The organism is Croceibacterium atlanticum (assembly GCF_001008165.2).
In the GTDB taxonomy this organism is placed as follows: Bacteria; Pseudomonadota; Alphaproteobacteria; order Sphingomonadales; family Sphingomonadaceae; genus Croceibacterium_C; species Croceibacterium_C atlanticum.
The window spans coordinates 968,040-1,079,902 of the sequence record NZ_CP011452.2 but is presented as its reverse complement, the minus strand read 5'-3'; the positions used below and the strand labels follow the sequence as shown (position 1 = coordinate 1,079,902).

Annotated in this window: 114 protein-coding genes (2 of these 114 cut by a window edge); 50 read left to right on the top strand and 64 right to left on the bottom strand. The window is 62.4% G+C overall.

Annotated features, from left to right (window positions below; all coding sequences use genetic code 11):
* Positions 1–1,022, bottom strand: partial view of a BaiN/RdsA family NAD(P)/FAD-dependent oxidoreductase gene (locus tag WYH_RS05100; RefSeq protein ID WP_046902979.1) — the 5' portion only. 151 nt of this gene lie to the left of the window's left edge; the window shows 1,022 of its 1,173 coding nt (coding positions 1–1,022); the start codon lies at positions 1,020–1,022; its stop codon lies beyond the left edge, outside the window.
* A gap of 92 nt (positions 1,023–1,114) precedes the next feature.
* Between WYH_RS05100 and uvrC the strand changes: the two genes are divergently transcribed.
* Positions 1,115–3,058, top strand: a complete 1,944-nt coding sequence (gene uvrC, locus WYH_RS05095) for an excinuclease ABC subunit UvrC (RefSeq protein ID WP_046904833.1) — start codon at positions 1,115–1,117, stop codon at positions 3,056–3,058.
* A gap of 294 nt (positions 3,059–3,352) precedes the next feature.
* Here the strand turns inward: uvrC and WYH_RS05090 are convergent, their stop codons facing one another.
* The 5 genes from WYH_RS05090 to thiL all read right to left on the bottom strand — a co-directional run bounded on the left by WYH_RS05090 (position 3,353) and on the right by thiL (position 9,593).
* Entirely contained in the window at positions 3,353–4,258 is a 906-nt protein-coding gene (locus WYH_RS05090) for an acyl-CoA thioesterase (protein ID WP_328700733.1), read from the bottom strand.
* A gap of 34 nt (positions 4,259–4,292) precedes the next feature.
* Positions 4,293–5,177, bottom strand: coding sequence for a cupin domain-containing protein (locus WYH_RS05085; RefSeq protein ID WP_046902978.1), 885 nt, complete (start codon positions 5,175–5,177; stop codon positions 4,293–4,295).
* Positions 5,174–6,289 carry a GNAT family N-acetyltransferase gene (locus WYH_RS05080; protein ID WP_244877964.1) on the bottom strand — a complete coding sequence of 372 codons (1,116 nt, stop codon included), beginning with the start codon at positions 6,287–6,289 and terminating at the stop codon, positions 5,174–5,176. The genes WYH_RS05085 and WYH_RS05080 overlap by 4 nt, the downstream gene beginning before the upstream one ends.
* Positions 6,290–6,488: 199 nt before the next feature.
* Positions 6,489–8,582, bottom strand: a complete 2,094-nt coding sequence (locus tag WYH_RS05075; protein WP_046902976.1) for a sodium-translocating pyrophosphatase — start codon at positions 8,580–8,582, stop codon at positions 6,489–6,491.
* Positions 8,583–8,720: 138 nt separating this feature from the next.
* Positions 8,721–9,593: a thiamine-phosphate kinase gene (gene thiL, locus WYH_RS05070; RefSeq protein WP_046904831.1), complete on the bottom strand. Its 873-nt coding sequence runs from the start codon at positions 9,591–9,593 to the stop codon at positions 8,721–8,723.
* A 56-nt stretch (positions 9,594–9,649) separates the two neighbouring features.
* Between thiL and WYH_RS05065 the strand changes: the two genes are divergently transcribed.
* On the top strand, positions 9,650–10,477 hold the full coding sequence (locus tag WYH_RS05065) for a S1/P1 nuclease (RefSeq protein WP_046902975.1): 828 nt from the start codon (positions 9,650–9,652) through the stop codon (positions 10,475–10,477).
* A gap of 30 nt (positions 10,478–10,507) precedes the next feature.
* Here the strand turns inward: WYH_RS05065 and nusB are convergent, their stop codons facing one another.
* From nusB to hisG, 3 genes are read right to left on the bottom strand one after another with little or no spacing between them, the layout of a single operon-like run.
* A complete protein-coding gene (gene nusB, locus WYH_RS05060) occupies positions 10,508–10,954 on the bottom strand; it encodes a transcription antitermination factor NusB (RefSeq protein WP_046904830.1) in 447 nt (148 codons plus the stop codon).
* 2 nt (positions 10,955–10,956) lie between these two features.
* Positions 10,957–12,246: a histidinol dehydrogenase gene (gene hisD, locus WYH_RS05055; protein WP_046902974.1), complete on the bottom strand. Its 1,290-nt coding sequence runs from the start codon at positions 12,244–12,246 to the stop codon at positions 10,957–10,959.
* Positions 12,247–12,906: an ATP phosphoribosyltransferase gene (hisG, locus tag WYH_RS05050; protein ID WP_046904829.1), complete on the bottom strand. Its 660-nt coding sequence runs from the start codon at positions 12,904–12,906 to the stop codon at positions 12,247–12,249. It lies immediately after the preceding gene.
* A gap of 51 nt (positions 12,907–12,957) precedes the next feature.
* On the opposite strand from hisG, the gene WYH_RS05045 reads away from it, so the two are divergent.
* Entirely contained in the window at positions 12,958–14,022 is a 1,065-nt protein-coding gene (locus WYH_RS05045; protein ID WP_046902973.1) for a DUF2332 domain-containing protein, read from the top strand.
* Between the two features lie 242 nt (positions 14,023–14,264).
* A complete protein-coding gene (locus WYH_RS05040; protein WP_046902972.1) occupies positions 14,265–14,561 on the top strand; it encodes a UrcA family protein in 297 nt (98 codons plus the stop codon).
* Between the two features lie 62 nt (positions 14,562–14,623).
* Here WYH_RS05040 and WYH_RS05035 read toward each other — a convergent pair whose 3' ends face one another.
* From WYH_RS05035 to WYH_RS05025, 3 genes are all read right to left on the bottom strand, one after another.
* Entirely contained in the window at positions 14,624–15,508 is an 885-nt protein-coding gene (locus WYH_RS05035) for a pirin family protein (protein ID WP_046902971.1), read from the bottom strand.
* Positions 15,505–16,134, bottom strand: coding sequence for a glutathione S-transferase C-terminal domain-containing protein (locus tag WYH_RS05030; RefSeq protein ID WP_342341747.1), 630 nt, complete (start codon positions 16,132–16,134; stop codon positions 15,505–15,507). The genes WYH_RS05035 and WYH_RS05030 overlap by 4 nt, the downstream gene beginning before the upstream one ends.
* Positions 16,135–16,208: 74 nt before the next feature.
* Positions 16,209–16,499 carry a BolA family protein gene (locus tag WYH_RS05025; protein WP_046902969.1) on the bottom strand — a complete coding sequence of 97 codons (291 nt, stop codon included), beginning with the start codon at positions 16,497–16,499 and terminating at the stop codon, positions 16,209–16,211.
* Between the two features lie 65 nt (positions 16,500–16,564).
* Between WYH_RS05025 and WYH_RS05020 the strand changes: the two genes are divergently transcribed.
* Positions 16,565–17,152: a J domain-containing protein gene (locus WYH_RS05020; protein WP_046902968.1), complete on the top strand. Its 588-nt coding sequence runs from the start codon at positions 16,565–16,567 to the stop codon at positions 17,150–17,152.
* A 153-nt stretch (positions 17,153–17,305) separates the two neighbouring features.
* Here WYH_RS05020 and WYH_RS05015 read toward each other — a convergent pair whose 3' ends face one another.
* Complete coding sequence (locus WYH_RS05015; RefSeq protein WP_046902967.1) at positions 17,306–17,662, bottom strand: DUF1428 domain-containing protein; 357 nt, start codon at positions 17,660–17,662, stop codon at positions 17,306–17,308.
* A gap of 2 nt (positions 17,663–17,664) precedes the next feature.
* The gene (locus WYH_RS05010) at positions 17,665–18,339 is read right to left on the bottom strand and encodes a glutathione S-transferase family protein (RefSeq protein WP_046902966.1); all 675 of its coding nucleotides are present in this window, start codon (positions 18,337–18,339) and stop codon (positions 17,665–17,667) included.
* Between the two features lie 88 nt (positions 18,340–18,427).
* Between WYH_RS05010 and WYH_RS05005 the strand changes: the two genes are divergently transcribed.
* The 3 genes from WYH_RS05005 to WYH_RS04995 all read left to right on the top strand — a co-directional run bounded on the left by WYH_RS05005 (position 18,428) and on the right by WYH_RS04995 (position 22,504).
* Complete coding sequence (locus WYH_RS05005) at positions 18,428–19,120, top strand: winged helix-turn-helix transcriptional regulator (protein ID WP_046902965.1); 693 nt, start codon at positions 18,428–18,430, stop codon at positions 19,118–19,120.
* Between the two features lie 64 nt (positions 19,121–19,184).
* Positions 19,185–20,168 (top strand): cobaltochelatase subunit CobS, encoded by a 984-nt coding sequence (gene cobS / locus WYH_RS05000; protein ID WP_046902964.1) that lies wholly within the window; start codon positions 19,185–19,187, stop codon positions 20,166–20,168.
* Positions 20,169–20,374: 206 nt separating this feature from the next.
* Entirely contained in the window at positions 20,375–22,504 is a 2,130-nt protein-coding gene (locus WYH_RS04995; protein ID WP_244877963.1) for a transglycosylase domain-containing protein, read from the top strand.
* 8 nt (positions 22,505–22,512) lie between these two features.
* On the opposite strand, the gene truA is transcribed toward WYH_RS04995, so the two are convergent.
* From truA to fmt, 3 genes are all read right to left on the bottom strand, one after another.
* On the bottom strand, positions 22,513–23,259 hold the full coding sequence (gene truA, locus WYH_RS04990; RefSeq protein WP_046904827.1) for a tRNA pseudouridine(38-40) synthase TruA: 747 nt from the start codon (positions 23,257–23,259) through the stop codon (positions 22,513–22,515).
* A gap of 125 nt (positions 23,260–23,384) precedes the next feature.
* Entirely contained in the window at positions 23,385–27,206 is a 3,822-nt protein-coding gene (locus WYH_RS04985) for an autotransporter-associated beta strand repeat-containing protein (RefSeq protein WP_046902963.1), read from the bottom strand.
* A 231-nt stretch (positions 27,207–27,437) separates the two neighbouring features.
* The gene (gene fmt / locus WYH_RS04980; protein ID WP_046902962.1) at positions 27,438–28,343 is read right to left on the bottom strand and encodes a methionyl-tRNA formyltransferase; all 906 of its coding nucleotides are present in this window, start codon (positions 28,341–28,343) and stop codon (positions 27,438–27,440) included.
* Positions 28,344–28,388: 45 nt separating this feature from the next.
* Here fmt and recR point away from each other — a divergent pair, with 45 nt between their 5' ends.
* Genes recR through WYH_RS04965 form a run of 3 tightly spaced genes read left to right on the top strand, consistent with a single transcriptional unit; the run spans position 28,389 to position 30,072 of the window.
* The gene (gene recR, locus WYH_RS04975; RefSeq protein WP_046902961.1) at positions 28,389–28,985 is read left to right on the top strand and encodes a recombination mediator RecR; all 597 of its coding nucleotides are present in this window, start codon (positions 28,389–28,391) and stop codon (positions 28,983–28,985) included.
* Between the two features lie 44 nt (positions 28,986–29,029).
* Complete coding sequence (gene def, locus WYH_RS04970; RefSeq protein WP_046902960.1) at positions 29,030–29,596, top strand: peptide deformylase; 567 nt, start codon at positions 29,030–29,032, stop codon at positions 29,594–29,596.
* A complete protein-coding gene (locus WYH_RS04965; protein ID WP_082347837.1) occupies positions 29,596–30,072 on the top strand; it encodes a nuclear transport factor 2 family protein in 477 nt (158 codons plus the stop codon). Before def ends, WYH_RS04965 begins: the two co-directional genes overlap by 1 nt.
* A gap of 3 nt (positions 30,073–30,075) precedes the next feature.
* Here the strand turns inward: WYH_RS04965 and WYH_RS04960 are convergent, their stop codons facing one another.
* Complete coding sequence (locus WYH_RS04960; protein ID WP_053833398.1) at positions 30,076–30,942, bottom strand: YihY/virulence factor BrkB family protein; 867 nt, start codon at positions 30,940–30,942, stop codon at positions 30,076–30,078.
* A gap of 123 nt (positions 30,943–31,065) precedes the next feature.
* Positions 31,066–32,733: a formate--tetrahydrofolate ligase gene (locus WYH_RS04955; protein WP_046902959.1), complete on the bottom strand. Its 1,668-nt coding sequence runs from the start codon at positions 32,731–32,733 to the stop codon at positions 31,066–31,068.
* Positions 32,734–32,977: 244 nt separating this feature from the next.
* On the opposite strand from WYH_RS04955, the gene WYH_RS04950 reads away from it, so the two are divergent.
* Together WYH_RS04950 and WYH_RS04945 are read left to right on the top strand one after the other, a co-directional pair.
* Positions 32,978–34,399 (top strand): DNA recombination protein RmuC, encoded by a 1,422-nt coding sequence (locus WYH_RS04950; protein ID WP_046904824.1) that lies wholly within the window; start codon positions 32,978–32,980, stop codon positions 34,397–34,399.
* 17 nt (positions 34,400–34,416) lie between these two features.
* Positions 34,417–35,130, top strand: coding sequence for a hypothetical protein (locus tag WYH_RS04945; protein ID WP_046902958.1), 714 nt, complete (start codon positions 34,417–34,419; stop codon positions 35,128–35,130).
* A 34-nt stretch (positions 35,131–35,164) separates the two neighbouring features.
* Here WYH_RS04945 and WYH_RS04940 read toward each other — a convergent pair whose 3' ends face one another.
* From WYH_RS04940 to WYH_RS04910, 7 genes are all read right to left on the bottom strand, one after another.
* Positions 35,165–35,980 carry a TrmH family RNA methyltransferase gene (locus WYH_RS04940; RefSeq protein WP_082347835.1) on the bottom strand — a complete coding sequence of 272 codons (816 nt, stop codon included), beginning with the start codon at positions 35,978–35,980 and terminating at the stop codon, positions 35,165–35,167.
* Between the two features lie 97 nt (positions 35,981–36,077).
* Positions 36,078–36,353, bottom strand: coding sequence for an HPr family phosphocarrier protein (locus WYH_RS04935; protein ID WP_046904822.1), 276 nt, complete (start codon positions 36,351–36,353; stop codon positions 36,078–36,080).
* Positions 36,354–36,370: 17 nt separating this feature from the next.
* On the bottom strand, positions 36,371–36,775 hold the full coding sequence (locus tag WYH_RS04930) for a PTS sugar transporter subunit IIA (protein WP_046902957.1): 405 nt from the start codon (positions 36,773–36,775) through the stop codon (positions 36,371–36,373).
* A 73-nt stretch (positions 36,776–36,848) separates the two neighbouring features.
* Positions 36,849–37,757, bottom strand: a complete 909-nt coding sequence (rapZ, locus tag WYH_RS04925) for an RNase adapter RapZ (protein WP_046902956.1) — start codon at positions 37,755–37,757, stop codon at positions 36,849–36,851.
* Between the two features lie 44 nt (positions 37,758–37,801).
* A complete protein-coding gene (locus tag WYH_RS04920) occupies positions 37,802–38,221 on the bottom strand; it encodes an HPr kinase/phosphorylase (RefSeq protein ID WP_046902955.1) in 420 nt (139 codons plus the stop codon).
* On the bottom strand, positions 38,218–39,777 hold the full coding sequence (locus WYH_RS04915) for an ATP-binding protein (RefSeq protein WP_046902954.1): 1,560 nt from the start codon (positions 39,775–39,777) through the stop codon (positions 38,218–38,220). Before WYH_RS04915 ends, WYH_RS04920 begins: the two co-directional genes overlap by 4 nt.
* Positions 39,770–40,525 carry a response regulator transcription factor gene (locus tag WYH_RS04910; protein ID WP_046902953.1) on the bottom strand — a complete coding sequence of 252 codons (756 nt, stop codon included), beginning with the start codon at positions 40,523–40,525 and terminating at the stop codon, positions 39,770–39,772. The genes WYH_RS04915 and WYH_RS04910 overlap by 8 nt, the downstream gene beginning before the upstream one ends.
* A 265-nt stretch (positions 40,526–40,790) precedes the next feature.
* On the opposite strand from WYH_RS04910, the gene WYH_RS04905 reads away from it, so the two are divergent.
* Entirely contained in the window at positions 40,791–42,386 is a 1,596-nt protein-coding gene (locus WYH_RS04905; RefSeq protein ID WP_046902952.1) for a phosphoenolpyruvate carboxykinase, read from the top strand.
* A 120-nt stretch (positions 42,387–42,506) separates the two neighbouring features.
* Here WYH_RS04905 and WYH_RS04900 read toward each other — a convergent pair whose 3' ends face one another.
* On the bottom strand, positions 42,507–43,481 hold the full coding sequence (locus WYH_RS04900; RefSeq protein WP_046902951.1) for a polysaccharide deacetylase family protein: 975 nt from the start codon (positions 43,479–43,481) through the stop codon (positions 42,507–42,509).
* Positions 43,482–43,708: 227 nt separating this feature from the next.
* Between WYH_RS04900 and WYH_RS04895 the strand changes: the two genes are divergently transcribed.
* Positions 43,709–44,032, top strand: coding sequence for a hypothetical protein (locus tag WYH_RS04895; RefSeq protein WP_046904821.1), 324 nt, complete (start codon positions 43,709–43,711; stop codon positions 44,030–44,032).
* A 43-nt stretch (positions 44,033–44,075) separates the two neighbouring features.
* Here WYH_RS04895 and WYH_RS04890 read toward each other — a convergent pair whose 3' ends face one another.
* Positions 44,076–45,932: a DUF885 domain-containing protein gene (locus WYH_RS04890; protein WP_046902950.1), complete on the bottom strand. Its 1,857-nt coding sequence runs from the start codon at positions 45,930–45,932 to the stop codon at positions 44,076–44,078.
* A gap of 81 nt (positions 45,933–46,013) precedes the next feature.
* On the opposite strand from WYH_RS04890, the gene WYH_RS04885 reads away from it, so the two are divergent.
* On the top strand, positions 46,014–46,217 hold the full coding sequence (locus WYH_RS04885) for a hypothetical protein (RefSeq protein WP_046902949.1): 204 nt from the start codon (positions 46,014–46,016) through the stop codon (positions 46,215–46,217).
* 4 nt (positions 46,218–46,221) lie between these two features.
* Here WYH_RS04885 and WYH_RS04880 read toward each other — a convergent pair whose 3' ends face one another.
* Both WYH_RS04880 and WYH_RS04875 read right to left on the bottom strand, forming a co-directional pair.
* Complete coding sequence (locus tag WYH_RS04880; protein ID WP_046902948.1) at positions 46,222–46,905, bottom strand: energy transducer TonB; 684 nt, start codon at positions 46,903–46,905, stop codon at positions 46,222–46,224.
* Between the two features lie 139 nt (positions 46,906–47,044).
* Positions 47,045–47,701 (bottom strand): alpha/beta hydrolase, encoded by a 657-nt coding sequence (locus WYH_RS04875; protein ID WP_046902947.1) that lies wholly within the window; start codon positions 47,699–47,701, stop codon positions 47,045–47,047.
* Positions 47,702–47,799: 98 nt separating this feature from the next.
* Here WYH_RS04875 and WYH_RS04870 point away from each other — a divergent pair, with 98 nt between their 5' ends.
* The 3 genes from WYH_RS04870 to WYH_RS04860 are packed head-to-tail and all read left to right on the top strand — an operon-like array spanning position 47,800 to position 50,296.
* Positions 47,800–48,879, top strand: a complete 1,080-nt coding sequence (locus WYH_RS04870; RefSeq protein ID WP_046902946.1) for a cysteine desulfurase family protein — start codon at positions 47,800–47,802, stop codon at positions 48,877–48,879.
* Positions 48,876–49,961 carry a cysteine desulfurase family protein gene (locus tag WYH_RS04865; RefSeq protein WP_046904820.1) on the top strand — a complete coding sequence of 362 codons (1,086 nt, stop codon included), beginning with the start codon at positions 48,876–48,878 and terminating at the stop codon, positions 49,959–49,961. Before WYH_RS04870 ends, WYH_RS04865 begins: the two co-directional genes overlap by 4 nt.
* A 5-nt stretch (positions 49,962–49,966) precedes the next feature.
* The gene (locus tag WYH_RS04860; RefSeq protein WP_046902945.1) at positions 49,967–50,296 is read left to right on the top strand and encodes a 2Fe-2S iron-sulfur cluster-binding protein; all 330 of its coding nucleotides are present in this window, start codon (positions 49,967–49,969) and stop codon (positions 50,294–50,296) included.
* Between the two features lie 52 nt (positions 50,297–50,348).
* On the opposite strand, the gene WYH_RS04855 is transcribed toward WYH_RS04860, so the two are convergent.
* Positions 50,349–50,894 carry a type 1 glutamine amidotransferase domain-containing protein gene (locus WYH_RS04855; protein WP_046902944.1) on the bottom strand — a complete coding sequence of 182 codons (546 nt, stop codon included), beginning with the start codon at positions 50,892–50,894 and terminating at the stop codon, positions 50,349–50,351.
* Between the two features lie 108 nt (positions 50,895–51,002).
* On the opposite strand from WYH_RS04855, the gene parC reads away from it, so the two are divergent.
* Positions 51,003–53,294 carry a DNA topoisomerase IV subunit A gene (parC, locus tag WYH_RS04850; protein ID WP_046902943.1) on the top strand — a complete coding sequence of 764 codons (2,292 nt, stop codon included), beginning with the start codon at positions 51,003–51,005 and terminating at the stop codon, positions 53,292–53,294.
* A 56-nt stretch (positions 53,295–53,350) separates the two neighbouring features.
* Here the strand turns inward: parC and WYH_RS04845 are convergent, their stop codons facing one another.
* The 6 genes from WYH_RS04845 to WYH_RS04820 all read right to left on the bottom strand — a co-directional run bounded on the left by WYH_RS04845 (position 53,351) and on the right by WYH_RS04820 (position 58,206).
* On the bottom strand, positions 53,351–53,872 hold the full coding sequence (locus WYH_RS04845; RefSeq protein WP_053833397.1) for a S1 domain-containing protein: 522 nt from the start codon (positions 53,870–53,872) through the stop codon (positions 53,351–53,353).
* 252 nt (positions 53,873–54,124) lie between these two features.
* Positions 54,125–55,294, bottom strand: a complete 1,170-nt coding sequence (locus WYH_RS04840; protein WP_046902942.1) for a CCA tRNA nucleotidyltransferase — start codon at positions 55,292–55,294, stop codon at positions 54,125–54,127.
* The gene (locus tag WYH_RS04835) at positions 55,287–55,889 is read right to left on the bottom strand and encodes a CoA pyrophosphatase (protein WP_046902941.1); all 603 of its coding nucleotides are present in this window, start codon (positions 55,887–55,889) and stop codon (positions 55,287–55,289) included. Before WYH_RS04835 ends, WYH_RS04840 begins: the two co-directional genes overlap by 8 nt.
* Complete coding sequence (locus WYH_RS04830) at positions 55,886–56,437, bottom strand: DUF1285 domain-containing protein (protein ID WP_046902940.1); 552 nt, start codon at positions 56,435–56,437, stop codon at positions 55,886–55,888. The genes WYH_RS04835 and WYH_RS04830 overlap by 4 nt, the downstream gene beginning before the upstream one ends.
* 25 nt (positions 56,438–56,462) lie before the next feature.
* On the bottom strand, positions 56,463–56,978 hold the full coding sequence (locus WYH_RS04825; RefSeq protein WP_046902939.1) for a GNAT family N-acetyltransferase: 516 nt from the start codon (positions 56,976–56,978) through the stop codon (positions 56,463–56,465).
* Positions 56,979–57,045: 67 nt separating this feature from the next.
* Positions 57,046–58,206, bottom strand: coding sequence for a PQQ-dependent sugar dehydrogenase (locus tag WYH_RS04820; RefSeq protein ID WP_046902938.1), 1,161 nt, complete (start codon positions 58,204–58,206; stop codon positions 57,046–57,048).
* Between WYH_RS04820 and WYH_RS04815 the strand changes: the two genes are divergently transcribed.
* Entirely contained in the window at positions 58,205–58,837 is a 633-nt protein-coding gene (locus WYH_RS04815; protein ID WP_046902937.1) for a ribonuclease HII, read from the top strand. The genes WYH_RS04820 and WYH_RS04815 overlap by 2 nt on opposite strands.
* On the opposite strand, the gene WYH_RS04810 is transcribed toward WYH_RS04815, so the two are convergent.
* A complete protein-coding gene (locus WYH_RS04810) occupies positions 58,834–59,535 on the bottom strand; it encodes a sulfotransferase family protein (RefSeq protein ID WP_046902936.1) in 702 nt (233 codons plus the stop codon). The two genes, WYH_RS04815 and WYH_RS04810, sit on opposite strands and share 4 nt — an antisense overlap.
* 285 nt (positions 59,536–59,820) lie before the next feature.
* Between WYH_RS04810 and WYH_RS04805 the strand changes: the two genes are divergently transcribed.
* Together WYH_RS04805 and folP are read left to right on the top strand one after the other, a co-directional pair.
* On the top strand, positions 59,821–60,963 hold the full coding sequence (locus WYH_RS04805) for a site-specific DNA-methyltransferase (RefSeq protein ID WP_046902935.1): 1,143 nt from the start codon (positions 59,821–59,823) through the stop codon (positions 60,961–60,963).
* Positions 60,964–61,115: 152 nt separating this feature from the next.
* Complete coding sequence (gene folP, locus WYH_RS04800; protein ID WP_046902934.1) at positions 61,116–62,228, top strand: dihydropteroate synthase; 1,113 nt, start codon at positions 61,116–61,118, stop codon at positions 62,226–62,228.
* A gap of 11 nt (positions 62,229–62,239) precedes the next feature.
* Here folP and WYH_RS04795 read toward each other — a convergent pair whose 3' ends face one another.
* Complete coding sequence (locus WYH_RS04795) at positions 62,240–62,869, bottom strand: hypothetical protein (RefSeq protein WP_156320067.1); 630 nt, start codon at positions 62,867–62,869, stop codon at positions 62,240–62,242.
* Positions 62,870–63,039: 170 nt separating this feature from the next.
* Entirely contained in the window at positions 63,040–64,458 is a 1,419-nt protein-coding gene (locus WYH_RS04790) for a sigma-54-dependent transcriptional regulator (RefSeq protein ID WP_046902932.1), read from the bottom strand.
* A gap of 137 nt (positions 64,459–64,595) precedes the next feature.
* On the opposite strand from WYH_RS04790, the gene WYH_RS04785 reads away from it, so the two are divergent.
* The 9 genes from WYH_RS04785 (at position 64,596) to WYH_RS04745 (ending at position 71,210) form a co-directional block, all read left to right on the top strand.
* A complete protein-coding gene (locus tag WYH_RS04785) occupies positions 64,596–64,715 on the top strand; it encodes an aa3-type cytochrome c oxidase subunit IV (protein ID WP_046902931.1) in 120 nt (39 codons plus the stop codon).
* An 18-nt stretch (positions 64,716–64,733) separates the two neighbouring features.
* Positions 64,734–65,855, top strand: a complete 1,122-nt coding sequence (locus WYH_RS04780) for an NAD(P) transhydrogenase subunit alpha (RefSeq protein ID WP_046902930.1) — start codon at positions 64,734–64,736, stop codon at positions 65,853–65,855.
* Between the two features lie 3 nt (positions 65,856–65,858).
* Positions 65,859–66,143, top strand: a complete 285-nt coding sequence (locus WYH_RS04775) for an NAD(P) transhydrogenase subunit alpha part 2 (RefSeq protein WP_046902929.1) — start codon at positions 65,859–65,861, stop codon at positions 66,141–66,143.
* Complete coding sequence (locus WYH_RS04770; protein ID WP_046902928.1) at positions 66,143–67,663, top strand: NAD(P)(+) transhydrogenase (Re/Si-specific) subunit beta; 1,521 nt, start codon at positions 66,143–66,145, stop codon at positions 67,661–67,663. The genes WYH_RS04775 and WYH_RS04770 overlap by 1 nt, the downstream gene beginning before the upstream one ends.
* A 37-nt stretch (positions 67,664–67,700) precedes the next feature.
* A complete protein-coding gene (locus WYH_RS04765; protein WP_046902927.1) occupies positions 67,701–67,994 on the top strand; it encodes a hypothetical protein in 294 nt (97 codons plus the stop codon).
* A 3-nt stretch (positions 67,995–67,997) separates the two neighbouring features.
* Complete coding sequence (locus WYH_RS04760) at positions 67,998–68,693, top strand: aspartate/glutamate racemase family protein (protein ID WP_046902926.1); 696 nt, start codon at positions 67,998–68,000, stop codon at positions 68,691–68,693.
* 81 nt (positions 68,694–68,774) lie between these two features.
* Complete coding sequence (locus WYH_RS04755; RefSeq protein WP_046902925.1) at positions 68,775–69,935, top strand: deoxyguanosinetriphosphate triphosphohydrolase; 1,161 nt, start codon at positions 68,775–68,777, stop codon at positions 69,933–69,935.
* A complete protein-coding gene (locus WYH_RS04750; RefSeq protein WP_046902924.1) occupies positions 69,928–70,617 on the top strand; it encodes an NAD(P)H-binding protein in 690 nt (229 codons plus the stop codon). Before WYH_RS04755 ends, WYH_RS04750 begins: the two co-directional genes overlap by 8 nt.
* Positions 70,614–71,210, top strand: a complete 597-nt coding sequence (locus WYH_RS04745; RefSeq protein WP_046902923.1) for a DUF938 domain-containing protein — start codon at positions 70,614–70,616, stop codon at positions 71,208–71,210. The genes WYH_RS04750 and WYH_RS04745 overlap by 4 nt, the downstream gene beginning before the upstream one ends.
* A 65-nt stretch (positions 71,211–71,275) precedes the next feature.
* Here WYH_RS04745 and WYH_RS04740 read toward each other — a convergent pair whose 3' ends face one another.
* The gene (locus tag WYH_RS04740) at positions 71,276–71,404 is read right to left on the bottom strand and encodes an entericidin A/B family lipoprotein (protein WP_046904818.1); all 129 of its coding nucleotides are present in this window, start codon (positions 71,402–71,404) and stop codon (positions 71,276–71,278) included.
* A gap of 41 nt (positions 71,405–71,445) precedes the next feature.
* Complete coding sequence (locus WYH_RS04735; RefSeq protein ID WP_046902922.1) at positions 71,446–72,378, bottom strand: DMT family transporter; 933 nt, start codon at positions 72,376–72,378, stop codon at positions 71,446–71,448.
* 74 nt (positions 72,379–72,452) lie between these two features.
* On the opposite strand from WYH_RS04735, the gene WYH_RS04730 reads away from it, so the two are divergent.
* The gene (locus tag WYH_RS04730; protein WP_235980010.1) at positions 72,453–72,683 is read left to right on the top strand and encodes a hypothetical protein; all 231 of its coding nucleotides are present in this window, start codon (positions 72,453–72,455) and stop codon (positions 72,681–72,683) included.
* An 18-nt stretch (positions 72,684–72,701) separates the two neighbouring features.
* Here the strand turns inward: WYH_RS04730 and WYH_RS04725 are convergent, their stop codons facing one another.
* Complete coding sequence (locus tag WYH_RS04725) at positions 72,702–74,228, bottom strand: TadA family conjugal transfer-associated ATPase (protein ID WP_179945432.1); 1,527 nt, start codon at positions 74,226–74,228, stop codon at positions 72,702–72,704.
* A 61-nt stretch (positions 74,229–74,289) separates the two neighbouring features.
* Positions 74,290–75,336: a phosphatase PAP2 family protein gene (locus WYH_RS04720; RefSeq protein ID WP_235979915.1), complete on the bottom strand. Its 1,047-nt coding sequence runs from the start codon at positions 75,334–75,336 to the stop codon at positions 74,290–74,292.
* A 136-nt stretch (positions 75,337–75,472) separates the two neighbouring features.
* On the opposite strand from WYH_RS04720, the gene WYH_RS04715 reads away from it, so the two are divergent.
* The 3 genes from WYH_RS04715 to WYH_RS04705 all read left to right on the top strand — a co-directional run bounded on the left by WYH_RS04715 (position 75,473) and on the right by WYH_RS04705 (position 78,073).
* A complete protein-coding gene (locus tag WYH_RS04715; RefSeq protein ID WP_169780709.1) occupies positions 75,473–76,786 on the top strand; it encodes an O-antigen ligase family protein in 1,314 nt (437 codons plus the stop codon).
* Positions 76,787–76,860: 74 nt separating this feature from the next.
* Complete coding sequence (locus WYH_RS04710; protein WP_235979917.1) at positions 76,861–77,769, top strand: DMT family transporter; 909 nt, start codon at positions 76,861–76,863, stop codon at positions 77,767–77,769.
* Positions 77,770–77,776: 7 nt separating this feature from the next.
* Complete coding sequence (locus WYH_RS04705; protein WP_046902919.1) at positions 77,777–78,073, top strand: HNH endonuclease; 297 nt, start codon at positions 77,777–77,779, stop codon at positions 78,071–78,073.
* Between the two features lie 87 nt (positions 78,074–78,160).
* Here WYH_RS04705 and WYH_RS04700 read toward each other — a convergent pair whose 3' ends face one another.
* The 6 genes from WYH_RS04700 to WYH_RS04675 form a co-directional block, all read right to left on the bottom strand.
* Positions 78,161–78,418 carry an ATP synthase F1 subunit epsilon gene (locus WYH_RS04700; RefSeq protein WP_046902918.1) on the bottom strand — a complete coding sequence of 86 codons (258 nt, stop codon included), beginning with the start codon at positions 78,416–78,418 and terminating at the stop codon, positions 78,161–78,163.
* A 148-nt stretch (positions 78,419–78,566) separates the two neighbouring features.
* The gene (atpD, locus tag WYH_RS04695) at positions 78,567–80,024 is read right to left on the bottom strand and encodes a F0F1 ATP synthase subunit beta (RefSeq protein WP_046902917.1); all 1,458 of its coding nucleotides are present in this window, start codon (positions 80,022–80,024) and stop codon (positions 78,567–78,569) included.
* Positions 80,025–80,049: 25 nt separating this feature from the next.
* A complete protein-coding gene (locus tag WYH_RS04690; protein WP_046902916.1) occupies positions 80,050–80,925 on the bottom strand; it encodes a F0F1 ATP synthase subunit gamma in 876 nt (291 codons plus the stop codon).
* A gap of 69 nt (positions 80,926–80,994) precedes the next feature.
* Positions 80,995–82,524, bottom strand: coding sequence for a F0F1 ATP synthase subunit alpha (atpA, locus tag WYH_RS04685; protein WP_046902915.1), 1,530 nt, complete (start codon positions 82,522–82,524; stop codon positions 80,995–80,997).
* A 31-nt stretch (positions 82,525–82,555) separates the two neighbouring features.
* Positions 82,556–83,110 (bottom strand): F0F1 ATP synthase subunit delta, encoded by a 555-nt coding sequence (locus WYH_RS04680; protein ID WP_046902914.1) that lies wholly within the window; start codon positions 83,108–83,110, stop codon positions 82,556–82,558.
* Positions 83,111–83,235: 125 nt separating this feature from the next.
* On the bottom strand, positions 83,236–84,801 hold the full coding sequence (locus tag WYH_RS04675; protein ID WP_046902913.1) for a trypsin-like peptidase domain-containing protein: 1,566 nt from the start codon (positions 84,799–84,801) through the stop codon (positions 83,236–83,238).
* A 150-nt stretch (positions 84,802–84,951) separates the two neighbouring features.
* Between WYH_RS04675 and WYH_RS04670 the strand changes: the two genes are divergently transcribed.
* Positions 84,952–86,001, top strand: coding sequence for a bifunctional transcriptional activator/DNA repair enzyme AdaA (locus WYH_RS04670; protein WP_046902912.1), 1,050 nt, complete (start codon positions 84,952–84,954; stop codon positions 85,999–86,001).
* 24 nt (positions 86,002–86,025) lie between these two features.
* On the opposite strand, the gene WYH_RS04665 is transcribed toward WYH_RS04670, so the two are convergent.
* Positions 86,026–86,358, bottom strand: coding sequence for a YdeI/OmpD-associated family protein (locus WYH_RS04665; protein ID WP_046902911.1), 333 nt, complete (start codon positions 86,356–86,358; stop codon positions 86,026–86,028).
* A gap of 8 nt (positions 86,359–86,366) precedes the next feature.
* Complete coding sequence (locus WYH_RS04660; RefSeq protein ID WP_046904814.1) at positions 86,367–88,532, bottom strand: primosomal protein N'; 2,166 nt, start codon at positions 88,530–88,532, stop codon at positions 86,367–86,369.
* A gap of 71 nt (positions 88,533–88,603) precedes the next feature.
* On the opposite strand from WYH_RS04660, the gene WYH_RS04655 reads away from it, so the two are divergent.
* The 3 genes from WYH_RS04655 to cobT all read left to right on the top strand — a co-directional run bounded on the left by WYH_RS04655 (position 88,604) and on the right by cobT (position 91,893).
* The gene (locus WYH_RS04655) at positions 88,604–89,296 is read left to right on the top strand and encodes a DUF4197 domain-containing protein (protein ID WP_046902910.1); all 693 of its coding nucleotides are present in this window, start codon (positions 88,604–88,606) and stop codon (positions 89,294–89,296) included.
* Between the two features lie 95 nt (positions 89,297–89,391).
* A complete protein-coding gene (gene fsa, locus WYH_RS04650) occupies positions 89,392–90,045 on the top strand; it encodes a fructose-6-phosphate aldolase (RefSeq protein ID WP_046902909.1) in 654 nt (217 codons plus the stop codon).
* Between the two features lie 24 nt (positions 90,046–90,069).
* A complete protein-coding gene (gene cobT / locus WYH_RS04645; RefSeq protein WP_046902908.1) occupies positions 90,070–91,893 on the top strand; it encodes a cobaltochelatase subunit CobT in 1,824 nt (607 codons plus the stop codon).
* Positions 91,894–91,933: 40 nt separating this feature from the next.
* Here cobT and WYH_RS04640 read toward each other — a convergent pair whose 3' ends face one another.
* The 3 genes from WYH_RS04640 to WYH_RS04630 all read right to left on the bottom strand — a co-directional run bounded on the left by WYH_RS04640 (position 91,934) and on the right by WYH_RS04630 (position 93,392).
* On the bottom strand, positions 91,934–92,155 hold the full coding sequence (locus tag WYH_RS04640; RefSeq protein ID WP_046902907.1) for a hypothetical protein: 222 nt from the start codon (positions 92,153–92,155) through the stop codon (positions 91,934–91,936).
* A gap of 176 nt (positions 92,156–92,331) precedes the next feature.
* Positions 92,332–93,033 (bottom strand): LrgB family protein, encoded by a 702-nt coding sequence (locus WYH_RS04635; RefSeq protein WP_046902906.1) that lies wholly within the window; start codon positions 93,031–93,033, stop codon positions 92,332–92,334.
* Positions 93,030–93,392, bottom strand: a complete 363-nt coding sequence (locus WYH_RS04630; RefSeq protein ID WP_046902905.1) for a CidA/LrgA family protein — start codon at positions 93,390–93,392, stop codon at positions 93,030–93,032. The genes WYH_RS04635 and WYH_RS04630 overlap by 4 nt, the downstream gene beginning before the upstream one ends.
* A 159-nt stretch (positions 93,393–93,551) precedes the next feature.
* Between WYH_RS04630 and cysS the strand changes: the two genes are divergently transcribed.
* Both cysS and WYH_RS04620 read left to right on the top strand, forming a co-directional pair.
* The gene (gene cysS / locus WYH_RS04625) at positions 93,552–95,012 is read left to right on the top strand and encodes a cysteine--tRNA ligase (protein WP_046902904.1); all 1,461 of its coding nucleotides are present in this window, start codon (positions 93,552–93,554) and stop codon (positions 95,010–95,012) included.
* A gap of 114 nt (positions 95,013–95,126) precedes the next feature.
* Positions 95,127–96,062, top strand: a complete 936-nt coding sequence (locus WYH_RS04620) for a D-2-hydroxyacid dehydrogenase (RefSeq protein ID WP_046902903.1) — start codon at positions 95,127–95,129, stop codon at positions 96,060–96,062.
* 12 nt (positions 96,063–96,074) lie between these two features.
* Here WYH_RS04620 and WYH_RS04615 read toward each other — a convergent pair whose 3' ends face one another.
* Positions 96,075–96,428, bottom strand: a complete 354-nt coding sequence (locus tag WYH_RS04615) for a hypothetical protein (protein ID WP_046902902.1) — start codon at positions 96,426–96,428, stop codon at positions 96,075–96,077.
* Positions 96,418–96,606 (bottom strand): hypothetical protein, encoded by a 189-nt coding sequence (locus WYH_RS04610; RefSeq protein ID WP_046902901.1) that lies wholly within the window; start codon positions 96,604–96,606, stop codon positions 96,418–96,420. Before WYH_RS04610 ends, WYH_RS04615 begins: the two co-directional genes overlap by 11 nt.
* A 128-nt stretch (positions 96,607–96,734) precedes the next feature.
* Here WYH_RS04610 and WYH_RS04605 point away from each other — a divergent pair, with 128 nt between their 5' ends.
* From WYH_RS04605 to WYH_RS04580, 7 genes are all read left to right on the top strand, one after another.
* The gene (locus tag WYH_RS04605; protein ID WP_046902900.1) at positions 96,735–97,364 is read left to right on the top strand and encodes a LexA family transcriptional regulator; all 630 of its coding nucleotides are present in this window, start codon (positions 96,735–96,737) and stop codon (positions 97,362–97,364) included.
* A 253-nt stretch (positions 97,365–97,617) separates the two neighbouring features.
* Entirely contained in the window at positions 97,618–98,292 is a 675-nt protein-coding gene (locus WYH_RS04600) for an MBL fold metallo-hydrolase (RefSeq protein WP_046902899.1), read from the top strand.
* Between the two features lie 149 nt (positions 98,293–98,441).
* Positions 98,442–98,621: a 50S ribosomal protein L32 gene (gene rpmF / locus WYH_RS16460; protein ID WP_082347829.1), complete on the top strand. Its 180-nt coding sequence runs from the start codon at positions 98,442–98,444 to the stop codon at positions 98,619–98,621.
* Positions 98,622–98,645: 24 nt separating this feature from the next.
* Positions 98,646–99,704: a phosphate acyltransferase PlsX gene (gene plsX, locus WYH_RS04595; RefSeq protein ID WP_046902898.1), complete on the top strand. Its 1,059-nt coding sequence runs from the start codon at positions 98,646–98,648 to the stop codon at positions 99,702–99,704.
* Positions 99,701–100,663 carry a beta-ketoacyl-ACP synthase III gene (locus WYH_RS04590; protein ID WP_046902897.1) on the top strand — a complete coding sequence of 321 codons (963 nt, stop codon included), beginning with the start codon at positions 99,701–99,703 and terminating at the stop codon, positions 100,661–100,663. The genes plsX and WYH_RS04590 overlap by 4 nt, the downstream gene beginning before the upstream one ends.
* A 95-nt stretch (positions 100,664–100,758) precedes the next feature.
* Entirely contained in the window at positions 100,759–101,058 is a 300-nt protein-coding gene (locus tag WYH_RS04585; protein ID WP_179945431.1) for an integration host factor subunit alpha, read from the top strand.
* A 4-nt stretch (positions 101,059–101,062) separates the two neighbouring features.
* Positions 101,063–101,443 carry a MerR family transcriptional regulator gene (locus WYH_RS04580; protein ID WP_046902896.1) on the top strand — a complete coding sequence of 127 codons (381 nt, stop codon included), beginning with the start codon at positions 101,063–101,065 and terminating at the stop codon, positions 101,441–101,443.
* 28 nt (positions 101,444–101,471) lie between these two features.
* On the opposite strand, the gene WYH_RS04575 is transcribed toward WYH_RS04580, so the two are convergent.
* On the bottom strand, positions 101,472–102,008 hold the full coding sequence (locus WYH_RS04575; RefSeq protein ID WP_046902895.1) for a SixA phosphatase family protein: 537 nt from the start codon (positions 102,006–102,008) through the stop codon (positions 101,472–101,474).
* 1 nt (position 102,009) lies between these two features.
* Entirely contained in the window at positions 102,010–104,745 is a 2,736-nt protein-coding gene (locus WYH_RS04570; RefSeq protein WP_046902894.1) for an ATP-dependent DNA helicase, read from the bottom strand.
* Between the two features lie 199 nt (positions 104,746–104,944).
* On the opposite strand from WYH_RS04570, the gene WYH_RS04565 reads away from it, so the two are divergent.
* Entirely contained in the window at positions 104,945–106,099 is a 1,155-nt protein-coding gene (locus tag WYH_RS04565; protein ID WP_046902893.1) for a hypothetical protein, read from the top strand.
* A 65-nt stretch (positions 106,100–106,164) separates the two neighbouring features.
* On the opposite strand, the gene WYH_RS04560 is transcribed toward WYH_RS04565, so the two are convergent.
* The 5 genes from WYH_RS04560 to WYH_RS04540 all read right to left on the bottom strand — a co-directional run.
* Positions 106,165–107,586 carry an amidohydrolase family protein gene (locus tag WYH_RS04560; protein ID WP_046902892.1) on the bottom strand — a complete coding sequence of 474 codons (1,422 nt, stop codon included), beginning with the start codon at positions 107,584–107,586 and terminating at the stop codon, positions 106,165–106,167.
* A gap of 64 nt (positions 107,587–107,650) precedes the next feature.
* Positions 107,651–109,150, bottom strand: a complete 1,500-nt coding sequence (locus tag WYH_RS04555) for a tannase/feruloyl esterase family alpha/beta hydrolase (protein ID WP_156320066.1) — start codon at positions 109,148–109,150, stop codon at positions 107,651–107,653.
* A gap of 54 nt (positions 109,151–109,204) precedes the next feature.
* The gene (locus tag WYH_RS04550) at positions 109,205–109,702 is read right to left on the bottom strand and encodes a hypothetical protein (protein WP_046902890.1); all 498 of its coding nucleotides are present in this window, start codon (positions 109,700–109,702) and stop codon (positions 109,205–109,207) included.
* Positions 109,699–111,402 carry a MoaF N-terminal domain-containing protein gene (locus WYH_RS04545; RefSeq protein ID WP_046902889.1) on the bottom strand — a complete coding sequence of 568 codons (1,704 nt, stop codon included), beginning with the start codon at positions 111,400–111,402 and terminating at the stop codon, positions 109,699–109,701. Before WYH_RS04545 ends, WYH_RS04550 begins: the two co-directional genes overlap by 4 nt.
* 83 nt (positions 111,403–111,485) lie before the next feature.
* Positions 111,486–111,863, bottom strand: the 3' end of a protein-coding gene (locus WYH_RS04540; RefSeq protein ID WP_046902888.1) for a mechanosensitive ion channel family protein. The gene runs 498 nt beyond the window's last position; 378 of the gene's 876 nt are visible here — the last part of the coding sequence; the start codon falls outside the window, past its right edge — the gene reads right to left on this strand; it ends in the stop codon at positions 111,486–111,488.

Here is a 111,863-nt window from a genome sequence, read left to right as displayed (position 1 = left end):
GATATTCCCCCCACGGTCACTTCCGCCTTGGCGTAGCCTTCGCTGCCATTGGGATGGAATTCCCATTTCGCCAGCCGGTTTTCGGCAGCGATCAGCGCCTTGTCCGGCAGATTGCCGATATCGCCCTGCAGGCCGATCCTTTCGGCCAGCGCAGTCGCCAGCCGTTCCGGCAGGGCGTGGGACAACAGGGATTTGATGCTGGCGCGGGGATTGGCGCGTTTTGCCTCGGGCAACCAGCCATCTGGTTGATCCGGCAGGAAACGGATGAAGACGGGATCGCCGGGCCGCCAATAGGAAGATATTTGCAGGATCGCGGGGCCTGACAGGCCGCGATGGGTGAACAATGCGGCCTCGCGAAAGGCATTCCTGCCCGCTTGCGCGATCACTTCGGTTGAAACGCCGGACAATTCGCGGAACAGCACGTCCTCTCCGCCAAGTGTCAGTGGAACCAGGGCTGGGCGCGGCTCCACCACTTTCAGGCCGAATTGCCGTGCGAGATCATAGGCGAAGCCGGTGGCGCCCATCTTCGGGATGGAGGGACCGCCCGTCGCAATCACCAGCGCTGGCGCGGACCAGCTGCCGGTCTGCGTCCGCACGGCAAAGCGCCCATCGGCATGGTCCACTGCCGTTATGTCTTCTCCGCAGCGGATCTGCACATCGCCCTGCGCGCATTCATCGAGCAGAAGATCCACGATCTGCCGGGCCGACCCATCGCAGAATAATTGCCCCAGCGTCTTTTCATGCCAGGCAATGCCATGCCGTTCGACGAGATCGAGAAAATCGCGCGCCGTGTAACGGCTGAGCGCTGATTTCACGAAATGCGGATTGGCCGAGAGATAGCGGTCCGGCGCGGTATGGATATTGGTGAAATTGCACCGTCCGCCGCCCGAGATCAGGATCTTCTTGCCGACTTGATCCGCCCGTTCCAGCACAAGTATGCGCCGGCCGCGCTGGCCGGCGGTAAGGGCACACATCAGGCCGGCCGCGCCGCCGCCGAGGATAATCGCATCAAATTCGGACATTGGACCAGCGCGGTAGTGCCTGATGCGGCCCGGGCCAAGGGCGAATAGGCGTGGCGCTTTTCAGACGCGCCCGCGCCGCCTATCTGACCGGCATGAGCCGCACCCCCGCCGGAACCCCAAGCCACCCCAAGGGCGCCGAACGCTTTAACGAGGAGCGGGCGTCCAATACGCTGCGCGGCGATGCCCAGCCGGATATCGAGGCGGGCGTCATGGCGATCCGTGACGTCGTGAAGTCGTTGCGGCCGCAACCCGGCGTCTATCGCATGACGGATGCGCGAGGCGATGTGCTGTATGTCGGCAAGGCACGGGCACTGAAAAACCGCGTTTCCAACTATACCCAGGTCGAACGCCTGCCGATCCGCTTGCAACGGATGGTCAGCCAGACGCGCGGCATGGAGATCGTGACGACGGGGTCAGAGGCCGAAGCGTTGCTGCTGGAAGCGCAGCTGATCAAGAGATTTCGCCCGCCTTACAATGTGTTGCTGCGCGATGATAAGAGCTTCCCTTTCATCCTGTTGCGCGAAGGGCATGACTTCCCGCGGATCATGAAACATCGCGGCGCGCGCAAGGCCAAGGGCAGCTATTACGGGCCTTTCGCCAGCGCGGGTTCAGTCAACACCACGATTAACGCGCTGCAAAAGCTGTTTCTCCTAAGGTCTTGTACAGACAGTTTTTTCAGCCGGCGCGATCGGCCCTGCCTGCTTTATCAGATCAAACGGTGTTCGGCCCCATGCGTGGGCCGCATCGACCGGGAAGGCTATGCCGAACTGATCCGTGAAGCGAAGGATTTCCTCGGCGGCCGGTCCGGCGCGGTGCAGAAAAAGATCGAGGAGCAGATGAAGGAAGCTGCCGAAGCGCTCGATTTCGAGCGGGCGGCGATGCTGCGCGACCGGCTGCGCGCTGCCACTTTCATCCAGGGAAGCCAGGGTATCAATGCGGGCGGCGTTGGCGATGCCGATGTCTTCGCGCTGGCCGCCAAGGGCGGGCATATCGGCATTCAGGGCTTCTTCGTGCGTGGCGGGCAGAACTGGGGGCACCGGGCCTTCTTCCCCAGCCACACGCAGGATATCGACAAGGATGAGGTTCTGTCCCGCGTATTGATGCAATTCTACGAGGAAGTACCGCCACCGCGCACCATATTGGTCGATCGCGATTTGCCGGAACGGGAATTGCTGGAAGTCGCCCTGGCGGAAAGTGCGGGCCACAAGGTCGAAATCAGCGTGCCCCAGCGCGGCGATCGCCGCCGGTTGATGGAACAGGCCAAACGCAATGCGGTGGAAGCGCTGGATCGCAGGCTGGCAGAAAGCGGCACTCAGGCAAAGATCATGCGGGAACTGACCGAGTTCCTGGAACTGCCCGAAGTGCCGGCGCGGATCGAGATTTACGATAACAGCCATATCCAGGGCGCCAAGGCAGTGGGCGCGATGGTGGTGGCGGGACCGGAAGGCTTCCTGAAAAACCATTATCGCAAGTTCAACATCAAGTCGGCGCAGTCCAATGACGATTTCGGCATGATGCGCGAAGTGATGCACCGCCGTTTCTGCCGCGCGCTGGAGGAAGATCCGGATCGCGATGGCGGCTTGTGGCCCGACCTTGTCCTGATCGATGGCGGGAAGGGGCAGATGTCTTCCGTGCGCGATACGCTGGAGGAACTGGGGATCGAGGATGTTCCGCTGATCGCCATTGCAAAGGGCCCGCATCATGGGCGTGAAGGGCGGGAAATCTTCCATTTCCCGGATGGCAGGGAAAAGACACTGCCGGTGAATTCGCCGGTCCTGTTCTATCTCCAGCGTTTGCGGGACGAATCGCACCGCTATGTCATCGGTGCGCATCGGCAGAAACGCAGCCGTGCCATTTCCGCATCTCCGCTGGACGAGATCCCCGGCATCGGCCCTTCGCGCAAACGTGCACTGCTGCTGCATTTCGGCACGGCCGGGAAAGTGCGCGCGGCCGCGCTGGATGATCTGAAACGCGCGCCCGGCATCAGCGAAGGCGTGGCGCAGAAGATATACGATTTCTATCACACCAGCGGATAGGGCGCGAAAAAAGCTGGCGACCCATCGGAAGGGTAAGGGTTCGGCAAAGGGCCGCCAGCAATCATCGGGAACACCGGAAGAGTGATGTTCCGGGAATTTGCCGGTCAATGCCGGATGGCCCGGCCGGCAGATCCCCTTGCTCGCCGGATGATACTCTCACGTGGTTGAGACGCGGCCTATCGCCCGGCAGGCACGGCGATTTCTAGCGGCCAATCCTGTTCATATTCCTGCATTTTCCCTGCGTAGAATTACTCGGAAGAAGGGCAGGTATATTTCTGGAATCAGCGGTTTACGTCAGGCTTTTTGCGGGACTTCCCGGATCATGCCTTCCTGCGCAACGCTGGCCACCAGGCGGCCATCGCGGGTGAAGATCTGGCCGCGTCCGAAACCGCGGGCCAGGCCGGACCACGGGCTTTCCGTTACATAAAGCAGCCAGTCATCCGCCCGGAAGGGTCCATGAAACCACAGCGCATGGTCGAGACTGGCGGCCTTCATCTGGCCGAGATGAAAGCTCAGCCCATGCGGGCGGATCGCCGTCGCCAGAAGCTGGAAATCGCTGGCATAGGCGAGGACGGCGCGATGCACGGGCGGATCGTCCGGCAGGGCCGAAACGGTGCGAAACCAGCAATGCGATATGGGTTCCGCCTTTTCCGGGCTGAGCCAGTCGCGCGGTTCCACCGAACGAATATCGATCGCGCGCGCCTGCAACATGCGGTTGCGCAGATGGCCTTCCGGCAGCTGTTCGGCCACGCGTTGCCGCATCAGCGCATCGGATTCCAGATCTTCCGGCTGTGGAACGTCCGGCATCTGCGGAAATTGATGTTCCAGCCCGACCTGCGGTTCCTGAAAAGAGGTGATCAGGTTCAGGATCGGTTCGCCATTCTGGCTGGCGACCACGCGGCGGTTGGAAAAGCTCCGCCCGTCGAAATCCCGTTTTACCCGGAATTCGATCGGCAGATCATCGCTGCCGCCACGGAGGAAATAGGCGTGGAGCGAATGTGTGTGGCGGCTGTGCGGCACTGTCCGCCGCGCGGCCCCGAGGGCTTGCGCGATGGCCTGTCCGCCAAAGACCCGGCCTATGCCGTGCCTGTTCTTGCGGCCGATGAAACGGTCGCCGCCACGCGGTTCGAGATCGAGCAACAGGGTGAGCTCTGCCACCAGTTCCTCGGGAGTGGGCTTGTACGGGGACATGGTCGCCATTGTAGAAGCCCAATGCGCGGCTGTGCGCCTACAGTCAACTAATCCCGGGAATTCTGCGCAGGATACGCCACGTAATTGCCTTGCCCCTGTTGCTTGCAGGCCACCGGCCCGGCGCTTTCGGGTTGAGGCCGATCCTGCGCAGCAAGTGGTTGAACGCCCGCACATCGGCTTCGGCATAGCTCCATTCGCTGCGCCAGGTGATCGACAGCGAAATGGATGTGGCCGGGCCATTGCGCACGAAATGCGGTGCCATCACAGGCACATAGACTGCTTCGCCCGGGGCAAGGTGATAGGTGTTTCCGGCAGTGCCGAGCCCATCATCCCATTTGAGTTCGCGCCCGCCACCCGTGTGATAGGCTTCGTGCACGCGATCATCGGCAAAGCGCGGATTGCCGGCCGGGAAAATGGTCATGGCCTTCTGCCCGACCAGCTGGAGCAGGATATTATGTTCCGGATCGAAGTGATAAGGCGTTACCGCATCCGGGCTGGAGACGAAGATGAAGCCCTGCGGTGTCAGCATCCGTCCCGTCTTGGGCACGATATCGGGTTCGATTTCTGCCAGCAATTCCTTCAGCAAGGCTGCATAGGCCGGGGACTGTTCGATATTTTTCAGCACGGCCCAGCTATTGCTGGTCGCTATGTTGCGGATCGTCTCGCCAATGGTCAGGCCGGTCGCGCCGGGCTTGCCCTCGATCCCGATTGGCAGATCGCCGCGATTATATTCGACGGAACTTTCCGGCAGCGTCTCACCCAGATCGGCCAGCGCATCCAGCGCCAGCAAGGGGTGTTCGGGCAGATTATGCCGTAACTTATGCGGCTCTTCCGGATAGGAGGCGGCAAAGCAGGCGCGTGATTGCGGCGGGAAGATGATCGCGCCGTTCAGGGCCGTATCCGCTTGCAACTGGCGATGTTCGGTCATGCAATACCTTTCGGCAAGGTGTTCGTTTCGATCCTGGCCAGCACGCGAAAGGCCATGCGGCGCAAGCTTCCGCCAATGCCGATATTGTGGCTGGCGACATTGCGTTTCTCGCGCCAGAAATGATCGATCATGGGGTGATCGGCGGCCGCGCAGCTATCCGTCCAGGCAATGTCGGAGCGCGTCAGCAGGGCAAGATTTTCCCGTTGCAGCAAGACGCCCGGGGAATAGCGGGCAAAGCTTTCGTCAAAAGCCGTCTTGTAGGAAAAGGCGCCCGGCGGGCAGAGGAAATTGACCAGCATCGCCAATGGCTTGCCGTCCAGCCTTATGGCTATGCGTTCAAGCCTGCCATGTTCCGCCGCACCTTGCAGTGCATTGCGGAAAAGCGCGCGGGTCTGGTCCGTGCAATCGAGCGCGGATTGCGCCTCGCCCTTCCAGCCAGAGCGTTCGAGATCGAGGAATTCAGCCGTCCATTGGGCCAGCGCATCTCCGCCCGTCTTGCGTTCCACTGTCAGATCGCCTTCTTCGGACAGGCGGCGATGCTGCCGCCGCAATTCCTTGCGCTTCTTTCCGGATAGCGATCGTTCCAGATATTCTTCCGGCGACAGGTCGGAAATCAGCGCGGCGCGTTCTTCCCGCAGGACTGTTGCCGCCGGGCGGGCGGCCTCGTCCACGTATTGAACCAGCGCGCGGTGCAGCGGGCCCTTTTCCGCCATCTGCGCCATGTGGAAAAACAGGGCGGTTCCGGCGTTTTCGTCCGCCCAGTGGAACAGGCACTGCCAGAACTGCCTTTCGAAACCGGGGGCGACAAGCGGCGTGCCGAGAAACGCATTGGCATGAATCCAGTTGCGCCAGTGCGGGATGGGGTGGCCGTAATAATCGCGGGCCCGCTGAACCGGCAGCAATCCGGCCAGCTGGCCCTCCGCCTCCAGCAGCAGCATCGCCACCGATCCGCCGGGGTCCAGCGCACGCAGCGAAGGCAGCAGATACCAGCTTTCAAAAAAGGGGTTGGGTTCCACCGCGTAGCGGGAGAGCGCATCCCAGCGCACCAGTTCCGCCGGATTTTCCAGCTGCCGCCAATCGGCGCGATACAGGCGCAATGCGGGCGCGCGCACCGGCCGCGCCGCAGCGGGCGCTTCGGGGGGGAGTTGATGGGGCGCGTGGCTGGCCAAAAAACAGGAACCTTCGCATTTCACGGCGATGCGTTTCGCCGCCTGCCGGGTAACGCGATCCGGCGAAGAAATGCTTAATCCGGGCGTGAAAAGCCCCGCACGGCGCCAAACCGTGCGGGGCCTTGTTCGTGGCAGATGCCGATCAGTGCGAAGCGGCGAGAGCTGCCAGCAGCAGCAATGCGACGATATTGGTGATCTTGATCATCGGGTTCACGGCCGGGCCAGCCGTGTCCTTGTAGGGATCGCCAACCGTATCGCCAGTCACCGCGGCCTTGTGGGCTTCGCTTCCCTTGCCGCCGTGATTACCGTCTTCGATATATTTCTTGGCATTATCCCATGCGCCGCCGCCGGATGTCATCGACAGGGCGACGAACAAGCCGCCCACGATCACACCCAGGAGCAGGGCGCCAAGAGCGGCAAAGCCGTTTGCGGCCCCGGCCACCGTGGCAATCACGAAATAGACCACGATTGGCGTCAATACGGGCAGCAGCGAGGGAACGATCATCTCCTTGATCGCCGCCTTGGTCACCAGATCCACCGTCTTGGCATAGTTCGGGCGGCTGGTGCCGGCCATGATGCCCGGATCGGCGGCGAACTGGTCCCGCACATCCTTCACCACGTCACCGGCTGCGCGGCCCACCGCCGTCATGCCCATGGCGCCGAAGAGATAGGGCAGCAGCGCCCCCAGCAACAGCCCGACGATGACATAGGGATTTTCGAGGCTGAAATTGACTTCCAGCGTCGGGAAGAACTCCCTGAGATCGGTGGTATAGGCCGCAAAGAGAACCAGCGCGGCAAGGCCCGCCGATCCGATGGCATAGCCCTTGGTCACGGCCTTGGTCGTGTTGCCCACGGCATCCAGCAAATCGGTCTTTTCCCGGACGCTGTCATCCAGCCCGGCCATTTCGGCAATGCCGCCGGCATTATCCGTCACCGGGCCATAGGCGTCCAGCGCCACGACCATCCCCGCCAGCGCCAGCATGGCAGTGGCCGCATAGGCAATACCGATCAGCCCTGCGAGCTGGTAGGCGATGACGATGCCCGCAACGATCACCAGCGTGGGCAGGGCGGTTGCTTCCAGGCTGATCGCCAGGCCCTGGATCACATTGGTGCCGTGCCCCGTTTCCGAAGCCTTGGCGATGGACCGTACCGGGCGGAACTGCGTGCCCGTGTAATATTCGGTGATCCAGATGATCAGGCCGGTAATGGCGAGCCCCAGAAGCGAGCAATAGAACAGTGTCTGGCCTGTGAAGCCCTGATCCCCGATCGGATCCGTCATATTGCCCAGCGCATAGGCAGTCACCAGCCATATCGCCGGTATCGCCAGCAGCGCCGTGACCAGGAACCCCTTGTACATGGCACCCATCACATTGTTCGACCGGCCAAGCCGGACGAAATAGGTGCCGATGATGCTGGTGACGATGCAGGCCCCGCCGATCAGCAGGGGAAGCGCCATCAGCGGCAGCAACAGCCCGCCCACGTCCTTAACCAGCAGCGCCGTCAGCACCATGGTGGCGCCCACGGTAACGACATAGGTTTCGAACAGATCGGCGGCCATGCCCGCGCAATCGCCGACATTGTCGCCCACATTATCCGCAATCACGGCCGGGTTGCGCGGATCGTCTTCCGGAATGCCTGCTTCCACCTTGCCGACAAGGTCCGCGCCGACATCGGCCGCCTTGGTGAAGATGCCGCCGCCAAGCCGCGCGAAAATGGAAATCAGCGAGGCGCCGAATGCCAGCGCGACCAGTGCATCCACCACGATGCGGTCATTCGCCGCATGGCCCATCGGCCCGATCAGCACATAGAAGAATACCGAAATCGCCAGCAGGGCCAGGCCCGCCACCAGCATCCCGGTGATCGCGCCTGCGCGGAAGGCCAGGGTCAGGCCCTGTTGCAGCCCTGTTTGCGCCGCGGCCGCTGTACGGACATTGGATCGGACGGAAATATTCATGCCGATAAAGCCGGCCACGCCCGACAGGATCGCGCCGAGCACGAAACCGATGGCGCTGGTCGTCCCCAGAAATATGCCGACGACGATTGCCACGACCACGCCGACCATGCCGATCGTGGTATATTGCCTTTTCAGATAGGCCTGGGCGCCTTCCTGAATGGCGCCGGCTATTTCCTGCATTCTTTCCGTCCCGGCTGCTGCGCCGAGCACCTGGCGGCTGGTGACGAAGCCGTAGAGCACGGCAAGCAGCCCCAGGCCGATTGCTATCAAAACAAGGTCCATGATCTGACCTCCCCTCTCTCCATGATCGCGGCCCGAACTTTTGCCGGGTCCACGTATGACTAGGGCTATCCCTCAGGGGAGGGGGGAGCAAGCGCAATCGATTCGCAGGCGATGCGGTCCGGCGCCACGGTCATGTGCCTAATGCTGGTAGCCGAGCCCTTCGGAATTGGTCACCGGTTCCCCATCCACGAATAGCGAGGCGAAGCCGGCGGGCTCAACCGTGCCGATCCGCGCGGCGGGGACCGGCGGTTCCGTTTCCGGCGGCAGGGTGAAGAGCAATTCGTAGTCGTCGCCCCAGCGCAAGGCGTCCCAGCGCCGTTCTTCCGGGGCGGCGATGGGCACTGCGGCGCTGTCTATCGCCAGCGACACGTCGCTGGCCTTCGCCATGCGCCAGCCATCGAGCAGCAATCCATCCGATATGTCCATCATCGCACTGACGAACGGGGCAAGGGCCTGCCCTTCTGCCAAGCGTGCTTGCGGGCGGCGATAGGCTGTGCTGTCCGCGCCGGTGCCGTCGCGCAATGCCTCGAAACCCATCATCGCCGCGCCCAGCGGGCCGGTAACGAAGATCTGATCGCCGGGCTTCGCACCGCTGCGCGATGGCACCGGAATATGGGTGGCGCGGCCGATGGCGGTCAGCCCGAAGGATCGCGGCGGCCCGCCGGATACCGTATCTCCGCCAAGCAATGGCAGGCCGAAATGGTTCAGCGCCTGGCCCAGGCCCAGCGCAAAGGCTTCATTGCCGGATCCCAGCATGGCCCCCACCAGCGCGCCGACCGGGCGTGCGCCCTTCGCCGCAAGATCCGACGCATTGCAGGCGACCAGTTTCCAGGCGACATCGGCCATGTCCTGATCGGGCAGGTAGTGCACGCCTTCGACCATCATGTCATGGGTCAGGATGAGTGTTTCCGTGCCGATTTCCAGCACGGCAGCATCGTCCGACAATCCGCGCGCGGCGGGATGGTGCGCAAGTGCGCGCATCATCTGGATAAAGTCGGTTTCCCCTTCCATCATTCTGTCATTGCGATAGGCGAAGGGCAAAACGCAACCGAAGGATCGCATCGGCCATGAAAACTCTTTCCGCATTTGCCGCCACCACGGCATTCGTCCTGTGTGCAGCCAGCCCGGCTGGCGCCTGGGGCCCGATTGGCCACCGGATCACTGCACAGATCGCGCAGGACAATATCAGCGGCCGTACGCTGGCGCATGTCGAGGAGATTCTGGGGACGGAGGGCCTTCCCGAAGGATCGACCTGGCCGGACGAGCAGCGATCCAACCCGGCCCCTTTCTGGCAGAAGGAATCGTCCGCCTGGCACTATGTGACGCTCCCCGACGGGACCGATGCTGATACGTTCCCGCATCCGCCGGAAGGTGATGCCGAAACCGCACTGGAAAAATTCGCGGCTGTTCTGCGCGATGACAATGTAAGCCGGGAAGAAAAGGCGCTGGCCCTGCGCTTTGTCGTGCATCTGGCCGGGGATCTGCATCAGCCGCTTCATGCCGGGAACGGAAACGACCGGGGCGGCAATGATGTGAAAGTTATCTGGTTCGGGGAACCCAACAATCTCCACTGGGTGTGGGACGAAGGCTTCATCGCTCGCCAGCAACTCAGCTACAGCGAATATGCCGCACGGCTGGCGCAGCGGACGACGCCGGAACAGGTGATCCAGTGGTGGGAAACCGATCCCAAGGTCTGGATCGCGGAAAGCGCCGATCTACGCGCCAGGATCTACCCCACGGCGGAGAACAGCCGTGGCGGGACCGGCACGCAGGAAGACCCCTATGTCCTGTCCTGGCAGTATAATTATGACTGGACGCCGGATGAGGAATTGCGCCTGCAACAGGCGGGTATCCGCATCGCGGCCTATCTCGACCGGATCTTTGCCGGGGAGTGAGCGCCAGCCGCGCGGTCAGGGCGGTGCGCCTTATTTGCGCACTGCCTTGGCCACGCCATCCAGCACGCCATTGACGAATTTCGCCTCGCGCTCGTCAAAAAAGGCGTGGGCGACATCGACATATTCGCTGATCGCCGTGCCCACCGGCACATCGGCGCGGGCCAGCAATTCATAAGCCCCGGCGCGCAGGATCTGCAGCATGGTCTTGTCCAGCCGCTTCAGGCTCCAGCCTTCGGAAAGGCGTTCGCTCAGAACCGTGTCGATCTCTTCCAGCCGCGCGTCCACGCCGCTGACGATATCGTCGAAAAAGGCAACTTCCGCGTCGGCATATTGCGCGTCTTCGATTTCCCGGCCCAGCCGGTGCTGGTGAAATTCATCCAGCAGGCGGGGCAGGGAGATGGATTCCATCTGCCGCTGATAAAGCGCCTGCACGGCGGCGAGACGGGCGGCAGAGCGCGAACGGGATCGGGCGGACATGTTCATTTCAGGCGGAATTCCACGGAATTGGCATGGGCAGGCAGCCCTTCGACACGGGCCAGGGCAATTGCCGCCGGGCCGATCCTGGACAGGGAATCCTTGTCCAGCGAGATGAAGCTGGTGCGTTTCATGAAGTCGAGCACGGACAGGCCGCTGGCAAAGCGTGCCCGGCGGCCGGTCGGGAGGACGTGATTGGGCCCGGCGACATAATCGCCCACCGCTTCCGGCGTATGGCGGCCCAGGAACACGCTGCCCGCATGGCGCAATTGTGCGAACAGCGCCTCCGGATCGTCCACGGCCAGCTCGACATGTTCGGCGGCCAGGCGATTGGCGAGGGCAGGGGCTTCCGAAAGATCTTTCACCACCAGCAGCACGCCATGCGCATCCCAGCTCGCCCGGGCCGATTTCTCGGTCGAAAGCTGGGAGCACTGCACGTCCACAGCATCTTCCACTTCGCTGGCGAAAGTCGCGTCATCGGTGATGAGAATGGATTGCGAGCTGGGATCGTGTTCCGCCTGGCTAAGCAGATCGGCGGCGATCCAGTCCGGATCGTTCTTGTTGTCGGCGATGACCAGGATCTCGCTCGGCCCTGCGACCATGTCGATACCGACCACGCCGAATAGCTGGCGCTTTGCCTCGGCAACATAATCATTGCCGGGGCCGGTGATCACATCGACCCGGCTGATCCGTTCGGTGCCATAGGCGAGCGCGGCCACGGCCTGCGCGCCGCCGACCCGCCACAATTCATCCACCCCCGCAAGATGCGCAGCAGCCAGGACCAGCGGATTGGTTTCTCCCCGCGGCGTTGGGGTCGTGACCACCAGCCGCTCCACCCCGGCCACCTTGGCGGGAATGGCGTTCATCAGGAGGGAGGAAGGATAGGCTGCGCGCCCTCCGGGAACATAGAGACCGGCGGCATCGACAGGGCGCCATTTCGCGCCGAGCCTGACGCCCGTTTCGTCCGTATAGTCCCGATCGGCCGGGAGCTGTTCCGCATGATAGGCGCGGATACGGCTGGCCGCGAGTTCAAGCGCTTCGCGAAGCTCCGTGTCCAGCGCATCGAAGGCGGCGGCGCAGCTTTCGGCCGAAATGCGCCAATCGTCTTCCTTGCCAAGCTGGTGATGATCGAACCGCTGGGTAAATTCGGTCAGCGCCGCATCGCCGCGCTGGCGCACGGCGGCCAATATATCGCTGACCGTATGGGCGATATCGGCTTCGCTTTCGCGCCTTTCATCGACAAGGCGGGCAAATTTCCGTTCGAAATCGGCGTCACTGGTGGAAAGGCGCTGCATTCAGGCTGCTTCCTCATTGGACATTGCGCGAAAACGCTCGACCAGTTCGGCCACGCGTGCATCGGTCTTCAACGCGGCGCGGTTGACGATCAGGCGCGCGGAAACCGGCATGATGGTTTCCGTTTCGACCAATCCGTTCTGCTGAAGGGTCCGCCCGGTGGAGACGAGATCCACGATTCGGCGCGACAGGCCGAGCGAGGGCGCCAGTTCCATGGCACCGTTCAGCTTCACGCATTCGGCCTGGATGCCCTGCTGTTCGAACCAGCGGCTGGTGATGTTCGGATATTTGGTTGCCACGCGCATATGGCTGGCATTGCCGGGATCATCCGCCCCGTCGCCTTCGGGCACGGCCACGGAAAGGCGGCAATGGCCGATATCCAGATCGACGGGGGCATACAGTTCTGAATAATCGAATTCTTCAATTACGTCAGAACCCACGATTCCGGCCTGCGCCGCGCCAAAGGCAACGAAAGTCGCCACGTCGAAAGCGCGCACGCGGATTATCCGCAAATCGCCCCGTTCGGTCGCGAAACTCAGCGATCGGTTGGCCTTGTCGTGGAACGCGCTTTCCGGCACCACGCCTGCGCGCGCCATGACCGGCAGCGCTTCGTCAAGAATTCGCCCCTTGGGTACGGCGAAGGTCAGCTGTTGTGTGGGCATTCCATCCATGGCGCGGGCATGTAAGCGCGGGCAAGGGAAAGGGCAACGGCGATGGCCGATCAGCCGATCATGGAAATTACCAATGTGCGGGAAGCAATCGCCTGGCAGGCCGATCATGCGGAACGCGCCTTCGCGCCCAGGACGGCGCGGGTGATCCGTGCGGAACTGGCCATTCTGGATACCGATACCGGCCTCGCGCGGCGGATGAACAATTGGCACGGACTCAGCCTGGAAGATGCCATGCCCTTGCGCGTGGCGGGCGGGCTCCATCATCTGTTCCTGTCGGGCGAAGACCGGCGGCTGGAGCCGGTTTACGCCGGACTGACCACCGACCAGGGGGCGGTGGACGCCATCGTGGCCGAACTGGCGCGGCAATATGACGCGCGCCTGATGCCGTGGCTCGACTCGCCCCCGCAGACCAATGAGGCAGGCCGTTCGGCCAGCATCATGGCAGGCCTGCTATGGCTGTCCGATCGGCTCGGGCCGCGTTTCGAACTGAACGAGATAGGCGCCAGTGCAGGCGTCAACACAATGATGGGCCGTTATTTCTACAATCTTGGCGGGGTCAAGGTCGGGCCGGGCCTGTCCCGCATGAAGATCGTGCCGGAATGGAAGGGCGGTCCGCCCCCTTCGGCGGAGGTGCAGATCGAATCGATCCGTGGCTGCGATATCGCCCCGGTCGACCTTGCCGATCCGGCGCAGGCATTGCGGCTGAAGGCCTATGTCTGGGCCGATGCGACGGAGCGGATGGCGCGGCTGGATACGGCGATCGCCATGGCGGAAACCGCGCCGCCTGAACTGGTGCGGCAGGATGCGGGCGAGTTCGTGAAGGAAATGCTCGCCCGCCCGCAGGACAAGGGGGTGACGCGCGTCCTCTTCCATTCGGTGATGTGGCAATATCTGCCCGGCGCGACCCGTGACGCCATCACCCGTGCCATGGAGGAAGCAGGGGCGCAGGCCACTGCCGACAAGCCGCTTGCCTGGATCCGGCTGGAAACCAACCGCCAGACCTTCCGGCACGAACTATCCGTGCGCTACTGGCCGGGCGGGGAAGAGGCGGTGATGCTGGCAGAGGCACATCCGCATGGCGCCTGGGTGGAATGGCACGGCGGCTGAGCAGGGCAGGCGCCCGAAGATTTGCTGAATTGTATCAGATGTAACTGTCCAGGCCGCGCCCGCAAACACGATTGCCCGCCGCAAGCCGCATAAAAGCTGCCTTTGCGGGGAAAAGGCACGTCCGGCGCGATCTACACAAAGTGACAATTTGCGGCAGCGCCGGGAAACGGGTGCGACGAATGGGGCCTAAACCGGGGTTCAACGCGATGATGCGTAATTCAGTTTCAGCAAAGGAAGCCCTCATGAAGACCATTGCTCTCAAGGCCGCTCTTGTCGCCACCCTCTCTGCCCTGACGATCGCCCCGGTCGCGGCCCAGGACGTGACGCAGACGATTGAACTCGGCGATATCGACATCAATTCCGCCGAAGGCATGAAGGAACTCAACCACCGCCTTGCCACTGGCGTCAACGCCGTGTGCGAACGCCCGGTTTCGCGTAGCCTGAAGGAGTTTTCCAGCTGGCAGGATTGCCGTGATGCGGCGCTCGATTCGGCTGCGGAGCAGCTGTCGCGCAGCGGCGTGGCGGTTCGGGCCAACTGACAGAATTAAACCGGCCAGTCCCTGGAGCGGTCGCGCCAATCGGCCCGGCCGCTCCTTTTTTGTCAGGGATAGGATACTGTCTTGGGCGTTTTGGGCAGGGGGATAAATTCCTTGTCGTCGCCAGGCACAACCGGGAACCGGCGCATCCGCCAGTCTTCCTTGGCCTGTTCGATCCTGTCGCGGCTGGAACTCACGAAATTCCAATAGACATGCCGCTGGGCGGAAAATGCCTCCCCACCCATCAGGAAGATCAGCCCGCCTTCGGTGGAGGACAGTTCCATCGCCGCGCCGGGTTTCAGCACCACCAGATCATAAGGCAGCATGGTTTCCCCATCGAGCGTCGCCTGCCCCCCGACCAGCATCAGCGCACGTTCTTCCGTTTCGGCGTCGATCGGAATCATCCCGCCGGGCATAAGCTGGATCTCCGCATTGATCGTATCGCAATAGGTCGTGGTGGGTGCTGTTTCGCCCCACAGCGTGCCCATGATGATGCGGGCACGCGCGCCGCTATATTCGATCACCGGCAGATCGCTGACCGCTTCGAATGCCGGTTCGATCTCTTCCTTGCCATCGGGCAGGGCCAGCCATGTCTGCATGCCATACAGGGCGGGGCCATCCTTCCGCTCCGTCTCCGGACTGCGTTCGGAATGGACGATGCCCTTGCCCGCGGTCATCAGGTTTACCGTGCCGGGACGGATGACGGAATCCGTACCGAGACTGTCGCGATGCTCGATCGCGCCTTCGAACAGCCAGGTGACCGTGGCCAGCCCGATATGCGGGTGCGGGCGGACATCCATGCCCTGGCCGGGATCGAGCCGGGCAGGCCCGAACTGGTCGATGAAAACGAAGGGGCCAACCATCCGGCAACCGACACTTGGCACGGCGCGTCTCACCTGGAAATTGCCAAGGTCGTGGGTTACGGGTGTGACCGTCTTCAAAATGCTCATGCCGCGTCAAGCTCCGGATAGTGGCGGAAGATGCCATCCTCATTGAAGGAGAGCCGGCGACCGGAAGCCAGATAGGCCTTGATCCCGTCGATCCCCGTCACTGCTTCGCACAAGGCGTAAAGACGCGGATAGTTCCCGCCAAGCGCCGCCATGCGCTGCGGAAAGGCATAATTCAGCCCTTCCATCATCTGGAACAGGGACGTGTCCACATGGGTCCATCTGTCGCCGAGAGCGAAGGGGCCAGGATGCACACCCAAAGCCGCTTCGAAATAGTCGCAATATTTGGGAATGCGGCTTTCGCGGAAATCCTCCGCCTTGCGGGCGGCGGCGTCTTTCTGGTCTTCGTAATAGAGATTGCCCGACACCGGATGGTGCACCGAATGCATTTCCTCCACGATGTCGGTCACGGTCAGTTGCAGTTCGATCAGTTGCAGATCGGTGGCAAGATCGCCCCCGCCAAAACCATGCCGGTCCGCCAGCCAGGCGAGGATATGGGCTGTCTGGCCGATCACCATGTCGCCCGCGACGATATAGGGCGGGGCGAAGGGCACGAAGCCATCGCGCGCCGCCATATCCGCCATCAGCGCGTCGGCGCCTTTTTCATTACCCATGTCGCGATAGGCCACGCCGGCAGCTTCCAGCGCAAGGCGGATGAATTCGCCGCGGCCCTGAATGCCCGGCCAGTACCAGAGCTCGTAAGTCAGGATGCCTGTGCTCCTGCTTCTTCCGGGGCGTGGGCGCTGATGGCCACGGCGTGCACGCGGTTGCCGGGAATATCGCCCAGGGCGCGATTGACCGCGCGCTGCCGTTCCAGCCTGCTCATGCCGGAAAAGGCGGGGCTTACGATCACAATGGTGAAATGCGATTCGCCGCTGCCGTCATCCCCGGCATGGCCGTGATGCTTCGCACTGTCATTGATGACTTCCAGCCTTTCCGGCGCGAAGGCGTCCTGCAGCAGTTTTTCCATCTCTTGCTGAAGCGGGCCGGCCATTTTCTGTCCTCTCGATTGGAATTCAGGGGTTCTCAACACGGCGATGTATCACCATCCTTACGCGAATGCGCAGAGAGAAGTTCCACGGCAGATATGAAGGCGAAGGGCGCGAATGCGAAGCGCCGCATTGCAGCGAAGCAGGTGAATTCCGCGCCCCCGGCAATCGGGGGCATGGTTTTGACGGGCCGGGCGACTGGCGCTGGTTCTGCCTGGAACATGTGCGCGAATTCAATGCCGGCTATGACTGGTTTGAAGGCATGAGCGCGGAAGAAATACTGGAGGCGCAGTCCCCCATTTCCGGCTGGAGCAGCGAAACCCGCGCCTTTCGGTCCGATGCCGGTGCGGACGGGATGCCGCGCTGGGCCGATTTTCCGGATCCGCTGGATGCAATCGGTGCGCGTGCGGGGGACATCAAGGCACGTGCTGCCGGACGAAATGCCGAATTCAGCCGCTTTACCCCGCGCGAGCGGGAGGCGCTGAACGTGATGGGCCTGACCCCGCAGGCCGACCGGCCGATGCTGCGCCGCCGATATTCGCAACTGGTGCGCAGATACCACCCGGATCGCAATGGCGGGGACCGAAGCCATGAAGGCCGGCTTCAGCGCGTGGTGGAAGCCTATCAGCTCCTGCGCCGGGCAGACGCTTTCGGCTGAGCCCTGCCAACGCCCTTCGGTCTAGGAATTCGAGAGCCACACCACCATCAATCTTGCCCAAGGCTCGATGGCCCTGACGATAGGGGGCCGGTCTTGAATCTTGATAACGAGCTTTCGCTTTTCGTGCGTCGCAGGCTTCGCGTGCCGGGTGGCTCAGGCTTCCTTCCAGACCAGCGGTTCGAAGCCGCCATAGACCATGCGGACACCGTCGAAGGGCATGTCCTTGTCGAAATTCTTCATCCGTTCGTCCGCCATGACCTTTTCGTGGCTGGCATCCGCGGTTTCCTTGTCATCCCAGAGAACCCAGGCGAAGACGATCTTCTCGCCATCCTTTGCCTTTACCGCCCGGCGGAAATCGGTGGTCTTGCCATCCGGTACGTCCACTTCCCAGCATTCGACCTGCGATTTCGCGCCGTAATCCTTCACGATTTCCCAGAAGCTTTCCGCCACTTGCTTGTAGGCCTGCTTGTTTTCTTCAGGCACGGCGACGATGAATCCGTTCACATACATTTCTACTCTCCCCAATTCGGTGCTTCGGCAGTGAAATCAGCCAGTTGTGCATCCAGCGCGCGGCGATATGCGGACCGGCTTTCCCCGCGCTGCCTGTAAGCGGCGAGGCGAGGGAACTCGGCCACCATGTCTGTATGCCGCAGCACGTTGAGCACTGTGACCATGGCGATGTCGGCAATGGAGAAATCGCCCGCCAACCATTCATTGTCTCCGAGCGCGTCATTGACACGCAAAAGCTTCTGCCTCGCCAGCTTGGCCGCGGGTTCGCGCGCATCCCTGGCCCAGGGCTGATCTGACTGGAACACATCGAAACTGACGATGGGGGTGAATGCGGGTTCGACACTGTTCAGGGCCGCAAACAGCCAGGAGATGGCGTTCCACCGCATCTGGGGATCGGCGGGGAGGAGCTGTTCTTCCTCTTCCGCAAGATACAGGAGGATGGCCCCGCTTTCGAAGAAGCGCAGTTCGCCATCGGCAAAGGCGGGCACCTGATCGAAGGGCTGCCACGCGAGGTAATCGTCCGGTCTGGGCGTCGCCGCGCCGAACAGCTGCGTTCGGTATGGCTTGCCGATTTCTTCGAACGCCCAGCGAACGCGGAGGTCACGCACAAGGCCCCGGGCAAAATCGGGCACCCAGTCAAAGGCAGTAATAATGGGCGCAGGGGTGGTTTCGGCCATCGGCAATTCCTCCGCTTGCAATCCAGCGGTCCGATGCTGCGAATCGCTGTCTTGAGATTGGTGCCTTAAGAGGTTACTTAAAACAACCATGAAGTTACAAAAAGAAACTGCGGTGCATGGCAAGTGGTATCAGGATGCTTGCGGTGCTGCCTTTGCCTTTGAATTACTTGGAGAAAGATGGTCGCTGCTCATCGTGCGGGAAATGATGCTGGGTCCGCGCCGGTTTTCCGAATTGCGCGCCAGTCTGCCGGGGTTGAGCGCCAGGGTCCTGACGGAACGGCTGGAAGGGTTGCAGGCATCGGGCCTGTTGCAGAAACGCATGTTACCGCCACCGGCATCGGTGCAGGTCTATGAACTGACCGAATGGGGCTACGCCGCGCAGCCGGCCATGCTTGAACTGTGCCGCTGGTCGGTGCGGTCACCCGCGCATGATCCGACCCTGCATCTATCGCCCACCGCGCTCATGCTGTCGCTCAAGGCGATGTATGATCCGGAGGCAGGGCAGCATTTCACCGGCCAGGTCGGCTTTGCCGTTTCCGGCAGCGAGTTCGTGGCGGAGCTGGGGGAAAAGGGCATGAGCGTGCGGCGGGGCGATGCGGAGCAGGGGCGGGTGACTTTCCGCGCCGAATTGCCCTTGCCCTTGCTGAGAGCCTTTTACGGCAAGGCACCGCCTGAAATGCTGGAACAATCGGGCCAGCTGGAAATCGGGAAAGAACGCTATCTGGCTGAAGCAGTCATTTCCAAGTTTGTCTTCCCGGAAAAGATCGTTCCACCCGAATGATCTTCGCCATGGGCGCCATTGCCAGTTGCAGGGTTTACGCGGCCCGTATAGGGCACCCTGCGCGATGAATGAACTGACCAGCAATCCAGACGAATCCGGCACGGTCCTGGCCGCGCCCGACATCGAACTTGACGTTCGCGAGACTTTCGGGATCGATATCGACATGAAAGTGCCAGCCTTTTCCAAGGCTGATGCGCGCGTTCCCGATCGTGATGAAAGCTATGTGTTCGAACCGGACACGACGCTGGCCATCCTGGCCGGATTTGCCTTCAATCGCCGGGTAATGGTGCAGGGCTATCACGGCACCGGCAAATCGACCCATATCGAACAGGTGGCGGCACGGCTGAACTGGCCCTGCGTGCGCATCAATCTGGACGCGCATATCAGCCGTATCGATCTGGTCGGCCGCGACGCGATCGTGCTGCGTGACGGATTGCAGGTGACCGAATTCCGCGAAGGCCTGCTGCCCTGGGCGCTGCAGCACCCGGTGGCCCTGGTATTCGATGAATATGATGCCGGCCGTCCGGACGTGATGTTCGTGATCCAGCGCGTGCTGGAAACCGAAGGCAAGCTGACCTTGCTCGATCAGAACCGCGTGATCCGGCCGAACCCGTTTTTCCGCCTGTTCGCCACCGCCAATACGGTCGGCCTCGGCGATACGAGCGGGCTTTATCACGGCACGCAAGCGATCAACCAGGGCCAGATGGACCGCTGGAATATCGTGGTGGGCCTGAATTACCTGCCCGAAGAGACCGAGCGGGAAATCGTCAGCACCAAGACCAAGCTGGACGAGCAGACCGTGGCGAATATGATCCGCGTGGCGGATCTTTCGCGGCAGGGCTTCATCAATGGCGATATTTCGACGGTGATGAGCCCTCGCACGGTCATCACCTGGGCCCAGAATACCGAGATATTCGGGGATATCGGATTCGCATTCCGGTTGAGTTTTCTCAACAAATGCGATGAATCCGAACGGATGCTGGTGGCTGAATATTACCAGCGCGTCTTCGGTGAGGAACTGCCGGAAAGCGTCGTCGCCAAGGCCTGATCCCCGGCCAAGGGGGCCATTTCCGTTCAGCCTGCTGCTTGCTGATGATCCGGTCCTTCACGGACCGCATCGTCATACCTAGATAGGGCGGCAGACAGCGCTGGCAGCAGGCCTTATCGGATTACCCTCTCGCCAAAGCTGTATTGTTCAGTTAATACAGCATGGCGATGGACATATTGTCTGGTCAATCGGGGGGTAAGCGCGGTTTGCGGCGCTGGCCATGGTCGCGCAAGAAGCGGCCGGGCCCCATTTTTGACGATCTTGATGACGAACGGCCGCTTTCGCCGCTCTACGATACCGTGCCCGGCGATCCGGAGAGGCGGCGTATTCATGACTGGCCCTATCCCGATCCGGAAGATGGAGGCGGGCCACTTCCGCCCCGCAAACATACGCGATGGTGGTGGGTAAGCCGCGGCTTTGCCGTGCTGCTGTTCCTGTTCATCCTGCTGATCGGCTGGCTTGCGGTCACCGCGCCCTTGTCCAAATCGTTGGAGCCGATCGCCCCGCCCGAGATCACCTTGCTGGCCGCGGACGGCACCCCGATTGCCCGCAACGGGGCAGTGGTGGATCAGCCGGTACAAGTCGCCGATCTGCCACCTCATGTCGTGGATGCCTTTCTGGCGATAGAGGACCGGCGCTTCTACGATCACTGGGGGGGCGATCCGCGCGGCATCGCGCGTGCGGCATGGAGCAATCTGACTACTGGCCGCACCCAGGGCGGCAGCACGATTACCCAGCAGCTCGCCAAATTCACATTTCTCACGCCGGAACAGAGCCTGACCCGCAAGGCGCGGGAGGCATTGATCGCCTTCTGGCTGGAAGCCTGGCTGACCAAGGACGAAATCCTCGAACGCTATCTTTCCAACGCCTATTTCGGGGACAATACCTATGGCCTGCGCGCCGCGTCCCTGCATTATTTCTACCGCCAGCCGGAAAAGTTGCGGCCTGAACAGGCGGCAATGCTGGCGGGTCTGCTCCAGGCGCCTTCGCGCTATGCACCGACGCGGAATTTCACCCTCGCGGAAGAGCGGATGGGAACCGTGATCGGCGCCATGGTCGAAGCGGGATATCTGACAGAAGCGGAAGCGGCGGCAATGCCGGTCCCGAAACTGGATGTGCGGGATGGCTCCACCCTGCCGACCGGCACCTATTTCGCTGACTGGGCGCTGCCCGAGGCCCGCAAGCTGAGCGAAATCGGCTATGCCCGGCAGACCATTACCACCACGCTGGATGCGCGGTTGCAGAACGCCGCCCGCCGGGCGGTCGAACGGGCGCCGCTGGGCAATGCGCAGGTCGCGCTGGTGGCCATGCGCCCCAATGGCGAAGTCGTGGCGATGATCGGCGGCAAGGATTATGCGCAATCCCCGTTCAACCGCGCCACGCAGGCCCATCGCCAGCCTGGATCCACCTTCAAGCTCTTCGTCTATCTTGCCGCGTTGAAAGACGGGTGGAATCCCGATGACCGGATCGAAAACCGGGCGATCGAACAGGGTTCCTATCGGCCGCGCAATGCGAGCGGCAACTATTCCGACAGCCTGACGCTGGAAGAAGCCTTTGCGCGGTCCAGCAATGTCGCGGCCGTGCGCCTGTTCAACGAAGTGGGCAGCGAAAAGGTGATAGAGGTTGCGCGCGAATTCGGCGTTACCTCCCCCCTGCCGGAAGGCTATCCCAGCCTGGCGCTGGGCACTTCGACCATGACCCTGCTGGAACTCACAGCCGCGTATGCAGGCATTGCCGCGAATGAATTTCCGGTCGTGCCGCGCGCATTCAGTGCGGAAGAACAGGGCTGGTTCGACTGGATATGGAACCCGACCGGCAGCCTTTCTGCCCGCGAACATGGGGCAATGGAAAAGATGCTGCGTGCCGCGGTCAATCGCGGCACCGGCAGGGCGGCCATGTTGCGCGTCCCTAATTATGGCAAGACCGGCACCAGCCAGGACAATCGCGATGCGTTGTTTGTCGGCTATGCCGGAGATCTGGTGGTCGGCGTGTGGGTGGGCAATGATGACAATTCCCCGCTGGCCGGCGTCCATGGTGGCGGCCTGCCGGCGCGGATCTGGCGCGATTTCATGCGCCAGGCACTGGGTGAACAGGTTGCCCCGCAACGCGCGCAGCCCCGGCCCGATCCCAGTGGCCCGGTCCAGCCGATGGATGTGCCAAATCTCGGCGATCTTCCGCTGGGCGATCTGAGGCTGGAGGAAATCCCGCTCGACGATCAAGGCACACGTCTGCGCATCGGGGAAGACACGGCGACCATATCGACGGAGATTGACGGTGTTCCGGTCGATATCCGCTTCGATGAAACGGGTATCAGCCTGCAGGAAAGGGGCGAGTAGGGGGCGGCTTACCCGGCCGGGTAGATCGCCTCTACGAAATACAGCCCTTCCGCCGGGGCATTGAGGCCCAGCGCCTGCCGGTCGCGCGCGGCGAGTGCCTGGGCCACCTGTTCTTCCCGCCACTGGCCAAGCCCGACTAGCGCCAGCGTTCCCACCATGGAGCGCACCTGGTGGTGCAGGAAGCTGCGCGCATCCGCTTCCACCAGCACGAGATCGCCTTCGCGCCGCACATCCAGCCGATCCAGCGTCTTCAACGGATCCTTCGCCTGGCAGTGGGCGGATCTGAAAGTGGTGAAGTCATGCCGCCCGACAAGGAATTGAGCGGCCCGGTGCATCGCCTGTTCGTCCAGAGGGCGGGCGATCTGCCATTCCTGCCCCTTGGTGAGAGTGAGCGGTGCCCGGCGGTTGCGGATGCGATATTGATAACGCCTGCCAATGCAGGAAAAGCGGGCGTGCCAATCCGCCGCCACCACTTCGCAGGCGGTAACTGCCACCGGATCGGGCCGCATTTTGGCGTTAAGCGCTTCCATCAGGCGGAATGGATCGAACGGCTTTTCGATATCCACATGGCTGCGCATGGCCAGCGCGTGCACGCCGCTATCGGTCCGTCCGGCGGAATGCATGGTTACCTTTTCGCCCGTGATGGCGAAGGCGGCATCTTCCACCGCCTGCTGAACGCTGGGGCCGTGGTCCTGCCTCTGCAGCCCCATGAATGGGCCGCCGTCGAATTCCAGTGTCAGCGCGAAACGGGTCATGCGGCCGCCTTCTTTCATGCAGCCGCGCGGATCAAGTGAAAGGGCGGCCAATGGGTTCGCCGCAGATGCAAAAAGGCCGGCGGCACCCGTGGATGCCGCCGGCCCGTTGGTGCGATTATTCGCCCTTAGAAGCGGATGCCCAGGGTCGCCTTGCCGCCATGAGACTGGCTGACGTCCGACCATTCGCCATTGTAATCGACGGAGATCTGCACGCCGTTCGATGCCTGAAAGCTGAGTCCCGCATCGACGAGGCCGACATCGCCGGCCATCGGCGCGCCGCTGACCCGGAATGCCTGGCCGCCTTCGAGGAAGGCGAGATCGGCATTGATTGCCTTGCCATCCAGCGCATGTTGCCAGCGCGCCGCCATGTTCAGGGCGAGCTTGCCCTCAGCCGCCAGCGGCACATGAGCGCGGGCACCCACGGTCGACCAGCTCCAGCTACGTTCCTGCGTGTGAGCGTAAAGGCCCGCATCCGCTCCGGTTTCGACGAAATTATCCTGGCTCAGCCACATGCGGTGCACGCCGACGAAGGGTTCGATCGTGCTGGCGCCTTCACGCAGGGGCAGACCGATCTCGGCGAAGATTTCGGTGGTTTCCGCCGAATAGGATGCCGTCGCCGTTTCCGCGATGGAGCCGGCCGAAATGCCGCGATCCGTATTCACATCGAAATCGGAATAGGTCGCCCCGAAGCTGACATTGGCAATGGCGGCATTCACCTTGCCATACAGACCAACATGGGTGCCTTCGACATTCCCCTGCGATGCGCGGGCGGCAACATCCAGATCGCCGTCGGTATAGCCGCCGGCAATGCCAAGCATCATCCCGCCCGCATTGAATTCCGCACCGCCGAAATAGGACATGGTGTCGCGCTTGTATCCTGCCGCGTTCCCATCCTGGTCCACATCGTCGCCGGCGACGGCCACCTGCAGCCACAGGTTCTGCCGCGGCGATGCCTGCATGTCCGTGCGGCTGGTGATCGAACGACGGAACCGATCCGTGTCCTGCACCATTGCGCGCCGTGCCGAGGCGTGGATTTCGCCCGACATGCTGTCATAGGCGGTACGGGCATCCTCCGCGGTCTGCTGCACCAGTTGGGCATAGAGAGCGCTATCGGCGCCGAAGGCATTTTCCAGCGCGCCGGAGGCTGCACGCTGGTTGGCCGTGGAGGCAACGTCGCTGAAGGCGATATCGTTACGCAGCAGGCCAAGCGTGACGCTGTTCGCGCTGTAATCCAGCGTGGGCAGGAGGAATGCGAGATCGGAGGTGACATTATCGAAAGTGCCGTCGATCGCGCCGCCCGTGATGATCGTATAGGTGGTGAAGGGCGCATATTCGCCATTCTCCGCCAGCACCGCCACGGTGCCGCCTTCGATCGTGACCGTGCCGCCGGCATTCAACCGGTCAGCATCGCCAGCGGCATTGACCTCCACCTCGTAGAGCGAACCCTGTTCGAACAGCACCGAGCCGGTGACGTTCAGGGTGTCGATCGAATTGCCCGGGGCAAGTGTACCCTGATTGCGCACGATCATGCCGCCGATCGTCCCGGCGCCCATCATGCGCGCACCCCCGCGAACATCGACGTCGGACGTGATAGTGCCGTTGACGACGAGCGTGCCCCCTTGGACCACCGTGCCGCCGGTATAATTGTTCTGGCCAGTCAGGATCAGCCTGCCGGTTCCGCTCTTCACCAGCGAACCGCTGCCGGTGATGTTATTGGCGAAGGTGCCGTCGCCATCCTGGTCGAAGTTCAGCGTGCCGCCATTGTTGACATCACCATGGACCGAATTCGTGGACCCGATCAGCAAGCCACCCAGGATCGTCGTGCCCCCGGTATAGCTCTGTTCCCCGGTGAGGGTCAGCGTGCCGGCGCCGCTCTTGATCAGCGAGCCAGCGCCAGAAATCGCACCGGCAAAAATGCCGTCCTCGGCCTGTGCGAACTGTATCGTGGCGTTGTTGATGATGTCGCCGGTGAGCGTATCGGAATTGCCGACAAGCGTGCCGCCGGAGATCGTGGTTCCGCCGGTATAGCTGTTGCTGCCGGTAAGGGTGAGCGTGCCGTTGCCGGTCTTCACCAGCGCGCCGGTGCCGGAGATATCGCCGCCGAAGGAGCCGTTGCTCGTCTGCGCGAATTGCAGCGTGGCATTGTTGGCAATGTCACCGGTGAGCGAGGAGGTATCGCCCACGAGCGTGCCACCGGAGATGGTGGTGCCGCCGGTATAGCTGTTGCTGCCGGTAAGGGTGAGCGTGCCGTTGCCGGTCTTCACCAGCGAGCCGGTGCCGGAGATATCGCCGCCGAAGGAGCCGTTGCTCGTCTGCGCGATTTGCAGCGTGGCGTTGTTCGTAATGTCGCCGGTGAGCGAGGAGGTATCGCCCACGAGCGTGCCACCGGAGATGGTGGTGCCGCCGGTATAGCTGTTGCTGCCGGTAAGGGTGAGCGTGCCGTTGCCGGTCTTCACCAGCGAGCCGGTGCCGGAGATATCGCCGCCGAAGGAGCCGTTGCTCGTCTGCGCGATTTGCAGCGTGGCGTTGTTCGTAATGTCGCCGGTGAGCGAGGAGGTATCGCCCACGAGCGTGCCACCGGAGATGGTGGTGCCGCCGGTATAGCTGTTGCTGCCGGTAAGGGTGAGCGTGCCGTTGCCGGTCTTCACCAGCGAGCCGGTGCCGGAGATATCGCCGCCGAAGGAGCCGTTGCTCGTCTGCGCGAATTGCAGCGTGGCATTGTTGGTAATGTCACCGGTGAGCGAGGAGGTATCGCCCACGAGCGTACCGCCGGAGATGGTGGTGCCGCCGGTATAGCTGTTGCTGCCGGTAAGGGTGAGCGTGCCGTTGCCGGTCTTCACCAGCGAGCCGGTGCCGGAGATATCGCCGCCGAAGGAGCCGTTGCTCGTCTGCGCGAATTGCAGCGTGGCATTGTTGGTAATGTCACCGGTGAGCGAGGAGGTATCGCCCACGAGCGTACCGCCGGAGATCGTGGTTCCGCCGGTATATGTATTCGCGCCCGAAAGGGTCAGCGTGCCGTCGCCTTCTTTCGTCAGGCCACCGGCCCCGGAGATGGATCCTGCCCAGTCCGCATCCTTGTCTTCCGTATCGATTGTTCCACCGGCGGCATTGATGGTCAAATCTGTAGAGTAGGTGCCTGCCTGGTCTATCAGGAGGGTGCCGCCATCAAACACTGGAAGCAGATCCCCGCTTTCTACTTCGGAGGCCAGATAATAGGGCTCCGATCCATCGATAGAGGGAAGGCCCGGCGTGGCGGGATCCACCACTTCGCCATCGGCAAGAAGCGTGCCCAGACCGTCATCGAGGTAGAGGATCGGATCTACACCCATATCGTCCCAGTTATATGCGCCGAAGCCGAGCTGGTAGGTATCCGCTACTGAAATTGTGAATGTGCTGATTCGCCAGGGCGTGGAGCCATATTCGCCCACGATCAGCGTATCTTCCTGGCCGGTAAAATTCGAAGCAAGCACGGTAATGCTGGAGATGCCGTTGCCGGCGAGGGAGAAGAAAACGCCGTCATCGTAAGGGGCATAATCCTGGGCAGCATAGGACCAGCCGAAGCTGTAAGTGCCGATATCCAGAAAGGTGGACCGCGTGATCAGGCCGAAATTCGTGCTGGTGGCCAGGCCGGCCGCGCCGCTGCTTTCCACCGTGCCCGCCGTCAGGCCAAGCAAGGCATCAACCTGGTTGCGCATTACGCTGGAATTTTGAGGCAGGATTTTTGCGAGGAAGTTTCCTTTGGCCCCTATCTCAAAGGTGGTGCCGCCGAGGTCCAGCGTATCGTCGGAAATCGTTGATGCGCCGCCATAGATTTCCCAATCCGCCAGCGAGCCGTCTTCGAAGCCCACCAGGTCGAGCGGTGTGGCTTGCGCGTGAGCAGGGGTGGCAACCACGCTGAAAGCACACAAGGCGGATACACTGAGCAGGCGGGCACGAAAATTGGGCAAGTGAAACTCCTTCGGAGACGATTGCGCAGGAGGCTGAAAAACCCGGCGCAAGGGCATGAGAAACGATCATGCCGCTTAGTTTTCGAAGGTTAATGGAAGGTAGGCTTTTGCCGAGAGATCATCACCTATATCCGAAGGTTTCTGCGGTGATCCGGGCGGGGAAGGACACGCTCGAATACGGATAGGCGAGTGCGAAAATACGATCTTGCCGGAGGGAAACAGACGGAGCGATCAGCGCAGAACGGCACCGGCAGAAATCTTTTTCCCCCTCAGGAAATCCTCGGTCTGCATCGCCGATTTTCCTGCCGGCTGGATTCGCACCGGTCGAATCGCCCCATGCCCGCAGGCGATCGTCAATTCATCGTCCAGCACGGTACCGGGGGCCCCGTTCAAACCGATCACATCGGCGCGCAGGATCTTGATGCGTTCGCCTTCCAGTTCGAACCACGAGCCGGGGAAGGGCGCGAAGGCGCGGATCTCCCGCTCGATCTGTTCGGCGGGTTTGTGCCAGTCTATCCTCGCCTCGGCCTTGTCGATCTTGGCCGCGTAAGTGGCGTTGAGGCTGTCCTGTTCCTGCGCTTGCAGGCTGGCGATCTGTTCCAGCGTTTCCACCATCAGGCGGGCGCCGATCTCGGCCAGTTCGTCATGCAGTTCGCCGCTGGTCTTCCTGTCCACCGGCACGCTTGCGGTGGCGAGCATGGGGCCGGTATCCAGCCCGCGTTCCATCTGCATTATGGTGATGCCGGTCATTTTGTCGCCAGCCAGGATCGCCCGCTGGATCGGCGCCGCACCGCGCCAGCGCGGCAGCAGCGAGGCATGGACGTTGAGGCAGCCAAGTTCCGGCCCTTCAAGAATCGGCGTGGGCAGGATCAGGCCATAGGCGACCACCACTGCCACATCCGCTTCCAGGGCGAGGAATGCAGCCTCCGCTTCCGGATCGCGCATGGAATGCGGGGTGCGCACTTCCACGCCCATTTCCAGCGCCGCCGCATGAACGGGGGAGGGGCGTTCCTTCTTGCCGCGGCCCGCGCGGCGGGGGGGCTGGCTATAGACGGCGGCGATCTCGTGACCGGCCTCGTGCAGGGCCTTGAGCGTCGGAACCGAAAAGTCGGGCGTGCCCATGAAGATGATGCGCATTTCCGGCCCTTTCTATCGTAGCCGCTTCGCACTATCTCCGGCGCCATGGCATCGCAAGAGATCGAGGCGCTTGGTTCTGCATTGGCGCGGCTTCCCGGCCTGGGGCCCCGTTCCGCGCGCCGGGCCGTGCTGTGGCTGGTGAAACGGCGGGAAACAGCGTTGCCGCAATTGCTCCAGGCGCTGTCCGCCGTGCAGGAAACGCTGGTCGAATGTTCCACCTGCGGAAATGTGGATACGCGCAATCCCTGCGGCATATGCGCCGATCCGCGCCGCGACCAGCGGCAGATCTGCGTGGTGGAAGATGTGGCCGATCTGTGGGCGCTGGACCGGGCGAAGCTGTTTACCGGCCTGTATCACGTGCTTGGCGGCAGGCTTTCCGCGCTGGAGGGTGTCCGCCCGGAAGATCTGGCGATCGGCACATTGCTGGACCGGGTGGCCGAAGGCGGTATCGACGAGGTCGTGCTGGCCATGAATGCCACGCTGGAGGGGCAGACCACGGCCCATTACATTGCCGAAAGGCTGGAAAATTCACCTGTGCGGGTGACTCAACTGGCCCATGGCCTGCCCGTGGGCGGGGAACTGGATTATCTCGATGAAGGCACGCTGGCGCAGGCGCTGCGTGCCAGACGGCCGATGAGCTGATCTGTTCACTTGTCGTTCCGGCAGAAAATGCCTATTTGCCAGCCATGGCTATTCGCGAAATCCTTGAAGTGCCGGATCCCCGGCTGAAGACCGTATCCGAACCCGTCGAAACCTTCGACGCGGAACTCAAGTCCCTTGTCGAAGACATGTTCGAGACGATGTATGCCGCAAATGGCATCGGTCTCGCGGCGATTCAGGTGGGTGTGCCGCAGCGCGTGCTGGTGATCGACCTTCAGCCGGAAGATCCGGATGCGGAACCCGAACCCTGCAATCATGACGGGCACGAACACACGCATCAGCCGGTGAAGAAGGAGCCGCGCATTTTCATCAATCCGGAAATCCTGGATCCGAGTGAAGATGTCAGCACCTATCAGGAAGGCTGCCTGTCCGTGCCGGAAATCTATGCCGATGTGGACCGGCCGAAGACCTGCCGCGTGCGCTGGCACGATCTGGACGGCAATCTTCATGAAGAGGATATGGAGGGCTTGCTCGCCACCTGTATCCAGCATGAGATGGACCATCTGAACGGCATTCTCTTCATCGACCATCTGTCGCGTCTGAAACGCAACATGGCGTTGAAGAAGCTGGAGAAATTGCGGAAGGCGGCCTGATGCGGCCGATCGCCAGGCTGGTTCTGGCCGCGCCGCTTCTGTTACTCGCCGCCTGTTCGGCGGAGCCTGCATCTGAAATTTCCGCCCAAGCCGGTCAGGATGCCCGGTTGGAAGCGAACAAGCAGCTCGTGCTGGATATGTGGCACGAAGTGATCGACGGCCGGAATATCGATGCCGCCCGCAAATATATGGCGGAAGATTACCGGCAGAACAGCCCCAGCGCGCCGGACGGGCTGGAGGCACTGATCGCGTTTTTGCACACGGAATTCCCGGATTCGGAACCGCTCGAACCCGGCACCTATCCGCTAACGAATTTCGAATTCGTGATTGCGGAGGGGGATCTGGTGCAATTGATGTTCCAGCGTGAGATTCCCGATCCCGATCAGCCGGGGGAAACGGTGCCGGTATGGTGGTACGATACCTACCGCGTGCAGGACGGCAAGATTGTGGAGCATTGGGATTCCGCCATCCACTAGGCGCTATTCCGCTTCATCGACTTCCGCGATGACCTGGTTCACCTCCGCCCCCAGCAGCAGGATATAGGCCGATAGATAGAGCCAGGTGAGCAGCACGATAGCCGCGCCCAGCGCGCCATAGGTCGCGTTGTAGCTGCCGAAATTCCTGACATAGAATGAAAAGGCCAGGGTCGCCGCGATCCAGACCAGCGTGGCGATGGCCGATCCCGGCGTCAGCCAGCGTTTGACCTTGTCCGGGCGGTCCGGCGCGCGGGCGTATATCTGTGCGATGCCGATACTGGTGAAGACTGCGGTTCCAATCCAGAAGGCGAGTTGCGCCATCGGCAACAACCCGCCGAGATCCGGCAGCAAGTCCGCCAGGAAATTGACCACCGAAAGGGCGAGGCTGGCCAGCAGGAACAGGGCGACCATCGTGACGGTAATGCCCAGTGCAACCATGGTCTGTCGCAGGAAACTGCGCGTTTCTTCCGTGCGGCACACCTGGTTCAATGCCGTCATGACGCCAGTTGCACCGCGCAATGCGCCATATAGCGCGATGGCCAGTGAAAGCAGCAGGCCGAAACCGGCTGCCGTGCCAGCCGTCTCAACCATGCCGCGCAATTGGTCACCCACCAGGCTGGCGGCATCCCGCGGCAGGAATTGGGCGAGCCGGGCGATGTCTCGCGTTACCTGTTCAGGCGATGCGACCAGGCCGTAGCTTAGCACGACCGTCGTCAGCAGCGGCACCATGGCGAGGAAGGCGTTGAAGGCGATTCCGGCGGCGATGATGCCGAGATTGTCTTCACCGGACCGTGCCCAGCTGCGCATCGCGATCCGCCAGGCGCGGCGGGCCTTATTATCGGCTGTGTCTTTTACCGGGCTGTCGGTCATTTGCGTCCCCCTTCAAATAGGAAGCCCGCAGGCCGCGGCCGGTTCCGCATTCGCCATACACATGGAAAAGGGGCCGCCCCGACATGCGGAGCGGCCCCTTTGCTTGCCCGGTTTCGGGAAGGCTTAGAACAAACCTTCGATCTGGCCGTTTTCGTCGAGGTGGATGGCCTCTGCGCTCGGCACCTTGGGCAGGCCCGGCATGGTCATGATGTCACCGGCGATGGCGACCACGAAGCCGGCACCGGCCGAAAGACGCACTTCGCGGATGGTCACTTCGTGATCTTCCGGCGCGCCCAGCTTGGTCGGATCGGTGGAGAAGCTGTACTGCGTCTTCGCCATGCAGACCGGGAACTTGCCATAGCCCATTTCTTCCCACTGCTTCAGCTGCTTGCGCACGGCAGATGAGATGGTGACGGAACCGGCACGGTAGATTTCCCGGCACACGGTTTCGATCTTGTCGGCCAGCGGCATGTCATCCGGGTAGAGCGGAGCGAAGTCCGGTGCGCCGGCGTCAGCCTTGGCAGCCACGATATGGGCCAGTTCTTCCGCGCCTGCGCCGCCATCGGCCCAGTGCTTGCAGATCACGGCTTCCGCGCCGAATTCTTCAGCCATTTCCTTGATCACGGCGATTTCGGCATCCGTGTCGAGATAGAAGTGGTTGATGGCGATGGTCGGCGTGATGCCGAACTTCTTCACGTTTTCGATGTGGCGCTTCAGGTTCACGGCACCGGCGCGAACGGCTTCCACATTTTCGCCATTGGTCAGTTCGGACTTCGGCACGCCGCCATTCATCTTGAGCGAGCGCACAGTGGCGACCAGCACGATGGCATCGGGCTTCAGGCCGGCCATGCGGCACTTGATGTCCATGAACTTTTCCGCGCCAAGGTCGGCGCCGAAACCGGCTTCGGTCACCACGTAATCGGCCATGACAAGCGCGGTCTTGGTGGCGATCACCGAGTTACAGCCATGGGCGATATTGGCGAAGGGGCCACCATGCAGGAAGGCCGGGTTGTTTTCCAGCGTCTGCACCAGGTTCGGCTGGATCGCGTCCTTCAGCAGCACGGTCATGGCCGGATCGGCCTTGATGTCGCGGCAGAAGACCGGGCTCTTGTCGCGGCGATAGCCGATGATGATGTCGCCCAGGCGCTTCTGCAAATCGTCCAGATCGCTGGCGAGGCACAGGATGGCCATGATTTCGGATGCGACGGTGATGTCGAAACCGGTTTCACGCGGGAAGCCGTTGGAGACACCGCCAAGCGGGCCGACGATCTGGCGCAGGGCGCGATCGTTCATGTCCAGCACGCGGCGCCAGGTGACGCGGCGCAGGTCGATTTCCAGCGAATTGCCCCAATAGATATGGTTGTCGATCATGGCCGACAGCAGGTTGTGGGCGCTGGTGATGGCGTGGAAGTCACCCGTGAAGTGCAGGTTGATCTCGTCCATCGGCATGACCTGGCTCTTGCCGCCGCCGGCGCCGCCACCCTTCACGCCAAAGCACGGGCCCAGGCTCGGTTCGCGCAGGCACAGCAGCGTCTTCTTGCCGATGCGGTGCAGCGCGTCGGACAGGCCCACGGAAGTCGTGGTCTTGCCTTCGCCGGCCGGGGTGGGGTTGATGGCGGTGACGAGGATCAGCTTGCCCGGCGCGGATGCGGGGGGCAGGGCATCGCGATCGACCTTGGCCTTGTACTTGCCATAGGGGATCAGCGCTTCGTCCGGCACGCCGGCCTTGGCGGCAACTTCGGTAATCGGCTTCAGCGTAGCCTGGCGTGCAATCTCGATATCGGTAGGCATCGGTGTCCTCTCCGGTCTGGACGGTTAGCAATCGACGTAGCGGATGATCCCGCAAAATTTCGCAATCACGAAAATTTCGTAACTCCGAATTGTATGTGGCTCTTACAATCTTCCGGGCGGGATGCTCAAGCCCGATTCTTTCGCTGGTTGGACTGTCAGGGTGAGGAATGTTGCCGAAGGCGGCTTGTGTCCTCGGAATTCGCGGTCTAGGTTCTTGCTTCGTTCTCCCTGATGGATGGTTGGTATGGATCCCGTTTACGCTGCCTTTCTTATTGCCGCGCTGCTGGCCGGTGCCGCGCTGGGCTGGTTTTTCGGCACGCGCCCGCTGGCCGATCTGCGCCACCGCCTTTCGCGCGCGGAGGATGAGGTGAAAGAGCTGGACGCGAAATATCTGCGCAGTTTCGCCGATCTGGAAGCCGCGCGGGAACGGGCAGGGCGGGTGGACGAACTGTCCGCCCAGCTTGAAACCGTCCGGGCGGAACGGGAAAGGCTCGGCTCCGAACTGGCGACGCTGAAGGCGAACGCCGCCAATTTTGAAGAGCAGAAACGCCTGCTGGTGGAAGCGCGGGAGGAATTGCTGAAGGAATTCCAGCTCACCGGATCGAAAGTGCTGGGCAAGGCGCAGGAAGAATTCCTGAAAAATGCCAGCGAACGCTTCGGCAATGCGGAAAAGGCGAACAAGGAGGCCGTGGCAGCCCTGTTGAAGCCGGTGGATGAGCGGCTGAGGAATTACGAGAGGCAGGTGAACGAGCTGGAGGCGAAGCGCGTTGATGCCTTTGGCCAGCTGACCGGCCTGATCCAGTCCATGCGCGAAGGGCAGGAACAGGTCCGGGCCGAAGCGATGAAGCTGGGCAGTGCGCTGACCAATGCGCCCAAGGCGCGCGGCCGCTGGGGTGAACAGCAATTGAAGAATTTGCTGGAATCCTGCGGCCTGTCTCAACACACGGATTTCCTGCTCGAACATTCGATCGAAACCGAAGAAGGGCGGCTGCGGCCCGATGCGATCGTGCGGATTCCTGGCGGCAAGGTGTTGGTGATTGACGCCAAGGTGTCACTCAACGCCTATCAGGAGGCATTCGGCGCGGAGAATGAGGAAGCGCGCGATGCGGCGCTGGCGGCCCATGTCCGCTCCATGAAAACGCATATCCAGCAGCTTGGCGCCAAGAGTTACCAGAGCCAGTTCGAGGACGCGCCGGACTATGTGGTCATGTTCGTGCCGGGCGAACATTTTGTGGCCGCCGCGCTGGAACATGATCCGGGTCTGTGGGACTTCGCCTTCGAAAAGCGGGTGCTGCTGGCAACGCCAACCAATCTTGTCGCAATTGCGCGCACCGTGGCGCAGGTGTGGCGGCAGGATGCGCTGGCGCAGGAAGCCAGGGCGATTGGCCAATTGGCAACAGATCTCTATGATCGTATCGCAATCGCCGGCGATCACCTCAAACGCGTGGGTTCGGGTCTTGAAACCGCGGTCACGAATTACAACAAATTCGTTGGCAGCTATGAACGCAATGTTCTGTCCTCTGCGCGCAAATTGCGCGACAAGGGCATTGAAACCGGCAAGCGCGAAGCTGACGAGGTTCAGCTCGTCGAAAGTGCGCCGCGTTATACGGCTGCCGATATGGAGGAGCCGCAAGCTCCGCATCTGGTCGAGAGCGGCGACCGGTAGAAACTGGAAGGATCGGGATGAGGTTGGGGATCGTAGGTTGCACGGCGCTGGCGCTTTCGCTGGCCGCATGCAGCCAGCAGAGCGCGCCGTCGGACAAGGTTGAACAGGCCGCCACCGAGATTGTGGAGGCGGCACAGGGCGAAGTCCCCGAAACGCCCCGTTTGGCGGATGGCCCCTTCGCCCCGCGCGATGAATGTATCGACCTCAAGGATGCCGATGAATTTCGCCAGAAACTGGCCGAGGCGGTGGAAGCGCGCGATCTTAACGGGCTGATTGCGCTCGCCGCCAGCGACATCAAGCTGGATTTTGGCGGCGGCAGCGGAACGGAAGAATTGCGCAAGCGGCTGATTGCGGAAGATTCCCCATTATGGAGCGAACTTGACCAGCTGATGGCACTGGGATGCGCGGCCAATGCGCAGGGCGGCATCACCATCCCCTGGTATTTCGCGCAGAACGTGCCCGGCGATCCGGCCAGGACAATGATCGTGACCGGGGAGCGTGTTCCGATCCTGTCTGCGGAGACGGGTGAACCGCTGGACAGGCTTTCATGGGAAACGGTTACGCTGGTCGATGGCTGGCATTCTGACCGCCCGTTTCAGCAGGTTTCCCATGGAGAGATCGAGAGCGGCTATATCGCGACGCCCAAGTTGCGCAGCGTGATCGACTATCGCCTGATCGCCTCCAGTCGCAATGGCAAGTGGAGCATTACGAGCTTTATCGCCGGGGATTGACCCGTTGTCCCGGCTGATCTGCCAGGTTTGAGCTCTACGCCTCCAGCGTGGCCAGCACCTCATAGGCGAGCACGGCGCCGGCAATGGCGGCATTCAGGCTGTCCGCGCGCCCGCGCATGGGCATGGTCACGCGCAGATCGCAGGCCATTTCGTATTCTTCGGGCAGCCCCCGCGATTCATTGCCGACAAGGATGAAACAGGGCGCGACATAGGGGGCCTGGCGATAGGGCCGGGCATCGCGCAGGGACGCGGCAACCAGCTGGCCTGCACCCGATCGCAGCCATGGCAGGAATTCCTCCCAGCTCGCCTGGGCGATCTGCTGCGTGAAAATTGCGCCCATGCTGGCGCGCACGGCTTCGACAGAGAAGGGGTCGGCGCAATCGTCGATCAGGATCAGCCCGCCCGCGCCGACAGCATCGCCCGTCCGCAACATGGTTCCCAGATTGCCGGGATCGCGCAAAGCCTGTGCCACCAGCCAGATCGGCGCCCGGCTGCGATCGATCTTGTCGATCGACGTATCGAATTCGCAGAATACACCCGCCACTGCCTGCGGATTGTCCTTGCCGGTGATCTTGCTGAGGATTTCAGGCGGGGTTTCGACAATTTCGCCGCCTGCATCTTCTACTGCGTTTTCAAGCGCTTCCAGCAATGGATGCGGATCGCGCGCGGCAGACATCACCAGCATTTCGGGCAGGCGCCCGCCTTCCCGCGCATCGGTCAGCAGGCGCAACCCTTCGGCCAGGAACTTGCCTTCGCGCTTGCGGTGCTTCTTTTCACGCAGGCTGCGCAGGTATTTTACTGTCGGGTTGGAAAAACCGGTGATCGTGCGGCGCATGCGGGCTTGCTTCATTAACGGCGCCATGCAGGCGGGTGGGGGTGATGTTGCGGGATGGTAGCGGCAATATCCGTTCCTGCCCGCGCTGTCGAAGTTCAATCGCCGCCGGCGGTCAATCTTCCCCGAAACCATCCTCGATCAGGGAAGCCAGTTCTTCCAGGCGTGTATCCGCGGCGTGGCCGGAAACGGCGAGTTCTACCGTGTCGCCCTTGGCCGCGCCCAGCATCATCAGGCCAAGGATCGATCCGCCGGAGGCACTATTGCCATCCTTGCTGACCGTAACCTGGCAATTTTCCATCGCGGTAACCGTCGCCACGAATTTCGCGCTTGCCCGTGCATGCAGGCCGCGCTTGTTGACGATGGTTACTTCGCGGCGTTGCTCCTCCACAGACGCCTCTCCTGCCTTCATGCCTCCTGCCCGAGAAATTCGGAGGCGATTGTTATATAGTTACGCCCCGCATCCCGCGCGGCAACCGTTGCCGCACGAAGATCCATTTCTTTCCGCGCGCCTGCAAGCCGGATCAGCATTGGCAGGTTGATGCCTGCGATCACTTCCGTCTTGCCGGGCTGGAGGAGAGATATCGCAAGATTCGAAGGGGTTCCACCGAACAGGTCGGTCAGGATGATCGCGCCATTGCCGGAATCGACCTGTTCGATCGCTTCGGCGATTTCCTTGCGGCGCGCTTCCATGTCGTCATGCGGGCCGATGCATACGGTGGCGACATCGTCCTGTCCGCCGACCACATGCTCCATCGCATGTACGAACTCCTGGGCCAGTTGGCCGTGAGTAACCAGGATCATTCCGATCATGAAGGGTTGCAGCTCATCGGTGCGGGGTCCGCAAGCACGCCATCCGGGCGTGTCCGTCGATCAAAGGTGCAGGTCACGGCTGTTGCGGCCCTTCTAACATTTCGGAAGCGCGCGACCCCAGGTTGCGGTGCAGCACAGTGGGGGAAAAGCCCCCATCGCGCAAGGCCCCGGCCATGCGTTCCGCTGTATAAACAGAACGATGTCTCCCCCCGGTACAACCAAAGGCGATGTTCACATAGCTCTTGCCCTGCGCGGCATAGCGCGGGAGCAGTTCCAGCAGCAGGTCGCGAATCCGCGCAAATACGGACGCGAAGGCCGGATCCTTTTCGATATGATCGCCAACCCCCTGATCCTTTCCGGTGAGCGGGCGCAGTTCCGGATCCCAATGCGGGTTGTTGAGAAAACGCATGTCGAAAACCAGATCGGCCACGGGCGGCATACCCCGGGAAAATCCGAAACTGGTGATCGTCACCGTCATTTCCTGCGGTGCGGTAGGGGCGAAATGTTCCCGAATGCTCTGCTTCAGGTCGTTGGTGGAAAAATTGGACGTGTCGATCAGCACATCGGCCCAGCGGCGCAGCGGCCCCATCAATTCACGCTCTGCCGCGATGCCGGTGGCGACGGGCATATCCTGCGCCAGAAAATGGCGGCGGCGGGTTTCGTTGAAGCGCCGTTCCAGCTCGTGCCCCGAACAATCGAGGAATAGCGTGGTCAGCACCAGATCTTCACGATTGGTGAGTTTCTTGACCCGTTCGATCACATCGGCGGGCACGAAGCCGCGCGTTCGGCAATCGAAACCGATCGCCAGCGATTGCTGGCCGACATCGCCGCCGATCAGCCGTTGCAGCAGGCGGATCGGGAAATTGTCGATCGCTTCCCAGCCAAGGTCTTCCAGTTCGCGCAGGGCAGTGCTTTTGCCCGCGCCGAGCATGCCGGTGACAAGAAGAATCCGCTGACGATTATCCGCATGCTCGCTGCTCATGGCGGCGATTTGCCCTCGCTATGGGGAAAATGGAAGAGGGGCCCTCAGGGCAAACCGTGGATTTTCAACGCCTGTTCCGCGCGCAGGTGCAGGACGGGACTATCGGGCCAAAGCCGGATCATCGGCAGTTCCATTCCCGTTCTTTCAACGATTTCAGCAGTTTCGATAAAACGCGGGGCCGCTGGATCAAGGCAAATGACCAGCGCAACCGGCGCGCTGACGGCTTCCATGCCGATCAATCCGACATTGCGAACTTCCAGCAGTCCCCGAATATTTGGCGGCGGCGAGGCATGGAGCCGGTCCATCCTGCTGGCAAGCGTGACGCCGTCATCGCCGACCAGTTCGGCGCCGCGATCGATCAGGGCAAGGGCGAGGCTGGATTTTCCGCTGCCCGGCCCGCCTTCGATCAGCACGGCCCGCCCGCCAATGGCAACGCAGCTTGCCTGGTGTAGCAGGCCGTTCATTCCGCAGCGGGCAGTTCGAGCACGAGGCACGCGCCGGGATGTTCGTCTGGCCGGTCGGATACGCGCAGGCTGCCATCATGTGCGACGGCGATGGTGCGCGCAATGGCGAGGCCAAGCCCGCTGTGATCGCCAAAATCCTCCGCTTCCGGGCGGACTGAATGGAAACGGGTGAAGACCTTTTCCCGCGCCTTTTCGGGAATGCCCGGTCCCTCGTCGCAAACGCTGGTGCGCACGATATCCCCGTCCCGTTCGATCGCCACGGAAATGACGCCGCCGTGTGGGGAAAACGACACCGCATTGTCGAGCAGGTTTTCAATGATGCGTTCGATCCGCAGCGGCACGCCCATTATACGCGTCGGGTCGCTGCTCCGTTCGATCAAGATCCGGCGGCCATCATTGAGGCCGCGCCCTTCGCGCACCCGCACTACATTGGCCACCAGCTCTGCCATGTCGACGCTTTCGAAAGTCGCGCGGCTCAGTTCGGCATCGATGCGGCTGGCATCGGAAATCTCTGTCACCAGCCGATCGATCCGCAACACGTCATGCGCGGCGATTTCGGTCAGCTGGGTGCGTAATTGCGGGTCATCGACGCGGGGCAGCGATTCCAGCGCGCTGCGCAAGGATGCCAGCGGATTCTTGATTTCATGCGCCACATCCGCAGCAAAGCTTTCCACCGCGTCGATCCGCTGGCGCAGGGCCGTGGTCATGTCCGACACGGCACGGGCCAGCACGCCGATTTCGTCCCCGCGGGACTGCATGCGCGGCACTTCCACTTCCCGTCCACGTCCGAGCCGCACCCGCACCGTGGCCCGGACCAGGCGCCGCAATGGTTCGATAATGGTCCGCGCCAGATAGAGCGAAAGGACAATGGATAGCGTCAGGGCAAGGGCCATCAGCCCCAGCAGTGATGTGCGCGCATCGCGCACGGCCTGGGTGATATCCGCCGCATTGCGGGTGGTCAGCAGGGTGGAACCGTTAAGCCCCACCGGCGCGGCGGCAGTGATGACGGGGGTGAGATCGGGCGCGCGGCGCAATTCGATCTGCGAAAGGCCCTGTTCGCGCGCGCGCACCAGTTCGGGCCAGGCGCTGGCTTCGTCGCTTTCCGGGTCGGCAAAGGGGGGCGGGGACGGGGCGTTGACGGCAATGTCCACCGCCCGGTCGATCCAGCGCGCCAGATCCTGCGGCCATGGCGCGGCGACGGGATCGCCCAGGGTGAAGGAAGGCGCGTCCAGCTTGAAGCTGTCGGCCGTCAGTTTGCCCTGCGGATCGAACAGGCGCAGCCGCAAATGCTGTTCCTTGCCGATCTGCACCAGCAAAGCTTCCTGCCTTTCGCGCGTGGCGCCCGCCAGTGCCTCTGCCGTGATCTGCGCTTCGATCCGCGCCAGCTTGAACCGTTCGTCCAGCAATTGCCGGCGGTAGGAATCGAGGAAGAACAGGCTGCCCGCCAGCAGCATCAGCGGTATCAGGTTCACCGCCAGAATGCGGACGGTCAGCGACGTGTCGAGCGGGAAAGCCAGCCGTTCGAGATGGCGCGGAGCCGCGGATTTCTCAGCCATCGGAGAAGCTGTAGCCAGCACCGTAAAGGGTCGAAATCGCGCCGAATTCCGGATCGGCAGCGCGGAACTTGCGGCGCAGGCGCTTGATATGGCTGTCCACCGTGCGATCATCCACGAAGACATCGTCCGGATAGGCCGCATCCATCAGCTGGTTGCGGCTCTTGATCACGCCGGGACGCTGGGCCAGCGCTTCCAGGATCAGGAATTCGGTGACGGTCAGCGATACGGGTCTGCCATCCCAGGTCACCTGATGGCGCGCCGGGTCCATGGCGAGCCGTCCGCGTTCCATGATCGTGTTTTCAGCCAGGGGGGAGGGCGCGCCGCCCGGTTCCACTTCGCGCACGGGGCCGGACCGGCGCAGTATCGCACGGATCCGCGCCAGCAGCAGGCGCTGGCTGAAGGGCTTGGCGATATAATCATCCGCCCCCATTGCGAGGCCGGCTTCCTCGTCCTGTTCCTGATCCTTGCTGGTCAGGAAGATCACCGGCAATTGCGAATGTTCGCGCAGGCGCTGAAGCAGTTCCATCCCGTCCATCCGCGGCATCTTGATGTCGAACACGGCCAGGTCTGGCGGGTTCTCCGTGAGCGCCTTCAGCGCCGCTTCGCCATCGGAATATACGCGCGTGGCATAACCTTCTGCCTGCAGCGCGATGGACAGGGTTGTCAGAATGTTCCGGTCGTCATCGACCAGGGCAATGCTGCGCGGCGCGTCTTTCGGCGCCGGGGCGATCTCCGGTTCCTCATTCATGCGGAAAGGGGGCTCGTGCACGCGAACATGCGCGTGCCCTACCGCGAACGGGATGGATAGACAATCTGCCGAAGTAGTGCCCTTGGTGCTGCATCGCAGCAAAGAAATGCTGCAATGCAAATAGCTTCGTTCGTGCACTTTATCCCTTTTGGGACACTCTTTCTGGCAAATTGACGGGCGCGCTGATGCCGTTTATGCGATTGAGAAACCCCCGTCAGCCGCCGTTTTTCGGCCTTTTCTCATATTTCGAGGGAGACCTCCGTCAGTGACCGCCCAGCTTTCCGTTCCGCTCTCCGCCAAGGGTATCAAAACCGAGGCTTCGATTTATCCCAATCTGGGCACGTCTGCTCTTGTCGAACACGCGATCTCGAATGGCGAAGGCAAGCTTGCGAAAGACGGCCCGCTGGTTGTTGAAACCGGCAAGCACACTGGGCGTAGCGCGAAGGACAAGTTCATTGTCCGCGACGCGGAAACGGAAGACACCGTCTGGTGGGGCAAGGTCAATGTGCCGATGACGCCGGACCACTTCGCCGCGCTGAAGGAAGATTTCCTTGCCGAGCTGGCGAAGAAGGAAAAGCTGTATGTCGCCGATCTGTTCGGCGGTTCGCAGCCGGAACATCGTGTGAAGGTGCGGATCATCAACGAACTGGCCTGGCACAATCTGTTCATCCGCACCCTGCTGTGCCGCCCGACCAAGGATGAACTGGAAGGCTTCGATCCCGAATATACGATCATCGACCTGCCCAGCTTCAAGGCCGACCCCGAACGGCATGGCAGCCGCAGCGAAACCGTGGTTGCGGTCAATCTGTCCGAAAAGCTGATCCTGATCGGCGGCACCAAATATGCCGGCGAAATGAAGAAGAGCGTGTTCGGCATCCTCAACTATCTGCTGCCGACCAAGGGCGTGATGCCGATGCATTGTTCCGCCAATATCGGCGAGGACGGGAAGAGCGCGGTGTTCTTCGGCCTTTCCGGCACCGGCAAGACGACTTTGTCCGCCGATGCCAGCCGCACGCTTATTGGCGATGACGAACATGGCTGGTCGGATACGGCGGTCTTCAATTTCGAAGGCGGCTGCTACGCCAAGATGATCCGCCTTTCGGAAGAAGCGGAACCGGAAATCTTCGCCACCACGCGCCGTTTCGGCACCGTGCTGGAAAATGTGGTGATGGACGAAGAAACCCGCGAACTGGATTTCGACGACAACTCGCTCGCCGAAAATAGCCGCGGTGCCTATCCGATCGAATTCATCCCCAATTGTTCGGAAAAGAATCTCGGCCCGGTGCCGTCCAATGTCATCATGCTGACGGCTGATGCCTTCGGTGTGCTGCCTCCGATTGCGCGTCTCACGCCGGATCAGGCGATGTATCACTTCCTGTCCGGCTACACGGCCAAGGTCGCCGGCACGGAAATCGGCGTGACCGAACCGGAAGCGACCTTCTCCACCTGTTTCGGTGCCCCCTTCATGCCGCGCCATCCCAGCGTCTATGGCAATCTGCTGAAGGAACGCATCGCCAAGGGCGGCGTGTCCTGCTGGCTGGTGAATACCGGCTGGACCGGCGGCAAATATGGCGTTGGCCAGCGTATGCCGATCAAGGCGACCCGCGCCCTGTTGAACGCGGCGCTGGACGGTTCGCTGAACAATGCGGAATTCCGCGTCGATCCGAATTTCGGTTTTGAAGTTCCGGTTTCGGTGCCGGGCGTGGACGATGCGATCCTGGATCCGCGTTCCACCTGGGCCGACAAGGAAGATTATGATCGCACGGCGCAGAAGCTGATGCAGCTCTTCATCGACAATTTCGCCCAGTTCGAGGAGCATGTTGACGAAGGTGTGCGCAAGGCGGCGCCGCAGTCGGCCTGATCCGGATTGCGGCGGGCATGGCTCGCCGCACCGATCCGCGGACGGATAGAAAAGCCCGGCAGTCCTTTTCAGGGGGCTGCCGGGCTTTTTCTGTTTAAGCGCGCCGGCGCGTCTCGCCGGTCAGCCGCTGCCATACAGCATGTTGGACACCGCCTGTTCCGCCATGCGCGAACCATTGCGCATCGCGCTGGGCGGCAGGGCAGGGCGAAGGCTGTCGGCGCTGCCCGGTTTCGGCGGGTTCATGGTGAAGCAGGCCGTTTCGATACCCTCCATCGCCGCCAGCGCCTGGCAGAACAGATCGAACCGGCGGCGGACGATCTTGTTGATCCGTCGCCTGTCCCGGCACAGCAGTTCGAAACTGTGGGACACCAGGGTGAAGTCCGCCAGCCCGGCATCCATCGCATGGCGTGCGGCGGCGACCAGTTCCACCAGCGAAAGCGCGGTCAGTTGCGCATGGCGCAGGCCCGTGATGACATCACCGACGCAGCCGATCGGAACTTCTGTAATGCCGAGATGATCCATCGGGCGGCGATGGTCCGGGCCGAGCGATATTTCGCAAGCCGATCCGGCCATGCCCGGCGTATGGCTGCTGTCATGCGTGAAACCAAGTTCGGCCAGCGCGCGCAAAGTATCGTCATTCGCGCCGTAATTACCCGCCCGGAAGGCGAGGGGGCGGGGCGCGCCTGCCGCCTGCAATTGTGCCCTGGCCCAATCGATCAGGACACATTGATCTTCAAAATGGAAGTCCTTGATATTGGTGCCCCTGCGGGAACCGAGCGGATTGGCGGATCCTGCCAGGTCGAGCCATTCGGTATGGATGTGCAACTGCACGTCATGCCCGCGTTCCACCACCGGTCCGACAATGTCGGCGATAGCCGCTGTGCCCCATAGCAATGCCGGCATCGGATCGATGAAGAACACGCCCTTGAGCCCGCAGCGGTCAAACATGTCCATCTGATAGAATATGCCGACATCGCCCGCATCAGTGCGGCCGCAGATGGAACGAGTGAAATTTTCGGCCCTGCCTGCCTTGCCATGGCGCATGGCATGGCCCGCCTCATATTCGGTGTCGATTGTGAAATAGAACCGGGTCATGTCTGTCTGGCGGCTGGACCGGCGGGCGGACCGTTGTTTCCCTGATGAAGTGGCGTGCGGTTTTTGCAGTCTTGTTGCGCCCTCTTATTGTTCTTCAGGCAAACAATACCGCCAAGGGGTTACCAAATAACGCATGCTGCCCGGCGCAGGTGCGACTAGTGCTTTCTGCTCTTGCTCTTGCATCCTTGGAGGCACAGTGTGTCACCGCTCAATGGATGGAGGAATCGATGAGCCTGTTCGATGGGATAATGAAGAATATCGGCGGCGCGCCGGACGATGTCGCCAATCTGGCCGCTAAGCTGGGAATTGACCCGGACATGGCCGAAAAGGCGATCGCCGCCCTGGCGCATTCACACCAGATGGAAGGCGATACGGTGGAAGGCGCCGCCGCGAAAACGGGCCTTCCCATGGGCACGTTGAACCAGATCGTGGAAGCGATCGGCGGCGAAGGTTCGCTGATGGAATTCGCCAATCTGCTGGACCGCGATGGCGACGGCAATCCGCTGGACGATATTGCCGGCATGGCCAGCGGGCTGTTCGGCAAGAAATAAGCGGCGGGAAACGGGCGGAAACAGCGCTTCCGCCCGCTTCCATTCAGGCAGATGCTGCCGCGATATAGCGGTCCACATTCTTCGCGAGCACGTCCAGCGGGACATTGCCGCCCAGCACGACCGCATCGTTGAAGGCGCGAAGATCGTAATCGGCGCCCAATGCGCCTTGCGCACGGCTGCGCTGGCGGGTGATTTCGCTATGCCCGACCTTGTAGCCGCAGGCCTGCCCCGGCCAGGAGCAATAGCGGTCCACTTCGCTTTCCACCTGCGCCCGTTTGTTGCCGTTCCTCTCCGTAAAGAAGCGGATCGCCTGTTCGCGGCCCCAGCGTTTGTGGTGAAGGCCCGTGTCCACGACCAGCCGGCAGGCCCGGAAGGCCTGATCCTGCAGATAGCCGAGCTGCCAGGCGGGATGATCGGCATAGGCGCCCAGTTCATCGGCCAGTTGTTCGGCATAGAGCGCCCAGCCTTCCGAATAGGCGTTAAATGCCAGGATTGACCGGATCAGCGGCAATTTGTTGGCATATTCGCCCTGCCAGACATGGCCCGGGATGGTTTCATGATGGACCAGCGTTGGCACGTCATATTTCCGGTGCAGGTCCGTGGTGTGCAGGTTGATCCACATCTTGCCCGGGATGGTGCCGTCCTTGGAACCGGCGCCGCCGTAAGCGGTCGGTGCGCCGGGTTCTTCCGCCGGGGGCAGGCGGCGGATTTCCAGATTGCCCGGCACCAGAGTGCGGAAGGCACGTGGCATCTGCGCCTTGATCCAGTCGACCCGGTCCCGAATGAAAACCATGATTTCCGCACGGCCGGCATCGCCTTCCGCGAACTGGAAACGCTTGTCCGTGCTCAGCTGGTTCATCCGGTCGCCAACCGTGCCGCTGGTATAGCCGAGATCACGGAGGATCGGATCCATCCGGCCGTGGATCTCTTCGAGTTGGGTCAGGCCCATTTCGTGGATTTCGTCCGGCGTCATGCTGGTGGTCGTGCTGGCGCGCAGGGCCCATTCATACCATTCCGGCCCCATTGGCTGGGACCACATGCCCGGATCGCCATCGGCCGCGGCGCGCTGCGTCCTGAGTTCGGCCAGCTGACGTTCCAGCGCATCGGCAACAGGCCCGGAAATGATCGGAAGGGCCCGCCGGGACCAGTCACCCGAAATATCGGATTCGCTGGTGCGGTGGACCAGGGATTCCACCATCGCGCCGCCGCTGCGCGCATCGGCAAGAGAGGCATCCATTTGCGGGATCGCCTTGTCGAGCAGGAAATCTGGCGGAACCAGCCCCATTTCGCGGGCAGAGCGGATGCGCTGCAATTCACCGTCCAGGTAAGCGGGGACCTGTTCCAGCCGGTCGACATAGGCTTCGGCATCGGCAGTTTCGCGGATCGGGTGATCGGAATCCAGGAAGCGCGGTATGTCGATATAGCCGCCGACATTCTGAATTACGACATAGGGCGTGTTGCGCCAGCCGCCCACGGCGACATCGCCATAAGGCATGGCCAAGCCTTCCAGCGCATTGGCATAGGCGCTTTCGACGACTTCGAAACTGGTCCGCGTGGAGGCATCCAGCCCATCCCTGGGATAGAGCCGTGCTTCTTCCAGCCGGTGCCGCAGGCTGGCCGCATAATCGCGCTGCCCTTCGGGTGACTGGTCTTCCAGCCGGGACCGCAGATTGGCATGCTGGCCAATATCCACGCCCAGCGCGGTTGCCCGTTCCGGCTCGTTATCCAGCAATGAATAGGCGAACTGGTCCAGCATCTCCTCCGGCGAGAGCGTGACCGGAGGGGCGGCGCCAGCCGACAATGCCTGACGGGCGCAGCCGGGCAGGGCGAGCAGGGATATGCCTGCACCCAGACCTGCGATGGCCTGGCGGCGGGTGATGGTTTCAGATGGTATCGGCATAGGGAAGGAGTGGGCCGCGGCCCGCGGCCTGTCAATCTGATGGCGCTTCCCCGGCGGGCGCAAAACGCCTAACCACCGCTCATGAACACGGTTCTCTCTCTGCTCGTTCTGGCCGCCATCGCCATGATTGGCGGCGCCTATTTCCTGTGGCGCAAGGTCGGCGCGACCCAGCAGGTCTGGCTGATGCTGATCCTGGCCGTCGTGATGATCGTCAATGTGCTGATCTGGACGCTTCCGGATGAAACCGGCACGGCTCCCGTGGACCGTGCCGGCGAAGTGGAATGATCGGTCAGTCCGGGATCTGCCAGCGCACGGTGCCGGTGTAATCGCCCACGATCTTCGTGCCGCTGCCATCCGTGGCCGGTTCGAACCGCGCCCGGCGGGAAATCAGCTTGCAGGTCGCCTCGTCCAGCATCCGATTGCCGGAACTTGCGGTGATCTCGCACGCATTCACCCGCCCGTTCGTGCCGATAACCAGCCGATATGCGGAAACACCCTCGATATTCCGGCGCAGGGGAACACCGGGATAATCATCGGCCGTGATCCAGCGCGCGGCATCATTGGCCGGTGCCGCGCGAACCGGGGCAAAGCTCGGCAAGGGTCGCGGGGGCAGGGGCGGGATAACGGTCGGATCGCCGAAACCGATATTGGAGGGTATTTTCACGGTGACTTCACCGGGATCGAATTGCGCGACTTCCGGGGTTGTGGGTTGCGACAGATCCAGCGGGGGAACCGGCGCCGTGGGCAGCGTGACAACACTTGTTGGTGGTTGTTCCGTCGGAACGGGTTGGGGCGGCGGTGGCGGGGCCGTGGGGAAGCTCTGGGCGATCAGAGGCCCATCCTCCAATTCGATCACCCCGCTCACCGTCAGGCCCGTAACCACGGCAAGACCGATGGCGGCATGAATTGCCCCGACGGAGGCAATGGCAATCGCGCGGCTTTTATTGTCCTGGGTGCGGTTCAGATAAGTCATGGTCGCATCCTCTCTCGTTCGGCCGCCCCGCAGCGTAACAAGAGGGGCGACTGTGTAATGATGCAACATTACACCAAAGGGGTGCGAAGCGGCAAGCCCGGGGCTGGACCCCAAGGGCTTGCCGTTCAGTACTGCCGAATCACTTGATCGGGCAGTTCGGATCCAGACGGAAATCGAGATAATTGTCGACCGCGCCCATCAGCTGGTCGAGTTCATTCTCGAAGAAGTGATTGGCCCGCGGAATCTCTTCGTGGTGAATGGTGATGTGCTTCTGCGTGCGCAGCTTGTCGACCAGCTTCTGCACGGCGGCAGGTTGCACCACCGTATCCGCCGTACCCTGGATGAAGATGCCCGAAGCGGGGCAGGGCGCGAGGAACGAGAAATCATACATGTTCGCCGGCGGTGCGACGGAGATGAAGCCGCGGATTTCCGGGCGACGCATCAGCAATTGCATGCCGATCAGCGCGCCGAAGCTGACGCCGGCGACCCATGTCGTCTGCGCTTCGGGGTGGATCTGCTGCACCCAGTCCAGCGCGGAGGCGGCATCGCTCAATTCCCCGATGCCATTGTCGAAGCTGCCCTGGCTGCGGCCGACACCGCGAAAATTGAAGCGCAGGGTTGCGAAACCGCGATCCACGAAAGTCTTGTAGAGGTGCTGCACGATGCGATCATTCATCGTGCCGCCGCCCTGTGAATGCGGATGCAGGATCATGGCCACGGGCGCACGGGGGCGCGGGGCAGGGGAAAAGCGGCCTTCGAGACGGCCTTCGGGACCGGGAAAAATGACAGAGGGCATTCTGGCGTTGCTCTTGTAAGTTGAAATTGGCGCACGGGTGGCACTGCGCAAGTCACCGGCTATATAGTGCCAAAGCTTGTTTTCGCAATTGTTGAGACGTGACCCGAATTTACCTCGATCATGCGGCCACCACGCCGCTGCGCCCCGAAGCCGCCGAAGCCATGCGCCACGGATTTGAAATCTGGGCGAATCCTTCGAGCCCGCATGCGGAAGGACGCAAGGCCCGCGCCGCGCTGGAAGATGCGCGGGCGCGGGTGAAATCGGCTCTGGGTTGGGACGGCGAAGTGATCTTCACCTCCGGCGCGAGCGAGGCGGCCGCTCTGGCGCTGGGCCAGGCGAAGGCGGATCGGCGGCTGGTATCCGCGGTGGAACATGATGCGGTGAAGAAGGGCGCAGCTCAGCTGTCCATCCTGCCCGTCGATACTGGCGGCTCGCTGGACTTGGCAGCGTTGGAACAGTCGCTCGACGCGGAAGGCAGCGTGCTGCTGGCGGTGCAGTCGATCAATTCGGAAACCGGCAACCGGCAGGATATCTCGGCCATTGCGGCGCATGTGCATGAACATGGCGGACTGGTCCTGGCGGATTGCGCGCAGAGTGCGGGAAAATACCCCCTCCCGGCGGAAGCGGACATGGCGATCGTTTCCGCGCAAAAGCTGGGCGGGCCGATCGGGATTGGTGCGCTTCTGGTGCGCGATTATGCCATGCTCGCGCCGACAGGCGGGCAGGAGCGGGGCTATCGCCGGGGGACCGAGAACCTGCCCGGCGCGATGGCATTCGCAGCTGCGCTGGAGGCATGTGCCGAGCCCTGGGCGGGGCGCGAGGTTGTGGAGCCTTTCGATATGCTTGCGCAGGAAGTCCGCTCTCTGGGCGGTTGCTGGCTGGCGGACAGGCTGACTGATCCGACCCCCTATGTGCGCGCCATCGCCATGCCGGAGATTTCCGGCAGTGCCCAATTGATGCGCTTTGACATGCAGGGCATCGCCGTAAGCCAGGGCAGCGCCTGTTCATCGGGCACGATGAAGACCAGCCCTGTTCTTGAAGCGATGGGCGTGGATGCGGATCTGGCCTCTCGCACTATCCGCGTCAGCATCGGCTGGAACACCACGCGCGGCGAAGTGGATCGCTTTGCCCAGGCATGGATGGCGATGGCCCGCGATGCGCGGGACAAGGCTGCATGATCTATCTCGATTACCAGGCCACGACACCGCTCGCCCCCGAAGCGCGGGAAGCGATGCTGCGCTGGCTGGACGGGCCGGATGGCACCGGCTTCGGCAATCCCCACAGTTCGCACCGGCTTGGCCGACAGGCAGAAGCGGCGGTGGAGATTGCGCGCGAAAGGGTGGCGGCCCTGCTGCCGCCGGGCGGCACGGTTATTTTCACTTCCGGCGCGACCGAATCGCTCAATATCGCATTGCGCGGTTGCGAGCCGGCACTGGCCGGCAGGCCTTGCGCGGTGAGCGCGATCGAACATTCCGCCGTTTTCAACACGGCGCAGGATATTGCCGGCGAATGCCACATCTTGCCGGTGGACGGGGATGGGCTGGTCGATCCGCAAGTCGCCCTGCCGGAAGGCCTGGGCATTCTTTCCGTGATGCAGGTGAATAACGAGATCGGGACCATCCAGCCTGTCGCCGATCTATATGCGCGGGCCAGGGCGCAGGGCGCATTGTTCATCTGCGATGCTGTGCAGGCGGCGGGCAAGATACCCATTGCCGAAGCAGATGTGATCGCCATCAGCGCGCATAAATTCCACGGGCCCAAGGGCATCGGCGCCTTGTGGCTGCGTGACGGAGTGGAACTGCGCCCGCTGATTACCGGCGGCGGGCAGGAGAAGGGCCTGCGTTCGGGTACGCTCAGCCCGGCATTATGCGCCGGTTTCGGCGCCGCAGCGGAACTCGCAGCCAGGTGCATGGAAGAGGACGCGGCCCATGCCGCCGCATTGTGGCGCCGCGCGCGCGAATTGTTCTCCGGCTGGGAACTGAATGGCAGCGCCGAAGCGCGCTATTTCGGCAATCTCAACATTCGCCGTTCGGGGCTGGATGTCGCCCGCCTGATGTCGGATGCCAGGCAGGTCTGCTTCTCCGCAGGGTCAGCCTGTGCCAGCGAATCGAAGAAGCCCAGCCGGATCCTGACGGCCCTGGGCCTGTCGCCGGCAGAGGCGCGGGGTTCGATCCGTCTCGGATTTGGACGCTACACCACGATGGCAGAGCTTGAAGAAGCGGCGCATCTGATTAATATTGCTGCGTCGCAACAAGGATAAAGTCCATCCGGGTCAAATTCATTACACGCGACGGGGAAACCGTCATGGCCGAGGCTCAGCCCGGCGATAACCTGCTGGAAGTGGGGCAGGCCTGCGGCATGCCGCTGGAAGGCACGTGCGAAGGGCAGATGGCCTGTTCCACCTGCCACGTGATCATCGCCCCCGAATGGTTCGCCAGACTGCCCGAAGCGAGCGAGGAGGAAGAGGACATGCTCGACCTCGCCGCCGATGTCGCCCGCACCAGCCGCCTGTCCTGCCAGATCGACCTGACCGACGATCTGGACGGCATGGAAGTGCGCATGCCCTCTGCCAGTCACGACATGCAGGGGCGTTAGGGCAACGCCGCCCACCCCGGACGGCGCCGCTAGGGTCTGATCTTGCGTTAAATCAGGCCGGTTCGGATGCGCGGACCTTCTCCAGGGCCGTGATGATGGCCTGGCTGAAGGCTGGGATATCGTCCGGGTTGCGGCTGGTGATGATATTGCCGTCCACGGCCGCTTCCTTGTCCACCACATTGGCGCCGGCATTCTCCAGGTCCTTGCGCACGGACGGCCAGCTCGTCGCCGTCTTGCCGCGCACAATATCCGCTTCGATCAGCAGCCATGGCGCATGGCAGATTGCCGCCACCGGCTTGCCGCTGGCGTTGAAATCGCGGACCAGCTTGATTGCCTTGTCTTCCAGCCGCAATTTGTCCGGGTTGATCTGTCCGCCGGGCATGACGATGGCGTCGAATTCACCGGCCTCGGCTTCGTCCAGCGGCAGATCGACCTTCACCTTGTCGCCCCAGTCGCCGCCATTCCAGCCGCGAATCTCTCCGTCCTGCGGGCTGACGACCACGGTTTCATAGCCTGCCTGTTCCAGCCTTTCCTTCGGGCCGGTCAGTTCAGATTGTTCAAAACCGTCGGTTGCGAGGATCATGACACGTTGGGCCATGGCATTTCTCCTTTCATCTGCATGATTTGCCTTTGACCGTGCAATGAATGGGGAAAGCAGTGCGTTCCTTGCTGTCCCGCCAGCCGTGCCGGTGATAGGGCAGGCCGCATGGCAACCATCGATGACGAAAAGGATCCGTTCGACGCCATTGTCGACGCTCCCTTCGACAGCGCGCTGAGCGAGCGTTATCTCGTCTATGCGCTGTCCACGATTACCGCGCGTTCGCTGCCGGATCTGCGCGACGGGCTGAAGCCCGTCCACCGCCGCCTGCTCTGGACCATGCGGCAATTACGGCTCAGCCCGGATAACAGCCCGAAAAAGTCCGCCCGCGTCGTGGGCGACGTGATCGGCAAATATCACCCGCATGGCGATGTCGCCGTTTATGACGCGATGGTGCGACTGGCGCAGAATTTCACGCTGCGTTACCCGCTGGTCGAAGGGCAGGGCAATTTCGGCAATATCGACGGCGATAATGCCGCCGCCTATCGCTACACCGAATGCCGCCTGACCCGCACCGCGCTGCAACTGATGGACGGGCTGGACGAAGGCACTGTCACTTTCGTCCCCACCTATAATAACGAGGAGGAAGAGCCGGAGCTTTTCCCCGGCCTTTTCCCGAACCTGCTGGCCAATGGCGCCAGCGGTATCGCCGTGGGCATGGCAACCAGCATCCCCAGCCACAATGTGGCGGAAATCATCGATGCCACGCTGGAACTGATCGACAATCCGCAGGTCGAACACCGGCGGCTGATGGAATTGTTCCACGGTCCCGATTTCGCGACTGGCGGGCTGATCGTGGACAGTCCGGAGGCGATTTCCCACGCATATGAAACCGGGCGCGGCAGTTTCCGTGTGCGCGGCCGGTTCCACGCGGCGGAAGCGGAAAGGGAAGAGGATCGCGAAGCCGGGATCGAACGGCTGGGCGGCGGGCAATATCAGCTCGTGGTTTCCGAAATCCCCTATCAGGTGCCCAAGGGCAAGCTGATCGAACAGATCGCGCAGGCGATTGCCGACAAGAAGCTGCCGATCCTGGAAGATGTCCGGGACGAGAGTGACGAACAGGTCCGCATCGTGCTGGTCCCGCGCAGCCGCAATGTCGATCCGGAACTGCTGAAGGAATCGCTCTACAAGCTGACCGATCTGGAAACGCGTTTCGGCCTCAATCTCAACGTGCTGGATTCCACCCGCACGCCGATGGTGATGGGGCTGAAGGAATTGCTGGGCCACTGGGTCACGGCCCAGATCGACATATTGCAGCGCCGCACCCAGCACCGGCTGGACAAGATCGCGGCCCGGCTGGAACTGGTCGAAGGCTATATCGCGGCCTATCTCAATCTCGACCGCGTGATCGAGATCATCCGGACCGAGGATGAACCCAAGCCGATCATGATGGCGGAATTCGAACTGACCGACCGGCAGGCCGAAGCCATCCTGAACATGCGGCTGCGCAGCTTGCGCAAGCTGGAAGAGATGGAACTGCGCAAGGAGCGGGAAGATCTGCTGGTGGAGCGGGACGAGCTGGAAAAGCTGCTCTCCAGCCCGGCACGCCAGCGCACGCGTTTGAAGCGCGATCTCAACGCCCTGCGCAAGGAATATGCGGAAGATACCGCGCTGGGCCGCCGCCGCACGACCATTTCCGAAGCGAAACCGGCGGTCGAATTCAGCATGGATGCCATGATCGAGAAGGAGCCGGTAACGGTCATCCTCTCGCAAAAGGGCTGGATACGCGCGGCCAAGGGGCATGTCCCGCTGGACAGCGAATTCAAGTTCAAGGAGGGTGACGGCCCCGCCTTTGCCGTCCATGCGCAGACGACTGACAAGCTTCTGCTGGCCGGCGATGACGGGCGTTTCTTCACCATCGGCGCGGATAAATTACCCGGCGCGCGCGGTTTCGGTGAACCGATCCGCAACACGCTGGATATCGATGCCGCCGCCCATATCGTGGCGTTGATCGTCCACCGGCCGAACCTGCAATTGCTGCTGGCCTCCACGCTGGGCAAGGGCTTTGCCGCCGTGACCGATGAATTGCTGGCCGAAACCCGCAAGGGGCGGCAGGTGGTGAATTTGAAGGGTGACGCCAGGCTGGCCGTGGTGCGCCCGATCGCGCCGGAACATGATCACGTTGCGGTGGTGGGCGATAACCGCAAGCTCGTCGTCTTCAATCTGGAAGAATTGCCGGTGATGACGCGCGGGCAGGGCGTGACCTTGCAGCGTTACCGCGATGGCGGCCTGTCCGACGCGACCACGCTGAAACTGGAAGAGGGGCTGTCCTGGACCATGGGCGGTGAAAGCGGCCGCACCCGCACCGAAGAGAATGTGTGGGAATGGAAGGTTGCCCGCGGCGCTGCCGGCCGCCTGCCGCCGCGCGGTTTCCCGAAGGACAACAAGTTCCAGTCATGAAAAAGGCCGGGTGCGGCTGATGCGCACCCGGCCTATTCATTAAATTTTTCCGCGGCTTAGCCGGGGTTCTGGGCAGACACGGCGGCCATCAGGTCAGCCTGCGTTGCCAGGAAGGTCAGCTTTTCGCCAGCCATGGTCATCTGTTCCTTGGGCAGCTGGACCGGATCGGCATCGGTCAGCGCGACGACGACCATGCCGTCTTCACCCACGCTTTCCACGGTGCCGAGCAGGATGCCGTCCACACTGTAGATTTCATGGCCCGGGACCAGAGCCGCTTCGAATGCGGCCTGCTGTTCAGCTTCGGCGGACTTGATGGCATTTTCCAGATCGGCCTTGTTCCAGCCGATGGTCGGGCCATTTTCGCCTTCACCAAACACGTTTTCCGGCAGGGTTGCAGTCAGATTGCCGGTATTGACGATGACATTGCCGCCTTCGATCTTCTCGACCGTGCCGACTTCGCCGCCCTGGGGACCGTAAACGGTCGCACCGACAGTCATGCCGGCATCTTGCGCAAGGGCCGGGGCAGATACGCCAGTGAGGGCGAGAGCGGCGGCCGCTGCGAGACTGGTAAGCTTCATCGTGAAATTTCTCCGTCTTTCAACACATTATTTGGCGCCGGAGCTGGCGCGAAGGGATCCGGGCGAGGCAGATGCGGGAAGGGGCCGACCAATGGCCAGGGCCCGGAAATGCAACCACGTTGGTTGCGACCCGCTGGGTTCAACCCGGCGTCAGCCGGCACATGCGGAATGCGCCGGCAATTCGTTAACAAACTTAGCCAGGGGGTTATGAAGCCGGGATGAAGGGGGCGCAAGGCCCCCATTCAGGCGTTTTTAGCGCAAAAGCGCATCTTCCAGAAATTGTTCGACCCGGTCGCGGCCGGGGAACGCTTCTTCGATCCAGCGATCTTCGCATTCGCGCAATATGCGGGCAACTTCCGGCCCGGCCGATACGCCGCGTGCCACCACTTCTCCGCCCTTGAGGGGGAAGACAGGGATTTGCCAGTCCCGCAGCGGCTCGATCCTGCCGCCCTGCAACAGGATCCTGTCTTCCGCCCAATCGCGCCCGATGCGATAGGCAAGGGCGCGCGGATCGCCGGTTCCTTCCTCTCGCAATGCGGCGCTGATCAACCGCTTCTTCTGCACGGAGGACAGGCGCAGGCGCGCTGCGACCTGTTCGGCCACCCGCTTCTGTGCGGGCAGTAATGCGGCCAGCCTGCGCAGGGATGCCGGGGATATGTCCGCCTGCCTTTCCCTTTCCAGCAGGGTTTCAAAAGTGGCCAGCCCTTCCGGTTCCACCTCAGGCAGAACGATCTGCAACACGCCGCGCCGATACATGCGCACCACCGTCCCCAGCGGATCGGGCAATCGCAGCAGGTTTAGCAGTTCCATTGCCACGCGTTCCCGGCTCAACCCTTTCAGCATGGGGGCCAGTTCGGCGCAGGCTTCTTCCGCTTCGCCATCCAGCAGGCTGCCGAAACGTGCCTGGAAACGGTAATATCTCAGGATGCGCAAATGATCTTCGCGGATGCGCTGGCGGGCATCGCCGATGAAGCGGACATGCCGCGTTTCCAGATCCTTCAGCCCGCCGAAATAGTCTGAAATCTCCAGCGTGACCGGGTGGGCATAAAGCGCGTTGATGGTGAAATCGCGCCGCGCGGCATCTTCGCGCCAGTCATTGGCAAAGGCGATCGTGGCGCGCCTGCCATCGGTGGAAACATCATGCCGCAAGGTCGTGATTTCCACATTGCCCTGCGGCAGGACGGCGGTGACCGTGCCATGTTCTATGCCCGTGGGGATCGGCTTCAGGCCGGCCGATTTCAACCGCCGCATTACCTCTTCCGGCATCAGGACGGTTGCGGCATCGACATCGGCGACTTCCATGCCGAGCATGGTGTCGCGCACCGCGCCGCCGACCCAGCGCATCGTATCCGCGCCCAATGCGGCAACAAGCTGCGCCAGATCGGTGCGCTGCGTCCATGGTGCGGGGGGAAGTTCAGCCATTAATCAGTTCCTGCCAGGCGAGACGCCGCGAGAGATTGGAGATGATCGCCGCAGTGATTCCCCAGATTCGGTGCCCCTGCCATTCGATCTCGATATAATGCCGCGTCCGCCCCTGCCATTCCCGTTGTTTCTGCACATGATTGGCCGGATCGAACAGATACCGCAGGGGCGGTTCGAACCAGGCGGACACTTCCATCGGATTGGGCCGGATCGGCAGGTCTGGCGGAACAAGGCCGAGCACTGGCGTCACGTCATAGCCGGAGCCGGTGATATAGCGGTCGCTTGCGCCGATTATCCTTACCGAAGAAGGCTCTACCGCCAGTTCCTCATGCGCTTCGCGCAAGGCGGCTTCGACGGCATCTTCGCCTGGATCCAGCTTGCCGCCGGGAAAGGCCACTTGCCCCGGATGGGCGCGCATGTCTTCCGGGCGGTGGGTCAGCAACACGCCCGGTTCCGGGCGGTCTGTCACGGCGATCAACACCGCTGCCGGGCGAATTTCGGGCGGTGCGAAGATTGCATCGCTCCGCAGATCGGGCAGTTCGACACCGTGGCCTTCATCGAACAGTTTTTGCAGGCGGTCGAAAAGCACGCTCATGCCGGCAACAGGCTGAAACGGGCGCCCTGGCTGGTGACTGCCGGATCATCGCCTTCGCCGGCCAGCGCGTGTTCGGCCAGCTGGAGCCAGGTGGACCGATCCAGCCGCGCTTCGCAGCCGCGCCGGACAGACAGGTAAATCGCCGGAGTATCGGGGGTGCCCGCCGCGCGCAGCGGATGGTCCGGCCCCGCCAGCACCAGCTCGTCAATATTGAGGCGGAATGCCAGCGCGCCATCCTTCACCTGCATGTCGGTGGCAATGAAGGCGGCGTCTTCCACTTCGATCGACTGGCGGCATTGCGGCGTGACCAGCCAGTATCGGCCGTCCCCGTCCCGCGTCAGCAGCGATGCGAAGGCGCGAACCATGGCCTTGCGCGCGATGGGGCGGCCTTCGTGAAACCATGTGCCGTCGGCGGCGATGCGCATATGGCTGTCGGCCGTTTCGGCGGGATTCCATTGCTCCACCGGCGGCAGGCGCCGCTGTTCCACCGCTTCGGCAATCTCCAGCAGGGAGAGAGAGGCAAGGTCGGAGGGGGCATCATATGGCATGGCGCCAGTGCGATGCCAGATCGGTTCAGCCCTTCCAAGGCCCCAACATGCCCTTTGCCGGCAGCACGGCAGGGTTGGCGCCGCGTATCAGCAGGCGTTCGGGCTTCCACGGGCCGGGGCAGGTCCAGCCGCGCGGCGCCTCGACAAAGCCGAAGCGGCCGTAATAGGAGGCATCGCCGATCAGCATTTGCGGAAGCGGCGCCTGCGGGTCGAGCGCGCTTGCCTGCGCCGCCATCAGCGCACGGCCATAGCCCTGATCCTGCCTGCCGGGCATCACAGCCACGGGGCCGACCATTATCAGCGGGTGCGCGCGCCCTTCCGGATCGGTCAGCGCGACCGGGAAAGCCTGGATCGTGCCGACGAGGTAATCATCCTCGTCCAGCGCGGCGAAGCTGAGCATGGGCAAATAATCGGCATCGCCGCGGATTACATAGGCCGTCCGCTCATGCCGATCCGGCCCGAATGCGAGATCGAGCAGTTCTTCGACCAATGCGGGGTCGACATCCGCAAAGGGAATCAGCGTGGGAAGCGCAAGTGCCATGGGCGCGCGCCGATAGGGGCAGGGGGGGCAAAGGGCAATCTTTCTTCCACATCTGCCCCGGCTGCGATCATTCCGGCCTTAGCTGCAACAGCCGGCCGCCGGGCCCGTCTTCCGCGATCCAGATCGTGCCGTCCGGCCCCTCCACAATGTCGCGCAGGCGCTTGCCGAAATCATAGCGGGCCTGTTCCGTGCCGTTGAACTGATCGTCGAAGGAGATGCGCACCAGTGCCATGGTGGCAAGGCCGGTGGCCAGCGCCTGATCCTTCCATTCCGGCCACAGCCTGCCGCTGTAGAAGATGAAATCTCCGGGCGCGATCACCGGGTTCCAGCTGATTGCCGGGGCGGTGAATTCGGGATGGGTCGGGTGATCGGGGATCGGATCGCCATTGTAATGGACGCCGTTGGAAACCACCGGCCAGCCGTAATTGGCGCCTTCGCGCACCAGATTGATCTCGTCCCCGCCGCGCGGGCCATGTTCCAGATCCCACAGCCGGCCTGCGGAATCGAATTCCAGGCCGAGCAGATTGCGGTGGCCATAGCTCCAGATTTCCGCGCTGACCCCGCCGCGATCCGCGAAGGGATTGCCGGGCGCGGGCGTGCCATCCAGGTTGAGCCGCAATACCTTGCCCAGATTGGTGCCCAGATCCTGCGCCGGATCACCCTTCTGCCGGTCCCCCGAAGACAGGAACAGATATTCGCCATCGGGCAAAAAGGCGATCTTGTGCGAATAATGGCCGGCGCCCGACACCTTGGGCACTTGCCGCCAGATCACGCTGAAATCTTCCAGCGTGCAGGCCGTTTCGCTCTCGCAGGCCAGTGTCCCGCGCCCCATGGCCGCGCCGCGCGTTTCGCCTTCGCCCGGTTCGGCCCATGTCAGATAGATCGTGCGGCCCGCCAATGGCCCATCCTCGCCCGGCAGGAAGGCGACATCGCCAAGTCCGCCCTGTCCGGCATAGGCGACTTCGGGCAGGCCGGTGACGGTGCCCAGCGTGCCGCTCGCCGTGTCGAGGAATTTCATCGTCCCGGCTTTTTCTGTGATGAAAAGCGTATCGGTCCCCGGGGCGAATGCCAGCGCCCACGGCTCGGCAAAACTGCCATGTTCGCTTACTGCATAAGGCTGGCCGGAACCGGCCGCCGGCGCGCTATCCCCGGACTGGGTGGCGCCGCAGCTTGCAAGGCCGATCAAAGCTGTGGAAAGGATGATGGCGGAATTGATGGTCGGTCGCATGCTTTCCGGAACTCCCTCTCGCGAATTTTGTGCCTCGCTGAATGGCGGGCTGATTGTCGGCGTGGACGAGGCTGGCCGCGGCCCGCTCGCCGGGCCTGTTGTGGCCGCCGCCGTGCTGCTGTGCAAGCCGCGACCTGCCGGGCTGGACGATTCCAAGAAACTGGCCGCATCGCGCCGGGCAGAGCTGGAACGGACAATCCGCCGCCGCTGCGCCTTCGGGATCGGCGTGGTCGATGTGGAAGAGATCGACCGGATCAACATCTTCCAGGCGACCATGCTGGCCATGTCGCTCGCCGTTGCGCGCCTGTGCGAAGCCATTGCGCAGGAACCGGGGGAAGTGCTGGTGGACGGAAACCTGACGCCGCATGGCCGCTGCGCCGACTGGCGCTGGCCCGCCCGCGCGATCGTGGGCGGGGACGGGCGCGAACCCTGCATCGGCGCGGCCTCCATCCTCGCCAAGGAATATCGCGACCGGCTGATGGTGGAAGCCGCGCGTGAACATCCGCATTACGGCTGGGAACGCAACAAGGGCTACGGCACCGCCGACCATTTGGCGGCCCTGCGCACCCACGGCCCGACCCCGCTCCACCGCCGCAGCTTCGCGCCGGTGGCGCAACTGGAGTTGTTTTAGGCGGTTGAGCTGAACGCCCCCGCCTTCAACTGGTCGATATATTCCCGCGCGAATGCTTCCAGTTCCGCCGGATCGGCGGGCAGGCCGCCATGTTCGTCCGACTGGCCGCCGAGTTCGTCACGGCTGTTGACGCGGGGGAAGGGTTCGGGCGGCACCGGCACGCCAAGGAAGCTGCAAAGCGGTTCCCAGCCTTCCTTCGGATGGAACACCAGCAGGCGTTCGGGCGGCAGCGTGTCCACCACTTGCTGGTTCCGCTGCCGGAACCAGTCGGTCATGAAGGCGCGGTCATTTATCCTATTGCCGAACACGTCGAAGATCACGCCCCGCATCAGGCCGCCGAAAGGCGTTTCGTGGATCTGTGAGTTCATTCGTTCGGAAAAGATCGTCTCGCTGACGGAATCGAACCAGCTGTCGGGATCGCGCGTCGTCAACACGATTTTCGCATCGGGATAATGCTCTGCCAGTTCATGCCAGAAATGGGCGGCGGGATAATCCGTGGTGGAATGGAAACCGGCAAAGATCGCGTCCCAATCCGGTTTGTCCGCCACGGCATCGAGCCAGAGCGGCAGGCTGCGCCGCGCACCCGCCAGCACTTCCGACATGTGGTAGCACGGGCCGAAGCCAATATGTTCAAGCGCGAATTTGAGCGAGAATGTCGCCGTACGGCCAAGCCCTGCGCCGATTACCTTCAGTGCCATCGTCACCCCCTTTTTATGTCGCGCAGATTATCAGATGATCGGCTGCGCGCGGCATGATTAATGGCGGGCGGCAAAGATCGGCGACAAATTTGCCATTCGAGTCCTGACGGCAACACCCCAACATATCGAGTCCGGCAAAGCGAGCGTGACTCCAGATGATGTGGAGGACTCGTTTCGTTCCGCTCTAAATGTGGAGAGTGGGCAGAAGGCTGCGGCAAAATGGCCGCTTGACCTTGGGACTCGCCTGACTCACCCTGTGGATAACTTCAGGGGACAATACACGACATGGGCGAAGTACTCGAAATCACCAGGCCGAAGACGCGCGCGAAGAAGCGGCTGGCCGTAAAGCTGGAAGATCTGCCGCTGGGCCAGATCCTGCCCGGCGATTGCATAGAGGCGATGCGCAGCCTGCCCGATGCCAGTGTGGACGCCGTTTTCGCCGATCCGCCCTACAACCTCCAGCTCGGCGGCGATCTGAACCGGCCCGATGGCAGCCATGTGGATGCCGTCACCGATCATTGGGACCAGTTCGACAGTTTCGCCATCTATGACCAGTTCACCCGCGACTGGCTGACCGAGGCGCGGCGCGTGCTGAAGCCCGACGGGTCGCTGTGGGTCATCGGCAGTTACCACAATATCTTCCGCGTGGGCGCGATCCTGCAGGATCTGGGCTTCTGGATTCTCAACGACATCGTCTGGCGCAAGAGCAACCCGATGCCCAATTTCCGGGGCACGCGCTTCACCAATGCGCATGAAACGCTGATCTGGGCCAGCCAGGGCGAGAAGGCGAAATATCACTTCAATTACCGCGCGATGAAGACGCTGAATGACGAATTGCAGATGCGCAGCGACTGGGTGATCCCGATCTGCGCCGGGCAGGAACGGCTGAAACAGGATGATGGCCACAAGGCCCATCCGACGCAGAAGCCGGAAGCGCTGCTTTATCGCGTCTTGCTCGCCACGACCGAGGCGGGGGACGTGGTGCTGGACCCGTTCTTCGGCACGGGCACGACCGGCGCGGTGGCGAAACGCCTCGGCCGCCACTGGATCGGCTGCGAGCGGGAGAAGGCCTATCGCGATGTCGCGATGAAGCGGATCGACAAGGAACTGCCGCTGGATGAAAGCGCGCTGAAAACCATGCAGAGCCGCAAGAGTGCGCCGCGCGTGGCCTTTGGCGCGCTGGTGGAAGCGGGCTTCCTGAAACCCGGCACGGAACTGTTCGACAAGAAACGCCGGTGGTGCGCCACCGTGCGGGCCGACGGGTCCATTTCATGCGGCAAGCAGAGCGGATCGATCCACGGCGTGGGCAAGGATCTGCAGGAAGCGCCAAGCTGTAATGGCTGGACCTTCTGGCATCTCGAACATGAGGGCAAGATCGAACCGCTGGACACATTGCGGCAGCTCTATCTGCTCGCCGTGGAAGATTGAGGGCCGATATCTGTCCTACGCCGGGCGATGGGTGTAGGCGCGCCCGATGCACCCCGCCATGCCACCCCTTTCGATCGCGATTTGCGGGTGGCTTGCGCGGGGCGTGAATTCTTCCCCAGAACAGTGTTCCAACTGTTCCAGAGAGGTGGGACATGCCTGACCAAGTCTATATCCAGCCGCTGACATTCGCCCCCGCGCCGCAAATGGTGGATGGGGATGCGATCCGCCTTGCCGGCGGCATGGTCTATGCGCGCGAATTCGCGGTCATGCTGCGGCGGGATGGCGAACTGGTGCAGCGGCAAGTGGTAACGGCTTCCGGCATCCTGCGGGCTTTTGAAAACCTGCCCGGCGATCTGGCGGCAGCGGCGGAGGCGCAATGGGCAAATCTGCGCAAGGTCCACGAACCGCTGCAACTCGGCGAACGGACGATCCGGCTGGACCAGCCGCAGATCATGGGCATTCTCAACGTCACGCCCGACAGTTTTTCCGACGGCGGCAAGTTTCTCGATAATCCGGAAGAGGCGCAGGGCCATGCCGCCGCCATGCTGGAAGCCGGCGCGGCCATTGTCGATATTGGCGGTGAAAGCACACGGCCGGGAGCGGCCGCCGTGTGGGAGGGGGACGAGATAAAGCGCGTTGTCCCTGCAGTGGAATATTGCGCTTCCATGGGCGCGGCGATCAGCGTCGATACACGCCGTCCGGCCGTGATGGAGGCGGCGCTGGAAGCAGGCGCGCATATCATCAATGACGTATCGGCGTTGCGGCACGATGTGCGCAGCGTGGAATTCGCGGCGGCCAGCGGCAAGCCGGTGATCCTGATGCATGCTCCGGGGCAGGGGGATGACCTCCATGCCGACGGCAGTTATCGCAATGTCGTGCTGGACGTGTTCGACTGGCTGCGCCTCGCGCGGGATCGGGCAGTGGAGGGTGGAATTCCGGCGGAACGGATCATCCTTGATCCCGGCCTGGGTTTCGGCAAGTCCATGGCTGAAAACCTGCTGCTGATGAATGCGTTGCCGTTGTTCCACGCGCTGGGCCAGCCATTGCTGCTGGGTGTCAGCCGCAAACGGATGATCGGCGCCCTGTCCAACGAAGCGCCGGCCCACCGGCGGCTGGGCGGTTCAGTGGCGCTGGCGCTTGCCGGGATGGATGCCGGATGCCAGCTGCTGCGCGTGCATGATGTGTTTGAAACCGTGCAGGCGCGCAATGTCTGGCGCGGCCTGCGGGACTCCGCCTTGACGGATTTTTCGGCTGCAATCGACTGACTGCCCGCCGTTCAGTGGCTTAGCTTGGACACACGCAGGCCGCTGACCACGGCGGTAATCGCCTTGGATGCACGGCCAAGACCGGGACCGGCCTGCCGCATCAGCATCAATGTCCGCCCGGAAACAGGGACGAAGCGATATTCGGTCGGCCTGCCGTTTTCTTCCGTATTATAGGCGAAACCCACCTGGCCGGCGATTTCCGTCGAACCAAGCTGTTCTTCGCCGAACCCGTTTTGGGCAAAACTGTCTCGATAATCGGTGATCGGGCGTTCCAGCATGGCCAGGGCCAGGCCCGCTTCATCCGCCACGTTGCATTCCTGATCCTTCGTGGAATCGCCGTAGCGGCACGCGATCTTGCCGAGCATGTCGGCCCGTTCGGTCGGGATCAGCTTGATGGCCCAGACACGGGTCTTGTAATCGGGAGGAATGGGCAGTTCCACCTCGGCCCGGGTCAGGCGGCTATCATCGAAACTGTAACTTACCGGGCCGATCGTGCCGTAGCCCGTTTCTTCTTCCACTGACGGATCGGGAAGGGAAATGTCCCCGAAATCCTCAGGCGGCACATCCTCTGTGCCGCTGCCACCGCATCCGGCAATTACAAGTCCCAGGGAAAGGGGGAGGAGAAGACCAATCCGTAACATGGTCAACACCAAGCGAGTAAGCTGCCCAGAGGTTCCAGCGTAATCGTTTCCCTGCGCCTATGTGGCACAGATCCCACAGTCGCGCTCGCGGATATCGTCATCGGGCGCACCTCACACCAAATCGCCGCCAATTTCGCAACCCCTGCGGGCGGGCGATCATGCGTGAGGTGTCAGGCCGCGTTGTCGATACCCAGGTCACTTAACTTGCGGTAAAGCGTTGATCTGCCGATGCCCAGGCGGCGGGCAACCTCGGTCATGCGGCCCCGGTAATGGCCGATGGCAAGGCGGATCACATCGGCTTCGATCTCTTCCAGCGGGCGGAGATTGCCGTCATTGGTATAGATCTGCACCCCGCCGCTTTCATGGCGTGGCTGCTGGCCTTCTTCCATGTCGCCCACGATTTCGCGCAATTGCGGGAAATCCTCGGTGGTCAGGGCATTGCCATCGCAGAAGACCGCAGCGCGAAACAGCACGGCCTGCAACTGGCGGACATTGCCCGGCCATTCGAAGGCGGCGAGCAGGTTCAGCGCACCGTCGGTAATGCCCAGTTCACGCAGGCCCGGCTGTTCGCCGATCCGGGCAAGGAAATGCCGGGTCAGCGCCGGTATATCGCCCACCCGGTTGCGCAGCGGGGGCAGGGTGATGGAAGTGGCCGCCAGCAGATCCAGCAATTCCTGCCGGAAATGGCCGGTCGTCACGAGATCCGCCAACGGCAGATTGCTGGCCGCGATGATGCGGACATCGATCTTGAAGCTGTGCTTCGCGCCGATCGGGCGGACCTGATGCGTGGACAGGCATTCTGTCAGACGGTCCTGCAGGTCGAGCGAAAGACGATCCACCTCGTCAATCACCAGCGTCCCGCCGTCGCAATTCTGCAAGGCGCCCACCTGGCGATCGAACGCACCGGCAAAGGCACCCTTTTCGTGGCCGAACAGGACCGATTCCAGGCTGTTGGCCGGAACCCCGGCAATATTGATCATGCGAAATGCCGTCTTGGCGCGCGGGGATGCGCCGTGCATCGCGCGCACCAGCATTTCCTTGCCCGTGCCGCTTTCGCCTTCAATCAGCACGCAACCATGGCCGCGCGCCGCCTTGGCCGCCTTGGCCAGCGCATCGCGGAAGGGGGAGGCCGTGCCCACCATCGCATCGAAATCGAGCACGGCGGGCATTTTTTCGGTCAGCGGCGTCAGTTCGTCCTGCGGCGCTTCGCGCGTTGTCGCATTGCGCAGCGCCTGCATCAGCCGGTCCGGGGCGATGGGCTTGACCAGGTAATCGGTTGCGCCGGCCCGCATCGCTTCCACCGCGAGCAGCGGCGATGTGCTGGTGGTCAGCATCAATATGGGCAGGGCCGGGCGGCGGGATTTCAGTTCCTCGATCAGCGAGGCGGCCTGGTCGCCCGGCACCCATTGATCCAGAATGATGGCCGATAATTGCATGCCCTGGCGCGTGCCCAGCGTGGCAATCGCCGTTTCCGAATCCTTGATTACCAGCGTGCGCCAGCCTTCCCGCGCGGCAAGCGCGGTGATCAGCCGGCTCTGTGCCGGCTCATCGTCAATCAGCATCAACAGTCGTTGCTCGGGCTCGGCCATTTATCCCCTACCTTCAGGCCTAATGGAGAAGCCCCCGATTAGAGCAGACCGGTAAAGACCACCTTAAGCAGGCTTGAGCGGTTCGCTTTGGGAAGATAGAGCGGTATCGAAACAATTACATTGCAAGGAACACACGCATGGCGGCGAATGATATCAAGTCTGCCGAGAAGACCTATGAAGGCTTTGTCGGCATGGTCAAATGGTCCACCGTGGCTGTCGCACTCATCGTTGCGCTAGTGATCTATCTGATCACCTGACCGCAAGGTGACGGGGGGATGAGGATAGCGGTATTGAAAGAGCGCGCGGCGGGTGAACGCCGCGTTGCCGCGACACCGGAAACGGTCAGGAAATTCATCGGACTGGGTGCCGATCTTGCCGTGGAATCCGGGGCCGGGGAAAACGCCGCTATTCCCGATTCGGCATATGCCGATGCCGGTGCGCAGATCGGCACAGCCCCTCAAGTGGTGAAGGATGCCGACATCGTGCTCGGCATCCAGGCGCCCGATCCCGCCATTTTGCAGGGCGCCCGGAAGGGGGCCTTTGTTGCGGCGCTGTTCGATCCGTTCGGCAATGCGGACCTGGTCCAGGCATATGCCGAGGGCGGTTTTGAAGCGCTTTCGATGGAGTTCATGCCGCGCATCACCCGGGCGCAGAGCATGGATGTGTTGTCCAGCCAGTCCAACCTTGCCGGTTACAAGGCGGTCCTTGCCGCCGCGGACACTTACGGCCGCGCCTTTCCGATGATGATGACGGCGGCCGGCACAGTATCTGCCGCAAAGGCCTTCATCATGGGGGTAGGCGTCGCCGGATTGCAGGCGATTGCCACGGCGCGGCGTCTCGGCGCGCAGGTTTCTGCCACCGATGTTCGCAGCGCCACGAAGGAACAGATCCAGTCGCTGGGCGCAAAACCGATCTTCGTGGAAAATGTCGCGGGGATCGAAGGCGAAGGCAGCGGCGGCTATGCCACTGAAATGAGCGAGGAATATCAGAAGGCGCAGGCCGAACTGGTTTCCAGCCACATTGCCAGGCAGGATATCGTCATCACCACTGCGCTGATCCCGGGCCGCGCCGCGCCCCGCCTGATCAGCGATGCGCAGATTGCCACCATGCGCCCGGGCAGCGTGATCTTCGATCTCGCCGTGGCGCAGGGCGGCAATGTCGAAGGCTCCGTGCCGGATGAAATCGTGGTCAGACACGGCGTGACCATCATGGGCTATTCCAACACGCCCAGCCATCTGGCGGCAGACGCATCGGCGCTGTTTTCCCGCAACCTGTTCAATTTCCTGTCCGCCTTCTGGGACAAGGAACAGGGCAGGCCCTTGCTGGACGAGGAAATCGGCAATGCCGTGCGGCTCACACAGGACGGCGCGATCGTGAATGACCGGCTGAAGGGATAGGTCATGGATTTCATCAGCATCCTGTCGATCTTCGTCCTGGCCTGCTTCGTCGGTTACTATGTCGTCTGGTCTGTCACCCCGGCACTTCACACGCCGCTGATGGCGGTGACCAATGCGATCAGTTCGGTGATTATCGTGGGCGCGCTGATCGCCGCGGCGGCTGCCGGTGTGCCGGGCGCCAAATGGCTGGGCCTTGCCGGTGTCGTGCTGGCCAGCATCAATATCTTCGGCGGATTCGCGGTCACTGCGCGCATGTTGGCGATGTACAAGAAGAAGGAGCGCAAGTGATGGCGCTGTCCTTCCTCGCTGCCGGTGCAGCAGCTGCCGAACATGCGGTGAATCCGTGGGTTGCGCTGGCCTATCTGGTCAGCGGCGTGCTGTTCATCCTCGCCCTGCGCGGCCTGTCTTCCCCGGCAACAAGCCGGGCGGGCAATCGGTTCGGCATGATCGGAATGCTGATCGCCGTGGTGACGACGCTGGTCACGCATATTCCAACGAACGATTTATTTCCGGCCTCGGGGCTACCAGCTTACGATACGTCGGTTCTCGATTTCGCGACTATAGGCGAAATCCTCGCCGCCATCGCAATCGGCGCGGTGATCGGCCTGACCATCGCCCGCCGCATCGCGATGACGGCGATGCCGCAACTGGTCGCCGCCTTCCATTCGCTTGTCGGTCTTGCCGCGGTTCTCGTCGCGGCGGCAGCTTTCCTCAATCCGGGGGCGTTCGATATTCTCGGCGCCGGGGGCGATATCCTTCCGGTCAGTCGGGTGGAAATGATGCTTGGCGCGGCGATTGGCGCGATCACATTCTCCGGCTCCGTCATCGCTTTCGCCAAGCTCAACGGCAATATGTCCGGCTCCCCGATCCTGCTGCCGGGACGCCATCTGATCAATCTGGGCACGCTGGCGGCCATCCTGATCCTGACGGCAATCTATGCGCTCTCCGGCGATGCAGGTCCGGGGGAAGGATGGATCTTCTGGATCGTGGTCGCGCTGGCCTTTGCAATTGGTTTCCTGCTGATCATCCCGATCGGCGGGGCGGACATGCCGGTTGTCGTGTCCATGCTGAATTCCTATTCCGGCTGGGCGGCAGCGGCGATGGGGTTCACGCTGCATAATTCGGCGATGATCATCACTGGCGCGCTGGTCGGTTCTTCTGGCGCCATTCTCAGCTACATCATGTGCCGCGCGATGAATCGCAGCTTCATTTCCGTGATTGCCGGCGGTTTTGGCGCCGATGCTGCGGCTGGCGGTGGGGAGGCGAAGGAACAGCGGCCCTACAAGCAGGGCAGTGCAGAAGATGCGGCCTTCATGCTGAAACAGGCGGAAAAGGTCATCATCATTCCCGGCTATGGCATGGCCGTGGCACAGGCGCAGCACGCGCTGCGCGAAATGTCCGATCTGCTCAAGGAACATGGCGTCAGCGTCAAATATGCCATCCACCCGGTCGCCGGCCGGATGCCTGGCCATATGAACGTGCTGCTGGCCGAAGCGAATGTCCCCTATGATGACGTGTTCGAGCTGGAAGATATCAATTCCGAATTCTCCCAGGCGGATGTCGCCTTCATCATCGGCGCGAATGACGTGGTCAATCCAGCCGCCAAGAATGATAAATCCAGCCCGATCTACGGGATGCCCGTGTTCGACGTGGACAAGGCAAAGACCATCATGTTCATCAAGCGCAGCATGGGCGGGGTGGGCTATGCCGGCGTCGATAATGACGTGTTCTATATGGACCAGACCATGATGTTGCTGTCCGACGCCAAGAAGATGGTCGAGGAAATCAACAAGTCGATCACGGACTAGCGGAACGCTGGCGGCACGGCCGCGGGAGACCGGAAATATGGCCAGTTTTATCGAAGCCCAGCGGGGCTGGAACCTGCATTATCTGGACCGGAAAACCGGCCTGCCATTCGATGGCGATTATCGTCCGGATCCGATCATTGCCTGGAAAATCAGCGAGAACCCGGAAACCGTCAGCGAGCCGGTGATCGTGGGGCAGCTGGCCGAATATGACTATGTTTGCATCTCTCCCGAAGGGCATGTCATCCATCCGCAGATCGCGGTATTCACGGATATATCAGCGTTTCGCCGGTATATATTGCGAAAGCGCGAGACGGCAGGAAACGGAGAATAGGGTTTGCGCAAGCTGGGGCTTATCGGGGGCATGAGCTGGGTTTCGACCCGGACTTATTACGAACATATCAATCAGATAATCCAGCAACGCACGGACCGGCACACTAGCGCGCCCCTGTTGATAGAGAGCCTGGATTTCTCGAAATTATGGGGGTTGAGGGACGATGCCGACTGGGATCGCGCCGCCGCCATACTGATTGATTCCGCCCAGCGGCTGGAAAGGGCCGGTGCCGAAGCGATCATCATCGGCGCCAATTCCATGCACCGCGTTTATGACCGGGTGGTGGAAAGCGTTTCCGTGCCGATCCTGAATATTGCGGATTGCGTGGGCGAACGCATGGCCAGGGACAAGGTGAAGACGGCGGCCGTCCTGGGCACCAGCAATGTGATGACGGAAAGCTTCTATCGCCGCCGCCTGGTGGCGCATGGGGTCGATCTGCTGCCGCCGGACATCGGCAATGCCGAAGCGCTTGACGAGATTATCTATGGTCAGCTGATCGTGGGCAAGCCCACGCGCGATGCGGAACGGGCGCTGAAAACCATGATCACCGTGCTGGAGCAGGAAGGGGCGGAAGCCATCGTGCTTGCCTGTACGGAACTGGAAATGGTCGTGGATGTCGATGCCAATGTCCTGCCCATCTATGACAGCACGCGCATTCATGCCGAAAAGGCGGCAGACTGGATCTTGCAGGCCGATTGAAGGTGCGAAAGGCCGGAATTTCCGGCTGTTCCGTTAGTGTTCTCGTTGTAAAATCAGGGACCGGGGCTTAGCGAGCGGACAATGTCTCGCGCCCCCTTTGCCGCCGATCCTGCCGCCTCGCGTGGCCGCGAATTTACCGAGCAGCATGATGGAGTTCGCGGACCGCGCAGCGAATTTCAGCGTGACCGGGACCGGATCATCCATTCCATCGCCTTTCGCCGGCTGGCTGGGAAGACACAGGTATTCGTCGCGCCGGATGGCGACCATTTCCGCGTTCGCCTGACCCACAGCCTGGAAGTGGCGCAGATCGGCCGTGTGGCCGCGCGGGCGCTCGGCCTGGACGAGGACCTGGCGGAGGCATTGTGTCTTGCCCACGATATCGGCCACCCGCCCTTCGGCCATGCCGGGGAAAATGCGCTGGACGCGGCGCTGCAGGGGCAGGGCGGTTATGATCATAACGAACATTGCCTGCGCGTGCTGATGCGGCTGGACAGCCCCTATTGCCCGTATCCCGGCCTCAATCTGACATGGGAAGTGCTGGAAGGGCTGGCCAAGCATAACGGCCCGGTCACTGCCCCCGGCTGGGCGCTGAGCGCGCTCGATGCCGATTTTCCGCTGGAGCTGGACCAGTGGCCATCGCTGGAAGCGCAGGTGGCGGCGCTGGCGGACGATATTGCCTATGACAATCACGATATCGATGACGGGCTGCGTTCCGGTTTCCTGCAACTGGATGACCTGCTGACGCTGGATTTCGTGGCCGATCAATGGCGTGCCATAGAGAAACGTTTTCCCGGCCAGCCACGAGAGGCATTGCTGCGAGAGCTCGTTCGCGGTCAAATCGGACTCATGGTTAACGACCTGATCGAAAATACGCGCAGGAATGTGAGCGGGATCTCCTCGCTGGAGGAAATTCGCGCAGCCGGCCGTGCGCTGGCGGTCTTTTCGCCAGAGATGGCCGTGCTGGAACGCCGCCTGAAGACCTTTCTTTACGAACGGCTCTATTACCACCCCGAACAGAAGGCGACGGCAGAACGGGCGCATTCGGTTATCGCCCGGCTTTATGCCACCTATCACGATGATCCCGCGCTGCTTTCTTCCGGCTGGCGTGAACGCCTGCCGGAACAGGAGCCTGCGCGCAGCCGCCATATCGCCGATTTCATCGCGGGCATGACGGATCATTATGCGATGGAATGCTATCGCAGGATCTTTGGCCAGGTTCCTGATGGATTGACCAATGTCTAGGCCCCGGCGCGTCCTTCTGGTGGGCGCGACAGGCCTTGTCGGCCGCCTGGCGATCGAGGCGGCGATGAATGTGCCGGATGTGCACCTGATCGCGCTCAGCCGTCGGATCGTGCCGCTGCCCAAAGGGGCGAAGATGGAAATGCTCGTGGCCGATGTGACCGGCTGGGGCGAGATGATCGCGGGCGTGCGGCCGGAGACGGTGATCTGCGCATTGGGCAGCACATGGCGGAAATCCGGCGGGGACGAGGCGCGCTTCCGCGCTGTCGACAAGGATCTCGTCGGCGCGGTGGCGCAAACCGCGCGCAAGGCCGGGGCCAGCAATTTCGTGCTGGTTTCCTCTGCCGGGGCGGATCGGCTTTCCAGGCGATTCTATCTGCGCGTGAAGGGGGAGGCGGAGGCGCTGGTCGATCAATTCATGTTCGACCGTTATGATATCCTGCGCCCCGGCCTCCTGCGTGGGGAGCGGGGGGCGGATCGGCGGATGCTGGAAAGGCTGGGTGTTGGGGTGAGCGGAATTACGGACCTGTTCCTGCAGGGCAAGAACCGGCAATATCGATCCATCGACGCCCGCGCGGTGGCGCAGGCGGCGCTGAAATGCACCCAGATGCGTGCGCCCGGCCGTTTCATTCACGATAATGACGCGATGCTCCGCCTTGCCCGGCAGCTGGAGCAGGGCCGATGAAGCGATCCGCCCCGGCCGCCTTGCGCAATCGCGGGCCGATTGCCGATATACTGGCCGAAGAATTGCCCGCGCGTGGCCGTGTGCTGGAAGTGGCCAGCGGTACGGGCGAACATGCCATATTTCTGGCGGAGCGATTTCCCGGCCTGGAATGGCAGCCGAGCGATCCTGATGCGGAGGCGCTGAGTTCCATCGAGGCGTGGCGGGTGGAAACCGGCCTCGTCAATCTGCATCCCCCGCTGACGATTGACGCGGCAAGTGAGGATTGGCCGATTGACCGGGCCGTTGCGATGCTGTGCATCAACATGATCCATATCAGCCCGCCCGCGGCGACTATCGGCCTGATGCGGGCGGCCGGAAAATTGCTGCCCGAAGGTGCACCGCTGATACTCTACGGGCCGTATATCGAAGACGATGTGGAGACGGTGCAGTCCAATCTCGATTTCGACGCGAGCCTGAAACAGCGCAATCCGCAGTGGGGGCTGCGCAATATCAAATGGGTGGATGGATTGGCGGCGGAAAACGGGCTGGCGAGAACGCGGCGTGTCGCCATGCCAGCCAATAATTTGCTGCTGATTTATCGCCGCGGCGCCTAGCGCAAAGGAAAGTGCCCGCCGGAGCAAGTCCGACGGGCACCCTGCGACCCTGCAGGTGCAGCTCGTCAGATTGCGCGGTCGCCCGCCTCGCCAACGGATTCGATATCCTGGCCGGCGCCCTTGACCGTGTTGCAAGCGCTGGCGCCCAGAGTGAGCGCGGCCAGGCCCAAAGCTAGTGTAATCTTTCGTAACATGATGATTTCCTTCGCTTCAGCCGAATGGATATTACGAAGGGTCAACTGTCGTGGACGGTCTGGGTTCCCTGCTGGGCAATTTTTGCCCTTTTTCCCCGGCGGGCGAGCAGATGTTCGCGCCATGCAATCACGATACCTGCGGCAACGATCAGCGGCGCGCCGATCCATGTGCTGGCCGGCGGAAGCATGTCGAACAGCATCCAGCCGTAAAGCGTTGCCCAAAACAGGGCCGAATAATCCATGACGATCACGCTGGCGACCGCACCGAAACGCAAGGCGGCGGTCAGCAGCAATTGCCCGATCGATCCGAAGACGCCGATTGCCAGCAGCAGCAGCCATTCAAAACCGCTATGCGGCGTATAAGTGAAGGGCAGGGCGATCGCCGCGACAGGCGTGGAAATTGCGGCAAACCAGAACACGATGGTAATCGGCTTTTCCGTCCTGTTCAGATCCGCGATCTGGATGGAGATCAGCGCGATCATGAAGGCGCCGCCCAGTGCCACCATCGCGCCCAATATCGGGATATGGCCGCTACCCGGCTGGGTGATCAGCAATATGCCAGCGAAGCCGCAGGCCACGGCGGACCAGCGCCAGATGCCGACCTGTTCCTTCAGCAGTAATGTGGAAAGGATCACCGCGAAGATCGGCACGGAAAAATTGATCGTCGTCGCCTCTGCCAGTGGCAGAAGGATCACCGCGCCGAAATTGAGGATCATGCCGACCAGACCGTAAAGCGCGCGCGCGGCATGAGTCCCTGGCCGGCGCGTGCTCAATGTGGCCAGCCCACTGGTCGCCAGAACCCAGATCAGCAGGATCGGGATGGTGACGAATTGCCGCCAGAAAATGATCTCCGGCAATTGGATCCCGCGCGCGGATGCCAGCTTGATCAGGGCCGACATGGTGGAAAGCGCGGCAATGGCCCCCAGGCGGATCAGCAGTGCCAGAAGCGGGCGATGGCCGGTATTGGCTTCCATAAGGATGCAATAGGACGCTTCACGGACCGATCAAGCGTTGCCGTATGCGGGGCGGCGAACCATATGCACGCCCCGTGGAAGAACCCGATTTCCTGATTTTCGCCAGCGACGCCACTCTCGCCGCCCTGTGGGCGGGCGCCTTGCTGCTGCTGGCGCTGGTTGCCCTGCTGGCGGAACGCCGCCGGCTCAGGCGCCAGCGGATTGATGCCGTGGGTTGTATGCCATGGACGGCGATTTTCCTGACGGCGGCCTTTGCGGCGACCGTCCTTCTCACGCTTGCGCTGAAGGGCTGGATCGCCGGCTAGGGCCGTGATCCGCGCTGGTTAGAGGCAGGCTTCCAGATAGGCCTGATCGAAACCGAACTGCCGGGCCTTTTCCAGCGTGTAGGGGCGCAGGCCCGAACTGCGGAATTCGCCCAGGATCTTTCCATCCTCGGTCTCGTCCAGATATTCGAAATTGAACAATTCCTGCGTCACGATCACGTCGCCTTCCATCCCGATCACTTCGGTGATGTTGGTTGTCCGGCGCGAACCGTCGCGCAGGCGCTTCACCTGCACGATAAGATCCACCGATTCCGCGATCTGGCGGGAAATGGCTTCCTTCGGGATCTTGATGTCGCCCATCAGGATCATGTTTTCCATACGGCCAAGGCATTCACGCGGGCTGTTGGCGTGCAGCGTACACATGGACCCGTCATGGCCCGTATTCATGGCGGCCAGCAGGTCGAAACATTCCGCGCCGCGAATTTCGCCCAGGATAATCCGGTCCGGCCGCATACGCAGGGCGTTCTTCACCAGGTCGCCAATGGTGATGGCGCCCTGTCCCTCAAGGTTCGGCGGGCGCGTTTCCAGCGGCAGCCAGTGCGGCTGTTGCAGGCGCAGTTCGGCCGCATCCTCGATGGTGAGCACGCGTTCGCCCGGATCGATCATCTTCGACAGGGCATTCAGCATCGTCGTTTTGCCCGAGCCGGTACCGCCGGAGATCACGATATTCATGCGGCAGGCGCCGGCAATCTTCAGCGCGGTCGCCATCTTGTCACTCATCGAGCCGAAACCCTTGAGCATGTCGATGGTGATCGGTTTTTCGGAGAATTTACGAATGGAAATGGCCGTGCCGCGCAGCGACAGCGGCGGCACGATCACGTTGACGCGGCTGCCGTCCTTCAGGCGGGCGTCGGCCAGTGGCGTCGTCTGGTCGACGCGGCGGCCAACCTGGTTCACGATGCGCTGCGCGATCTGGAAAAGATGCTGTTCGTCGCGGAACTTGATCGGGGCAAGCTGCAACTTACCCTTCTTTTCAATATAGGTCTGGTCCGGACCGTTGACCATGATGTCGGACACGTCCGGATCGCCCAGCAATTCTTCCAGTGGCCCGAAGCCGAGCAATTCGTCGATCAGCACCTTTTCCAGCGCGAATTGTTCGCGCCGGTTCAGCGTGACCTTCAGCTCGGTCAGCACTTCCATGATGATCGGGCGGAATTCCTCGGACAGTTCTTCCTTGGAAAGCGTGGCGGCCGCTTCGGGATCGACCCGTTCCAGCAGGCGCGGCAGCACCTGTTCCTTGATCTTGTGCACGCTGGCTTCGAAACCGCCAATTTCGGCCGGACCTTCATTGATCGCATTGGCGCGATCGGCCAGGCGGGCCATGGCATCGGAGTTGGGCGCTTTGGTCGCGGAAGGTGTCTCGCTCGGCCGGTTGCCTTCCGGCACTGGCGGGAATTGTTCGCCGCCCTGGGACGCGGATTCGCCGGACCCCGAAGGTCCGCCCTTCATGGGCCGCGCAACGCCAAAACTCGGACGTGCGCCTGGCTTCATGCCTGCCACACCGTTCTTGCGTCCGAAAGCGCTCATGTTCCCCCAGTCCTCCAATGCGTACTGTGATATTGATGGTACGCGGCGATGCGTCTGGCAGTTAGTAAGGTTGAAACTTTGATAACTTCCTAACCCACCGGGTCAGGACCGTTTTTTCCTCCCGGTGGAGGGCGGGGGCCGAGCCCGTATCATCATCAGGTAATGACGAATTTGCAGGCTTTTCCGCCGTTTCGCGACCAGTAGCGGTCAGCCGTTCGGCAGCTGCAAAACACGCATAGGCGAGTATCATTCCGATCGGCAGATCAACCAGATAGTGCCAGCGAGACGCCACGGCAGCGATGCAGAGATAGCTGAATAGCGGGATATAGATCGGCAGCAATTCGCTCGCATAACGCCGCGCGAAAAGCAGGAAGAGCAGGCTGCCACCGGCATGAAGTGAAGGCATGGCCGCCAGCCCGGTGGTCAGATAGGCTCCGCCATTCTCGGCCAGCCAGTTGTGACCGCCCGCGGCATTGTCTTCCCACACGCCCAACATACCCAACTGGGTTGCGGTCTGGCGCGGCTCGATCCCCGGTTCATACAGGAAGGGCCCCAGTGCCGGCATCACGAGATAGGCCAGCGCGCCCGTTCCTTGAAGGAATAGCGCACCCAGGAAGACCGAACGAAAGCAGTCCGGTGTGCGCAACGCATGATAGCAGAAGCTCACATAGAACATTGTTATGAACGCGATGATGTAGAAATTGCCGTCCAGAGGCAGGATCGGCGCCACCAGTTCCCTGAGCTGGAAGCAGGCATCCACCAACGGACGCAGGGCGGAATCTATCTCCCAATAGAAACCATCCCACAAAGCGGGATTGATGTGGGGCGCCCAGAGTTTCAGATTGAAGTGGCAAGCCATAACGATCGCGTAGCATGGCAAGGCGACGAGAAATGTGGATCGAAGGCGGCGGCGCTGGCCAATCACGGCTATGCCTGCCCACGCTGCCAGCCCCACCAGCGGATAGAGATAATGAACCCCGACAAAGGCCGCTTCGGCCTGGCTGGGAAGGCTGAATGGCAGGTCCAGCAATAGCGAGAAGCCGAGAGTGATGGCCGCAATTGCGACGCAGAAGGCCACGTCCGGCCAATTACGGATCAGCTGTCCCATGCGGCTGCGGCACTAATCCGGCTTGGTTAAGATTGCGTGTGCGGCAAGCCTGACGGCTCAACTCGCAGCAAGGCCGATTAGCCGACAATTAACCAAGCTGTGCCACCGCTTCGCCATGGCGCGCAATGGGGATAGTTTGGCATCCGGACCTGGATTGATTCCGCCGGAGCTTGCGCGAACATCGCAATGGCTGCGCGATAACTGGATGCTGGTCTTTGCAGCGCATCCCCTGCTTCGCCTTGCACTGCTGGCGGAGCCGCCGGGCGAGATGTCCGTCTTTCAATTGGCAGAAAGATTCCTCTGGGTTTCGTTCTGGATCCTGGAAGTCGGAACATTCCTGGTGGCCAATCGCAGTGGATTGGACGTGCCGCGTTTCTTGCGGGAGATCGCTCCCGGCGGGAAGGCCCTGTTGCTGATCTGGTTGGCGGCCCTTGCAATCTCACCCATCTTTGCCGCCTATCCCAGCCAGGCGATCCGCAATTCCCTGGAATGGTGCGTGCACGGATTGTTCGTTGCTTCTGCCTGGCACCTGTTTCGCCGTGACAAGGAAAAGGCCCGGTGTGCGTTCGGCCTGTTTGCTGATTACCTGCCACGTTTCACGGCGTTAACCGGCGTTCTGGTATTGCTCTCCGTCTACTCGATCGGGTTGGAGAGCGATTATATCTTCGGATATGAGATCTATGGCTTCGCCCATATTCGCCACACCGGCTATATCTTCGCTCCGGCAATGGCGCTTGGCCTGTACCGGATGGCGGGCCGGAACAGGCAAACGCGCGAAGCGATGCTGCTGTTCGTTCTCAATGCGGCCTTGTGCCTCTGGTTCGGTTCTCGTGGCCCATTTCTCGCACTGATCTGCGCGGCCATCGCCGGGTATATCCTGTTTCCGGAATTTCGATCGCCGGCCTTTGCTCTGCGTTTTGGCCTGGCAAGCGCGATGGCGGCCGCTTTATCGATACTGGTTCCTTCGCCCCAATCGGGCTTTTTCAATGCCGTATTGCGTTTCTGGCACGGATCGGCGGATCCACAGGAATTCTCATCCGGCCGGACCGAGCTGTGGAAGGATGCCATGCATTTTATCTGGGAGCGGCCATTCTTCGGTCATGGCGGCAGCCAGTTCCAGCATGTCAGCCCGGCGACCAATGGCATGTTCCGGCACCCGCATGATTTCCCGCTTCAGGTTCTGTTCGACTGGGGGATTGTGGGCGGCGGCGCGTTTCTGGCCCTGGTCGCTGCCTTGCTGTGGGCCTGCCTGAAACAGAGGGGAACTGCGCCGCCTCAGATGCGCATGTCGATCATCGCCGCCTTCTGCATGCTGGGTTTTGCCCTGATAGACGGCATCATGTTCTATCCCTACACCGTTGCCCTGACGCTGCTTTTCCTTGTCTATCCGCTTGCGATGCGATCCGGAAATGCCGGTAAAGACACGCTGCAAGCGCACCCGGGCACTTAGCAAGCGAAGCGCCAATTGCTCTCCCCTTCCGGCTACTTTAGGGGTTTTCCGTTTCAAGCGGGGAAAGGGCTGAATTGTCGATACATAACGACCGCGCCGGTCTGCTCTATGCACTTGCCGGGTTCGGCACACTTTCTATCGGGGATGCCATTATCAAGGGGATGGGCGGCATGTGGCCGCCCACGGCGATGGCCAGCACGCGCTATGTGCTGGCGGCAATCGGGCTGAGTGCGATCCTGGCTGCGCGGGAAGGGTGGGGCGCTGTGTTCCATATGCCCCGGGCGCGGATTCAGTGGGTTCGCGGGCTGTCCGTATCCATCGCCACCATTGCCATGTTCACCGCCGTATGGCTGATGCCGCTGGCCGAAGCGACGACGATAACCTTCACGCAACCGATGATCACGGCTCTGTTCGCGGCGATGATACTGGGGGAGAGGCTGCGTCCGGCGGCGATCGGGGCGACGCTGTTCGCCTTTGTCGGGGTGGTGATCGTGCTGCGGCCCAATTTCGCCGAACTGGGCTGGGTGGCGCTGTTCCCGCTGCTGGTGGCCAGCGCCATGGCCATGCTGATGATCGCCAATCGCGCGGCCGCGCATTCGGCCAGCATATTGGCAATGCAGGTCTATATATCGGTAACAGCGTCGGTCATCCTGCTGGCGGCGACGACAATCGGCCATTTCAGCGGTGTCGAAGAATTGCGGATGCACTGGCCGGCCTGGCACGTTTTCGCACGCTGCGCCTTCATTGCGGTCAGCGCCAGCATCGCGCACTGGCTGATCTATATGGGCACATCGAAAGCCGGGGCGGCCACCGTCGCCCCCATGACTTACGGCCAATTGCTGGTGGCCGTGGTGCTGGGCTGGTTGTTCTTTGACGAAGCGCCCGATGCCATCGCCTTGCTGGGCGCGGCAATCATTGTCGGGTCTGGGCTATTTCTGTGGCGGATCAACCGGATGAAGCGCCCTGCCAAGGCCGCGCCATGAACTGCGCATGGTGGCGCCGCTGACCGGGGAAGCAGACAAGGCTTGCTGGCTGTGCGGGCGTCCGCTGGGGCGCCGGGTGCAATGGCACCACACCGTGCCCAAGGCGAAAAAGGGGCGGGAAACCGTTGCCGTGCACCCGATCTGCCACCGGACGATCCATGCCAATTTCACCAATGCCGAACTGGCCCGCATCGGGGCTGATCGTGCCGCGCTGTTGCAGCGGGAGGCGATCGCCAAATTCGTGCGGTGGGTGGCTGACAAGCCGCCTGATTTTCATGCTCCCACCCGCCGCAGATTGAGCTGAGGGCAGGGCGGCGGATACAAAAAGGCCGGCGCATCGCTGCAGCCAGCCCCTATGAACCCTATACGGGCTGAACGCTATGCGGGCGGATCAGTCTTCGACATGCTCCGCAAGAACGGTCAGGCCCTTGTCGCCCACTTCCGCGAAACCGCCGCGGATTTCGATTTCTTCAGGCGCGGCGCCGGCGGTCTTGAAGACCTGAACCGTGCCCTGGCTGATCGTGGACATGAAGGGCGCGTGGCCTTCCAGCACGCCGAAATCCCCCTGATCGCCGGGAACGACGACCATATGGACATCTTCCGAGCGGACCAGCTTGGCCGGGGTTACGAGTTCGAAATGCAGTGCCATGTTCTATTTCCTAACACCTGGACCTTCGACCTGGGTCCGGTCCGGGCCATGAGTTCAAATCGCGGGGGGCGCTGCTTCCGCTTCCATGGCAGGCGCCGCAGCACCCGCCATGATCAGGATCGGAAGCGATGCGCCCCGGCGCATCGGCTCAGGCCTCGTCAGCCATCTTCTTGGCCTTCTCGACCGCCTCGTCGATCCCGCCGACCATGTAGAAGGCAGCTTCCGGCAGGTGGTCGTATTCACCTTCCACAACCGCCTTGAACGAACGGATCGTGTCTTCAAGCTGGACGAACTTGCCCGGAATGTTGGTGAACACTTCGGCCACGTGGAACGGCTGGGACAGGAAGCGCTGGATCTTGCGCGCACGGGCCACGGTCAGCTTATCCTCTTCGGACAGCTCATCCATGCCGAGAATGGCAATGATGTCCTGCAGCGACTTGTACTTCTGCAGCGTTTCCTGAACCTTACGAGCCGTTTCGTAATGTTCCTGGCCAACGACGCGCGGTTCCAGAACACGGCTGGTGGAGTCGAGCGGGTCAACGGCCGGGTAGATGCCCAGCTCAGAGATCGCGCGGCTCAGCGTGGTCGTGGCGTCGAGGTGGGCGAAGGAGGTTGCCGGTGCCGGGTCGGTAAGGTCGTCCGCCGGAACGTAGATGGCCTGCACCGAGGTAATGGAACCCTTGGTGGTGGAGGTAATGCGTTCCTGCAACTGGCCCATGTCGGTCGACAGGGTCGGCTGATAGCCCACGGCCGAAGGAATACGGCCGAGCAGGGCGGACACTTCGGCGCCGGCCTGGGTGAAGCGGAAGATGTTGTCCACGAAGAACAGCACGTCCTGGCCTTCCTGGTCGCGGAAATATTCCGCCATGGTCAGGCCGGACAGGGCAACGCGGGCACGGGCACCCGGCGGTTCGTTCATCTGGCCGAACACCAGCGCCACCTTGGAACCGTCGGAGGTCGCATTGCCTTCCGCGTCCTTGGCGATAACGCCTGCGTCGAGGAATTCGTGATAGAGGTCGTTACCTTCGCGGGTACGTTCACCCACGCCGGCGAAGACGGACACGCCGCCGTGACCCTTGGCGATATTGTTGATCAGTTCCTGGATCAGCACGGTCTTGCCCACGCCGGCGCCGCCGAACAGGCCGATCTTGCCGCCCTTTGCATAGGGGGCGAGAAGATCGATGACCTTGATGCCTGTCACGAGGATGGCGGCTTCCGTCGACTGGTCGATGAATTCCGGCGCTTCCGCGTGGATCGGGGCAGTCTGCTCTGCGCCGACCGGGCCTCTTTCGTCGATCGGTTCGCCGACGACGTTCATGATACGGCCGAGCGTCTTCGGGCCGACCGGCACGGAGATCTGCTTGCCCGTATTGGTCACGGGCTGGCCGCGGGTGAGGCCGTCAGTGCCGTCCATGGCGATGCAGCGCACGGTGTTTTCACCGAGGTGCTGGGCAACTTCGAGAACGAGCGTGGTGTCGCCATTCTTCGTTTCCAGCGCGGTGAGGATCGGCGGCAACTCGCCTTCGAAGGTCACGTCGACGACAGCGCCGATGACCTGGGCAACGGAGCCGTTGGTGGTCTGGTTGAGCACGGGTGCGGTGGCCATGGTGATTTCCTTGCCTTGAACTCGCTTACAGCGCTTCTGCGCCGGCGATAATCTCGATCAATTCGGTGGTGATCGCGGCCTGGCGGCTGCGGTTGTACTGGATGGTGAGCTTTTCGATCAGCTCCCCGGCATTGCGCGTCGCATTGTCCATTGCGGTCATGGATGCGCCCTGTTCCGAAGCCGAAACTTCGAGCAGCGCACCGAACAGCTGGGTCTTCAGGTAGCGCGGCAGCAATTCTTCGAGGATTTCCTCCTCGCCCGGCTCATATTCCACCACGGCGCCACCGGCATCGGCGGTAGCTTGCGGGGCGGGGACCGGGATGATCTGCTGCACGGTCGGCTCCTGGACCAGAGCGGACTGGAAGACCGGATAGACCAGATGGGCAATATCGAACTTGCCCGCTTCGAACATATCGACCAGTTCGGCGGCGACCTTCTCGGCTTCCTCGAAACCGGGATTGCGGACTTCCGAAGTATCGAAATGATGGCCGATGCTGTCCGGAAAATTCCGGCGGATAGGGGCGCGACCCTTGCGGCCGACGAGGTAGAATTCCACCGTCTTGCCGGCTGCGATCAGTTCGCGCGCCTTCTTCACCGCCGCGCGGACGATGTTGGAGTTGAGACCGCCGCACAGGCCCTTGTCGGTATTGACCACCACCAGCAAATGGCGCTGGTCATTGCCCGATCCGCGCAGCAGCAGCGGCGCGTTGTCCTGGCCCGCAACCTTGCCGGCGAGCGAGGCCATGACATCGGCCTGCCGTTCGGCATAGGGGCGCGCGGCTTCGGCCGCGGCCTGCGCCTTGCGCAGCTTTGCCGCCGCGACCATCTGCTTGGCCTTGGTGATCTTCTGGGTCGATTTGACCGAGTTGATCCGGCCCTTGAGTTCCTTGAGTGAAGCCACTCTCGTTCCCTTCCTAATTCGTCATTCCCGCATTGGCAGGAATGACGAAGTTGGATTGCCTTGCTGACCTTACGCGAACTGCTTGGCGAAAGCGTCCAGCGCGGCCTTGGTTTTTTCGGCCACGTCGCCTTCGAACTTCTGCGTGCTGCGGATTTCCTCGAGGATTTCCGCATGCTCGCTGCGCATACAGCTCAGCATGGCAGCTTCGTATTCGGTCACGCGGTCCACGGCCACGCTGTCGAGATAGCCATTGGTACCGGCGAAGATCGACACGGTCTGTTCTTCGAACGGCATCGGGCTGAACTGCGGCTGCTTGAGCAGCTCGGTCAGGCGTGCACCGCGGTTGAGCAGCTTCTGCGTCGCCGCGTCGAGGTCCGAACCGAACTGCGCGAAGGCAGCCATTTCACGATATTGCGCCAGCTCCAGCTTGATCGAGCCGGCGACCTTCTTCATCGCCTTGGTCTGGGCCGAACCGCCCACACGCGACACCGACAGGCCGACGTTAATGGCCGGACGGATGCCCTGGTAGAACAGGTTGGTTTCCAGGAAGATCTGGCCGTCGGTGATCGAGATCACGTTGGTCGGAATATAGGCCGACACGTCACCGGCCTGGGTTTCGATGATCGGCAGAGCAGTCAGCGAACCGGCGCCGTTTTCGTCATTCATCTTCGCCGCGCGTTCAAGCAGACGGCTGTGAAGATAGAACACGTCGCCCGGATAGGCTTCGCGGCCCGGCGGACGGCGGAGCAGCAGGGACATCTGGCGATAGGCCACGGCCTGCTTGGAAAGGTCATCATACACGATCACGGCATGCATGCCGTTGTCGCGGAAGAATTCGCCCATCGCGGCGCCGGTATAGGGCGCCAGATATTGCAGCGGGGCCGGCTCGGAAGCGGTTGCGGCGATAACGATGGAATATTCCATCGCGCCGTTTTCTTCCAGCTGGCGGACGATCTGCGCCACGGTCGAACGCTTCTGACCGACGGCGACATAGATGCAGTAGAGCTTCTTGCTCTCGTCATCGCCGGCATTGACGCCCTTCTGGTTGATGAAGGTGTCGATGGCGACGGCGGTCTTGCCGGTCTGACGGTCACCGATGATAAGTTCGCGCTGGCCACGGCCGACGGGAACCAGGGCGTCGATCGCCTTGAGGCCGGTCTGCACGGGTTCATGAACCGATTTACGCGGGATGATGCCCGGCGCCTTGGCTTCCACGCGCGAACGCTTGTCAGCCTGGATCGGGCCCTTGCCATCGATCGGGTTGCCCAGCGCATCGACCACGCGGCCCAGAAGGCCCTTGCCGACCGGGACGTCCACGATGGTGCCGGTGCGCTTGACGCTGTCACCTTCCTTGATGTCGGAGTCGGAACCGAAGATCACGACGCCGACATTGTCGGCTTCGAGGTTCAGGGCCATGCCCTGCACGCCATTGGCGAATTCGACCATCTCGCCGGCCTGGACATTGTCGAGGCCGTGGATGCGGGCGATACCGTCGCCCACGCTCAGAACGGAGCCGACTTCGCTGACTTCGGCTTCGCTTCCGAAACTTGCGATCTGGTCCTTGATGACCTTCGAGATTTCTGCGGCGCGGATTTCCATGTGGTTTTGCCTTTCGTGAGCCTTTGCGGCGTCAGCCCTTCATGGCCTGGGCGAGAGTATTGAGACGGGTGCGGATCGAACTGTCGATACGCTTGGAACCGATGGTGACGACGAGCCCGCCCAGAAGGTCGGGATCGACACGCGATTTCAGCTTTATGGTGCGACCTTCGCGAGCGCGGAGCTTCTTCTCCAGCTCGGTCAGCTGCTCGTCGGAAAGCGGGTGGGCGCTGGCCACTTCCGCGCTCACCTCGCCACGCTGGGCGGCGGCGATGGTGTGGAAGGCGCGGATCATCGAGGGCAGATCGCCCATCCGACGGTTCTCCGCGAGAACGCCCAGGAAATTACGGGTCAGCTCCGCAAGGCCCAGCAGCTGGGCAATGCCCGTAGCCACCTTGGCCAGCTGGCTGCGGCTCACTTCCGGATTGCGGATGAGCGAACGCAGTTCAGCCGATTCGGCCAATGCCGCGTCGAGCTTGTCGAGATCGCTCTCGACAACGGAAACATTGCCCGCCTCGCTAGCGAGGTCGAACAGGGCCGATGCGTAACGCCCGGCTAGGCTTGCCTGAATACCGGCGGAAAGCTCCACGCGCTAAGGTCCTTTTGGGTCCGAGGAAACGGTAAACTGAGGCCTGCCGAAAAGGGCGCAGAAACTGCACCCCGGCATGGCTGGCGCGCGACTAGCATCGGGGGGCGGGGGATGCAAGCCAGTGGTCAGCGAACAGTGTCGCACTTGTAGACAAGCCGTTCGTTAGGCTGTTCGGGAAGCAGCGACAGGATCGCCGATTGCCGCGCGCCGAAACTGCGCGCCGCGTCTTCCCCGCCGCCGCAGGCCGGGGCCTGATATTCCGCGCGTGCCTTTCGCGCATTGGCCATTTCGGCATGCCCCAGCAGATAACGATCTATCCGATATTCGCCTTCCTGCGGGTCAAACCGATTGACCGATACGGCGGCTTCGTTGCCCGGCACGAACACGCGGGTCCAGTCGCCATTGGTCAGGCCATATTGGGTGGACCCGTTGACGCAGCCATCATCGCTCCATTCCAGCGGCAGATCGTCGGTGGGGGAACTGGTGACGCGGCTGCGCTGCGTATCGAGCACGCATATATATTGCCCGTCGGTGGGCTGCGGCGCAGGTGCGATGACGCCGTTATCTTCGGCATTCATTTCCGCACGAAGCAGTTCCTGCAGGCGATCTTCCACTTCGTCGAAACCGGGGCGGGAGAGCCAGCCGATTCCCGCGCCGAGTATGGCGATCACGGCAATGCCGCCCGCAATGCGGACCTGTCCGCGCTCTCCGCGTCCATTGGCCAGAAGGGCATAGCCGCCTGCGCCCAGTGCAATGAACGCCAGCAACATGGACAGAGCCATGCGATTGTCCCGCTCGGCCAGAATCGCGAATTCTATATCACGCCGTGCTTCGGCGCTGCGGCGGGCCAGCGCTTCCTGCTGCGCCTGCGCCTTCTGTTCGCGGGCAAGCCGTTCCCGCTCGGCGCGCTGGCGTTCCTGCTCGTCCAGATCGTCCAGGCTGCGGCAGGGCAGGCCGTTGACCTGCGGGGTGATATCGTTCGCGCGGAGGAAAGGAAGCAGTTCGCGAGTGGAAACGGCGAAGAAGAATTCCGCATCCGCGCCGCCGCTTTCCGCGCCGAAACTGTTCACCCCGACCACGCGCCCGCAATCGTCCACCAGCGGGCCGCCGCTATTGCCGCGCGCGATGGGGGCGGTGTGCAGAAGCGAATCGAAATCGCGCGTAGGCCGGCTGCCGGAAAGGAAGCCGGTGCTCGTCACCGGCGGTTGCGACTGGAATATCTGGGTGATGGAAAGGCCCTGCGCCCGGTCCACATTCATCGGATAACCGATGGAGGTGACCGATCCGCTGTCCCTGGGCGGGTTGCCGGAAATGGTCAGCGGCGCCAGATTCATCGGGCTGGTCGTGGCAAGCAATGCCAGGTCGTTCCTGGGGGAGACGGATACCAGCCGGCCGTAAACGGCGTTCTCTCCGTCAGACGGAACGATGCCGATTGCGAGATCGGGGTCGTCGATCGCTTCCTGCACGACATGGGCATTGGTGATGATCCGTTCCGGCGAAACGGCGAAACCCGTGCCGTGCGAAACCGGGATGACTTCCGCGCCGTCATGTTCGACGATGACCACGCGCACTACTCCGCGTGAGGCGGCTTCTATGTCCGCCGGGCCCGCACTGGCCGCAACCGGGGCAAGCAGGATCATCGCGGCGAACAGCCGGGCAAGCCAGAAGGAGGTTATCGGAGACTGCGCCATCGGCGCGCCTTGTCGCGTTCAATTGCTTTGAACGCAAGACACAGGAAGCGCTGCCTTCTCTGGCCGGTTATCGAAAGCGTGAACGGATCGGCTGCGCTGGATGCGTGGACCAGTCGGCCCTATGATCGGCAATGGCATGAGAGATGGCACATGGCGCTCGAACAGATGAAGGTGGCGGGCATCGACCCGGAAGAAGCATGGGCAGCCGTGCTGCGCCGCGACCGGGCGTTTGACGGTCGCTTCGTCACCGGCGTGCTCTCCACCGGAATATATTGTCGCCCCTCCTGCGCCACGCGCCATCCCCGGCGGGAAAATGTCCGCTTTTTCGATTGCGGCGCCGATGCGCGCGAGGCGGGCCTCCGGCCATGTCTGCGCTGCCTGCCGGACGATGTCTCACGCGAAGGAAAGGCCGTGGGCAAGGCGATCGAAGCGATCAAGTGCGCTGCCAGCGTGCCTACGCTCGCCGATCTGGCACGGTTGACCGATTATTCGCCGAGCCATTTCCAGCGGATGTTCAAACGAAGCACTGGCCTTTCCCCCGCCGAATATGCCCGCGCACTGCGGCGGGAGCGGGCGGGCGAGGCGTTGAGCGGCGGGGACAGCGTGACCGGCGCCATATATGAAGCCGGATATGGCGCGGCTTCCCGCTTCTACGAAGACAATAAGGGGAGGATGGGCATGGCACCATCTGCGTGGAAAAATGGCGGGCGCGGTGTGAGCATCCGCTGGGCGGTCGTGGAAACCACGCTTGGGCCAATGCTCGTCGCCGCGACGGACAAGGGTGTGTGCCGCCTGTCCTTCAATGAAGGGGAGGAGCATTTGCGGGCCCGTTTCCCGCAGGCGGAACTGGTGCCGGGCGGGGCGGAATTCGCGGGCTTGCTGGACAAGGTGGTTGCCGCTGTCGAGCAGCCGGGCAGCGGCGGGGCCGATGTGCCGCTGGATGTCCAGGGCACGGCGTTTCAGGAAAAAGTGTGGCAGGAATTGCGCCGCATCCCGCCGGGCGAAACCCGATCATACGCGGAAATTGCCGCGGCCGTTGGCAATCCGGGGGCGGTGCGGGCGGCGGGCAGTGCCAATGGCGCGAATAATGTCGCCGTCCTGATACCCTGCCACCGCGTAGTGCGCAGTGACGGAACGCTGGGCGGCTATGCCTATGGCCTGGATATCAAGCGTGAATTGCTGGCGCGGGAGCGGGATTAGAACTGCTGCATCCCGAACGCCGCCTCAACGCGTCTGGTCCGGCTTACCCGGCTTCGCTTTCTTGCCGTCGACAAGAACCGCCTGTTGCCAGCGGCCCGGCGCCTTGTCGGTCCGGTGGATGCAGCCGGCCCAGCAGCACGGACGCTTCTTTCCATCACGCAATTCGTCGCAGGTTCGGGCGATGCGCCGGGCACGCGTCGTTTCCTTTTTTGCGTCTTCGATCCAGCAGATGAATTCGTTCCGGCCGAGAGGCGTAAGGCTTTCCCAAAGCGTCAGCAAAGCCGGATCGGAACGGATCGCGACCTGAAGGTCATCGCTTGCCTGGTGGACGGTGCCATGAGGGAAGCTGTTGGCCATGAAGCTCCTTATACAAAGCTGTAAGGATCGATATCGACACTGACCCGAACACCCTGGGGGAAGGAAAGTGCCCCCAGCCAGTCCCGAATGACATTCTGCAATTCGGCGGAACGGCGGGCATTGAGCAGAAGGCGATAGCGATAGCGCCCGCGCAGCAACGCCATGGGCGCGGGGGCGGGGCCTAATATCTGCACATCGGGCAGGTTGGGCCTTATCGCGCCGATGCGGTTGGCGGCTTCGCGGGCTTCGGGTTCGTCCTCGCTCGACACGATGATCGCGCCCCAGCGGCCGAAGGGCGGGGCGCCCGCATGGCGGCGCGCCTCTGTCTCTGCGGCATAGAAGGCATCCCGGTCCCCTGCGGCGAGCGCGGCGATCACTGCGGCATCGGGGTGGCGCGTCTGGATCAGCACTTCGCCCGGCTTGGCCCCGCGACCGGCCCGGCCAGCCACCTGCGCGACTTGCTGATAGGTTCGTTCCGCCGCGCGCAGATCCCCACCTTCAAGGCCCAGATCGGCATCGACCACGCCCACCAGCGTCAGTTCGGGGAAGTGGAAACCCTTGGTTACAAGCTGCGTCCCCACGATCACGTCGATTTCCCCGGCTTCGGCCATGGCCACGAAGGCGGCGGCCTTTTCGGGGCTGTTCAGCGTGTCTGATGTTGCCACGGCAACCCGCGCTTCGGGCATTATCTCCGCCACTTCATCCGCGATCCGTTCCACGCCCGGACCGCAGGCGACCAGGCAATCGGGTTCACCGCATTCGGGGCAGCGATCGGGTGTTGCGGTTTCATGCCCGCAATGATGGCAGGCGAGCCTGTGCGACAGGCGATGTTCGACCAGCCATGCACTGCAATTGGGGCATTGGAAGCGATAGCCGCAATGGCGGCACAAGGTCAGCGGGGCATATCCACGCCGGTTGAGGAACAGCAGCGACTGTTCCTTGCGCTCCAGCCGGGCGAATAATTCACGCGCCAGCCGCGGCGCGAGCCAGCGGCCCTTTTCTGGCGGTTCCTCGGTCAGATTGACCGTTTCGATATGCGGCAGGCTCGCCCCGCCGAAACGGCTTGGCAAAACAAGCCGTTCATAAATCCCGCTTTCGGCCATTTGCAGGCTTTCCAGCGCGGGCGTGGCACTGGCCAGGATTGCGGGGATCTTCTCGAACCGGGCGCGCATCACGGCCACGTCGCGCGCATTGTAACGCACGCCGTCATCCTGCTTGAAACTGATCTCATGCGCTTCATCGACCACGATCAGGCCCAGCCGCGCATAGGGAAGGAACAGGGCGGAACGCGCACCGACCACTACTTGCGCTTCCCCGCTGGCGATTGCCCGCCACGCACGCCGCCTTTCGGTCGATTTGAGCGAGGAATGCCACACGATCGGGGCGGCGCCGAAGCGATTCTCGAACCGGCGGAGAAAAGCCTCCGTCAGGGCGATCTCGGGGAGGAGGACGAGGGTTTGCCGATTATTTCGCAGCGCTTCGGCGATGGCTTCGAAATAGGTTTCCGTCTTGCCCGAGCCGGTGACGCCGTCCAGCAGGAAGGGGGCAAATCCGCCATCGCGCATCGCCTGCACCAGTCGCCCTGCCACCTCGCCTTGTTCGGCGGACAGGTCCGGCTGGTCGAAATCGGCGCGGGCCTTTTCATATGGGCGATCGCAATCGACCACGACGGGTTCCAGCACGCCCTGATTCACAAGGCCTCTCAACACGCCTTCGCTGACGCCTGATATATCGGCCAGTTCCCGCATCGTGGCCTGTTCACCCTCCAGCGCGGCGATGGCCAGTTCACGCTTGGGCGTCATCCGTTCGGGCATTCCGCCGGACAGGCGATATTCGGTCATGGTGGCCGGGCCTTTCAGCGCACCGCCGCTGGACAGCACCATCCGCGCGACCGACGCCAGGGAAGCGCAGTAATAATCCGCCGTCCATTCTATCAGCCGCCGCAATTCGGGCTTCAGCGGGGGAACCGGCAGGACGCCCAGAATGGGGCGCAGCCTGGCATCGGGAACCGTATCGCCCGGCAGCCGTCCTTCATCCCAGACGATCCCCACGATCTGCCTTGGCCCAAGGGGCGCGATGACGACAGAGCCCGGTCCGACATCCATCCCTTCCGGAACGCGATAGTCGAGCGGGCCAAGCGCGGCGTTGAAGATGATCAGTCGGACGCGGTTCATGACGGCGCCTGCTATATGGGCGGCCAGCAATGCGCGCGGCAAGCGCGGGGACAAGGAAAATTGGGATTCTTATGCATCAGGCCGATCACATTCACCGTCGTTCCTTCCTCATCGGATCGCTGGCCGCGGGCGGGTCGTTAGCGCTGGCGGGCTGCGCATCCTATGGCGGGGGGATCAGTTTCACCGAAGCGATCCGGCGGCTTCTGCTGCTTTCCAGCGAACGCGCCTTCGCCCGGATGACGGCGCCGGGCGGCTTTTGGGACGAATCGGTGGCGACGCTCGGGCTCAATGAATTTCTCGGCACGCGCGGAGATGTGCTGTCCGGCATATTGACCTCGGCCCTGTTCAAGTCGCGGCTGGAGGACGCCGTGGCCGATATCGCGGTGGAAGCATCCTATCGTGCGGCGCCGATCGTGGCCGATACGATCCGCACGATCGGCTTCGAAAATGCGGTGGCCCTGATCCGCGGCGGGCCGACTGCGGGGACCAGCTTCGTGCGGCAGGAAATGGGCGTGCGGCTGCTGGATGCGCTGGTGCCCGAAGTGGGGGAGGCGCTGCGCGTGGCGGAAGATCCGTTGATGGGGCAATTGCTGTCCGGCCTTGCCGGTGTGGATGTGGCGGGCGTGGCCCGCAATTTCTCGCAGGAGGTCGAAAATGTAGTCTGGCGGGAAATCGGCCGGGAAGAGGCCGCGATCCGCGCCGATCCGCAATCCACGCGCGATCCGTTGCTGATCGGCGCGCTGGAAGCTGCAAGGGCGCTGTGATTCCGGCGCGGTGATTCCCGCGCATACAGGGGTGGCACGGCGCGGAACCGGCACCTATAGCCGCCCACGAGATTCGCTACCGACCGGAGCAAGTGATGAAATTCTTTGCCGACACCGCAGAAATCGAAGACATCAAGGAACTGGCCGAAGCCGGTCTGCTTGATGGCGTGACCACCAATCCTTCGCTGATCCACAAGTCCGGCCGGGACTTCATGGAAGTGACGAAGGAAATCTGCGGCCTCGTGGATGGCCCGGTCAGCGCCGAAGTCGTGGCGCTGGATCATGCGACCATGATGAAAGAGGCGGAAGTGCTGCGCAAGATCGCGGACAATGTCTGCATCAAGGTGCCGCTGACCATCGATGGCCTGAAGACCTGCAAGGCGCTGACCGATGACGGCACGATGGTGAATGTCACATTGTGCTTTTCCGCCAACCAGGCGCTGCTGGCGGCGAAGGCCGGCGCGACTTTTGTTTCCCCCTTCGTTGGCCGCCACGACGATAACGGCTTCGACGGGATGGAACTGATCCGCGATATCCGCCTGATCTACGACAATTACGCCTTTGAAACGGAAATCCTGGTTGCCAGCGTGCGCCATGCGACCCACATTCTGGAAAGTGCGCGGATCGGTGCCGATGTCGCCACCGCTCCGCCCAAGGTCATCAAGGGCCTGGTCAATCACGTGCTGACCGACAAGGGGATCGAGGGTTTCCTTGCCGACTGGGCAAAGACCGGCCAGACCATCATTTAAGGCAATCCGGACAACAGGCAGCTTTTGGCAGACGAAACTCCACTCGATCGTTTCAAGCTCGCGCTGACCGGCGCGGCGCGTGCCATCGCGCGCGAGCCCGAAATCGAGCTTAACTGGTCCAGCGATGGGCCGGGGCTTCAGGGCACGTCCATGCGCGTGCCGATGCCGGGCCGCGCCCTGCCTGCTGCCGAAGCGCGTGAAGCGCGGGGAATGGCGGACAGCTATTCCCTGCGTATGCGCCATCATGACGAGGCGCTGCATCGCCGCAACATGCCGGCGGAACCTTCCGCCCGTGCCTGTTATGATGCGATCGAACAGGTCCGCTACGAAGCGCTGGGCGAAAACAATTACGCCGGAATGCGCGATAATCTGGAAGCGGCGACCGAATTGCGGATGCGGTCGGACCCGATTTCACGCGCCACCACCGCCGACGAAGTGCCGATGCAGTCCGCATTGGCGCTGATGCTGCGCGAACAGCTGACCGGCCAGCCGATCCCCGCCAGCGCGAAGCAGGGCGTGGAGATGGTGCGCGAATTCATCGAAAGCCGGACAGGGGACGATTTCGAACGGCTGGCCCTGTCGCTGGACGACCAGAAGGCGTTCCAGTCGCTCTCGCTCGACATGTTGCGCCATCTCGACATTACCCGCGCGGAAGAGGTGGACGAACCCGGCCCTGAGGATAGCGAAGACGACCAGGACGGTCAGAACGAAGACCAGGGCGACAATGATCAGGACCAGGGCGAGCAGGAACAGACCCGCCGCGAACAGACCAGCGCCGAAAGCGGCGAGGGCGAGGGGGATGACGAGTCCACCCAGGAGATAGAGCAGGAGCAGGAAAGCACGCAGGGCGATGTCGGGGACGAAGGCGAAGAGGGCATGATGCCCGTCCGCCCGAACCGGCCCTGGACGGACTTGCCAGAAAGCTTCGATTACAAGGTCTTTACCGAGGAATATGATGAAGTCGTGGAAGCACAGGAACTGTGCGACCAGGACGAACTGGGCCGCCTGCGCGCCTATCTGGACAGCCAGCTGACCGGGCTGCAGGGCGTGGTCACGCGGCTGGCCAACCGGCTGCAGCGGCGGTTGATGGCGCAACAGAACCGGAGCTGGGACTTCGACCAGGAAGAAGGGATGCTGGATGCGGCGCGGCTGGCCCGCGTGATCATCAGCCCCGGCCATTCGCTCAGCTACAAGGTGGAGCAGGAGCAGGACTTCAAGGATACGGTCGTCACCCTGCTGATCGACAATTCCGGTTCCATGCGCGGCCGCCCGATTTCCATCGCGGCGATCAGCGCCGATATCATGGCCCGCACGCTGGAACGCTGCGGCGTGAAGGTGGAAATCCTCGGCTTCACCACCCGCGCGTGGAAAGGCGGGCAGAGCCGGGAGAAGTGGCTGAATAGCGGGAAACCCGCCAATCCCGGCCGCCTGAACGATCTGCGCCACATCATCTACAAGAAGGCGGATGAACCGATGCGCCGCGCGCGCCGCAATCTCGGCCTGATGATGCGCGAAGGGCTGCTGAAGGAAAATATCGACGGTGAGGCGCTGCTCTGGGCGCATACGCGCCTGCTCGCGCGGCCGGAAGATCGCCGGATCCTGATGGTGATTTCGGATGGCGCGCCGGTGGACGATTCAACGCTCAGCGTGAACAATGCCGGCTATCTGGAAACCCATCTGCGCAAGGTTATCGACTGGATCGAACGGCAAAGCCCGGTCCAGCTCGTCGCCATCGGTATCGGCCATGACGTGAACCGCTATTACCGGCGGGCGGTGACGATCATGGATGTGGAACAGCTGGGCGGCACGATCATCGAACAACTGGCCGATCTGTTCGAGGTGGAATAGGGCCCACGCCACCGCGTAGCGGCGCGGGCGCTATTGCAATTCAGGGGCTGACAGCCTCGTCATCATCATCGCTGACGACGACTACGATCGTGGCCAGGGCCACGATGAAGCCGGCCATGATAGCACCGCCAGCCAGGCCTTCGCTCTTTCCGACAGGCGCGCCCGAACGGGCGCCCTCCACCGTGGCGGCTTCGGCCATGGCCGGGCTTGCGGCCAGTGCCATGGCGGCCGCAGTTGCAAGTGACGTTCCGATCCGTTTCATAGTGCCGTTTCCCTCTTTGTTGCACTGCAGCAAAAGGTATCATCAACCGGCGCTATGGCGCAAGTTTATAAGGATTGGCTGTTAATAACCGGCCAATCATTTCTCAATTATCGCAGAAATGCTTGGGTTTGATGCTTCAATATGGGGAACTGGCGGGCAATATCTGGCCCGTTCCTTCACAATAGCAGGGCGAGGATCGACAGCAGGCTGGCCGTTGCCAGCGCGTTGAGAGCCATTCCAAGGCTGGCAAAGGCACCCGCCGTGGGATCGACCTGAAAAGCGCGCGCAGCACCGAACCCATGCGATGAAACGCCAACGGCAAAGCCGCGGGCCCGGTAATCGGTAATGCCCATGGCGTTGAACAGCGGTGTCACCGTCACCCCGCCGGAAACACCGGCAATCAGCACAATCACTGCTGCCAGGGCGGGAATGCCGCCCAATTGGTCTGCCATGGCCATTGCAACCGGCGTGGTGGATGCGCGCGGGGCGATGGATGCCAGGATTTCCTGCGGCGCGCCGAACAGCGACAATATGCCCACCGCGCTGACGATGGCGGTAATGGATCCGCCCAATAGCGACAGGGTAATGGGCAGGGCCAGCCGCCGGATAAGCGCGCGCTGATGCCAGATCGGCACCGCCAGGCCGACCACGGCCGGGCCAAGCAGGAAACCGAGAAATCCGGTCCCGCTGAGATAGACGGGATAGGGCGTGTCGGTTGCCAGCAATATGCCGATCAGCACCGGCACGGACAGCAGCACGGGGTGGCACAGCGGATGGCGTTTGCTGCGTCTGGAAATCCGTTCCGCCATGTCGAAGACAACCAGCGTCACCGCCAGCCATAGCAGCTGGCTTTGCAGGATGGAGGCAAGCTCGCTCATGGCTCGTTCTTGCTTTCCGAGCTGAAACGGCGCAGTGCCCACAGGAATACGAGGACGGAAACGACCATGGTCAGGATGGTGGACACCGCCGTGGCCAGCAGCAGGCCGATGCCATATCTGGACAGCACGGGCCCTTCGTCGATCAGGCCGACGGCGGCGGGCACGAACATGATGGAAAGATGCGCCGTCAGCCAGCCGCTCACTGCTGTCAGCGATGGCCTCTCTCGCTGGACGCTGGCCAGCCAGCCGATCAGCAACATCATGCCGATCACCGATCCGGGCAGGGGAATACCCAGTCCGCGGTGGATGATCTCCCCCGTCAACTGGCAGATCAGGAGCAGGGCGATGGCATCGAACATGGCGGACCTGTCTATTCAAATATTGCGGTGGCCCGCATGAACAGGCCGCGCCGCTAGCATGTGGGCAGCAGCGACACTACCGCCTGGCCGGGCATGATTCCTGATTTCGCGCCCGCCTTCGCTTGACCTGTCGCGTACCGGGCGTAAGTCCCGCCCACCATGAGTGATATGCCCCTCAAGCTGTTCAACAGCCTTACGCGCAAGCTGGAAACCTTCGAGCCGGTCCATCCGGGGGAGGCGCGGGTCTATAGCTGCGGGCCGACCGTCTATAATTATCCGCATATCGGCAATATGCGCGCCTATGTCTTTGCCGATTTGCTGGGCCGGGTGCTGAGCTGGAAGGGTTACAAGCTCACCCATGTGATCAACATCACCGATGTCGGCCACCTTACGGACGATGCCGATGCGGGCGAAGACAAGATGGAAAAGATGGCGGCTGAAAAGGCCCAGTCCATCTGGGACATCGCGCAGCATTATACCCAGGCTTATTGGGAAGATGTGAAGGCGCTGAATATTCGCCAGCCGGCGGAATGGTCCATCGCCACCAGATATATCGACCGGATGATCGATTTCGCGAAACAGATCGCGGACAAGCACTGCTACGAACTGGAGAGCGGGCTCTATTTCGATACTTCCACCGTGGCCGATTACGGACGGCTCGCCCGCGCCGGGGCGGAAGACGGTGCCGAGGAGTCCAGGGGCCGGATCGAAACGGTGGAGGGCAAGCGTAATGCCGCCGATTTCGCCATCTGGCGCAAGACCCCGCCGGGCGAGAAGCGGCAGATGGAATGGGATTCCCCATGGGGCCGGGGTGCGCCGGGCTGGCATCTGGAATGTTCAGTGATGAGCGGCGATCTGCTGGGCTTCCCCTTCGATATCCATACGGGCGGGATCGACCACCGGGAAATCCACCACCCGAACGAGATCGCCCAGAACCAGGCATTCTGCTGCACCAATGGCCTGTCTGTCGCCGCCAATTCCGGCGCGCGGATCTGGATGCACAATAATTTCCTGGTCGAACGCAGCGGCAAGATGAGCAAGAGCGCGGGCGAATTCCTGCGGCTGCAATTGCTGATCGACAAGGGTTATCACCCGCTCGCTTATCGCCTGATGTGCCTGCAGGCGCATTATCGCAGCGAGCTGGAATTCAGCTGGGACGGGCTTGGCGCCACGCTGACCCGGCTGAAGCGGATGGTGATGGCGGCGGAACGGCTGCAAGGCGTGGAAGAAGGCGATCCCGCCCATCCCAAGTTCGCGCCCCTGCAGGAAAAATTCGACGCCGCGATCAGCGACGATCTCAATACGCCCGTGGCGCTGACCGCTTTCGAAGAAGCATTGGCCATGAAGAAGGTCGATGCCGGGGTGAAACGCGCCGTGGTGGCCAGGATGGATGCGGTGCTGGGCCTCGGCCTGCTGGACCTCACCCGCGCCGATCTGCGCATCCGGCCCAAGGCTGCCACGATCTCCGAAGCGGAAATCGAAGATGCGCTGGAACGCCGCAAGGCCGCCCGTGCGGAGAAGGATTTCGCCACTTCCGACGCCATTCGCGACGAACTTGCCGCCAGGGGCGTGGACGCGATGGACGGTGATCCGCTTGGCTGGGAGTGGAAGGCGGGATAAATCCTTTCGGCGGTTGCGGTATGGGGGATGGGGCGGCATGTGATGGGCCATGTTTGCTCCAGCCAGCCCGAAAACAGCCGCCTGTTCGCCTGAACCGACCGGGAGCGTCACCCGATGATCGCCGTTCTTCCCGAACATATCCGTCCCATGCTGCAAGACCGCCTGCCGGACTGGATCGAACCCATATGGTGGAGCGATCCGGATAATCTGGTGGAAATGGCCCCGCAGGCGGAAATTGGCTGGTTCGATCTGCATCTGAAGCCGCCGGCGCTGCGTTCGGTGCAGCTTGCGCGCGATCTGCGCTGGCTCAACACCTCCTATTCGGGCGTCGACTGGCTGCCTCTGGCCGATCTGGAAGCGCGCGACGTGTTGCTGACCTGCGGGTCCAATCTCACTGCCACCCAGGTTTCCGAATTCGCGGTGATGAGCATTCTTGCCTTTGCCAAGGATTATGCCGCCCTGGTGCGGGCGCAGGATGCGCATGAATGGCTTTCCGTCCCGCCGGGCATTCGCGATCTGGCGGGCAGTCGGGCGCTGATCCTGGGCTATGGCGCCATTGGCCGGGCTATTGCCCGCGCGCTCGAAGGGTTCGGCGTGGAAGTGTCCGTCGTGCGCAGCAAGGCGGGCGACGGTGCGATGGGGCCCGATGAATGGCAGGACCAGCTCGACAGTTTCGACTGGGTGGTTCTGGCGCTGCCCGGAACGGCGGACACGGCCGGCCTGCTGGGGGCGAAGGAATTCGCGGCGATGAAACGCGATGCCGTTCTGGTCAATTTCGCCCGTGCCGACATCGTCGATCAGCGCGCCCTGATCGAGGCTTTGCGTGAAAGGCGGGTCGGCGGGGCGATCGTGGACACGGTCGATCCGGAACCTTTGCCCGAAGATCACCCCTTCTGGTCGCTGGAAAATGCGCATGTCACCATGCATCTTTCCGGCATCCCGACCCCCGCCAGCCAGCAGCGCGCGGCGGACCGTTTCCTGCGCAATTGCGAACATTTCCGCGTTGGCGAGAAGCTGGAAGCGCAAGTGGACCTGCAACGCGGATATTAGGGCAGGCGGGCCTCACCGATCCTCCAGCAGCAATAATTCGCACATGATGCGAAGGCATGGCGGGTCCATCCGGTGATCGACTTCGATCACGGCTGCATCGGCCACCAATTGGCCGGGGATGGCGAATTCATGCTCCGGCAGGAAGGCGATGAAGCTTTCACCCGCTTCCACGCCCTCGACACCGGCGAATTCCAGTTCCAGCCGATGGCGCGTGCCGGCAAAGGTGATGCTGGCCCAATCGCGTTCCTCATGCGTCAGGATCCGGGCCTTTCCCTCACCCAGTTCCAGCAATGCGGAGCGGAGTTTTTCCACCGGTCCGCGGCGCGCGGGCGCGGGGCTGCGGGGCAGGGCGGGGTCAGAATACATTGGCGGTCTCCATATATTTGTTCATGAAATGTTCCACCCGTGATTCTGTCTGGGGCCGGGGTGTGCGGCCATTGCGAAGATCGAGCACGAAACGCGGATCATGCGCGGCCAGGCGCCCGAACCTGGTGGCGGGCATTCCGGTGTGGCGCAGGAAGACTTCGATCTTGCGGATGAGCATGATGGTGGCTCCTCGGGGCAGCGAACAGGCGAATCGTCAGGGCCGTTTGCTCGCGCCTGAAATCCTACTTGTCTAGGAAAAATACTACGTGTAGGAAGAAGTCGTGAGATTATCGCAGGATATTTGCCATGAATGCGCGTGAACGGCTCGCCACTATGGCGCGGGAGCGGGGCAGCAGCCTGGCTGCGCTTTCCCGAATGTTAGGGCGTAATTCCAGCTATTTGCAGCAATATATTACCAAGGGTAGTCCGCGAAAACTGGAAGAGGATGATCGCCGTCATCTCGCGCAATTCTTCGGCGTGGCCGAATCGGAATTGGGCGGACCGGAGGAAATGTCCTACATTGCAACAGGCGGGGACTGGGTGGATGTGCCGCGCCTGCCGCTCGATGCCTCGGCGGGGCCGGGTGCGTTGGGTGCGGCGGAAATTCCCTTCGACGCATTCCGCTTCTCTCGCCGCTGGCTGCGCGAACAGGGCCTCGATCCCGCCATGCTCTCCTCGATCCGGGTGATGGGCGATTCCATGGACCCGCTGCTGCGCGATGGTGACGAGATCCTGGTGGACCGTACCCCGCGCCCCTTCCGCGAAGGCGTGCACGTGCTGCGCATGGGCGAAGTGCTGCATGTTAAACGCGTCCAGTCCGGTGCGCCGGGTACGCTACGCCTGATCAGCGCGAACGAGGCTTACGATCCGATCGAGGTCGGGCTGGACGAGGTGGACCTGGTGGGCCGAGTCGTGTGGAAGAGCGGGCGGATGTGATTGTGGCGCTATAGACGGGTGCCCGCGGCCTGGTGGATTGCGTGCCTGGTCAGGATGATCAGGACCGGTCCCGCTTTCCTACAGGCCCGGCGCCGTGCTTCCTGCCCGCCATGGTCCGCATCACCGCCAAGCTATTGTTCGCCCTCCCAAGAACCCCTCCGCGCGGCCCGCGAGATTTCGTGCACAGAACAGTGTTCCAAGTGTTCCAGGCCCCCGCTTGCAATCGCCCATCCGCGCCGCCACTTTCAACCCCATGACAGCTACCCAGGAATCCCCCCTCCGCGCCGCGATCATTCCCGTCACCGCCTTCCAGCAGAATTGCTCGCTGGTGTGGTGCAGCAAGACCATGCGCGGCGCGCTGATCGATCCGGGGGGAGATCTCGACAAGTTGAAGGATGCGGTGGCGCGGGCAGGGGTGACGCTGGAAAAAATCCTGCTGACTCATGGCCATGCCGATCATTGCGGGCAGGCGGGAATGCTTGCGGCCGAACTGGATTTGCCGATCGAAGGCCCGCATGAGGATGATCGGTTCTGGATTTCCCGGCTGGAGGATGACGGGCCGCGGTTTCAGATGGCCACCAAGATTTTTGAGCCCACGCGCTGGCTGACGGATGGCGACAGGGTCAGTTTCGGGGAAGTCGAGCTGGAAGTGATTCACTGCCCCGGCCACACGCCGGGCCATGTCGTATTCTTCCACCGCCCGACCAAATTCGCCTTTGTCGGGGATGTGCTTTTTTCCGGCTCCATCGGGCGGACCGATTTTCCGATGGGGAATCACCAGGACCTGCTCGATGCGATCACGCAGAAATTGTGGCCCTTGGGCGATGATGTCACTTTTATCCCCGGCCACGGCCCCCACAGCACTTTCGGTAAGGAGCGGCAGAGCAATCCCTATGTGGGGGATGCGGCAATTGGTGCGGCCGGATAGGTCGTGCAGCTTGCAAGCTTCGGAAAATTCGCTATAGGCCGCGCCTTCGCCGCATGGTCGGACCAGCAGCTACAGCCCTTGCACAGGCAAGAGGCTTGGCCTAGGGCGACCGCAAAAGACGACAGAATTTTCAAGGAACAGGTGCCGAAATGGCTGTCCCTAAAAGAAAAGTATCGCCGCACCGCCGGGGCAACCGTCGGTCGCATGACTCGCTCAAGGCAGAAGCATTCCATGAATGCTCCAACTGTGGTGAACTCAAGCGCCCGCACATGCTGTGCAACGCTTGCGGCCACTATAACGGACGAGAGATCGTCTCGGTCGGGCTCTAAGCCCCTTCGTCAAGGAATGAACGCATGAGCCTGCCGCGTATCGCTGTCGATGCGATGGGCGGCGACGAGGGCGTGCGCGTGATGATTTCTGGCGCGGCGCTTGCGCGTCGCCGCCATGAACAATTCAAATTCCTGCTTGTGGGTGATCAGGCGCGCATCGAACGTGCGCTGCAGGCTCACCCCAATATGCGCGAAGCATCCGAGATCCTCCATTGCGAGGATGTGGTGGGCGGCGATGAAAAGCCGACCCAGGCGCTTCGTCGCGCCAAGACCACATCCATGGGGCTGGCCATCAACGCGGTAAAACGCGGAGATGCCGGGGCTGCCGTCAGTGCCGGCAATACCGGCGCGCTGATGGCGATGAGCAAGCTGGCCCTGCGCACCATGCCGGGTATCGACCGGCCGGCACTGGCCGCGCTGATGCCCACGCTCAGCGATAATGACGTGATCATGCTCGATCTGGGCGCGAACACGGAATGCGACGCGCGCAATCTGGTGCAATTCGCCATCATGGGCGCCGCCTATGCGCGGATCGTGACCGTGGAGGGGGCGCCGCGCGTGCGCCTGCTCAATATCGGCACCGAAGAGACCAAGGGCACGGACCGGCTGCAGGACGCGGCGCAAATGCTGCGCGAGGCGACCGGGCCTTCCTTCAGTTTCGATGGCTTCGTGGAAGCCGACAAGATCAATCGCGGCGACGTGGATGTGGTCGTGACCGACGGGTTTTCCGGCAATATCGCGCTCAAGGCGATCGAGGGATCGGCCCGTTTCGTGACCGATCTGCTGAAGGATGCCTTTCGCAGTTCGGTCCGGTCCAAGATCGGTTTCCTGATTTCGCGCCCGGCAACGGAATTGCTGCGGCACCATCTCGATCCCAATAATCACAACGGGGCCGTATTCCTCGGGCTCAACGGCGTGGTCGTGAAATCGCATGGCAGTGCCAATGCTGCCGGCGTCGCCAATGCCGTGGCTGTGGCGGCCCGCTTGCTGGAGGAGAATCTGACCGAACGTATCGCTGCGGATCTGGCCGAACTCGGTGAAGCCCGCCTGCGCGAAAACGGAACGGTCGGGGCGGAAAAGTGATTCGATCAGTATTCAAGGGTGTAGGGTCTGCCCTGCCGAAAAGGGCCGTTTCCAACGAGGAACTGGCCCAGCGCGTCGATACGAGCGACGAGTGGATTCGCGAGCGGACCGGGATCGGCAACCGCTATATCGCCGGAGAAGGCGAGACGACGGGCACTCTGGCGACAGAGGCGGCACGGGCCGCGCTGGAAAATGCCGGGATAACGGCCGATGAGGTCGATCTGATCGTCCTGGCCACTGCCACGCCCGACAGCACTTTTCCTGCAACCGCCACAAAGGTGCAGAGCGCGCTGGGCTGCAAGGGGGCGGCCTTCGATGTCGCCGCTGTCTGTTCCGGCTTCCTTTATGCGCTGGGCACGGCGGATTCCATGATCCGTGGCGGCATGTTCAAATGCGCGCTGGTGATCGGGGCAGAAACCTTCAGCCGGATCCTGGACTGGGAAGACCGCACCACCTGCGTTCTGTTCGGGGATGGTGCCGGCGCCTTCGTGATCAGGGGCGAGGATGTGCCCGAGGACGGGCCGGGCATATTGGCCACCCGCCTTCATGCCGATGGCAATCATGGCGACTTGCTGTTCGTGGATGGCGGGCCGTCAACCACCGGTACGGTCGGCAAAGTGCGGATGAAAGGCCGGGAAGTGTTCCGCCACGCCGTTGTCAATCTGGCCAGCGTTTTGGAAGAAGTGCTTGAAGAAACAGGCGTTTCTGCTTCCGATATCGACTGGGTCGTGCCGCATCAGGCCAATTTGCGAATTCTTGATGCCACCGCCCGCAAGCTGGGCCTGCCGATCGAAAAAGTTGTCGTCACGGTGGACCGGCACGCCAACACATCGGCTGCTTCCGTGCCGCTGGCTTTCGATACTGCCGTGCGCGACGGGCGGATCAAACCGGGCGATCTGGTCATGCTGGAGGCGATGGGCGGTGGCTTTACCTGGGGCGCCAGCCTGATGCGCATCTGATTGCGCTAAGGATATTACTGCAAACTTGCCAATCCCGCGGCAATCCGTCATCAAAGCAGGGGGTTGCTTTAATGAATGGGAAGGGGCGCAATCAGATGATGCGATCCGTGGGAACATTGACCCGCGCTGATCTGGCTGAGGCGATCAATCGCAAAATGGGGCTTTCACGTGCGGAGAGCCTGGATCTTGTCGAGTCAATTCTCGCCAAGATGTGTGATTCGATGGCTGGTGGCGAGAATGTGAAGATTTCCGGCTTCGGCAGCTTCGTGCTAAGGGACAAGAAGGAACGCATCGGCCGCAATCCGAAGACGGGTGTGGAAGTGCCGATCACTCCGCGCCGCGTGATGACGTTCCGCGCGAGCCAGAAGCTCAAGGACCGTATAGCCGAAAGCTGATCCGATGACTGACACTCCCAGGCAATTGCGCTTCGACGACGGCAAGGAGCCGGAAGCGTTGCGCACGATCGGGGAAGTGGCATCCGCATTGGATATCAAGCAGCACGTCCTGCGGTATTGGGAACAGCAATTCCCCATGCTCCGCCCGCTGAAGCGGAGCGGGGGGAGGCGCTATTACCGGCCTGAAGATGTTGAACTCGTGTCGGAGATCAACCGGCTGATCAACAAGGAAGGCTATACGCTGAAGGGCGCGCGGCAGGCACTGACCAGCGCCCCGGCAGATGAAAGGACCATATCCGCCCCTGCGCAGGCCGGGCCGGATGTCTCCGATCTTTTACCGCAACTTCGTGCAATCCGGGACAGGCTGGCCAACGCGCTGGCCTGACCACCGGCCCTGACCGACCGAGCTTTTTTCAGAAACCGAGCCGTTCCGGCCCCAGTTCAGGATCGAGATCGCGCGGCCGGGCGAAATGGATCAGCTTGCCGCAGCCCGGCGCGATATCGGCCCAGTCATCAATCGCCAGTTCCAGGACTGCATAGGTGGCCGTCGGATATTTGCGGGCGGCGGCATCATATAATTCATCCTGCTCGCCATCGCCGACCAGCAGGAAGATCAGTTCCTGCAGGCCGGGATTGTGCCCGGCCATCAACAGAGAACGCGGATCGCCTTCCGTCTTGCGCAACAGGGTCAGCAAAGTGTCGGCATCGGCCAGATAGGCATCGCGTTCCCATTCGACTGGGCCGCCGATTCCGCTCGCTTCCAGTGTCAGCTTGACCCGTTCCGCCGGGCTGGCGACCAGCCGTTCCCACTTTACGCCGTGATTGCGAATATGATCGCCCATCAGGGCTGCGCCGCGCCGGCCACGCGCGTTCAGTCCGCGATCGAAATCGCGCAGCGAAAGATCTTCCCAATCAGATTTCGCATGTCGCAGCAGGCCAAGCAATTTCACTCTAGTCGCGTTCCTGTTCCTCTTCCCGCAGCGCAGGGCCTCCGGTGTTTTTGCCGGGCAAGCAAACACCCGCCGCGACGCGTTGTAAAGCCTCGTCAAGCGTAAGCCGCATGACAGGCGTGCCGGATGGGAAAGCCGATAGCAGGCGCGAAGGAAACGCGGGGGAGAGGACGACGAAATGCCCGCTATCCCCGGATGATCGGATAAGCCTGCCGAAGGCCTGGGCCAGCCGGGCGCGAATGATCCGGTCGTCATAGGCGGAGCCGCCGCCTGCCGCCCGGCGGGCGCGGTGGAGGATGCCGGGCTTGGGCCAGGGCACTTGTTCCATGACCACGCAGCGCAGCGAATGGCCGGGCACGTCCACCCCGTCGCGCAAGGCATCCGTGCCCAGCAGGCTGGCCTGGGGATCGTCGCGGAAAATATCGACCAGCGTGCCGGTGTCGATCGGATCGACATGCTGCGCGTAAAGCGGCAGGCCCGCACGGGCGAGCCGGTCGGCAATGCGCCCATGTACGGCCCGCAGCCGCCTGATCGCGGTAAAAAGGCCCAGCACGCCGCCGCCCGATGCCTCGATCAGACGTGCATAAGCGCCTGCCAGACCCGCCAGATCGCCCTTCTTCACATCCGTCACGATCAACACTTCGGCGCGATTGGCATAATCGAAAGGGCTTTCCGCACTGGCCAGCAATGGCCGCCCATCCAGATGCAGCGCGCCGGAACGGGCGAGGGCGCTGTCCCAGTCCTCTCCATCGCGCAATGTGGCACTGGTCAGCATCACACCATGAGCGGGTTCCAGAACCACCTTGGCGAAGGGCTTCATCGGATCGAGGAAATGGCGGTGCAGCCCGATATCGAATTCGCGCGCATCGGATCGGTCAACCGCCAGCCAGTCCACGAAATCGGGATCGGCCGGGCCGCCCATCCGCCCCAGCATCGCTTCCCATGCGGCGAGCGTATCGACCCGCCATGCGAGCGAATGCCGGGCGCCTTCGATCCGGGCGCGCCCCTGCGCGTCGAGCCAGTCAGGCGCATCCTCGAACAGAGCCTCCAGCCGCAGGCCCAGCCTGATCAATGGCAGGCGGATCGCGGCAAGGGCTGCTGCCGCTTCCTGCGCGCGTTCCACGAAATCGCCATCCAGCTGGGCGGCTTCGGTTTCGATGCCGTAACCTGCCTCCTGCCCGCCGCTTTCGTCGCGGGCATAAGTGACGGCACGAACGGCGGCGAGCAGTTCCTCCACCGGGCCTGACGGTTCGCCTTCGGCCAGCCTTTGCAGCCAGCCCGTGCTCGGCAGGGCTTCCGCGGCATGGCAGGCTGCGGCAATCGCCTTGCTGCCTTCCTCGTCATAGCTGGATATGTCTGCCAGCCGGGCGGACAGGCCGCGGCGTCGCCCGCGCGATCCTCGCTCCGGCCCCAGGACCCAGCGGCGAAGCTCGATCGCTTCCTGTCCGGTCAACGCAGCGGCAAAGGTGCTGTCGGCTGCCTCAAAAACGTGATGGCCTTCGTCAAAGACGATGCGGGTCGGGCGCTGCGCATGGTCCCGTCCGCGCGCGGCATTGATCATCACCAAAGCGTGATTGGCGATCACCAGATCGGCCTGGGCGCTGGCCCGTGCGGCACGTTCGATGAAGCATTTGCGGTAATGCGGACATCCGGCATAGACGCATTCGCCGCGCTGATCGGTCAGGGACCGGATCGCGCGATTGCGGAACAAGGTGCCCAGCCAGCCGGGAAGATCGCCGCCAATCATGTCCCCATCCGAGGAATATGCCGCCCAGCGCGCGACGAGTTGCGCCAGGATTGCCGCGCGCCCGCCAAAGCCGCCTTGCAGCGCATCTTCGAGGTTGAGCAGGCAGAGATAATTCTCGCGCCCCTTGCGCACCACGACCGGGCGGCTGCCATCCGGCCGCGTGGCTGGCCAGGCGCGGCTGCTCTCCCGCCGTAATTGCCGCTGCAGATTCTTGGTATAAGTGCTGACCCAGACCGTACCCTGCGACTTTTCCGCCCACACCGATGCCGGGGCCAGATAGCCGAGCGTCTTGCCGATACCGGTTCCGGCCTGTGCCAGCAGCATATGCGGGGCACTGCGTTTGCCGCGCGGGGCGAATATCCGGCCCGCCTCCCGCGAATAAAGCCGCTGTCCTTCCCGCTGTTCGGCCCCTTCGCCCGTCAGCCTTTGCAGTCGCGCCTCGATCTCGAACTCGTCAATCGCGACCTGGCCGGGCTGGGCCCTTTCCGGGGTTTCTTCCCATTCCGGGAGGCGGGAGAAGAGCCATTTCTCCGCCCTTTGCGGCTGGCGGATATGAGGGGCCAGAACCTGTGCCCAGGGCCAGCGCAATTTGGCGAGCGATTGCAGCGCGCTCCACGCCCCTTCGCGTTCCGCCCAGTCATCCGCTTCGCAGCGGGCGAGAAGTATAGCAGCCGCCTGCTGCAACAATGCGGGTACCTGATCATCGCTGGCGGGGTCTTCCAGCCCCAGCGCATGGGCCAGCCCGCGCGGCGTGGGCACGACGAATTGCGCCGGGTGAATGAAGGCGAAGAGTTCCAGCAGATCAAGGCCGGACAGGTCGGGATAGCCAAGCCTGGTCGCCACCAGCGGCGCATTGACCATCAGCAGCGGCGTATCGGCCGCGGCCATCACCGCTTCGCCCTTGCCAAGTCCGCGGGTCCCGCCATCGGCACCGCGCAACCAGGTTCCGGCATGGCTGGCATGCAGCGCGGGAAGGGCGAGGGAAGGCATGGCGGGCACGATGGACAAGCTGGAACGAAAAGTAAACGAGGGGCTGATCAGGTCGTTGCAAACTAAACGGTTTGTCCCGGCGGCTCATCAGACTGCCGCATTTTCGACACATTAATATATCGAAAAAACAACGGGTTGGGATTTTTCTGAACGCGCATTCAGGGAACGCAATTTCGTTAACGCGGATTTTTTATGCACTATGCAAACGAAACCGCACACTGTCCGCAGCACCGGCACCGCGATCGCCGCGGTCCTGGCGCTTACTGCAACCCCGCTCCTTGCGCAGGAGGCCTCAGCACCAGTCGAAGCACCGGCCGAAACGGCGGGACCTCCTCCAATCGACCAGCCGGAATCGATCAGTGGTCCGGGTTCGATAACGACCCCGCCTAATTCGAATACGGGCGTGGTCAGCCCGCTGACCAGTGGCATTGCGCCGGGCGTCACCCCGCCAGCAAACGTGCCGCAGCAGCCTGTCCAGACCGAACCGGCCATCGTTGTGCCGGAAAGCGTGACTTCGCCGGTCCCCATTGCTGCGCCTGAGCCCGAACCGGCTCCTGAACCTGTTGCAGAAGCTGCGCCTGAACCCGTTGCAGAACCAAGTCCGGCAGAGGAAACCGCCGCTCAGCCGGTCGTACGGCAATCCGCCGCCAGCGAAGTAGCTGCCCCGACCGAAGCCACCGGTGCCGATGGAACCGAAGAAGGCGTTGGCGAAGGTGCGGTGGATATCGCTCCGCTGGCAGCTGCCGATGAACCAGTTGCGGCCGAACCTGTCGCTGCTGCCGATGAGGGTGTGAGCGACGAAGCGCTGGTTACCATTCTTGGCTTGCTGCTGGCCTTGGGGGTCGGCGTCTGGGGCGTTACCGCGCTGCAGCGCAGCCGCCGCCGCAAGATCCACAAGATGGCGGTGGATAGCGGCGTGAAGCAGACGCGGCCGGAGCCGGTTCAGCCCGTTGCTACCCCGGTGCAGCCCGTTGCGGATGAAGAGCCGGAGCGCGATATTCGCGAATGGGCCCAGCCTGCTGCGCTCAAGCCCGTCACGGCCAGCGCTGCGCCCCGTGCCGATAGTGCTCGTGCCAATAGTGGTGGGCTGGCCAATGCCGGTGCTGCAATTGCCTTGCCCCGGACAATGCCCGCCAGCTTCGAAGAGCGTGACGCGCTGATCAAGCGAATGATCGCTGCCAGGCCGGACAGGGCCAACCCCTTTACCTCGCCAAAGGCCCGCCGCCGCCGCGCCCGGCTGATCCTGCAATCGCTGGATCGCAGTTTCGAGACGCGCGCCCCGTGGATCGACCTGAGCCAATATTCGCGCAACTGGCCGGCACTTGCCCGCCATGGCGGGAGCGCTGCCGCCTGATCCCGCCGGCAGTCGATAGAGGGGCGGCCTCCCTCCCTGGGCCGCCCCTCCTTTTTTGCGTAAATCTAGAAGCCCGGCGGGAGTTCGGATCCCTGCGCAGTCATCCCTTCCGCTAGGTTGCGCATCGTGCGCTGCGGATCCTGCCTGGTGGCGGCATCCAGCATGGCGTCCAGCGCGGCCCGATCCAGATATTCGCCATTGCGAATAACGGCCTGCGGTTTGGCGGTGCAGGCGATTTCGGCCAGAGGATCGCAATCATATAGAACGAGATCGGCACGGCACCCTTCTTCCAGGCATCCGGCCAATCCGGCTTCGCCCAGAACAATCGCGGGATTGGCAGTGGCAGCCTTCAGAACCTGTGCCGGGGTCAGGCCCGCTTCCGCCAGCAGGGTCATCTCGTCAATCAGCGATAGTCCCGGAGGATTGACGAAGATCCCGGCATCGCTGCCGGTCACCAGCATGACGCCGGCATCCTGCATCATGGCCGCCATCGTGCCGAGAAAGCGGATCGAGTCCGCATAGGGCGCTGCATCGCGCATGGCCCAGCTGGCGACATTGTCAGCCTCTATCGGGCGGAGGACCGGGTTCATCCATTCGGTGCCGGGCCGCTGGGCATAGGCGCCATTGGTTTCCGCCACGTGGATGAGGTTGCGATAGGCGACCAATGTGGGGGTTACCGGCACCCCTGCCGCGGCAATGCGCCCCGCGAGTTCCCGGGCGCCAACGGGATCCTGCCGGTCGTGCAAACCGTGCCACAGAATGGATTCATTATGTTCGATCGTGGTGAATCCGGCGGCCAGCACCTCGTCGAACGGGATGACGAAATCGCGTTCTGCGGGGATGCCCGCCAATCGCTCGCCCTCGGGCGTATGGCCGGTCATGGTCATGCCCAGTTTTCCGGCTTGGTCCACCACGGCGTGGAAGGCATCGCGCCGGAGGTTAGAATAGAGCTTCAGATGGCGAAAGCCCGCTTCATGCTGCCAGCGGACCGCTTCGCGGGCGGATGCGGCATCTTCCACCAATTGATGATTGATCTGCGCATTGGGGCCTGCGCTGTTCAGGATGGGCCCCGTTGTCATGAGCCGCGGGCCGGCCAATTCCCCGCTTTCGATCCGGCGCTGCATATCGAGATGGAACGGCATCCCCGACATGTTGCGAATAGTGGTGACGCCATGGGCCAGATAGGCGCCCAGAGCCGCCTCGTCCCAGACATGGACATGCATGTCCACCAGGCCGGGCATCAGCGTCAGCCCGCTGGCGTCGATCCGCCTTGCATCCTCGGGGGAGGGGGCACGGTCCGCATCGCCCGCATAGACGATATGGCCATCAGTGATGACCAGCGTCCGGTCAGATCCAATCGCCGGTTCCTGCCCGGCAAGGTCCACCATGCGAACATGGTCCAGCACCAGAGACTGTGCCGCGAAGGCCGGCCCGGAAGCCAGCGCGGCGCAACAAGTCAGTGCGGTAGCAATCAGATGTCGAGCCAAGTTCCGTTCCCTCCTGTTCCGACCCCGGACCTGATTGCCCGCCGGGGTCGGAGGAGGCAAGCCTCTAGCTCTTACGCGCCACGCATTGCCAATTGGCCGGATCGTTCGCTTCGCCTTCGCCCTTGTATTCGGCGACATTGGGCCATGCGCAATGCGGACGGGTCAACGATCCGTCGCGCTTGGTCCCGATCACCCGTTCCGGCGCTTCGCCGCCGCTGGCCCAGTCGTCCAGCGTGTCCAGCCATTCGATCATGTCGGCGCCCGGTCCCCCGGCGCAATGTTCGACGCCGGGCAACAGGAAGTAGCGCATATTGTCCGATGCGCCTTCCGCCGTGTTCAGAACGGCCCTGGCATAATCATTGGCGCCGACCGGGCTCGGACCCGGATCGTTTTCACCATGCCACAGGATCAGCTTGCCGCCATTGGCGAAGAAGGCGGAAAGATCCGGATCGGTTGCCTCATACATCCTGGCGAAATCGCTGCTGCGCAGTTCGGGCACGTCCTTTTCCGCTGAGAGCGTGGCGAAATCGACCGAGCGGCCGCCAAACAGCAGCGGTTCCAGATTCTTGAGCCCGCCGCCGCCGGTGGCATCTTCGCCCGTGCCTTCGGTGCCGACAAACAGGCTCCAGCCCGTTTCGCCGCCCTTGCTCATGGGGAACATCGCCCATTCATCTTCCGGCGTCCTGATGCCTTCATAGATTGTCTTGAGCGCAGTCACCTGCGCCGGGGCAAGGCAGCTATCGGTCTTGGCGCCATCGCATTGCAATTCGGCCGGATCCCAGCTGCACTGGCGCGGATCGTTGATGATGCCGTCTTCCACGCCATCGGCGCTGTCGCAGGCGGCGAGGGCGGCATTATTGGCGAGTTGCAGATCTTCCGCGCTGAAGCCACCATTATTGCGGGCGAATGTATTGTTGCGCAAAACGGCGCTGGTTTGCACCTGCAATGAATAGACCGGCGCGCCGGCACTGATCGCGTCATAATCATCCGGGAAACGCTGCGCTTCCATCAACGCCATGCGTCCGCCGGTGGAACAGCCCTGGAAATAGGCGCGATCCTGTTTTTGGCCATAAACTGCTTCGACCAGCTGCTTGCCCGCCACGGTCAGTTCGTGGATCGCGCGGTAGCTGAAATCCTTTGCCGCTTCGGGATTTTCGGCGATCCAGCCATTGTTCCACACATCGGTCCCGGCATTGCCGCCATCTGTCTGCAAGGTGGCATAACCTTTTTTCAGCCCTTCGCTGGCGGCCATCAACGTGACATTTCCGGCCCAGCCGCCGCCGCCAATGCCCAGGATCTTGCCGTTCCAGCTTTCCGGCAGGCGATAGACGACACCGATATCGGACCCTTCTGCCGGGTGCAGCGTGGCGGTGACTTCGCAATAGGCGGGAAGACCTTCTGCCGCTTCCACCCATTTCGTTTCGCCGTCGAGCGATCCGATCTGGTCGGCCGAACATGCTTCGGCCCCTGCCAGGGTGATGCTGGTGCCGGCTTCCCCTTCATTGGAGGCGCAGCCGGCGGCAAGCGCTGCAAGCCCGACCGCAGCAGCAATCTTCATTCTCATTGTATCAAATTCTCCCCAATTGAATTGCGAAACGAAGGCATGGATCAAGGGTGATCAGGCAAGACGCAGGCTTGCGATCTGCCAACCTTCGGCTTTCTTCACATAATCGGCTTCCAGCCTCTTGCGCTCAACATGCCGGTGGAATCCCTGACCCTGGAAGCGGGCCATCCGTTCAAGGGTGGAATGGCCGGTGAATTCGGTTTCCACCTCTACCTGGCAAGTGGAACGATAGCGGGCCTTCAGCCCATCTTCCGCGATGGTCAGTTCCGGCTCTGCCGCCTGATCTTCCGTGATCGCGCGCATATGCGGATCGATCCTGATTGCATCCGCGCAGGCGGCAAACCTGCCGCAATCGCCGCTTGCATTCAGGCTCCGCAGGGCTGCCCGGTGGATTTGCCCGATGGCGCGTTCATCCTCCATCCTTGCGAGCCGGGCCCTGGTCCCATCATCGGCCAGCGCCGCCACCGGAGTAACGGCGGCAATCGGCGTGGCAATCAATGCGCCAGTCTTGAGGAATGCGCGGCGATCGGTGGAAATCCTGTCCTTGCTCATGCCTTGCCTCCGAAGAACTTGTCGACATCGATCTTGCCGGCATGGCGCGCAAAGGCGCCTATCGCGCTGATGGACAGACCTTCCTCGCCGCAATGATAGCCGATGCCGCTGTCATGCATGGTGCGCATGTTGATGAGGATGGTGCCCAGCGTGCCGTTGCAGGCCTCTTCCTGCCAGCGGCAGAAATAGAGCTGGTCGCGGATCTTGATGAAATCGCCCGTGCCGCTCCATTCCGTGCCGCCATGGCCATCCGGGGTGAAGATTACCCAGCTGACCGTATTGGGCGTGGAATAGACATGCATGGAGGTCAGGCCGGGGGAATAGTTCCAGGTGAAGGCACGGCCGATCATGTCCATCGTCCGTTCGTGCCGCTTGCCGCCCGGATCGGGAACTTCCGCACCCTCCAGCTTGCCGAACCAGGTTTCCGCGCCCGCTTCATTCGCGAAGAAGGGCGTGTTCAGATAGCCGTGGAAGCAGGTGGCCATGCCACTTTCGAAATCGGCGACGACAATATGGCCGTCATGATCCTTCGACCCTTCCAGGAAATGTCCGAAGATGAAGACGCCGGGCATGGTTTCCCACGCATTATATCGGGCCCCGGTCCATCCGCCGGAACCGTCCTTGCGCCATTCCAGCCTGTCCGGGCCGGTGATCCGGTATTCCATGACCGGCCCGGCATCATAGCGCACCGTGAAATTCCGCCCTGCCATGGCCTTGCTCGGCGGCAGGCCGTTCCCGGCCATGATACTGGGACCGTCGAATATCTTCGGCCCCCGGGCAACTGCGGCGGCAACCTGTTCGGGCGTCATCCTGGGCATTGTCTGCAGCGGGCGATAGATCCGCCTTTCGCCCTTCTTGCCGTTTTCGATCTTGATCGGATCGCCGCTTACATCGCCGAATTCCTCGAACCGGGCGATCTGGCCCAGCCATTCGCCCGTGCCCCGGAACATGTAATATTCCAGCTCGTCCGCGCCGTTGAAGCCGAGCCGCAAGCCGACCGATTCCAGCCGGTTCATATCCATCAGATACATATGCCACAGGCCCGAAAACTCGGACTCGGTCCGCGTATAGGCGTAGATATCCTCGGTCAGCTGTATGTAGTCCGAAGGGGCGGAATAGCCGCGTCCTTCATTCAGCCGGTCCAGCTCCACCCAATGCGAATACATGGCGGATGGGTAATAATCGATCGTACGGTTGCCGGTGTCCTCCGTCCAGGAAAGGGCGCGGCCTTCCACGCGGGCGGTCGGCTGGTGCCTGTCCTGTGTGGCGGGCGTGTTTTCGACCTTGCCAAAATGGATTGCCCGGTTCACCTCGCGCGCCACAGGGGCCGGTCCGTCTCCGAACCAGAGTTCGAAGACCGTGGCCAGGCCGTTGTCCCGGTCCCAAGCAATGGCAAAGCCGGTGGTCGTGCCCGGCACCAGATGGGCGATCAGCGTCACATGGCCCAGGGCCAGCGCGCCATATCCACATTCCTTGCCGTCAAAGGCCAGCCGGCGCCCCGGCCTGAATTGCCAGCTCAGCGGGCCGGCATCTTCGGTGATTATGGTAAGAGTTGTCCCGGCGAGCCTGTCGTCCAGTTCGCTCCTGCTGGCAGGGCCAGCCTGCGCCGGGGCGGCAAGTGCCTGCGCGATCCGGGCCTTGTCCAGATCGGTGTAGTCGTACCGAAATAACGGCACGTCCGGATAGGCCTGTCGGGCCATGTTTCTCTCCCCCATCTTTTATTTTGCGCCAGATTGCCACAGGGGCCGCCTGGCGCAAAGAGGGGGAGGTGTAATAAACTGTCCTAGACTTCGGCCGATCCTGCCGAACGGCGGGGCAGGGGCACCGTTTCCTTGAAAGTGTGGGTAACATAGGGAAACGGAATTTCTATCTCCGCTTCATCCAGTGCCTTCTTCACGGCGAAGATGACTTCCTGCTTCACCGCAAACAGGTTCTGGTTCTTGGTATCGACCCACCAGCGGACCAGGAAATCGATCGAACTGGCGCCGAATTCCACGGCATAGACTTCCGCCCCGCGATCCTTGGCGATCGTTTCCACCGATTCCACCGCCTTGCGGATTACGGCCTCCGATTTCTCCAGATCGCTGTCATAGGAAACGCCGACCGTGATATCGAACCGCCGTTCCGGCATGTCGGTGAAGATTTTCACGGGGTTCTTGAA

Bases quoted from the DNA above. Each gene is read 5' to 3' on its own strand.
- WYH_RS04795 (WP_156320067.1), bottom strand. From the start codon at position 62,869: ATGTTACGGATTGGTCTTCTCCTCCCCCTTTCCCTGGGACTTGTAATT.
- WYH_RS04660 (WP_046904814.1), bottom strand. From the start codon at position 88,532: ATGAACCGCGTCCGACTGATCATCTTCAACGCCGCGCTTGGCCCGCTC.
- cobS (WP_046902964.1), top strand. From the start codon at position 19,185: ATGAATGAACTGACCAGCAATCCAGACGAATCCGGCACGGTCCTGGCC.
- atpD (WP_046902917.1), bottom strand. From the start codon at position 80,024: ATGGCCACCGCACCCGTGCTCAACCAGACCACCAACGGCTCCGTTGCC.
- WYH_RS04965 (WP_082347837.1), top strand. From the start codon at position 29,596: ATGCGGCCGATCGCCAGGCTGGTTCTGGCCGCGCCGCTTCTGTTACTC.
- plsX (WP_046902898.1), top strand. From the start codon at position 98,646: ATGAGCCTGCCGCGTATCGCTGTCGATGCGATGGGCGGCGACGAGGGC.
- WYH_RS04830 (WP_046902940.1), bottom strand. From the start codon at position 56,437: ATGCCATATGATGCCCCCTCCGACCTTGCCTCTCTCTCCCTGCTGGAG.
- fmt (WP_046902962.1), bottom strand. From the start codon at position 28,343: ATGCGCATCATCTTCATGGGCACGCCCGACTTTTCGGTTCCGACGCTC.
- parC (WP_046902943.1), top strand. From the start codon at position 51,003: ATGGCAACCATCGATGACGAAAAGGATCCGTTCGACGCCATTGTCGAC.
- hisD (WP_046902974.1), bottom strand. From the start codon at position 12,246: ATGCAGCGCCTTTCCACCAGTGACGCCGATTTCGAACGGAAATTTGCC.
- WYH_RS04555 (WP_156320066.1), bottom strand. From the start codon at position 109,150: ATGAGAATGAAGATTGCTGCTGCGGTCGGGCTTGCAGCGCTTGCCGCC.
- WYH_RS04615 (WP_046902902.1), bottom strand. From the start codon at position 96,428: ATGTATTCTGACCCCGCCCTGCCCCGCAGCCCCGCGCCCGCGCGCCGC.
- WYH_RS04700 (WP_046902918.1), bottom strand. From the start codon at position 78,418: ATGGCACTGCATTTCGAACTCGTAACCCCGGCCAAGCTGGTCCGCTCG.
- WYH_RS04725 (WP_179945432.1), bottom strand. From the start codon at position 74,228: ATGAGCGCTTTCGGACGCAAGAACGGTGTGGCAGGCATGAAGCCAGGC.
- WYH_RS04880 (WP_046902948.1), bottom strand. From the start codon at position 46,905: ATGACTTATCTGAACCGCACCCAGGACAATAAAAGCCGCGCGATTGCC.
- WYH_RS04825 (WP_046902939.1), bottom strand. From the start codon at position 56,978: ATGGCACTTGCGCTTCCCACGCTGATTCCCTTTGCGGATGTCGACCCC.
- thiL (WP_046904831.1), bottom strand. From the start codon at position 9,593: ATGGAAGGGGAAACCGACTTTATCCAGATGATGCGCGCACTTGCGCAC.
- WYH_RS05065 (WP_046902975.1), top strand. From the start codon at position 9,650: ATGAAAACTCTTTCCGCATTTGCCGCCACCACGGCATTCGTCCTGTGT.
- WYH_RS04885 (WP_046902949.1), top strand. From the start codon at position 46,014: ATGAACACGGTTCTCTCTCTGCTCGTTCTGGCCGCCATCGCCATGATT.
- WYH_RS04845 (WP_053833397.1), bottom strand. From the start codon at position 53,872: ATGAAGCTTACCAGTCTCGCAGCGGCCGCCGCTCTCGCCCTCACTGGC.
- WYH_RS04900 (WP_046902951.1), bottom strand. From the start codon at position 43,481: ATGACCCGGTTCTATTTCACAATCGACACCGAATATGAGGCGGGCCAT.
- WYH_RS04655 (WP_046902910.1), top strand. From the start codon at position 88,604: ATGCATCAGGCCGATCACATTCACCGTCGTTCCTTCCTCATCGGATCG.
- WYH_RS05075 (WP_046902976.1), bottom strand. From the start codon at position 8,582: ATGGACCTTGTTTTGATAGCAATCGGCCTGGGGCTGCTTGCCGTGCTC.
- WYH_RS04875 (WP_046902947.1), bottom strand. From the start codon at position 47,701: ATGCCCTCTGTCATTTTTCCCGGTCCCGAAGGCCGTCTCGAAGGCCGC.
- WYH_RS04895 (WP_046904821.1), top strand. From the start codon at position 43,709: ATGAGCCTGTTCGATGGGATAATGAAGAATATCGGCGGCGCGCCGGAC.
- WYH_RS04565 (WP_046902893.1), top strand. From the start codon at position 104,945: ATGCAAACGAAACCGCACACTGTCCGCAGCACCGGCACCGCGATCGCC.
- WYH_RS04770 (WP_046902928.1), top strand. From the start codon at position 66,143: ATGGCGCTGTCCTTCCTCGCTGCCGGTGCAGCAGCTGCCGAACATGCG.
- WYH_RS04705 (WP_046902919.1), top strand. From the start codon at position 77,777: ATGGTGGCGCCGCTGACCGGGGAAGCAGACAAGGCTTGCTGGCTGTGC.
- WYH_RS04635 (WP_046902906.1), bottom strand. From the start codon at position 93,033: ATGAGCGAGCTTGCCTCCATCCTGCAAAGCCAGCTGCTATGGCTGGCG.
- WYH_RS04545 (WP_046902889.1), bottom strand. From the start codon at position 111,402: ATGGCCCGACAGGCCTATCCGGACGTGCCGTTATTTCGGTACGACTAC.
- WYH_RS04960 (WP_053833398.1), bottom strand. From the start codon at position 30,942: ATGACCGACAGCCCGGTAAAAGACACAGCCGATAATAAGGCCCGCCGC.
- WYH_RS04735 (WP_046902922.1), bottom strand. From the start codon at position 72,378: ATGGAAGCCAATACCGGCCATCGCCCGCTTCTGGCACTGCTGATCCGC.
- rapZ (WP_046902956.1), bottom strand. From the start codon at position 37,757: ATGAGCAGCGAGCATGCGGATAATCGTCAGCGGATTCTTCTTGTCACC.
- WYH_RS05090 (WP_328700733.1), bottom strand. From the start codon at position 4,258: ATGGCGACCATGTCCCCGTACAAGCCCACTCCCGAGGAACTGGTGGCA.
- WYH_RS04955 (WP_046902959.1), bottom strand. From the start codon at position 32,733: ATGCCTACCGATATCGAGATTGCACGCCAGGCTACGCTGAAGCCGATT.
- WYH_RS04720 (WP_235979915.1), bottom strand. From the start codon at position 75,336: ATGGGACAGCTGATCCGTAATTGGCCGGACGTGGCCTTCTGCGTCGCA.
- WYH_RS05045 (WP_046902973.1), top strand. From the start codon at position 12,958: ATGGCCGATCAGCCGATCATGGAAATTACCAATGTGCGGGAAGCAATC.
- folP (WP_046902934.1), top strand. From the start codon at position 61,116: ATGCCTGACCAAGTCTATATCCAGCCGCTGACATTCGCCCCCGCGCCG.
- WYH_RS04780 (WP_046902930.1), top strand. From the start codon at position 64,734: ATGAGGATAGCGGTATTGAAAGAGCGCGCGGCGGGTGAACGCCGCGTT.
- WYH_RS04855 (WP_046902944.1), bottom strand. From the start codon at position 50,894: ATGGCCCAACGTGTCATGATCCTCGCAACCGACGGTTTTGAACAATCT.
- WYH_RS04740 (WP_046904818.1), bottom strand. From the start codon at position 71,404: ATGTTACGAAAGATTACACTAGCTTTGGGCCTGGCCGCGCTCACTCTG.
- WYH_RS04570 (WP_046902894.1), bottom strand. From the start codon at position 104,745: ATGCCTTCCCTCGCCCTTCCCGCGCTGCATGCCAGCCATGCCGGAACC.
- WYH_RS05085 (WP_046902978.1), bottom strand. From the start codon at position 5,177: ATGACCGAACATCGCCAGTTGCAAGCGGATACGGCCCTGAACGGCGCG.
- uvrC (WP_046904833.1), top strand. From the start codon at position 1,115: ATGAGCCGCACCCCCGCCGGAACCCCAAGCCACCCCAAGGGCGCCGAA.
- WYH_RS04835 (WP_046902941.1), bottom strand. From the start codon at position 55,889: ATGAGCGTGCTTTTCGACCGCCTGCAAAAACTGTTCGATGAAGGCCAC.
- WYH_RS04930 (WP_046902957.1), bottom strand. From the start codon at position 36,775: ATGATCGGAATGATCCTGGTTACTCACGGCCAACTGGCCCAGGAGTTC.
- WYH_RS04910 (WP_046902953.1), bottom strand. From the start codon at position 40,525: ATGAATGAGGAACCGGAGATCGCCCCGGCGCCGAAAGACGCGCCGCGC.
- WYH_RS05010 (WP_046902966.1), bottom strand. From the start codon at position 18,339: ATGGCCGAAACCACCCCTGCGCCCATTATTACTGCCTTTGACTGGGTG.
- WYH_RS04890 (WP_046902950.1), bottom strand. From the start codon at position 45,932: ATGCCGATACCATCTGAAACCATCACCCGCCGCCAGGCCATCGCAGGT.
- WYH_RS05015 (WP_046902967.1), bottom strand. From the start codon at position 17,662: ATGTATGTGAACGGATTCATCGTCGCCGTGCCTGAAGAAAACAAGCAG.
- WYH_RS04775 (WP_046902929.1), top strand. From the start codon at position 65,859: ATGGATTTCATCAGCATCCTGTCGATCTTCGTCCTGGCCTGCTTCGTC.
- WYH_RS04585 (WP_179945431.1), top strand. From the start codon at position 100,759: ATGATGCGATCCGTGGGAACATTGACCCGCGCTGATCTGGCTGAGGCG.
- WYH_RS04640 (WP_046902907.1), bottom strand. From the start codon at position 92,155: ATGAAACGGATCGGAACGTCACTTGCAACTGCGGCCGCCATGGCACTG.
- WYH_RS04920 (WP_046902955.1), bottom strand. From the start codon at position 38,221: ATGAACGGCCTGCTACACCAGGCAAGCTGCGTTGCCATTGGCGGGCGG.
- WYH_RS05005 (WP_046902965.1), top strand. From the start codon at position 18,428: ATGAAGTTACAAAAAGAAACTGCGGTGCATGGCAAGTGGTATCAGGAT.
- rpmF (WP_082347829.1), top strand. From the start codon at position 98,442: ATGGCTGTCCCTAAAAGAAAAGTATCGCCGCACCGCCGGGGCAACCGT.
- WYH_RS04765 (WP_046902927.1), top strand. From the start codon at position 67,701: ATGGCCAGTTTTATCGAAGCCCAGCGGGGCTGGAACCTGCATTATCTG.
- WYH_RS04805 (WP_046902935.1), top strand. From the start codon at position 59,821: ATGGGCGAAGTACTCGAAATCACCAGGCCGAAGACGCGCGCGAAGAAG.
- WYH_RS04815 (WP_046902937.1), top strand. From the start codon at position 58,205: ATGCTTTCCGGAACTCCCTCTCGCGAATTTTGTGCCTCGCTGAATGGC.
- nusB (WP_046904830.1), bottom strand. From the start codon at position 10,954: ATGTCCGCCCGATCCCGTTCGCGCTCTGCCGCCCGTCTCGCCGCCGTG.
- WYH_RS05025 (WP_046902969.1), bottom strand. From the start codon at position 16,499: ATGGCCGGCCCGCTTCAGCAAGAGATGGAAAAACTGCTGCAGGACGCC.
- WYH_RS04750 (WP_046902924.1), top strand. From the start codon at position 69,928: ATGTCTAGGCCCCGGCGCGTCCTTCTGGTGGGCGCGACAGGCCTTGTC.
- def (WP_046902960.1), top strand. From the start codon at position 29,030: ATGGCTATTCGCGAAATCCTTGAAGTGCCGGATCCCCGGCTGAAGACC.
- WYH_RS04810 (WP_046902936.1), bottom strand. From the start codon at position 59,535: ATGGCACTGAAGGTAATCGGCGCAGGGCTTGGCCGTACGGCGACATTC.
- WYH_RS04630 (WP_046902905.1), bottom strand. From the start codon at position 93,392: ATGTTCGATGCCATCGCCCTGCTCCTGATCTGCCAGTTGACGGGGGAG.
- WYH_RS04610 (WP_046902901.1), bottom strand. From the start codon at position 96,606: ATGCTCATCCGCAAGATCGAAGTCTTCCTGCGCCACACCGGAATGCCC.
- fsa (WP_046902909.1), top strand. From the start codon at position 89,392: ATGAAATTCTTTGCCGACACCGCAGAAATCGAAGACATCAAGGAACTG.
- WYH_RS04550 (WP_046902890.1), bottom strand. From the start codon at position 109,702: ATGAGCAAGGACAGGATTTCCACCGATCGCCGCGCATTCCTCAAGACT.
- atpA (WP_046902915.1), bottom strand. From the start codon at position 82,524: ATGGAAATCCGCGCCGCAGAAATCTCGAAGGTCATCAAGGACCAGATC.
- WYH_RS05040 (WP_046902972.1), top strand. From the start codon at position 14,265: ATGAAGACCATTGCTCTCAAGGCCGCTCTTGTCGCCACCCTCTCTGCC.
- WYH_RS04915 (WP_046902954.1), bottom strand. From the start codon at position 39,777: ATGGCTGAGAAATCCGCGGCTCCGCGCCATCTCGAACGGCTGGCTTTC.
- WYH_RS04745 (WP_046902923.1), top strand. From the start codon at position 70,614: ATGAAGCGATCCGCCCCGGCCGCCTTGCGCAATCGCGGGCCGATTGCC.
- WYH_RS04620 (WP_046902903.1), top strand. From the start codon at position 95,127: ATGATCGCCGTTCTTCCCGAACATATCCGTCCCATGCTGCAAGACCGC.
- recR (WP_046902961.1), top strand. From the start codon at position 28,389: ATGGCATCGCAAGAGATCGAGGCGCTTGGTTCTGCATTGGCGCGGCTT.
- WYH_RS04820 (WP_046902938.1), bottom strand. From the start codon at position 58,206: ATGCGACCGACCATCAATTCCGCCATCATCCTTTCCACAGCTTTGATC.
- WYH_RS04945 (WP_046902958.1), top strand. From the start codon at position 34,417: ATGAGGTTGGGGATCGTAGGTTGCACGGCGCTGGCGCTTTCGCTGGCC.
- WYH_RS04600 (WP_046902899.1), top strand. From the start codon at position 97,618: ATGACAGCTACCCAGGAATCCCCCCTCCGCGCCGCGATCATTCCCGTC.
- WYH_RS04665 (WP_046902911.1), bottom strand. From the start codon at position 86,358: ATGGCCAACAGCTTCCCTCATGGCACCGTCCACCAGGCAAGCGATGAC.
- WYH_RS04940 (WP_082347835.1), bottom strand. From the start codon at position 35,980: ATGAAGCAAGCCCGCATGCGCCGCACGATCACCGGTTTTTCCAACCCG.
- WYH_RS04865 (WP_046904820.1), top strand. From the start codon at position 48,876: ATGATCTATCTCGATTACCAGGCCACGACACCGCTCGCCCCCGAAGCG.
- WYH_RS04580 (WP_046902896.1), top strand. From the start codon at position 101,063: ATGACTGACACTCCCAGGCAATTGCGCTTCGACGACGGCAAGGAGCCG.
- WYH_RS04675 (WP_046902913.1), bottom strand. From the start codon at position 84,801: ATGGCGCAGTCTCCGATAACCTCCTTCTGGCTTGCCCGGCTGTTCGCC.
- hisG (WP_046904829.1), bottom strand. From the start codon at position 12,906: ATGCCCACACAACAGCTGACCTTCGCCGTACCCAAGGGGCGAATTCTT.
- WYH_RS04605 (WP_046902900.1), top strand. From the start codon at position 96,735: ATGAATGCGCGTGAACGGCTCGCCACTATGGCGCGGGAGCGGGGCAGC.
- WYH_RS04670 (WP_046902912.1), top strand. From the start codon at position 84,952: ATGGCGCTCGAACAGATGAAGGTGGCGGGCATCGACCCGGAAGAAGCA.
- WYH_RS05035 (WP_046902971.1), bottom strand. From the start codon at position 15,508: ATGAGCATTTTGAAGACGGTCACACCCGTAACCCACGACCTTGGCAAT.
- truA (WP_046904827.1), bottom strand. From the start codon at position 23,259: ATGACCCGTTTCGCGCTGACACTGGAATTCGACGGCGGCCCATTCATG.
- WYH_RS04950 (WP_046904824.1), top strand. From the start codon at position 32,978: ATGGATCCCGTTTACGCTGCCTTTCTTATTGCCGCGCTGCTGGCCGGT.
- WYH_RS04840 (WP_046902942.1), bottom strand. From the start codon at position 55,294: ATGGCTGAACTTCCCCCCGCACCATGGACGCAGCGCACCGATCTGGCG.
- WYH_RS04790 (WP_046902932.1), bottom strand. From the start codon at position 64,458: ATGGCCGAGCCCGAGCAACGACTGTTGATGCTGATTGACGATGAGCCG.
- cysS (WP_046902904.1), top strand. From the start codon at position 93,552: ATGAGTGATATGCCCCTCAAGCTGTTCAACAGCCTTACGCGCAAGCTG.
- WYH_RS04755 (WP_046902925.1), top strand. From the start codon at position 68,775: ATGTCTCGCGCCCCCTTTGCCGCCGATCCTGCCGCCTCGCGTGGCCGC.
- WYH_RS05020 (WP_046902968.1), top strand. From the start codon at position 16,565: ATGCGCAGAGAGAAGTTCCACGGCAGATATGAAGGCGAAGGGCGCGAA.
- WYH_RS04785 (WP_046902931.1), top strand. From the start codon at position 64,596: ATGGCGGCGAATGATATCAAGTCTGCCGAGAAGACCTATGAAGGCTTT.